105 protein-coding genes and 2 tRNA genes (2 of these 107 cut by a window edge) are annotated in these 115,343 nt (G+C 44.8%); 59 read left to right on the forward strand and 48 right to left on the reverse strand.

The genetic code is table 11. The annotated features are described in order from the left end of the window. From ACYRYY_RS11025 to ACYRYY_RS11040, 4 genes are all read left to right on the forward strand, one after another. A protein-coding gene (locus tag ACYRYY_RS11025; protein ID WP_460215661.1) for a 2-oxoacid:acceptor oxidoreductase subunit alpha crosses the window boundary here: on the forward strand, positions 1–247 show its 3' end. Its footprint begins 887 nt before the window's first position; only the last 247 of its 1,134 coding nucleotides appear in the window; the start codon falls outside the window, past its left edge; the stop codon is at positions 245–247. After that, positions 247–1,053: a 2-oxoacid:ferredoxin oxidoreductase subunit beta gene (locus ACYRYY_RS11030; RefSeq protein WP_460215662.1), complete on the forward strand. Its 807-nt coding sequence runs from the start codon at positions 247–249 to the stop codon at positions 1,051–1,053. Before ACYRYY_RS11025 ends, ACYRYY_RS11030 begins: the two co-directional genes overlap by 1 nt. Positions 1,054–1,066: 13 nt before the next feature. After that, positions 1,067–1,609 carry a 2-oxoacid:acceptor oxidoreductase family protein gene (locus ACYRYY_RS11035; RefSeq protein ID WP_460215663.1) on the forward strand — a complete coding sequence of 181 codons (543 nt, stop codon included), beginning with the start codon at positions 1,067–1,069 and terminating at the stop codon, positions 1,607–1,609. A 236-nt stretch (positions 1,610–1,845) separates the two neighbouring features. Next, a complete protein-coding gene (locus ACYRYY_RS11040) occupies positions 1,846–3,480 on the forward strand; it encodes a PAS domain-containing sensor histidine kinase (RefSeq protein WP_460215664.1) in 1,635 nt (544 codons plus the stop codon). A gap of 396 nt (positions 3,481–3,876) precedes the next feature. Here ACYRYY_RS11040 and ACYRYY_RS11045 read toward each other — a convergent pair whose 3' ends face one another. Then, entirely contained in the window at positions 3,877–4,554 is a 678-nt protein-coding gene (locus ACYRYY_RS11045; protein WP_460215665.1) for a Fic family protein, read from the reverse strand. Between the two features lie 55 nt (positions 4,555–4,609). Next, positions 4,610–6,943 carry a PAS domain-containing sensor histidine kinase gene (locus ACYRYY_RS11050; protein WP_460215666.1) on the reverse strand — a complete coding sequence of 778 codons (2,334 nt, stop codon included), beginning with the start codon at positions 6,941–6,943 and terminating at the stop codon, positions 4,610–4,612. Between the two features lie 753 nt (positions 6,944–7,696). Between ACYRYY_RS11050 and ACYRYY_RS11055 the strand changes: the two genes are divergently transcribed. Further along, complete coding sequence (locus tag ACYRYY_RS11055; RefSeq protein ID WP_460216489.1) at positions 7,697–9,166, forward strand: DEAD/DEAH box helicase; 1,470 nt, start codon at positions 7,697–7,699, stop codon at positions 9,164–9,166. Here the strand turns inward: ACYRYY_RS11055 and ACYRYY_RS11060 are convergent. Together ACYRYY_RS11060 and ACYRYY_RS11065 are read right to left on the reverse strand one after the other, a co-directional pair. After that, the gene (locus ACYRYY_RS11060; protein ID WP_460215667.1) at positions 9,156–12,509 is read right to left on the reverse strand and encodes an AAA family ATPase; all 3,354 of its coding nucleotides are present in this window, start codon (positions 12,507–12,509) and stop codon (positions 9,156–9,158) included. The genes ACYRYY_RS11055 and ACYRYY_RS11060 overlap by 11 nt on opposite strands. A gap of 156 nt (positions 12,510–12,665) precedes the next feature. Next, on the reverse strand, positions 12,666–14,618 hold the full coding sequence (locus ACYRYY_RS11065; protein ID WP_460215668.1) for a methyl-accepting chemotaxis protein: 1,953 nt from the start codon (positions 14,616–14,618) through the stop codon (positions 12,666–12,668). A gap of 222 nt (positions 14,619–14,840) precedes the next feature. Here ACYRYY_RS11065 and ftsY point away from each other — a divergent pair, with 222 nt between their 5' ends. From ftsY to ACYRYY_RS11085, 4 genes are read left to right on the forward strand one after another with little or no spacing between them, the layout of a single operon-like run. Further along, on the forward strand, positions 14,841–15,878 hold the full coding sequence (gene ftsY, locus ACYRYY_RS11070; RefSeq protein WP_460215669.1) for a signal recognition particle-docking protein FtsY: 1,038 nt from the start codon (positions 14,841–14,843) through the stop codon (positions 15,876–15,878). After that, on the forward strand, positions 15,859–16,644 hold the full coding sequence (locus tag ACYRYY_RS11075) for a hypothetical protein (protein ID WP_460215670.1): 786 nt from the start codon (positions 15,859–15,861) through the stop codon (positions 16,642–16,644). The genes ftsY and ACYRYY_RS11075 overlap by 20 nt, the downstream gene beginning before the upstream one ends. Further along, the gene (locus ACYRYY_RS11080; RefSeq protein ID WP_460215671.1) at positions 16,631–17,656 is read left to right on the forward strand and encodes an SPL family radical SAM protein; all 1,026 of its coding nucleotides are present in this window, start codon (positions 16,631–16,633) and stop codon (positions 17,654–17,656) included. The genes ACYRYY_RS11075 and ACYRYY_RS11080 overlap by 14 nt, the downstream gene beginning before the upstream one ends. Continuing rightward, positions 17,656–18,528 carry an ROK family protein gene (locus tag ACYRYY_RS11085; RefSeq protein WP_460215672.1) on the forward strand — a complete coding sequence of 291 codons (873 nt, stop codon included), beginning with the start codon at positions 17,656–17,658 and terminating at the stop codon, positions 18,526–18,528. Before ACYRYY_RS11080 ends, ACYRYY_RS11085 begins: the two co-directional genes overlap by 1 nt. Here ACYRYY_RS11085 and ACYRYY_RS11090 read toward each other — a convergent pair. After that, positions 18,525–20,381, reverse strand: a complete 1,857-nt coding sequence (locus ACYRYY_RS11090) for a sensor domain-containing diguanylate cyclase (protein ID WP_460215673.1) — start codon at positions 20,379–20,381, stop codon at positions 18,525–18,527. The two genes, ACYRYY_RS11085 and ACYRYY_RS11090, sit on opposite strands and share 4 nt — an antisense overlap. Positions 20,382–20,591: 210 nt before the next feature. Between ACYRYY_RS11090 and ACYRYY_RS11095 the strand changes: the two genes are divergently transcribed. The 10 genes from ACYRYY_RS11095 to ACYRYY_RS11140 all read left to right on the forward strand — a co-directional run bounded on the left by ACYRYY_RS11095 (position 20,592) and on the right by ACYRYY_RS11140 (position 33,764). After that, positions 20,592–23,399 carry a ChaN family lipoprotein gene (locus ACYRYY_RS11095; RefSeq protein ID WP_460215674.1) on the forward strand — a complete coding sequence of 936 codons (2,808 nt, stop codon included), beginning with the start codon at positions 20,592–20,594 and terminating at the stop codon, positions 23,397–23,399. Continuing rightward, positions 23,399–24,349 carry a transglutaminase-like domain-containing protein gene (locus tag ACYRYY_RS11100; protein WP_460215675.1) on the forward strand — a complete coding sequence of 317 codons (951 nt, stop codon included), beginning with the start codon at positions 23,399–23,401 and terminating at the stop codon, positions 24,347–24,349. The genes ACYRYY_RS11095 and ACYRYY_RS11100 overlap by 1 nt, the downstream gene beginning before the upstream one ends. 7 nt (positions 24,350–24,356) lie before the next feature. Beyond that, on the forward strand, positions 24,357–25,979 hold the full coding sequence (locus ACYRYY_RS11105) for a molybdopterin dinucleotide binding domain-containing protein (RefSeq protein ID WP_460215676.1): 1,623 nt from the start codon (positions 24,357–24,359) through the stop codon (positions 25,977–25,979). A gap of 53 nt (positions 25,980–26,032) precedes the next feature. Next, the gene (locus ACYRYY_RS11110) at positions 26,033–28,105 is read left to right on the forward strand and encodes a hypothetical protein (protein WP_460215677.1); all 2,073 of its coding nucleotides are present in this window, start codon (positions 26,033–26,035) and stop codon (positions 28,103–28,105) included. Further along, a complete protein-coding gene (locus ACYRYY_RS11115) occupies positions 28,102–29,931 on the forward strand; it encodes a sensor histidine kinase (protein ID WP_460215678.1) in 1,830 nt (609 codons plus the stop codon). Before ACYRYY_RS11110 ends, ACYRYY_RS11115 begins: the two co-directional genes overlap by 4 nt. A gap of 94 nt (positions 29,932–30,025) precedes the next feature. Further along, positions 30,026–30,427 carry a hypothetical protein gene (locus tag ACYRYY_RS11120; protein WP_460215679.1) on the forward strand — a complete coding sequence of 134 codons (402 nt, stop codon included), beginning with the start codon at positions 30,026–30,028 and terminating at the stop codon, positions 30,425–30,427. Further along, entirely contained in the window at positions 30,414–31,811 is a 1,398-nt protein-coding gene (gene terL, locus ACYRYY_RS11125) for a phage terminase large subunit (protein WP_460215680.1), read from the forward strand. The genes ACYRYY_RS11120 and terL overlap by 14 nt, the downstream gene beginning before the upstream one ends. Positions 31,812–31,824: 13 nt before the next feature. Further along, a complete protein-coding gene (locus tag ACYRYY_RS11130; RefSeq protein ID WP_460215681.1) occupies positions 31,825–32,940 on the forward strand; it encodes a phage portal protein family protein in 1,116 nt (371 codons plus the stop codon). 70 nt (positions 32,941–33,010) lie between these two features. Beyond that, positions 33,011–33,340, forward strand: a complete 330-nt coding sequence (locus ACYRYY_RS11135) for a hypothetical protein (protein WP_460215682.1) — start codon at positions 33,011–33,013, stop codon at positions 33,338–33,340. Between the two features lie 52 nt (positions 33,341–33,392). After that, positions 33,393–33,764, forward strand: coding sequence for a PilZ domain-containing protein (locus tag ACYRYY_RS11140; RefSeq protein WP_460215683.1), 372 nt, complete (start codon positions 33,393–33,395; stop codon positions 33,762–33,764). Here ACYRYY_RS11140 and ACYRYY_RS11145 read toward each other — a convergent pair. Together ACYRYY_RS11145 and ACYRYY_RS11150 are read right to left on the reverse strand one after the other, a co-directional pair. Further along, the gene (locus ACYRYY_RS11145) at positions 33,761–34,282 is read right to left on the reverse strand and encodes a helix-turn-helix domain-containing protein (RefSeq protein ID WP_460215684.1); all 522 of its coding nucleotides are present in this window, start codon (positions 34,280–34,282) and stop codon (positions 33,761–33,763) included. The two genes, ACYRYY_RS11140 and ACYRYY_RS11145, sit on opposite strands and share 4 nt — an antisense overlap. A 99-nt stretch (positions 34,283–34,381) precedes the next feature. Then, positions 34,382–35,191 (reverse strand): helix-turn-helix domain-containing protein, encoded by an 810-nt coding sequence (locus ACYRYY_RS11150; protein WP_460215685.1) that lies wholly within the window; start codon positions 35,189–35,191, stop codon positions 34,382–34,384. A gap of 229 nt (positions 35,192–35,420) precedes the next feature. Between ACYRYY_RS11150 and ACYRYY_RS11155 the strand changes: the two genes are divergently transcribed. From ACYRYY_RS11155 to ACYRYY_RS11175, 5 genes are all read left to right on the forward strand, one after another. Beyond that, positions 35,421–35,494 (forward strand) — tRNA-Pro (locus ACYRYY_RS11155). A gap of 244 nt (positions 35,495–35,738) precedes the next feature. After that, positions 35,739–36,335 (forward strand): helix-turn-helix domain-containing protein, encoded by a 597-nt coding sequence (locus ACYRYY_RS11160; protein WP_460215686.1) that lies wholly within the window; start codon positions 35,739–35,741, stop codon positions 36,333–36,335. 85 nt (positions 36,336–36,420) lie between these two features. Then, positions 36,421–36,861 carry a DUF2062 domain-containing protein gene (locus ACYRYY_RS11165; RefSeq protein WP_460215687.1) on the forward strand — a complete coding sequence of 147 codons (441 nt, stop codon included), beginning with the start codon at positions 36,421–36,423 and terminating at the stop codon, positions 36,859–36,861. Between the two features lie 21 nt (positions 36,862–36,882). After that, a complete protein-coding gene (locus ACYRYY_RS11170) occupies positions 36,883–37,767 on the forward strand; it encodes a nucleotide-binding protein (RefSeq protein ID WP_460215688.1) in 885 nt (294 codons plus the stop codon). 11 nt (positions 37,768–37,778) lie between these two features. Next, positions 37,779–39,683 (forward strand): chemotaxis protein CheW, encoded by a 1,905-nt coding sequence (locus tag ACYRYY_RS11175; protein WP_460215689.1) that lies wholly within the window; start codon positions 37,779–37,781, stop codon positions 39,681–39,683. A 1,386-nt stretch (positions 39,684–41,069) separates the two neighbouring features. Here ACYRYY_RS11175 and rpsI read toward each other — a convergent pair. The 9 genes from rpsI to ACYRYY_RS11220 form a co-directional block, all read right to left on the reverse strand. Next, positions 41,070–41,459: a 30S ribosomal protein S9 gene (rpsI, locus tag ACYRYY_RS11180; RefSeq protein ID WP_460215690.1), complete on the reverse strand. Its 390-nt coding sequence runs from the start codon at positions 41,457–41,459 to the stop codon at positions 41,070–41,072. A gap of 10 nt (positions 41,460–41,469) precedes the next feature. After that, on the reverse strand, positions 41,470–41,898 hold the full coding sequence (gene rplM / locus ACYRYY_RS11185) for a 50S ribosomal protein L13 (protein ID WP_460215691.1): 429 nt from the start codon (positions 41,896–41,898) through the stop codon (positions 41,470–41,472). An 85-nt stretch (positions 41,899–41,983) separates the two neighbouring features. Next, entirely contained in the window at positions 41,984–42,340 is a 357-nt protein-coding gene (gene rplS / locus ACYRYY_RS11190; protein ID WP_460215692.1) for a 50S ribosomal protein L19, read from the reverse strand. Then, positions 42,337–43,641, reverse strand: a complete 1,305-nt coding sequence (gene trmD / locus ACYRYY_RS11195; protein WP_460215693.1) for a tRNA (guanosine(37)-N1)-methyltransferase TrmD — start codon at positions 43,639–43,641, stop codon at positions 42,337–42,339. The genes rplS and trmD overlap by 4 nt, the downstream gene beginning before the upstream one ends. Then, the gene (rimM, locus tag ACYRYY_RS11200) at positions 43,628–44,140 is read right to left on the reverse strand and encodes a ribosome maturation factor RimM (protein ID WP_460215694.1); all 513 of its coding nucleotides are present in this window, start codon (positions 44,138–44,140) and stop codon (positions 43,628–43,630) included. Before rimM ends, trmD begins: the two co-directional genes overlap by 14 nt. Before the next feature lie 174 nt (positions 44,141–44,314). Then, on the reverse strand, positions 44,315–44,548 hold the full coding sequence (locus ACYRYY_RS11205; protein ID WP_128467429.1) for a KH domain-containing protein: 234 nt from the start codon (positions 44,546–44,548) through the stop codon (positions 44,315–44,317). Between the two features lie 28 nt (positions 44,549–44,576). Then, on the reverse strand, positions 44,577–44,843 hold the full coding sequence (rpsP, locus tag ACYRYY_RS11210) for a 30S ribosomal protein S16 (RefSeq protein ID WP_460215695.1): 267 nt from the start codon (positions 44,841–44,843) through the stop codon (positions 44,577–44,579). 18 nt (positions 44,844–44,861) lie between these two features. After that, positions 44,862–46,211, reverse strand: coding sequence for a signal recognition particle protein (gene ffh / locus ACYRYY_RS11215; RefSeq protein WP_460215696.1), 1,350 nt, complete (start codon positions 46,209–46,211; stop codon positions 44,862–44,864). 177 nt (positions 46,212–46,388) lie between these two features. After that, complete coding sequence (locus ACYRYY_RS11220) at positions 46,389–48,056, reverse strand: SulP family inorganic anion transporter (RefSeq protein WP_460215697.1); 1,668 nt, start codon at positions 48,054–48,056, stop codon at positions 46,389–46,391. 131 nt (positions 48,057–48,187) lie between these two features. Here ACYRYY_RS11220 and ACYRYY_RS11225 point away from each other — a divergent pair, with 131 nt between their 5' ends. From ACYRYY_RS11225 to ACYRYY_RS11235, 3 genes are all read left to right on the forward strand, one after another. After that, positions 48,188–48,595 (forward strand): hypothetical protein, encoded by a 408-nt coding sequence (locus ACYRYY_RS11225; protein ID WP_460215698.1) that lies wholly within the window; start codon positions 48,188–48,190, stop codon positions 48,593–48,595. Positions 48,596–48,759: 164 nt separating this feature from the next. Next, positions 48,760–49,098 carry a P-II family nitrogen regulator gene (locus tag ACYRYY_RS11230; RefSeq protein ID WP_460215699.1) on the forward strand — a complete coding sequence of 113 codons (339 nt, stop codon included), beginning with the start codon at positions 48,760–48,762 and terminating at the stop codon, positions 49,096–49,098. Between the two features lie 27 nt (positions 49,099–49,125). After that, positions 49,126–50,454 carry an ammonium transporter gene (locus tag ACYRYY_RS11235; RefSeq protein ID WP_460215700.1) on the forward strand — a complete coding sequence of 443 codons (1,329 nt, stop codon included), beginning with the start codon at positions 49,126–49,128 and terminating at the stop codon, positions 50,452–50,454. Between the two features lie 83 nt (positions 50,455–50,537). Here ACYRYY_RS11235 and ACYRYY_RS11240 read toward each other — a convergent pair whose 3' ends face one another. Continuing rightward, entirely contained in the window at positions 50,538–51,686 is a 1,149-nt protein-coding gene (locus ACYRYY_RS11240) for a sensor histidine kinase (RefSeq protein WP_460215701.1), read from the reverse strand. A gap of 227 nt (positions 51,687–51,913) precedes the next feature. Between ACYRYY_RS11240 and ACYRYY_RS11245 the strand changes: the two genes are divergently transcribed. Next, entirely contained in the window at positions 51,914–52,357 is a 444-nt protein-coding gene (locus ACYRYY_RS11245) for an Hsp20/alpha crystallin family protein (RefSeq protein ID WP_460215702.1), read from the forward strand. A 47-nt stretch (positions 52,358–52,404) separates the two neighbouring features. Here ACYRYY_RS11245 and lon read toward each other — a convergent pair whose 3' ends face one another. The 7 genes from lon to ACYRYY_RS11280 form a co-directional block, all read right to left on the reverse strand. Beyond that, positions 52,405–54,837, reverse strand: coding sequence for an endopeptidase La (gene lon / locus ACYRYY_RS11250; protein ID WP_460215703.1), 2,433 nt, complete (start codon positions 54,835–54,837; stop codon positions 52,405–52,407). An 18-nt stretch (positions 54,838–54,855) separates the two neighbouring features. Next, the gene (locus ACYRYY_RS11255; protein ID WP_460215704.1) at positions 54,856–55,266 is read right to left on the reverse strand and encodes an Hsp20/alpha crystallin family protein; all 411 of its coding nucleotides are present in this window, start codon (positions 55,264–55,266) and stop codon (positions 54,856–54,858) included. A gap of 4 nt (positions 55,267–55,270) precedes the next feature. Beyond that, positions 55,271–56,140 carry a UTP--glucose-1-phosphate uridylyltransferase GalU gene (gene galU / locus ACYRYY_RS11260; RefSeq protein ID WP_460215705.1) on the reverse strand — a complete coding sequence of 290 codons (870 nt, stop codon included), beginning with the start codon at positions 56,138–56,140 and terminating at the stop codon, positions 55,271–55,273. Positions 56,141–56,155: 15 nt separating this feature from the next. Further along, on the reverse strand, positions 56,156–56,947 hold the full coding sequence (amrB, locus tag ACYRYY_RS11265) for an AmmeMemoRadiSam system protein B (RefSeq protein ID WP_460215706.1): 792 nt from the start codon (positions 56,945–56,947) through the stop codon (positions 56,156–56,158). After that, entirely contained in the window at positions 56,926–57,741 is an 816-nt protein-coding gene (locus ACYRYY_RS11270; RefSeq protein WP_460215707.1) for a hypothetical protein, read from the reverse strand. Before ACYRYY_RS11270 ends, amrB begins: the two co-directional genes overlap by 22 nt. Before the next feature lie 2 nt (positions 57,742–57,743). After that, complete coding sequence (mqnE, locus tag ACYRYY_RS11275; RefSeq protein ID WP_460215708.1) at positions 57,744–58,745, reverse strand: aminofutalosine synthase MqnE; 1,002 nt, start codon at positions 58,743–58,745, stop codon at positions 57,744–57,746. Between the two features lie 88 nt (positions 58,746–58,833). Then, entirely contained in the window at positions 58,834–59,790 is a 957-nt protein-coding gene (locus ACYRYY_RS11280) for a tetratricopeptide repeat protein (RefSeq protein WP_460215709.1), read from the reverse strand. Positions 59,791–59,952: 162 nt separating this feature from the next. Here ACYRYY_RS11280 and ACYRYY_RS11285 point away from each other — a divergent pair, with 162 nt between their 5' ends. The 20 genes from ACYRYY_RS11285 (at position 59,953) to ACYRYY_RS11380 (ending at position 76,252) form a co-directional block, all read left to right on the forward strand. Continuing rightward, on the forward strand, positions 59,953–60,636 hold the full coding sequence (locus ACYRYY_RS11285; protein ID WP_460215710.1) for a hypothetical protein: 684 nt from the start codon (positions 59,953–59,955) through the stop codon (positions 60,634–60,636). 14 nt (positions 60,637–60,650) lie between these two features. Next, positions 60,651–61,013 (forward strand): hypothetical protein, encoded by a 363-nt coding sequence (locus ACYRYY_RS11290; protein WP_460215711.1) that lies wholly within the window; start codon positions 60,651–60,653, stop codon positions 61,011–61,013. A 13-nt stretch (positions 61,014–61,026) separates the two neighbouring features. Beyond that, the gene (locus ACYRYY_RS11295; protein ID WP_460215712.1) at positions 61,027–62,013 is read left to right on the forward strand and encodes a major capsid protein; all 987 of its coding nucleotides are present in this window, start codon (positions 61,027–61,029) and stop codon (positions 62,011–62,013) included. Between the two features lie 4 nt (positions 62,014–62,017). Continuing rightward, entirely contained in the window at positions 62,018–62,362 is a 345-nt protein-coding gene (locus ACYRYY_RS11300) for a hypothetical protein (RefSeq protein WP_460215713.1), read from the forward strand. Between the two features lie 27 nt (positions 62,363–62,389). Beyond that, on the forward strand, positions 62,390–62,770 hold the full coding sequence (locus ACYRYY_RS11305) for a hypothetical protein (RefSeq protein WP_460215714.1): 381 nt from the start codon (positions 62,390–62,392) through the stop codon (positions 62,768–62,770). A 4-nt stretch (positions 62,771–62,774) separates the two neighbouring features. Continuing rightward, the gene (locus ACYRYY_RS11310; protein ID WP_460215715.1) at positions 62,775–63,431 is read left to right on the forward strand and encodes a hypothetical protein; all 657 of its coding nucleotides are present in this window, start codon (positions 62,775–62,777) and stop codon (positions 63,429–63,431) included. A 7-nt stretch (positions 63,432–63,438) separates the two neighbouring features. Next, positions 63,439–63,813: a hypothetical protein gene (locus ACYRYY_RS11315; protein ID WP_460215716.1), complete on the forward strand. Its 375-nt coding sequence runs from the start codon at positions 63,439–63,441 to the stop codon at positions 63,811–63,813. Positions 63,814–63,823: 10 nt separating this feature from the next. Further along, positions 63,824–64,789 carry a hypothetical protein gene (locus tag ACYRYY_RS11320; protein ID WP_460215717.1) on the forward strand — a complete coding sequence of 322 codons (966 nt, stop codon included), beginning with the start codon at positions 63,824–63,826 and terminating at the stop codon, positions 64,787–64,789. Between the two features lie 3 nt (positions 64,790–64,792). Continuing rightward, the gene (locus ACYRYY_RS11325) at positions 64,793–66,475 is read left to right on the forward strand and encodes a hypothetical protein (protein ID WP_460215718.1); all 1,683 of its coding nucleotides are present in this window, start codon (positions 64,793–64,795) and stop codon (positions 66,473–66,475) included. Beyond that, positions 66,468–66,971: a hypothetical protein gene (locus ACYRYY_RS11330; protein WP_460215719.1), complete on the forward strand. Its 504-nt coding sequence runs from the start codon at positions 66,468–66,470 to the stop codon at positions 66,969–66,971. Before ACYRYY_RS11325 ends, ACYRYY_RS11330 begins: the two co-directional genes overlap by 8 nt. 3 nt (positions 66,972–66,974) lie before the next feature. Then, positions 66,975–67,691, forward strand: coding sequence for a peptidase associated/transthyretin-like domain-containing protein (locus tag ACYRYY_RS11335; protein WP_460215720.1), 717 nt, complete (start codon positions 66,975–66,977; stop codon positions 67,689–67,691). Next, positions 67,688–68,560, forward strand: coding sequence for a hypothetical protein (locus ACYRYY_RS11340; protein ID WP_460215721.1), 873 nt, complete (start codon positions 67,688–67,690; stop codon positions 68,558–68,560). The genes ACYRYY_RS11335 and ACYRYY_RS11340 overlap by 4 nt, the downstream gene beginning before the upstream one ends. Continuing rightward, positions 68,560–69,570 (forward strand): hypothetical protein, encoded by a 1,011-nt coding sequence (locus ACYRYY_RS11345; protein WP_460215722.1) that lies wholly within the window; start codon positions 68,560–68,562, stop codon positions 69,568–69,570. Before ACYRYY_RS11340 ends, ACYRYY_RS11345 begins: the two co-directional genes overlap by 1 nt. Next, complete coding sequence (locus ACYRYY_RS11350) at positions 69,551–69,979, forward strand: hypothetical protein (protein ID WP_460215723.1); 429 nt, start codon at positions 69,551–69,553, stop codon at positions 69,977–69,979. Before ACYRYY_RS11345 ends, ACYRYY_RS11350 begins: the two co-directional genes overlap by 20 nt. Further along, a complete protein-coding gene (locus tag ACYRYY_RS11355; RefSeq protein WP_460215724.1) occupies positions 69,976–70,194 on the forward strand; it encodes a hypothetical protein in 219 nt (72 codons plus the stop codon). Before ACYRYY_RS11350 ends, ACYRYY_RS11355 begins: the two co-directional genes overlap by 4 nt. A gap of 154 nt (positions 70,195–70,348) precedes the next feature. Then, positions 70,349–70,708, forward strand: a complete 360-nt coding sequence (locus ACYRYY_RS11360; protein WP_460215725.1) for a cytochrome c3 family protein — start codon at positions 70,349–70,351, stop codon at positions 70,706–70,708. Between the two features lie 33 nt (positions 70,709–70,741). Continuing rightward, positions 70,742–71,938, forward strand: a complete 1,197-nt coding sequence (locus ACYRYY_RS11365; protein ID WP_460215726.1) for an MFS transporter — start codon at positions 70,742–70,744, stop codon at positions 71,936–71,938. A gap of 186 nt (positions 71,939–72,124) precedes the next feature. Beyond that, positions 72,125–73,564 carry an aminotransferase-like domain-containing protein gene (locus ACYRYY_RS11370; RefSeq protein ID WP_460215727.1) on the forward strand — a complete coding sequence of 480 codons (1,440 nt, stop codon included), beginning with the start codon at positions 72,125–72,127 and terminating at the stop codon, positions 73,562–73,564. A gap of 170 nt (positions 73,565–73,734) precedes the next feature. Continuing rightward, entirely contained in the window at positions 73,735–74,646 is a 912-nt protein-coding gene (locus ACYRYY_RS11375) for a SphA family protein (RefSeq protein WP_460215728.1), read from the forward strand. 37 nt (positions 74,647–74,683) lie between these two features. Then, the gene (locus tag ACYRYY_RS11380; protein ID WP_460215729.1) at positions 74,684–76,252 is read left to right on the forward strand and encodes an FAD-dependent oxidoreductase; all 1,569 of its coding nucleotides are present in this window, start codon (positions 74,684–74,686) and stop codon (positions 76,250–76,252) included. Positions 76,253–76,473: 221 nt separating this feature from the next. On the opposite strand, the gene ACYRYY_RS11385 is transcribed toward ACYRYY_RS11380, so the two are convergent. Further along, positions 76,474–76,558, reverse strand: a tRNA-Leu gene (locus ACYRYY_RS11385). A 184-nt stretch (positions 76,559–76,742) separates the two neighbouring features. Between ACYRYY_RS11385 and ACYRYY_RS11390 the strand changes: the two genes are divergently transcribed. The 4 genes from ACYRYY_RS11390 (at position 76,743) to ACYRYY_RS11405 (ending at position 83,110) form a co-directional block, all read left to right on the forward strand. Continuing rightward, positions 76,743–78,428, forward strand: coding sequence for a transporter substrate-binding domain-containing protein (locus ACYRYY_RS11390; RefSeq protein ID WP_460215730.1), 1,686 nt, complete (start codon positions 76,743–76,745; stop codon positions 78,426–78,428). Continuing rightward, a complete protein-coding gene (locus tag ACYRYY_RS11395) occupies positions 78,425–79,831 on the forward strand; it encodes a sigma-54-dependent transcriptional regulator (protein WP_460215731.1) in 1,407 nt (468 codons plus the stop codon). Before ACYRYY_RS11390 ends, ACYRYY_RS11395 begins: the two co-directional genes overlap by 4 nt. Before the next feature lie 229 nt (positions 79,832–80,060). Then, a complete protein-coding gene (locus tag ACYRYY_RS11400; protein ID WP_460215732.1) occupies positions 80,061–81,815 on the forward strand; it encodes a flavocytochrome c in 1,755 nt (584 codons plus the stop codon). Positions 81,816–81,901: 86 nt separating this feature from the next. Beyond that, on the forward strand, positions 81,902–83,110 hold the full coding sequence (locus ACYRYY_RS11405; protein WP_460215733.1) for an MFS transporter: 1,209 nt from the start codon (positions 81,902–81,904) through the stop codon (positions 83,108–83,110). A gap of 26 nt (positions 83,111–83,136) precedes the next feature. Here ACYRYY_RS11405 and ACYRYY_RS11410 read toward each other — a convergent pair whose 3' ends face one another. The 17 genes from ACYRYY_RS11410 to ACYRYY_RS11490 form a co-directional block, all read right to left on the reverse strand. Further along, positions 83,137–84,774: a bacteriohemerythrin gene (locus tag ACYRYY_RS11410; RefSeq protein ID WP_460215734.1), complete on the reverse strand. Its 1,638-nt coding sequence runs from the start codon at positions 84,772–84,774 to the stop codon at positions 83,137–83,139. A 205-nt stretch (positions 84,775–84,979) separates the two neighbouring features. Continuing rightward, positions 84,980–86,032, reverse strand: a complete 1,053-nt coding sequence (locus ACYRYY_RS11415; protein WP_460215735.1) for a glycosyltransferase — start codon at positions 86,030–86,032, stop codon at positions 84,980–84,982. Between the two features lie 17 nt (positions 86,033–86,049). Then, positions 86,050–87,186, reverse strand: coding sequence for a cell division protein FtsZ (gene ftsZ, locus ACYRYY_RS11420; RefSeq protein WP_460215736.1), 1,137 nt, complete (start codon positions 87,184–87,186; stop codon positions 86,050–86,052). An 18-nt stretch (positions 87,187–87,204) separates the two neighbouring features. Then, complete coding sequence (gene ftsA, locus ACYRYY_RS11425) at positions 87,205–88,440, reverse strand: cell division protein FtsA (protein WP_460215737.1); 1,236 nt, start codon at positions 88,438–88,440, stop codon at positions 87,205–87,207. Then, complete coding sequence (locus ACYRYY_RS11430; RefSeq protein ID WP_460215738.1) at positions 88,427–89,116, reverse strand: cell division protein FtsQ/DivIB; 690 nt, start codon at positions 89,114–89,116, stop codon at positions 88,427–88,429. The genes ftsA and ACYRYY_RS11430 overlap by 14 nt, the downstream gene beginning before the upstream one ends. Positions 89,117–89,118: 2 nt before the next feature. Further along, a complete protein-coding gene (locus tag ACYRYY_RS11435; protein WP_460215739.1) occupies positions 89,119–90,006 on the reverse strand; it encodes a D-alanine--D-alanine ligase in 888 nt (295 codons plus the stop codon). Next, a complete protein-coding gene (gene murC / locus ACYRYY_RS11440; protein WP_460215740.1) occupies positions 89,996–91,390 on the reverse strand; it encodes a UDP-N-acetylmuramate--L-alanine ligase in 1,395 nt (464 codons plus the stop codon). Before murC ends, ACYRYY_RS11435 begins: the two co-directional genes overlap by 11 nt. Continuing rightward, the gene (murG, locus tag ACYRYY_RS11445) at positions 91,383–92,438 is read right to left on the reverse strand and encodes an undecaprenyldiphospho-muramoylpentapeptide beta-N-acetylglucosaminyltransferase (RefSeq protein WP_460215741.1); all 1,056 of its coding nucleotides are present in this window, start codon (positions 92,436–92,438) and stop codon (positions 91,383–91,385) included. Before murG ends, murC begins: the two co-directional genes overlap by 8 nt. Further along, complete coding sequence (gene ftsW / locus ACYRYY_RS11450; protein ID WP_460215742.1) at positions 92,435–93,520, reverse strand: putative lipid II flippase FtsW; 1,086 nt, start codon at positions 93,518–93,520, stop codon at positions 92,435–92,437. The genes murG and ftsW overlap by 4 nt, the downstream gene beginning before the upstream one ends. A gap of 1 nt (position 93,521) precedes the next feature. Beyond that, the gene (gene murD, locus ACYRYY_RS11455) at positions 93,522–94,781 is read right to left on the reverse strand and encodes a UDP-N-acetylmuramoyl-L-alanine--D-glutamate ligase (protein ID WP_460215743.1); all 1,260 of its coding nucleotides are present in this window, start codon (positions 94,779–94,781) and stop codon (positions 93,522–93,524) included. A 7-nt stretch (positions 94,782–94,788) separates the two neighbouring features. Continuing rightward, on the reverse strand, positions 94,789–95,874 hold the full coding sequence (gene mraY / locus ACYRYY_RS11460; protein WP_460215744.1) for a phospho-N-acetylmuramoyl-pentapeptide-transferase: 1,086 nt from the start codon (positions 95,872–95,874) through the stop codon (positions 94,789–94,791). Further along, positions 95,864–97,219: a UDP-N-acetylmuramoyl-tripeptide--D-alanyl-D-alanine ligase gene (locus ACYRYY_RS11465; RefSeq protein WP_460215745.1), complete on the reverse strand. Its 1,356-nt coding sequence runs from the start codon at positions 97,217–97,219 to the stop codon at positions 95,864–95,866. The genes mraY and ACYRYY_RS11465 overlap by 11 nt, the downstream gene beginning before the upstream one ends. Before the next feature lie 28 nt (positions 97,220–97,247). After that, entirely contained in the window at positions 97,248–98,693 is a 1,446-nt protein-coding gene (locus ACYRYY_RS11470; protein WP_460215746.1) for a UDP-N-acetylmuramoyl-L-alanyl-D-glutamate--2,6-diaminopimelate ligase, read from the reverse strand. Further along, complete coding sequence (locus ACYRYY_RS11475; protein WP_460215747.1) at positions 98,674–100,353, reverse strand: peptidoglycan D,D-transpeptidase FtsI family protein; 1,680 nt, start codon at positions 100,351–100,353, stop codon at positions 98,674–98,676. Before ACYRYY_RS11475 ends, ACYRYY_RS11470 begins: the two co-directional genes overlap by 20 nt. Beyond that, positions 100,343–100,654, reverse strand: coding sequence for a hypothetical protein (locus tag ACYRYY_RS11480; protein WP_460215748.1), 312 nt, complete (start codon positions 100,652–100,654; stop codon positions 100,343–100,345). Before ACYRYY_RS11480 ends, ACYRYY_RS11475 begins: the two co-directional genes overlap by 11 nt. An 80-nt stretch (positions 100,655–100,734) precedes the next feature. Next, complete coding sequence (rsmH, locus tag ACYRYY_RS11485) at positions 100,735–101,667, reverse strand: 16S rRNA (cytosine(1402)-N(4))-methyltransferase RsmH (RefSeq protein WP_460215749.1); 933 nt, start codon at positions 101,665–101,667, stop codon at positions 100,735–100,737. 12 nt (positions 101,668–101,679) lie between these two features. Next, positions 101,680–102,120 (reverse strand): division/cell wall cluster transcriptional repressor MraZ, encoded by a 441-nt coding sequence (locus ACYRYY_RS11490; protein WP_460215750.1) that lies wholly within the window; start codon positions 102,118–102,120, stop codon positions 101,680–101,682. 274 nt (positions 102,121–102,394) lie between these two features. Between ACYRYY_RS11490 and ACYRYY_RS11495 the strand changes: the two genes are divergently transcribed. After that, positions 102,395–103,117 carry an acyl-[acyl-carrier-protein] thioesterase gene (locus ACYRYY_RS11495; RefSeq protein WP_460215751.1) on the forward strand — a complete coding sequence of 241 codons (723 nt, stop codon included), beginning with the start codon at positions 102,395–102,397 and terminating at the stop codon, positions 103,115–103,117. A gap of 1 nt (position 103,118) precedes the next feature. On the opposite strand, the gene ACYRYY_RS11500 is transcribed toward ACYRYY_RS11495, so the two are convergent. Together ACYRYY_RS11500 and mazG are read right to left on the reverse strand one after the other, a co-directional pair. Beyond that, complete coding sequence (locus ACYRYY_RS11500; RefSeq protein WP_460215752.1) at positions 103,119–104,222, reverse strand: Fic family protein; 1,104 nt, start codon at positions 104,220–104,222, stop codon at positions 103,119–103,121. Between the two features lie 30 nt (positions 104,223–104,252). Further along, complete coding sequence (mazG, locus tag ACYRYY_RS11505) at positions 104,253–105,035, reverse strand: nucleoside triphosphate pyrophosphohydrolase (RefSeq protein WP_460215753.1); 783 nt, start codon at positions 105,033–105,035, stop codon at positions 104,253–104,255. A gap of 290 nt (positions 105,036–105,325) precedes the next feature. On the opposite strand from mazG, the gene ACYRYY_RS11510 reads away from it, so the two are divergent. The 3 genes from ACYRYY_RS11510 (at position 105,326) to ACYRYY_RS11520 (ending at position 109,558) form a co-directional block, all read left to right on the forward strand. Next, positions 105,326–108,610 (forward strand): PAS domain-containing sensor histidine kinase, encoded by a 3,285-nt coding sequence (locus tag ACYRYY_RS11510; protein ID WP_460215754.1) that lies wholly within the window; start codon positions 105,326–105,328, stop codon positions 108,608–108,610. 145 nt (positions 108,611–108,755) lie between these two features. Continuing rightward, a complete protein-coding gene (locus ACYRYY_RS11515) occupies positions 108,756–109,133 on the forward strand; it encodes a helix-turn-helix domain-containing protein (RefSeq protein ID WP_460215755.1) in 378 nt (125 codons plus the stop codon). 176 nt (positions 109,134–109,309) lie between these two features. Further along, positions 109,310–109,558, forward strand: a complete 249-nt coding sequence (locus ACYRYY_RS11520; protein ID WP_460215756.1) for a hypothetical protein — start codon at positions 109,310–109,312, stop codon at positions 109,556–109,558. Positions 109,559–109,950: 392 nt separating this feature from the next. On the opposite strand, the gene ACYRYY_RS11525 is transcribed toward ACYRYY_RS11520, so the two are convergent. Next, a complete protein-coding gene (locus ACYRYY_RS11525) occupies positions 109,951–110,670 on the reverse strand; it encodes a response regulator (RefSeq protein ID WP_460215757.1) in 720 nt (239 codons plus the stop codon). 103 nt (positions 110,671–110,773) lie between these two features. On the opposite strand from ACYRYY_RS11525, the gene ACYRYY_RS11530 reads away from it, so the two are divergent. Genes ACYRYY_RS11530 through ACYRYY_RS11540 form a run of 3 tightly spaced genes read left to right on the forward strand, consistent with a single transcriptional unit; the run spans position 110,774 to position 112,643 of the window. After that, a complete protein-coding gene (locus ACYRYY_RS11530) occupies positions 110,774–111,208 on the forward strand; it encodes a C-GCAxxG-C-C family protein (RefSeq protein ID WP_460215758.1) in 435 nt (144 codons plus the stop codon). Beyond that, positions 111,205–111,693 carry a 2-thiouracil desulfurase family protein gene (locus ACYRYY_RS11535; protein ID WP_460215759.1) on the forward strand — a complete coding sequence of 163 codons (489 nt, stop codon included), beginning with the start codon at positions 111,205–111,207 and terminating at the stop codon, positions 111,691–111,693. Before ACYRYY_RS11530 ends, ACYRYY_RS11535 begins: the two co-directional genes overlap by 4 nt. A 5-nt stretch (positions 111,694–111,698) precedes the next feature. Continuing rightward, complete coding sequence (locus ACYRYY_RS11540) at positions 111,699–112,643, forward strand: AEC family transporter (RefSeq protein ID WP_460215760.1); 945 nt, start codon at positions 111,699–111,701, stop codon at positions 112,641–112,643. Positions 112,644–112,647: 4 nt separating this feature from the next. Here the strand turns inward: ACYRYY_RS11540 and ACYRYY_RS11545 are convergent, their stop codons facing one another. The 3 genes in view from ACYRYY_RS11545 to ACYRYY_RS11555 are tightly spaced (at most 11 nt apart) and all read right to left on the reverse strand, a layout consistent with a single transcriptional unit that may run on beyond the window. Continuing rightward, a complete protein-coding gene (locus tag ACYRYY_RS11545; protein ID WP_460215761.1) occupies positions 112,648–114,090 on the reverse strand; it encodes a sigma-54-dependent transcriptional regulator in 1,443 nt (480 codons plus the stop codon). Between the two features lie 11 nt (positions 114,091–114,101). Further along, a complete protein-coding gene (locus ACYRYY_RS11550; RefSeq protein ID WP_460215762.1) occupies positions 114,102–115,235 on the reverse strand; it encodes a sensor histidine kinase in 1,134 nt (377 codons plus the stop codon). Continuing rightward, positions 115,211–115,343, reverse strand: the 3' end of a protein-coding gene (locus tag ACYRYY_RS11555; protein WP_460215763.1) for a tetratricopeptide repeat protein. The gene runs 2,489 nt beyond the window's last position; the window shows 133 of its 2,622 coding nt (coding positions 2,490–2,622); its start codon lies beyond the right edge, outside the window; the stop codon is at positions 115,211–115,213. The genes ACYRYY_RS11550 and ACYRYY_RS11555 overlap by 25 nt, the downstream gene beginning before the upstream one ends.

Consider the following 115,343-nt stretch of genomic DNA (forward strand, 5'->3'; position numbering starts at 1 on the left):
AAGAGAAGAAGGTGTGAAAGTTGGTCTTTTCAGACCCCTTACGCTTTGGCCTTTCCCTGAAAAACACCTTGAAAAATATGTCGGCAAAACCAAAAAGTTCATCGTTCCTGAGCTTAACCTCGGTATGATCAAACTTGAGGTTGACAGAGTCGTGAAGGGACAGGCAGAGGTTGTCGGCATCAATAAGATAGACTCCGACCCGATCACGCCTGTTGAGATCATGGATGAAATCAGGAGGTCTAAGTAATGGCTTACGATTACAGCAAATACCTCAGAGCAGGTAAAATCCCTCATATATGGTGCCCCGGCTGCGGCTACGGTATAATCATGAAATCACTTATCAGAGCTATCGACGCCACAGGCATCGATAAGGATGATATAGTTCTTACATCCGGTATCGGCTGTGCCAGCCGTCTTCCCGGTTATATGGATTTCAACACGCTGCACACCACACACGGACGCTCACTTGCTTTCGCAACAGGCGTTAAAGTGGCTAACCCCAAGCTTAAAGTTATTGCCCTTGGCGGTGACGGAGACATGACAGCTATCGGCGGTAACCACTTCATCCATGCGTGCAGAAGAAACATTGACATAACATGCTTTGTTTTCAACAACTATATATACGGCATGACAGGCGGTCAGTACTCACCCACTACGCCTAAAAACTCCAAAGCGACAACCGCACCCTACGGCAACGCAGACAACCAGTTTGACATAGCCCAGCTTGCCATAGGCGCCGGCGCAACTTTTGTTGCGAGAACCACAACTTACCACGCTGTACCCATGGAAAAACTGATTAAGCAGGCGCTTGATCACAAAGGCTTCAGTGTTGTGGAAATCATGGCTGGCTGCCCCACAGGTTACGGACGCAAAAACAAACAGGGCTCTCCCGCTAACATGATCCTCTGGCAGAAAGAAAATGCGGTTCCCGCTAACAAAGCCAAGGAAATGAGCGAAGAGGAAATGGCGGGTAAATTCGCCATAGGCGTTCTGCATGAAGTTCAGAAAGCTGAGTACGTAGAAGCTTACGATGCTCAGGTCGGTTTGAAGTAAGGAGTGATTGAAAATGGCTAGAAGTGAGATAAGACTTAGCGGTTCCGGCGGACAGGGTATGATTACTGCCGGTATTATCCTTGCCATGGCTGCCTCCGTTTTCGAAGGCAAAAAAGCCATTCAGTCCCAGTCATACGGACCTGAAGCAAGAGGCGGCGCAAGCAAGGCAGAGGTTATTATCAGTGATGATGATATCTACTACCCTAAAGTTATGAACCCTGATGTTGTTGTGGCTCTTACTCAAGAAGCTGCAGACAAATACTGCAAAGACCTTAAAGATACAGGTCTTCTGATAGTTGACAACCTCATGGTTAAAAAAGCTCCCGAAGGGAAGTTCAAAGTTATCGGCCTTGACATAATTGTCACTGCCGCTGAAAAAGTGGGCAAAGCAATGGTTGCAAACGTTGTGACTCTTGGTGCGCTCAACGCTCTTTGCGACTTTGTTGATCATTCAACCCTTGAGAAGGCTGTTCTCAGCCGTGTTCCCAGAGGTACGGAAGAGCTTAACAAAAAAGCACTCGCAGCCGGCGCAGAACTTGCAAAAGCAGCGAAATAAGAATTACACGGATTAAATATCCTTAAAAGGCGCTCCTGCTTGGGGCGCCTTTTTTTGTGGGAATATTCAAATATCTCCGATGAATATCAAAATCAATACCTGTTAAAATTGTGATATCCACATAAAAGTTTTTCTTCAGTTTAAAAAATTCATTATTTGGAATTGAAAAGCCTGTACAATATATAAGATACTGTTATAATATTGTCAAAAAAGCGTTTGGGAAGGAACATTTTTTAATGATTGGTGAAAATTGTTCTTCGGGAAGCAATGCGGCACTGCTTATTTCCATTCTTGATTCGATAGGCAAGGGTGTTCTTGTTTTCAACGGTAAAGTTATTTACTGCAACTCCGTTGCTGAGGCTGCTTTAGGTTATCCGGCAGGTAATCTGGAGGGGCGTGAGCCGTGCGAGATATTCCCTGTGGATTCCAAGCTGCTTAATTCATGTATATTTGAAGAAATTTACGAGTGCAACATGGGCGGCGAGTTTAATTTCCGCACTGCGGATGGCTCTTTGATCCCCATGAAAAGTGAGATAAAAAGCATCGAATACGAAGGGAAGCATTCATGTCTGGTAATTTTCGATGCAGGGTCTTCGGCTGATAAACGTGTTAAAAAACTTGCTGAAACAGAGCAGCTTTTCCGTATCTTAACAGAAAATTCCTTCGCCGGTATTTATATCTACAAAGATAAATATATTTATGCAAACCCGGAATATCTCTCCAAAACCGGCTACACAATGGAAGAGCTTAAACTTATGTCTCCATGGGAGCTTGTTCATGAGGACGACAGAGCCTTTGTTAAGGAAAATGTGACCCGCAGACTGGCCGGCGAAGTTTTCGACCAGAAATACCATGAACGCAAAATAATAACTAAATCAGGGAAGATCAGAACCGTCAGAGTTGCAACAAATACTGTGATGATTGACGGTGAATTTGCCGGAATTGGCAGCACTATAGATATTTCCGACCTTAAAGAGCTTCAGAACAGTCTTGAGGATAAGGTAAAGGAAGAGGCTCTGAAGCGCTATGAGCAGGAGCAGCTTCTTATTCAGCAGTCAAAGCTTGCAGAAATGGGGGCTATGCTCCGTTCAATTGCACACCAGTGGAAGCAGCCTTTGAGTGCAGTCGGGATGCTCTTGCAGGATATGGTTCGTACTTATAATTCAGGCGAGATGGATAAAAAATATGTCGACTGGGTGCATGATACGGCATCAGAGCAGATAACTTACATGACAGAGACAGTTAAAGATTTTATGGACTTTCTCCGTCCTTCACAGGAGCGCAGCCTTTTCACAATAGAAGAAGCCCTGTGGCCAACGCTTAAGATATTTTCACATCAGGCAATTTCCCATGATCTCCACATCGAAATGAAGTGTGACTGGAAAGAGAATGATGATAAAGGCATATCTGCACATATTAAGAATATTGGCGACTCTAACATACATATAGACTGCAATAAATGCGGACGCAGCGACCTTCGTGTTGAGGGTTATAGAAATGAATTTATGCAGGTTCTGCTTAATATATTCAATAATGCCAAGGACGCCATTGAAGCCTTGAAGAAAAAAGGGGAACTGACGGAGAGCGGAAAAATATGTATCAGAATAACTGATTTTGAAGGTCGTGTCTCAATTGATATTGAGGACAACGGCGGCGGAATTCCTGAAGAGCTGCTGAAGAAAATTTTTGACCCTTATTTCACAACGAAAAGCTCTGAGCATGGCTCTGGAATAGGCCTTTATATGGTGCGTGCCATAGTTGAAAACAGCATGGGTGGAGAGGTGCGGGTCAGAAACGGCAGTTCAGGCGCTATTTTCAGTATTATTCTGGACAGACATATCAAACGGGACTCTGCGGCAGGTTCCTGTTAAGCTCAAATCCTTCCTCATTCCTGAAAATTATACCTATTTCCAAGAGACTTTTGATGTCTTTTGTTCTTTCATCTTCTGAATTACTTTCGTATAGCTTTGAAAAAACCGGATTTTTGAAAAGTTCCTCTTCGGATACTGTTCTGTCTGCTTCAAAAAGAGCATAAAGCAGTTTGTACTGACGTTCAGAAATCTTATTCTCCGATTTCAGCCACTTGAAGAAATCTTTGACAGCAGATATGCGTAAGCCGGCCAGTAAAATATCAGTGACCGTGATGAACGATCTGCATACCCCGGTCAGATAGAATATAATGAAGGGTGTGAGATCAAATCCGCCGGTTTTTTCACTTTTTCTGAAACTTCTGTAATAGTCGGATCTGTTTTCTTTATAATAAATACCTATGGAGCGGTAAAGGTATCTGTAACGGCTTTTTTAAGAATTGCAGCCTCAACGCTGCGTGCTGTCCGCCCGTTGCCGTCACCGAAAGGGTGGATGAGATTGAGATGATAATGCGCCAGACACGCCCTGATAAGCGGATGAACGGACTTTATTTCATCTCTGTTAAACCAGTCGCAGAATTCCTTTATGAGCTTGGCAATATCCTTTTCAGGGGGAGAGAAATATTTGATGTCTGCTGCTTTTGTTCTGAAACTGCCGGGAATGTTCCCCTCTGCACGCACATCGAAAGTTATGTGCATATGAAGTCTTTTTATGAAGTCAGGTGTGAGTATAAACGGTTCAGCAGAAGGGACTATGGAATCTACAAGCCCATAGACTATCCTGAGGTTTGCCAGCGCTTTTTCCGCCGCCGGGCGGTGGTAGCTGTCCTGAAGGATCCGCAGGAGGTTAAGGGCATCCTCGCTGTTCATATTATTTTTCTGAACTGTGAGGGATGAGTAAATGCACTTGTTGAATATGGTTTCAAGATATGGGTACGCATATGGAACAACAGGCAGACTGTTCAGAATGGCAAAGCGTGCATCGGCCTCCTTAAGAAAAGGAGCAACTGTTTTTTCATCGTATTTTCCGCTGAAAGTTACACGTTCAAGCCTGTCTGTTATAATCTGCCGAATCATCAGCCCCCCGTAAGAGTTACAAGTTTATAATTATAACAGAAAAAAACAGAAAAGCTTACGAAGGTTTTCGGAAACGCAGGGTAAATACTGCTCCGCTTTCATCGTTATCCGCCTGAATACTGCCCTGCATATGTGTTTCTGTAATGAGCTTGGAGATATACAGTCCGATGCCTGTTCCGTTGCTACCCTTTGTAGTGAAGTAGGATTTGAATATGGTGTCTTTAATCTCTTCGGGAATGCCGCCGCCGTTATCTTTTATTCTTATGACCACTGCATCTTCAGTTTCAGCGCAGCTCACATCAATCTTACCTCCGGCAGAGCCTTTCTGGCTTTCGGTAATTGCATCTTTTGCGTTTGCCAGAAGATTGAGGATAACCTGCTTGAACTCGCTTTTTGAACCGTAAATCAGCGCCTTTGTGCTGCATTCGAGGTTGTGGATTATTTCTATTCGGCTGTTTGCATAGTGGACGGATACAAGGTTTATGATCTCCTCAAGAGCTGAGGTTACTTCAAATTTATCGTCCGCCTGCCCGGGTTTGAAGAAGTTTCTGAAATCCTTAACTGTCTGGGACATAAACTCAAGCTGTTCCATAATTGAAGATGTGTAGTCATGGAGGTTTTCAATATTCAGATCATTGCTTTTAAACTCTGATTCAATGAGCTGGCTGAACATTCCAACTGCATTAAGAGGCTGCTGCCACTGGTGTGTTATCACGCCTATCATTTCACCCAGAGCAGCCATTTTCGACTGTTGAATGAGCATCGCCTCCTGTTCTTTCTGTTTGGTGTGCAGCTCGCTCAACTCTGTTATGTCGGAGGCGGTTATAAGAGTTACAGGGTCATGATCAGCCCGTGGTCTTGCCACACTTATGATCAGAATTTTCTCTCTTCCTGGCTGAAGTGTAAAAGAATATTCCAACCTGCTTATATCCTGATTTGTTCTTAAGGCATCACATAGAATATCCGCCTGGCTGCTGTTTAAAAGCTCCGGATAGGCATCTGTAAAAAATCTGCCGGGGGTAATTCTTTGTTCACGTCCGAAAATCTTGTTGAATTCAGGGTTAGCTATTTCCACACGGCAGTTTCTGTCCAGAACGCATATGCCGGCATTTGCTGAGACTAATATGGAATTAAGAAGCTTTTCGTGTTTTTCAATGCTTTCTGCAGCACGGATTCTTTCTGTCTGATCGTGGTGTATCCCGTTTATTCTGTGGGGTTTGCCTGATGAGTCAAAATCATATGAGTAGATTGAAGTGATGATTCTTTCCTCTCCGTCAGGGCGAACGATCCGGAAATTGAATTCTCTTTCAGGCGTATATTTAAAAAGTGCTTCCAGCCATCCTCTGACCTTGTCACGGTCTTCGGGATGAGTCGCGGTGAGTATTTCCTTAACTGTAGGTGCTTCCGGTCTGCGTTCTAAACCGAAAATAGTAAATGCCTCTTCAGTCCAGCGACCTCTTCTTGTCCGCATATCACGCATCCAGCCGCCCATTCTGGCGACTTTTTGGGTTTTGTTCAGCAGATCTCTGTTTTCTTTCAGGCGTGTGTAAGCTGTACGCAGTTTTTCAGTGCGTTTGCGGACTGTCTCTTCCAGCATTTGGTTGGACTCTTCCAATAGCTCCCTGAGCTTCTCCTGTTCGGTTATATCTGTTTTTATTCCGATAAAGCGTGTAATTTCGCCTTTTTCAGTAATAGGAGCTATTTTGGCAAATTCAACATAATTTGTGCCGTCTTTCTTTTTATTTATGAATTTCCCTGTCCAGATCTCGCCTCTTTGGATAGTATTCCAGAGGTTTCTGTAAAAGTCTGTATCGTGGACACCTGATTTTAATTCTGCAAAGCCATGACCGATGATCTCTTCTCTGGAAAAGCCTGTAAGCTCTTTAAAAAAGGGGTTAACGTATTCTATTATTCCGTTCCGGTCGGTAACTGCAATGGAAATAGGGCTGTGTTCAACTGCGGCATGGAGTGTTCTTAGCATTCTGACGTTATCACAGTAAAGATCGGAATGGGCAGAGCTGACAAGATTATCTGCCAGACAACCTTCAGTGAGTGTGGAAACATAAGCTGCTGCAGACTTGAGTCTTTTAATGGGAATGTTGTCATTGGCGTAGACGGCTGACAGGATTTTAGGGAAGTTATCAAGTTCTGTTGTGTTAAGTGCAAAGATTCCGCCGTTGTCGGTGCGCAGTATGCCTTTTATGATGTTTTCCGCACCGGCATCTTTTAAAACATCCGGCAGAAGACTTGCGTGGCGGTTTCCGTCTGCCTTGACGAGTATTTTGCCTTCAAAATCATGTATACTGGCAGGAAAACCGGAAAATTCCGAGAACTGCTCGAGCTGTTTTTTCAATTTGTCTGTATTTATAAGTTCATTTAACCGTGACATTCAACATCATAAAAATTGTCTATTTTTATAGATATAGTTCAGAATTATAAGTTTAGGAAGAAATATATTTTTTTAAAGAGAAGATTTACTATAATTATAATATCACAGACGTGATAAAGTCCTTTGCTTTTTTTTCATATAGTTTTAAACTCCTGCTGGATTCTTATATGATTTAATTGAATTATCAAGCTCCCTGACTTCCGTGTAAAGAAGTTCGCCGTGCGAAGCGAAGCCTTGCTATGCAAGGCGCGAGCGTGTGGCGAGAGTTTCCACGGAAGGTAAACACGAGCTGTAATATAAAGACTGACAGGCTCCCAACTTCCACGGAAGGAAGTTCGCCGTGCGCAGCGAAGCCTTGCTAGGCAAGGCGCGAGCGTGTGGCGAGAGTTTCCACGGAAGGCAAACACGAGCTGTAATATAAAGACTGACAGGCTCCCAACTTCCACGGAAGGAAGTCCGCCGTGCGAAGCGAATCCTTGCTATGCAAGGCGCGAGCGTGTGGCGAGAGTTTCCATGGAAGGCAAACACGAGCTGTAATATAAAGACTGACAGGCTCCCAACTTCCACGGAAGGAAGTTCGCCGTGCGAAGCGAAGCTTTGCTATGCAAGGCGCGAGCGTGTGGCGAGAGTTTCCACGGAAGGTAAACACGAGCTGTAATATAGAGGTGGCATTTGCTAAAACGTTTAAAACAAAAAATCCGCTCCCTTTTCGGAACAAAGAAGGCAGCGGCGATCCGTGTGAGAGAAATCACTATGGATGCGAAAAAAGAAGAGCAGCACCATAAACCTGCCAAACCATCAAAGGAGAAGGTAAGAACTGCACCTCCTAAAGAAAAAGTCAGAGTTGTACAGGCTCAGCCAAAACCCAAAAAAGAACCTAAAGTGTTTACACCATGGGATCCTTCCGAATTTCAGGTTGAAAAGGCTGAGGGTAAGGTACGTTTTCATGATTTGGATATTTCGGAACAGCTTTTAAGAGCAGTTTATGATCTTGGCTTTAAATACTGCACAGATATTCAGGGAGAAATTCTCCCGCAGGCATTTGAAGGAAGAGATGTAAGTGGAAAAGCGCAGACAGGAACAGGGAAAACAGCGGCGTTCCTTCTTTCTGCATTCAGGCATATTCAGAGAAACCCCCTTGAAAACCGCAAGCCCGGAACTCCCCGAGTGCTTGTTCTGGCGCCTACTAGAGAACTTGTTCTCCAGATAGAGAAAGATGCCCTTGGGCTGTCTAAATATCTTGATGCTGAAGTTCTCGCTGTTTTCGGCGGTATGGGTTACGAAAAGCAGAAAAGAGCCCTTGAAGAAAAGCTGGTGGACATTGTGGTTGCAACTCCCGGAAGGCTTCTTGATTTTCGTCAGAGCAGTAAGGTCAATCTCTCTAAGGTTGAGATACTGATTATTGATGAAGCTGACAGAATGCTTGATATGGGATTCATCCCCGATATCCGGAGAATAATCAACTATCTCCCCCAAAAGGAAAACAGACAGACAATGCTTTTCAGCGCAACTCTTACACCGCAGGTTGCAGAGCTTGCATCCAGATGGACAAAAGAACCCTTTGCTGTTGAGATTGAGCCGGAAAACATTACTAACACACGCATAGAGCAGCTTGCATATATTATAGAAAGTGACGACAAGTTTAAGATGCTCTACAACTATATCAAAACCCGTGATCTTAAAAGTGTTATAGTTTTCTGCAACAGAAGGGATCAGACCCGCAACCTGACAGACAGCCTCTATGCTCTCGGTATTGAGTGTAAAATGCTTTCAGGCGATGTCAGCCAGACAAAAAGAATCAACACTCTTGAAGAGTTCAGAACCGGTAAGATTCAGGTTCTTGTGGCTACAGATGTTGCAGCCAGAGGAATTCATGTTGACGGTGTCACCCATGTATTCAACTACAATCTTCCTGAAGACCCTGACAGCTATGTTCACAGGATAGGGCGTACCGCCAGAGCTGGCGCATCCGGTATATCTGTGATATTTGCCTGTGAAGAGGAGTCTATGCTTATTCCGGCTCTGGAAGAGCATACGGGTGTTAAGATGAACTACATTTACCCGGAAGAGGAACTTCTGACTGAACTGCCTGACCCGGTTAGGAAACCTGAGAAAAAAGAAAGACCGGTTATAAAGACATCCGGCAGGGCAGGGAGCAGACCTACCAAACCCGGCGGAAGAAAACCCCGCAGAAAAAACACTGCGGGAGAGGCTAAAGCTTAAGGTCGCTAAGGCGCACTGAGAGCATCTTGGAGACGCCCGGTTCCTGCATTGTTACTCCGTAGAGGCTGTCAGCCTCTGCCATGGTTTTCTGGCTGTGGGTGATTATGACAAACTGGGTGTCCCCCGAAAGGGTTTTTACCACTTTCATAAATTTATCTATGTTCGCCTCGTCCAGAGGCGCATCTATTTCATCAAGAAAGCAGAAAGGCGTGGGTTTGTAAAGAAACAGGGCGAAAAGCAGTGTGCATGCGCTCATTGCCTTTTCTCCGCCTGAAAGAAGATTCATGTTCACCAGCTTCTTGCCGGGCGGCTGAACAAAGATTTCCACACCGCTGGTGAGAAAATTATCCGGCTCACTGAGGCGGAGTTCCGCCCTTCCGTCACCGAAAAGTATATCGAAAACCTTTTTAAAGTTGTCACGCACACCCTCAAAGGTATCTCTGAAAAGTGCTGCCGTGCTGTCGTCTATTTCGCTGATAAGTTCGTGAATACTGGCTATGGCTTCTTCAAGGTCTTCTCTCTGCTGGGTAAGGAATTCATCTCGTTTGCAGACTTCATCAAACTCCTGCTCTGCCGCCATATTGAGGGGACCTAGTTCGTCTATGAGTTTAGTTACTGCATCAAGCTCGGCCTTTGCTTTATTAGGCTGAAATCCGGAAAGATCGGGTTTTTCATCATTTATATCTGCTTCAAACTTTTCCGTGAAATTTTCAGACAGGCTCTGCATCTCCGCAAGTACACGCTCACGTTTTATTTCTGAATCAGTGACAACGCTGCGGAGCTTTTCTACCTCACGGTTGGCTTTTTCGATCTCTTTTTTGAGGTCTTCCAGCTCTTTTTCTCTTTCAGCAACTTCCCTGTCTGTGTTCAGTGCGCTTGAGCGAAGCTCCTGCTGCTGTTTCATCAGAGAGGCATATTCTGTTTTCTTGATCTCCAGCCGTTCACGGAAATTTATTATATCTACAGTAAGAAGCTTGCTTAGGCGCTGTTTGGCATCGCCAGTTTTCTGAGTTGTCTCGCTTATTTCCCTGTCGGTGAAATGAAGCTCCCGTGCCAGAGCATTTAGCTGTTCGGTGAAGCCTCTTTCTTCTATTTTAAATGCGGAGAGTTCATCCTTTGCGTCTTCATAGAGGGTGTTCACATCTTCAAGCCTTTCATCCAGAAGCTGTTTTTCATCCTCTTTCTCACGCTGTTCATCGGCTGTCTTCTCACGTTCCTCACGCAGGGAGGCAAGTTCCTTTTCTGTGCGTTCCAGCTCACGGGCAACAAACTCGGTTTCTTTGTCTATTATCTCGCCTCTGCGGGAGAGTTTTTCTTTTACTGCAACAGCTTCATCAAGCATGCGTGAAGTATTTTTAGCTTCGGTTTCAAGGGTTGACTTGCGGTTTTCCTTCTCTGCCAGCAGCTCGGAAACTTCAGCGGTTTTGGCAGAGAGACCTTCGTATCTGGACTCTGCGGATTCAAAATCCGCCGCAACAGTTTCAAGCTTATCCTCTGCTGTTTTAAGCTCTGTTTTGAGTTTAAGGATTACAACCCCTTTATCATCATCACCGATTTTGCGGTAGAGGTTTCCTGTTTTGATAATGCTGTCGGTTATTTTTTCCTGCTGTCCGAGTTCTGCTATGAGTCCGTCAGCAGCATCGCTGAAAGTAAAACGGAGCGATCCGGTCATCTCCCTGACGGTGGCGAGAACCATTGACTTCTGCTCTGATTTGAAAACCACAATGTCTGCTGAGTGGAGCGGTGGTTCGGACTCTTCATCTAGCATATCAATAAGCAGTGATGACTCAAAACGTTTGAGGTACTCACCGCTGTCACCTATGGCGGCATTTTCTATCTGTTCACGGAGAACCGCTCTTCGGCTTTCCAGTGAGTTTTTTTCAAGACGCAGGCTGTCTGCCTCGCTTTTGGCGTCCGCTTCAAGGGTTTTTACCTCTGCAAGCTCGGCTTTTGCTTCCTTTATCTCATCTGTCAGGTGCTTGAGGGCGTCTCTGGTTTCTTCAAATTCTCTTTGAGCGTCTTCCGCTCTCCGGACAGATTTTGCGATTTCTGCTTCCAGATCATCTTTTTCCAGAGTGAAGCGTTTTCTGTCCGCTTCCAGACGGTTGATTGTCGTCTCTTTTTCAAAAACAGAATTGTTTACGGATGTAAGCTTTTGGGTGAGTTCAAGGTATTCATCCTCAAGCCCGTCTATATCGTATTTGAGATCATCCCGCATGCGGGTGTATTCTTCAATTTTTTCTTCAAGTTCCTCAAGGCTTTCAGTGAGTTTATTCTTATTTTTCTCCGTTTCTTCTTTGGAGGAAAGAATCCTGACCCTTGAGGCTGTAAGCTCTCTGAATTTACGTTCAAAGTCTTCTATTTCTCTATGAAGGCGCTCTTTCGTGCTTTCTGCTCCGGCTATTTCACTTTCCAGCAGGCGGACATCGCCGGATATATTGGCAATAGCATCACCCAGAAACAACATTTTTTCGTTGGTTTCCTTAAAACTGCCCCGGAGAGAGTTGAGCTGTCTTTCCTTTTCTGTTTCAGTTTTTACCAGCCTTTCAAACTCTGCGATGATACCGGACATGCCGATCTTTTCCTTGTTTATCTCCTCGGTAAGAGCGGACGAATCGTCTTTCAGTTTAATGTATTTGTGGAGGATTATGTTTTTATCAAGCTCGGTCTTTCGGGATGCAAACTCACGAAACTTTTTCACTGTTTCCACTTGTCTTGTGAGTGTTTCTATATGGCTGCGGATTTCGCTGATGATGTCGTTGACACGTCCGAGGTTGTCTCTGGTTTGGTGGAGTCTTCTTTCCGCTTCTTTTTTGCGTTCCTTGAAACGGACAACCCCTGCTGTTTCCTCAAGGAAAAGACGGAGTTCATCCGGTGTCGCCTGAATAATTTTTTCCACCTTGCCCTGTTCGATGATGGAAATACTTCTGGCGCCCATGCCTGTGTCATAAAAAATTTCACGGATGTCTTTAAGGCGGCATTTGCGGTTGTTGATTTTATATTCACGTTCACCGGTGCGGTAAAACTTTCTGGTTACTGTTACTTCGGAGAGAGTGCCCCATTTTGCCGTAACACTTTCCGGCAGGTCACTGACAGTGAGTGAAACCTCCGCAAAACCGGAAGGCTTGCGCTTGGAGGAGCCGCCGAAGATGACATCTTCCATGTCATTCCCACGGAGTTCCTTTGGGCTTTGTTCGCCGAAGACCCAGCGTATAGCATCCATGATGTTGCTTTTGCCTGAGCCGTTTGGACCGACCACGCAGGTAATGCCGTCGGGGAAATCCACGGCAGTTTTGTCAACAAATGATTTAAAGCCTTGCAGTGTTATGGACTTAAAGCGCATGAAACAATTTTATCTTAATTCCGTAACTATTCATATCTGAAAATTAGAAAGGGAGGCAGAAATTTATATTTTTTAAGCAGAATAAACGGGTGTCCGGTACTGCGCACTCCCTGCTTTTGAGGGAGTGCATCTGTATGTGACGGTTTAAAGCCTTGGTCAGACTTTGAACCTTGATATAAGCATTGTGAGATTTTCTGTCTGCACCTGAAGATTATTTACTGTCTGGGTTACTTCAGCGAATGCTACGGAGCTTTGTTCAACTGCGCTTGCCACTCCCTGAAGGTTTTCGTTAACGGTCATTGTGGAGTGTGTCTGCTGCTGAACCAGAGACATGACAGACGATGTTTCATCATGGATCTGTCCCGCTGATGTAACTATTTCATCAAAGACATGCCTTGTTTCCTCGGCAGCGCCGATTCCCTGATCAACGCTCTTTTCAGCCTGCTGCATGCCGGCTTCCGCCATTTCGGTCTCTTTCTGGAGGGATGTTATTATCTCTCCGACTTCCTTTGTAGCGTTCTGTGTGCGCTCTGCGAGCTTACGAACCTCATCCGCCACCACAGCAAAGCCTCTGCCGGCTTCACCCGCTCTCGCTGCTTCGATTGCTGCGTTCAGTGCAAGAAGGTTTGTCTGGTCTGCTATATCATTAATTACACTTATGATATTGCCTATCTCCTCAGATGATTTGCCAAGATTGGAGATGGTTTCGGAGAGTCCGGCTGTTGTGTCTTTTATTCCTGAAATTCTGCGTACTGTCTCTTGTACAAACTTTTTACCTTTTTCTGTCACTGCAAGTGCTTCTTCGACTCTTTGACCTGTGCTGTCAACATGGAGAGCAACCTCTTCTGCGGACTGGGTTACATCTCTCATGCCGTTTGCTATATCGTTCACCTGTGCCGACTGGGAATCTGCGGTTGCGGAAAGCTCCTCTGCGGTGCTGGAGAGTTCGTTTGTAGCGGATGCCACGGTATCTGTGGCGTCCTTAACGCTGAGCATGGTTTCTCTTATATTATCAACAAATATGTTAAACTCACGGGCAACTGTGCCTATCTCATCGTTTGATTTGACAAGGATTTTTTTAGTAAGATCGCCGCCTGCAATCTCCTTGAAGACTGTCACGAATCCGAGGAGCGGTTTTGTGATGGTTGAAGCTGCAAAGAAGCTTGTTATTATGAAAAGAGCGAGAATAAGGGGGCTCTCGATTACTATTATATTCCTCATGCGGTGAAGCGGTGCTTCAAGCTCATTTATATAGCTCCCAGCGGCGACAATCCAGTCAACCTCAGGCATATATTTGTATATAACTATCTTATCTCTGGCATGTGTTTCATTGGGGTTTTTCCACGGGTAAATGATTTTGCCGGACTTGTTCGCCATTATTTCTTTTATGAAATACCTGCCGTCTGCATCTTTACTTTCGGCAAGGTTTTTCCCTTCCATAGCAGGATGCACCATTAATGTGCCTGCTGAATCAAGAACATAACCGTAGCCTGTGTCACCTATCTTAACTGAGAGAATATAATCCCTGAAATCTTTTGAATTAAGCATTGTTTTAAAATCGGAGACAGGAACAGTACCGACTACTATCCAGTCCCATTTCTCAAAAACCCGTGCCGCAGCAAGAGATTTAATACCGTTCAGCGATACATGGGCAAACCCGCTGCGATTTTTTATAAGTTCAGAGAAGCCCGCGGTGGATGAAAGATTTTTTCCTATATCTTCTCTTACTCTGTCGTAAATAATTTCCCCTGAACTATTGAGGATGATGAAATAGCCTTTTTCCAGAATATCCTGTTCAAGAAGAGCCTGAGATGCGTCATACATAGCAACATCTTCGTTGTAGTCTCTCCGCAGCGAGTTCATGTATGTGAGGTTTATTGTGTTGATGCCCGAATCCACTGCTCCTTCGAGGTAGCCCTTAGCAGATGAGTTTATGGAGGCAAGCACAATGGAGGCAAAGGTATCTGTTGTATGGGAGAGATCATTTTCAATCATTGAGTAGGACATTTTTTTTGCATTGCTGTATGCAGTTATAGCCAGAAAGAGAATAGTGATGAGGGAAAGGATACTGAACACAATGATAATTTTGTATTTGATGGTGAACTTCATATGAACTCTCCGTTTAAGAATATCTATTAATTATGATTGATTTTTCAATACTGGCAACAGAAATATCTTCTGCCTGTCTCTTTATGTGCGTTTTGTAAACAACTAATACTAAAGCGTTCATGACTTTTAAACATCTAATTAACCTAATAAATCATATTGACAAAAAAGTGGCAACAGTTTTTACTTGTCTGGCTTGAGAAAAAGTCTGTGGAGCATGATAAAATGGCATTTTTTGATATATTCAGGAAGAAAAAGAATGAAACGTCCGTTCAGGTTGAACAGACGGAAGAAGAAACACCCCAATCACCCGTCGGGGAAACATCGAAAAGTTTCTTCGGAAAGCTGAAAGAAGGGCTTTCCAAAACTTCAGATAAATTTACCGGCGGTCTGGAGAATATATTCCTTGGGCGCAAAACAATAGATGAAGATCTCCTTGAAGAGCTTGAGGAGCTTCTTATTACCTCTGACATGGGCGTGCAGACCTCAATGAAAATAATCGACAGTGTCCGTGATGAGGTTTCCAGAAAGACTCTGAAGGACCCTGCGGAACTGAAGAACAGCCTTAAAAAGAAAATTCTGGAAATAATAAATCTGGACAACACTTTAAATCAGGTTGAAGAAAAACCGTACATGGTGATAGTTGTCGGAGTTAACGGAACAGGAAAGACTACGAGCATAGCAAAACTTGCTAAAATGTTTAAGGATTCCGGACTAAAAACTGTTCTTGCTGCCGGGGACACCTTCCGTGCCGCTGCTGTGGATCAGCTTGCAATATGGGCTGATAGAGCAGGGGTGCCCATAATCCGGCAGGCGGAAGGGTCGGACCCTGCTGCTGTTATATATGACGCTGTTCAGTCCGCCAAGGCAAAGAATTTCGATGTTCTCATAGCCGATACCGCCGGAAGGCTTCACAATAAATTTAACCTGATGAAAGAGCTTGAGAAAATATTCAGAGTCATCAAAAAAGAGATGCCTGCTGCTCCCCATGAGGTTCTTCTGGTTTTGGACGCCACCAGCGGTCAGAACGCACTTTCACAGGCTAAAAAATTCCATGAAGAAGTTGGTATTACGGGTATTATACTCACCAAGCTGGATGGAACCGCAAAAGGCGGCGCTATAATAGGCATAGTTGACGAGCTTAAGATCCCGGTTAAATTCATCGGCTTCGGCGAAGGGATGGACGATCTCCGTCCGTTTGATGCGGAAAGCTTTGTGGAAGCCCTTTTCCGTACGGATATAAATGAAGCTGATAAAGGCTGATTTCACTCCGGCGGAGTTCCGCTGGATAAACAGAGAAGCAGAGAACCCTTTTCCCCCTGTTGTTGCCGAACACGAAGGGAAAGCTTATATACTCAGCGGGTTTGAGAAGCCTGCGGAATCCTTTTTCCATGCCGGTGTTCTTTCTCTGGATGAGCTTTTTGAGCTGTCAGTAAAAATTCACGGCGAGCCAGACCCGGCTGACCTTGGACGCATGATCGAAATCGGTGAATCGTTCGGAAGAAAATACAGCGAAATAAACGTAATCAGCGCAAGGGTTAAGGGTGTCAGAAATGCCGAATCTCTAAAAATTCTATCCCGTTCGCCTCAATCTTTTCTTGAGTATGTAAAGACGAAACAGCCTTCAATGAAGACAGTGGGTATGTACGCTGCTCTGCCTGAATCACATAAAGAATTTCTCCATAAATATATATCCTCACAGCCCTCTGTATCTGCATTCAGGACAGCGGTTGAAACACTCACTGATTATGCTGACAGGGATATAAACCCAGATGATGCTATGCTTACCAAAAAACTTGAAACCGAGCGCAGAGAGACCCGCACAGAGTTTGAGGCGGAATTCCGAAGGCTTGGCAGAATACTCGGCGGGGACATATCGAGCCAATCAGGTTTTGAAACGGAAGAGGTGACAGTATCGTTCACCGCTTCATCATATGAGGAGTACCTGAAAAAGTGTGCCGAACTCTATGATTCCAGAGAGAACGCAGCAGAGCTGTTCAGGTTTCTGAAAGAAAATGATATATATTGAAAAATCCGCCGAAAACCTTCCTCTTGCACTCAAAGTGGCAAAAGAAAATGAGGTTGTTCTTGTTGATGACGGTTTTGTTCCCGAAGACATAAAGAGAAACATTCTCATATCTTCCTCCCGCAATAATTATGTTCACAGATGTCCCGCTACGAAGATATACCGCTGCTGCAATTATTACGTAACAGACGCTGCGGAGGGGTGCCCGTTTGACTGTTCATACTGTATACTCCAGTCGTATCTTAATCACTCATACATAAAAGTTTATGGGGACACGGACGCCATTGTCACGGAGATAAGAGAGCTTGCCTCAAAGGGCGAACGGGTGAGACTGGGGACAGGGGAGCTTTCGGACAGTCTGGCTCTGGATAATATTCTGGGGCTTAGTGAAATTCTTGTGCCTGTGATAAATGAGTATGACAATGTTCAGTTTGAACTTAAGACAAAGTCGGCTAATATTTCAAAACTGTTTAACTTAAATCCGAAAAATATAGTGGTAAGCTGGAGTCTGAACCCGGAACATGTTATAAAGCGTGAGGAGCATGGCGCTGCATCGCTTAAAGCAAGGCTTAATGCTGCTAAGGAGCTTTCCGCATACGGATACAAGGTTTCCTTTCACTTCGATCCAGTTATATACTATGAAGGGTTTGAAAAAGATTATGATGAGCTTATAGAGCTGCTTGCAGCTCATGTAAATGAATCTGACGTTCAGTTCATAAGTGTGTCTACATTCCGCTTTATACCGGAACTTCTTTCCTCCGTGAGAGAAAAATTCGGCGGGAGTATGCTGCTGAAAGGGGATTACACAAAGGGACTTGACGGCAAAATGCGCTATTTTAAGCCTCTTCGTGCGCATATGCTGCGGAGTGTGACAGGATCAATCAGGAAGAGATGGAAAAATGCTTTCATGTATTTCTGCATGGAACATTCATCTCTCTGGGAAAAGCTCATGGGGTTTGACCCCGGCGAAAGAGAAGAACTTGAATCTCTCTTTCCGTTTATCAGGATGAAATAATGAAATACGCCTGCTTTGACATCGGCGCCACCAACCTTAAAATGGGTGTGGTGGACGAAAACGGCATCTTTCTTGGATATGAATCCGAAAAAACACCGCAGGATTATGCTGAACTCACCGGAAAAATACGTGACTTTGCGTTGAATAACTCCTGCTCTGCCATAGGCATAGGCATTCCGGGCAATGTAAGCGGCGGCAGTGCATATTGCCCTAATCTCCCCGTGTTAAACGGATATCCCCTAGAAAAAGACATTTCTGAGATGACAGGCTTAACAGTCAGCATAGAAAACGATGCCAACCTTGCGACCCTTGGCGAATATATATTTTTTGAAGCGGAAAGCACCGGAAACATGATTCTGCTCACTCTCGGTACAGGCGTGGGCGGCGGGCTGATACTGGATGGAACACTGGTTACATCCGAATCAGCAGCTTTTGAAGTGGGTCATATAACCCTTAATTTCAACGGTGAAAAATGCGGCTGCGGCAAACGAGGATGCTTTGAATACTATTGCAGCATGAGCGGGCTGGTGCGGAGCTATAATGAATTAAGCGCCGATGTTAAATTTCTCAAAGCTGCTGATATTTATAAGCAGTTTAAAATGGGTGATAAGGTAGCGGAGCTTGCCTTTGAAAATTACGCCAACAGCCTTGCTCATGGAATGGCAAGCATCGCTAATCTGTTTGCACCGCTTAAGATAAAGATAGGCGGCGGACTTTCCGAGATGTCAGACGCTTATCTCCATACTGCTGTTAAGGTATTTTCAAAAATTGTCTTTCCGGCGCTAAAGGATAAGGTGGTGATAGAAACCGCTGCTTCCAAGAACAGGGCAGGGCTTCTGGGAGCCGCCGCCCTCTGTATGGTGAACAGCTAATACTCTGTATCGTGGGTCCACATATCTCTTGTAAAGCGCATTACCTTATTTCTGCCTGCTTCTTTTGCTTTATACAGCGATATATCTGCGAATTTTATCGCCTGCCAGAAGTTTTCCGTATCTTTAGGGAAAATGGAAACTCCTATGCTGAGTGTCTTTTTTAATGAGACAGTGGGGCTTATCCGCATTTCATGTTCTTCCATATTCCGGCGTATTTTCTCCGCAACGCTCATTATGCTTTCATCGTCTTCCGCATCTTTGATTATGATGAGAAACTCCTCGCCGCCGTAGCGTATTATGATGTCGGATGAGCGTACGGAGCCCTTCATTATCGTGGCAAGTATCTGAAGCACTCTGTCCCCGGTTTCATGACCAAGGTCGTCATTTACTTTTTTGAAGTAATCCAGGTCGCACATCAGTATGCCGATATTTTTCTGCCTGCGTTTAGCATCCGCAGTGAGTATTTCTGTATATTCTTCAAGAAATCTGCGGTTGTTTAGCCCTGTAAGGGGGTCTTTCAGGGTTGTTTCACGCAGGTTTTTAAGCAGTTTCTTACTCTCTATTACGGGAGAAGCATTCTTAAGATAATCCTGTAATAACGGCAATGCTCTCTTAAGCATCTCTTCGTTTTCCGGTTTCACCGTGACATGCACAACCTCGCCAACTGCACCTGCAATGATTATGGGCATGCACATGTGCTTCCTTCCTTTATCGTAGCCCAGAAATCTGGGGCATGATCTGAAATCTGCTGATCCGAAAACAGTCTGTGCAAGTCTCTTACACCTGCACTCTTCGGGGCTAATGAGTATGTCCTCCGAACAGGGCATAGGCTCAAGGGTACATGTATCACCGCATATTTCATGGTTAAGGTAGTTTATTCTGTTTTTTGCCTCATCCACTTCGTATATTGCAAAATCATGGAAACCGAAGCTGTTCAGCAGACCGAAAATACGGACATAAACCTCGTGTATATTTTTGTCCTCTTCTATAAGCTGCTTAAACTGCTCCATGTTAAGGCGCTTCTGAAGATAGTCATTAAAAGCGGAAATCATTCTGCCTATTTCATCTTTGTTTACCGCTTCAATTTTGGTTTCTATTATGCCTGATGAACCAAGATCCTCTATACTGCGGGTGATGCGGTTAATGTTTCCGGTCATTCCTTTGAGATACGTATAAAGAATGCCAACTACAACAACAGTGGCTATTAATCCGAGCAGGAGACAGATTACCACTGACTTTATTATCCGCATGCGTTTTTCCTGCAGTATGCTGTCTATGTTCTCTTCCGTGCGCTGGGTCTTGTCCAGAGATAGGATGTAATAGTCGAGTGGTTCAAAATACATGGTGTTTATGAAATAACTGACATTTTTTCCGTGTGATGAAAATTCCACAAATGCCCCGTGCATACGGGACTCAAAAGCTTTTTTGATCATCGCGTTCAGCTTTGTGCGGTTTGAGGGGGAAGCTTCCAGAAGTTTTTTGAAATCACTTCCGTTTGCCGCAACCAGACTGCCGTTAAAATCGAATATGGCGAAAGAATAGCTGTCGTCACTGAGGATAAGAACATTGCTTATGAACTCTTTTACGATGTTCTCTTTGTCTTTGGACGGGTCGCCTGCTGTGGAGTACAGCCGTGTGAGTATACCGTGGAGATCCATGGTATATTTCATATGACGGAATGATTTCTCCTGAAAGTATTTGCCCTGTGAGCTGAAAACAGCTTTATCCGTATAGTAGTTCTGTACTTCGGTATAGATAAAGAGCCCGTAACCTACTATCCCCAAAAGAATAAGACCAAAAAAATAAATGCCCAGAAGCTTAACCCTGAGGGAAACATCTCTGAAAAACTGCATTGCTTTGACCCCTGATTAAGATTGTGTTTTTCCTGATATATTTTTTACATAAAAAAGCTTATTTGCAAGGGAAATTAAGTATGTTGTTTTTTATAAACTTCTGCAAAACAAAAATAAAAGAAAGAATGATATAAATGTGATGAAAATTGTCTTTGATCTGAGACTTAAATGTGTGAAACTATTAGGTACTAATCAGCTTAAAGGTGTGAAATGAAACGTATTCTGATTCTCTTTTGTATTTTTCTGTCCGTTAATGCTTTTGCGGCAAACATATACAGCCTCGAGCTGACTTATACCGGTACGGAAATCAAGGGCAGGGCGGCATGGAAGTCTGATTCCCCTGCAAAATTCGATAGTGCCGGACTTAGCATAAAGGGTGCTGAGGTTGAAAACGGGTTTTTTACTCTCCCCGCAGGCAGAAGCGAGATAAGCTTTGAAGGTGCGCCGCACAGCATCTTCGGCGACTGGTTTCCCGTTGCGGAGGAAAAAGCATATGTGATGCTTAAGGTGACTGTTCCCAAAGGGTATCTGCCTTTGTTTGAAGGGGAGGAGACATCTGAGCCGTTTAATAATGTTTATACCTTCCACAGCCGGGGCGAGGCTGAAAAACCCCATCTTACCATAACAAGCGGAGTTGAGGTGAAGTCTGTTGAAGCGGCGGGGGTGACTGTACGCACAGCTTTTTCAAAGAAAAACGCAGGTTTTGCTGATGAATATATTCAAAAAAGCATTGAATATATAAAGATGTACAGTGAACTCATAGAAAAATATCCTTATGGCTCGTTAACCATACTGGAAGTTCCGTTTAATGCAGGTCTTTCATTTGATGGTTTTGTTGTTTTCGGCTCTGCTGTTATACCACTGCCGTTTATTACTGACACATCACTGGGGCATGAAATACTCCACCAGTGGCTCGGGGGTTCAGTAGGGATAAATTACGACAAAGGCAACTGGGCGGAAGGCATCACAACATATATGGCTGACTATTACTATAACGAGCTTAAATGGATGGGAAAGGAATACCGTAAGAATTCTCTGATCTCATTCGGTGCATATTCTGATAATGAAACCGATTTCCCCATGTCCGAATTTAAAGCACGTCACGGTAAATCAGGTTCTGTGGTGGGTTACAACAAGGCAATGATGTTTTTTCATATGCTCAAGCGCACCTACGGAAATGACAAATTTTTAGACGCTGTCCGGCTTTTTGTAAAAGACAACACAGGAAGAAGAGCCTCATGGGATGACTGGAAAAAAGCTTTTGTAGCTGTCGCAGGAGATGATGCGGCACAGCTTTTCGATACATGGATAACTTCAAAGGGTCTGCCTGCCTACTCAGCGGAAAAGATAAGTGTAAAATCAGTAAACGGCAGGTATGTAACCTCTTTTAACCTTGTGAGAAAAGGGGAAGGTTTTGTTGCCGATGTTCCCGTAACCGTGAAAACTGTCACAGGGCAGAAGGATTTTATATTAAGGAGCGATAACGGCAGCACAGGCTTTGACCTCGCCACAGAGACAGAACCGGTAAGCCTCGTTATTGATCCTTATTACGATGTGCCCCGTGCGCTTTATCCTGCGGAGATTCCTCCTGTGCTTTCTGCATATCTCGGTGCTTCAAAAAAAGTTTTTGTGACAGATTCCGAGAGGTTTAACTGCCTGTCCGGAGTTAGCGAACAGGGTGAGGTTAAGCAGGTTTCATACAAAGGGTTCAGGCTTGAGGATTACAAGGATTATTCTGTTATGCTTGCCGGAGTGCCGGACCATTTTTATGAAAAATACTTCGGACGTGCCCCTGAACAGGGGGACGGTCTGCTTGTTAAAACCTATAAAAACCCGTTCAGTATTGACAATGTTGTAGTTTCCGTCTCCGGCAGTCCGGATGGAATAGAAGGTGTATGCCGAAGGCTGCCGCATTACGGTAAATATAGCGAGCTTGTCTTTGCTAAGGGGCGCAATGTGAAAAAAGATGTTAACCGCACTGAAGACGGCGTTATTTATGAGATAAAAAACAAAGAATACGCTTTCAGGGTTTCCGCAGCCATGACTCTTGATGAAATAACCGCAGAAGCGGACAGTGTGCGGCTCATTTATATAGGCGAAAAGCATGATGAACACTCCCATCACGCAAACCAGCTTGCCATGATAAAACTGCTCCATGAAAAATACGGGAAAACAGCCATAGGTATGGAGATGTTTCAGCGCCCCTTCCAGAAGGTTCTGGACGATTACATCGAAGGTGTGATTGATGAGCGCACAATGCTTGAAAAAACAGAATATTACAAACGCTGGCGGTATGATTATCATCTTTACAAACCCATACTGACCTACGCCAGAGAAAACGGGATAAGGATAATAGCCCTGAATGCTCCGGCTGAGGCAACTAAAAAAACAGCCATGGAAGGGCTTGGAACCCTTAATGAAGAGGAGAGGTACTCCACCGCCTCGGAAATAGATTATTCAAACCCCGCTTACAGGGAAGATCTTAAAAGTATATTCGACATGCACCCCTCAAGGCAGGTTTTTGAAAACTTCCTTGAAGCACAGCTGCTTTGGGATGAAACAATGGCGGAAGCCGTTGCGGAATATATCAAAAACAATGACGGTGTGATGGTCGTTCTCGCTGGTAACGGACATATAAGAAGGGGCTACGGCATACCGGAGAGAGTGAAACGGCGTACGGGACTGAAGTATCTTTCCATTGTGCAGGACGAACCTGCGGAGAAAGGTATAGCTGATTTTGTCCTTTATCCCGATGGGCTTGACGGAGAGGCAGCACCAAAGCTGGGCGTTGCGGTGAAGGATTCGGATAAGTCTCCGGAGATCACTGAAATAGGCGATGATACCCCTGCCAAGAAAGCCGGACTTCAGGTCGGTGATGTGATTACCGGTATAGATTTCTTTGAGGTCAACAGCCTTTATGATCTTAAAGTAGCCCTGTTTTATATGAAACAGGGAAATTTTGTTAAACTTAAAATCCTTAGGGACGGGAAAGAAATCGTTGTAGATATGGAGCTTTAATGCGTCCGAAGATGCTTGTTCTCTCTTTTCTGCTGTTTGCTGCCGCATTTGCGGTGTTTCATTTCAGTGAAAAGAGAGATGTGCCGGTTCCCTATGACGGCGAAATGCCCGAAAGGTATGTCCGCAGAGGTTTCCAGCCTTATATCAAGGCTGTGAACAAAAACAGCCAGCAGCTGCGGGCGCTTGGAGCTAAAATAGCAGGGAACTGTCCTGATACAGAGTGTAAGGCTGCAAGGGTTTATGCCTTCGTGCAGAGGGATGTCCGCTACTTAAGCGATCCTGCGGGATTTGAGCTGATCCAGAAGCCGGAAGAGACACTCGCTTTGATGGCGGGAGACTGCGAGGATCTTGCCATACTCGTCTCTTCCCTTCTCTGGAACATAGGGGTTGAAACCCAGCTTGTTGCCACGGACAGCCATATGTATTCCAGAGTATGCGGAATCGACCGTCACAGGTTTGAAGGAATTTTGGAGGATGAGTACGCCTCAAGCCTCACTGTTACAGATACCCGTCAATATCTCCCGGCAAACTCTGCATGGGCAGTCTCTTTTGAGGGAACAGGGGCAGAAAAAGCATATGTTATTGAATTCAGCGCAGGCGAACCGGTGGATATTTATCTTTTTCCTGATAAAAATGAATTTGATAAGATGACAAAGGGCGGTAATTTCAGATATTATGACACATGCTCCGCCAAAAACAGCAGAGGTGAAAAGCTGTGGTGCGGCATTGAGCGTGGAAATGTAATAGGAGTGAAGACCCGGAAGGCATCCGTTTTGACATTTAAAGCGGTTAAATCCGCCTCGCTTTCGTCAGATCTTGTATTTGAAGAAGACGAGGAAGGTACACTCTGTGTTCCTCTTGATGCGGCAATCAAAGGCGCACAGGTTCTGCCCGGAATGGGCATGGACGAAGACGGTATAACAGAAAAATACGTGATTGATATAAGGTAAATGATTCATGAAAACATTCTGCTCAAAAGACTGCCCCGATCTGTGTGATTTTTATATTGAGGAACAGGAAGGGAAAATTACCTTCCGCAGCGCAGAGGAAAAAAACGGACGCAACGGTTTTGTATGTTCCAAGCTGAAAGGCTTTTATGAAAGAGAGATAACCTGCGGTGAAAAGTTTGATCCTGAATCCCTTAAAAATGCCGCTGAATTGATAAGATCATTGGAGGGACAGGAGTTTCTTTATATGAGAGGTTCCGGCAGTCTGGGTTATGCTATGGGCTGGTGGGATGTTCTGTTTTCCAATATAAAAGGTGCAGTTTTCATTGACGGCAGCCCGTGTGATATAACCGGGACCGATGCCCATGAATATGATTTTGGCGTGTGCGATACCCCGCCTGCCTCTAACCTTGCCGAAGCCGACAATATCATTATCTTCGGCAGAAATGCCAAAGTTGTGAACCAGCATCTTTTCGCTTATCTGCTTAAGTTAAAAAAAGCAGGGAAGAGAATTCTTTATATAGATCCGATCCGAACTGAGACTGTTTCTTCCGCAACGGATTACATCCGCATAAACCCCGCCTGTGATGGCTTGCTTTGTGAAGCTTATCTCACGGAGGATGCGAAGAAACGTGAGGAGTTTATAAAAATAGCAGGGCTCACAGAACAGCAGTTCATCCTGTTTTCTGATTATGTAAAAAACGGGAAAACTGCTTTTATAACCGGTTTCGGCTTGCAGCGATACAAAAACGGCATGGCTGCTGTCCGCTGGATAAACAGGCTTGCTGTCAAAACGGATAACGAGAAATACCTCTATTACGCAAGGGGTTCAAAGGGTGAGCTGAAACCTGTGCCGAAACAGACTGTAAGGCGCATTAATATATCAGAACTGCCCGAAGTAATAGATAAATTTCCACTAATGGTAATAGTTGGGGCGAATCCTGCTGTGACTTTTCCCAAGAGTGAAAAATGGCACAAAGCTCTGGAAAAGGTTAAGCTGATAAGCATTGATACTAATATCACAGAAACCTCAAAGCATGCGGATGTGTTTATCCGTGCCGGCGGAATGTTTGCACAGAATGACATTATGGGAAGTTATTTCTTCAACGAAAGACCGTCACTGAGGAAAAAGTTTGTGAATCTGCCATCGGATACTGAACTGGCAGAGGAACTTGCAGCTCTTCTGGACATGAAGCTGGGTGTTATTCAGTCGGAAAATGTTGAAAGAAAAACACCTCCTTCAAGAAAATACGAGGAAAAACCTCTGCAATCCGCCTTTCCTTATCATGGTAAAGGATACAGGTTTCTTTCCGGTTCGCACACAGCATATCTTAACTCGCAGGTGGCGCCATCTTTAGGTAAAAACGATCCTTTCGTATATATTTCACCCGAAACAGCCGAGAAGGAATCACTTAAAGAGAATGATTTTGTGGGTGTTTTCAGCGCCGAAGGTTCGTTTACAGGAATTGTCAGAGTGAGCGGAAACATATGCGAAAATACGGTTTATGCCTACAAAAGCCGTGAAATGGCGGAAGGTTATATAAATAATGCAACGTCCATGCTTCTCACTGATTCAGGAACGGGAATTGCTTATTATGATACTTTCGTAAATATAGTTAGAAAAAAAATGTAAATCTGTTAATATTTATTATCGTTTTTAATTTTGTTTTATTATTGCGGAGAAATATGTCTGTCGAAAAACAGAGAGAGATAAGCCTTCATAAGCTCTTGACAGTGAACTGCCTGCTTCTGGTCTTCGCTGCTGTGTCTTTAATTCTGGTTAATTACTTTCTGAATTACAGAAATTTTGAGATGAATGTGCGTGGCATAACTGCTGAAGCTGTGCGCATGGTGGATGAAAATATCGGTTATTATAAGGAGTTTCAGTCTCCTGCGAATATACATCTCCGTCGCCATATGCTTGAGGATCACAGGCAGCTCCATGACTTTATCGCCGAATACGGCATTCCCTCCTATGAATACCTTATGAATATTAAAACTGAACATGAGGCTGAACTCAATACGGAAATTGAAGTCGCACTTCTTACGGGTGAAGGAGTAATTTTCAACACAACCTACCCCACAGAGCTTGGGCTTGACATAAGCAAATTTCCGAATGCAAAGGAAACTCTGCGGCGGGCAAAGGACAGCGGGGAAATTTTGCTTGATTACCCTGTTTATGAACGTTCCGGCAGGGTGCTGCGTGCTTATACCATGTCATACATCAAAGAACGTGACATATATCTCCAGACTGCGCTTTTTCTTGCGGATCTCAAGGTGGTCAGGGACAGGCTGGAAAGGATTGTGGAGCTTTCCGCATATATAAAGTCTGTTGATGCGATTCTTGTTTTCAGCAACGGCGAAGCAGGCGAGAACCTGATCTTTAATATAAGTTCAGACAACCCTGAAAATGATACAGATTCAGAAGCAGTTCTCGACACCCTCAGAAAAGGTATAATGACTGAAAAAACATCGGGAAATCTGATCACAGGAACAAGCAAGAGCTACTATGTCATAGCCCGTGTTCCTGATTCTGTGTCAGGGCTCAAGGATCTTGACCACCGTATAGTTTACCGTATCAGCTTTGATACCACTGATGAAAGGCGATATGGTCTTCTAAGCTTTTCAATAAAACTCTTTTCAGTGATAATTGCTGTTTTGGCATTGGCTATGTTTTACAGGAGGCTGAACTCCCGGTTTGTTGTTCCTTTCAGGATAATGATTGAGAGAATTAAGCAGTCAGAAAAAATTACCGAAAAAAGCATACTCTCGGGCGAAAAGGATCTTTCCCGGCTCGCTGAACTTTATAACGGACATCTGGACAGGCAGACAGAACTTTTACTCTATGCCGAAAAGTTTAATGAAGAACTGGAAGAACAGGTCAGGGCGGAAGTTTCAAAAAGAAAAGCTAATGAGCAGTTGATAATTCGTCAGTCCATGCTTGCAACAATGGGCGAAATGACACATTCCGTTGCATATCTCTGGCAGTATCCACTTAAGGTTCTGGGTGAATATGTTGATAATATATCCTCAATGACGGAGGATTTTGAATACAACAGAGACAAGCTGGAAAAAATAACCTCCGACTGTATGGAGCAGGTGCTTTATATGTCCTCAACTATAGAAGGACTAAGGGATTTTTTCAGACCGTCACAGGAGAAGAAGCTTTTTGACCTCCGCCAGACACTGGAAGACACAATGAGCATGGTTGCTCCCCATATGCTTACAGGCGGGATAAAACTAAGCTTTACCTGCCGTCTGCAAGGCTACGGGGAACCTGTGGCAATTAATTTAATGAAAAATCTTAACCGATGCTGCGGCGCAGGGTACTCCGAATGCGCACCCGAATGCCCCTCCTTCGGGTTTACGATATGCGGTTTTCCGGCGGAGTTTAAGCTTGCTGTCCTGAGCATTTTTCATAACAGCAAGAGACTGCTGGATGAAAAATGCAAGTATAACAAAGAGTTTACCCCTGAACTTGCCGCTGATTTGTACGATGAAGGCGACTATATCCGCCTGTGTATTCATGACAATAGCTTAGGAATGACAGACGATGAGCTGAAAGCTGTATATGACCCGTATTCCCCGGATTCCGGCAGGGATATGCGGCACTTTAATCTTTATATGGCTGTTGAGCTTTTCAGTTCTGTTATGAAGGGTAAAATTAACATCGAAAGCTCCGGCAGCGGATTGGCAATTAATATCTATCTTGATAAAAACACCGCCTCCTGCGGGCTTGAAATGGGCGTGCCGAAATGAAGATACCGCTGAAGAAACTTCTGGTTCACAGTTTTGTTCTGCTGTTCTTTTTTCTGGTCTGCCTCGTGGCGGCGGATCACTATCTGAGCGTGCGTCTGGCTGTGGCAAAAACAAAAGACACATACAGAGGACTTGCCGTTCTCCTTGAAGAAACGGTAAAATCTACAGCAGATTCTTTTCACATGAGGCTGGATTCAATCTCAGATGTCACGAGACACCATATGCGTGATGTCCTGCATAACCTTCCCGCAGATGAGACTGAGGCGTCCGCTCTGGCGGAAAACTATTTCGCATCCACAGGAAGAGCATATGCCGTTATGATCTATGATTCCGAAGGACATCGGCTCTACAGAGGCAAAAGCGGCAATTCTTCTGAAAGGTGGTCTACTCTTCCAAATTCAAACGACTTTGAAAAGGCAAGGACTGATTCCGGAGGAGTGATCCGCATAAGATATTCCTATGAAAAATCCACATCAGAGATCATGTGCTTTGAATGGTCGCCTGAGCAGGGGAGATATGCTGCGGTTATGACTGAGTATTCCTTTGATGATGAAATATCTGCACGCATTCAGGGAATTCTCAGCGGAAGCAGCCTTTTCAGAAAGATTAACGTTTATTCCGTGGGCACGTCTGCCAAGGAAACTTCTGTTATTTACGGGGAGGAATTAACATCTGAAGATTTTGAAATACTTTCATCCGAGGCGGAAAACAGCACTGTATTTAAAGAAGATTTTGTTTATAAAACCTTTGAATACAGCGCCGAAGAGCTGCTCCCTTGGGGAAAAATAGGGATAAAAGCCGTGATAAGCCCTGAAGGCTTAAATCGAATGAAAGAAGGTTCCATGGTTCTTGCCGGTATGACTCTGCTCTTTTCCGGTTTGTTTATGTATTACGTTTTTAAGGTATTCCGCCGCCGGTTTGAAATACCATATTCCGAGGTTATGCGTCTGTTCGGTCAGTCAAGAAAAATCAACCTCAAAGAAGAGAATGACTATGTTACCGAGCTGAAAGAGCTTGTTCATGAATATAACAGACATCTGGAAAAAACAGAAAGGGTTATGGAAAACCTTGTTGAATACAAGGAAGAATTAAAGCTTAAGTCGGAATGGGAAGCTGAACGGCTTGAAAAACAGAAAGAATTTATGATCCAGCAGATGAAGCTGTATTCCATAGGGGAGATGGTGGCATCCGTATCCCATCACTGGCGTGAGCCGTTGAGCCTTGTGCATATAAACATGCAGAACATAAAGGAAGAGATCTCTTCCGGTATTGAAGATGAAAAGTACCTCACTGAATGTATCGCAGCATGCAGGGAGCAGATCAAACTGATGAAGGAATCTGTTGAAATGTTCCTTGGGTTTGTTTCGGCAGAAGAAAAGGAGGAGGGGAGCTTTGAAGTAATGCCTCTTTTGGATAAGGTGCATTCTTTCGTGTCAACATATTACGAAAAAGACGGAGTCGGTTTTGTCTTCTACAGCGATAATTCAGTGACGAAAGTTAACGGCTCTTCATCTGTTCTTAAGCAGGTTCTGCTTAATGTCCTTATGGTTTCCCGTGAGCTTGTGGAAACTAACGCCATCGGAGTTGGAACAATTGTTTTAAGCATGAACGAGGAAAACGGAGCGTGCGTAATCAGTATAGAAGACAACACAGGAAAATTCAGAGAAGCCTGCCGGGCTGCTCTCGAAGATCCGCTGAGTACCGCAAATCTTAAAAAAGGAATGGGGCTTTATATCTCAAACAAGCTAATGGAGAAAAACTTTAACGGCAGAGTGGAGGCTTCATCTTCTGAAAAAGGTACACTATTAAAAATAATCATTCCTTAAATATTCCTATCAGTCACACGGCGTAACAAAGCCGTATCCTTTATGAGCTATATTTCTTCACCTTACAAAAAGCGTATCCGGTGGGGAGATGGGGTTGAATTGGCTCAAAATCAGAGAAGAATACGAAAGCGGCAATACAGATGCGGATATCCTTGCGGATATGTTCGGCTGTAAGTCATCAACTATCAGAGAAAAAATAAGAAGTGAAAAATGGGAAAATACCCTTGAGGAAGGGCGTAAAAAACGCATCAGAATCTTTAAGGCTGTCCAGAATGTCGCCCTGCGGGGGATAGAAAAAGCTGACAGCATGCTTGATGAATGCGGCAATGTCAAAGATCTGGAGACACATTCCAAAGCAGTGAAAACTTTCCGTGATGTTGGGATGATTAAACCGGAGGAAGTGATCGGCGGAGTCAGAACCAATAACGCACTGGATGATATGTTTGACATAAGCCTTGAAGATGCCGCAAGAGTTCTGGGAGATGATGAAGACTGACCCCAGAGTGGAGGCATGCGCCAAAGCGAAGGACTCGTTAATAGCTTACTGCATGCTCAGTTACAGGGATTTTGTTCCGGGCTGGCACCATAGACTTCTTGCCCGTGAGCTTGAGCTTGTGGAAAAAGGCGAGACTGACAGGCTGATGGTGATGATGCCTCCGAGACACGGGAAAAGTGAAGTCACATCAGTGCGCTTCCCTGCGTGGTTTATGGGACGTAATCCGAAGCTTAATGTTATAGCCTGTTCATACAGTGCGGATCTTGCAGAGAGCTTCAGCCGAAGGGTCAGGGATTTAACAGCCTCAAAGCTTTTCAGGGGAGTTTTCGGAGGAAAAGGGCTTAAAAGGAATGTACGTTCCGCCGCAAGATGGGAACTGGAAGAAGGCGGCAGATACCTGGCTGCCGGCGCAGGAGGCTCAATCACAGGGCAGGGAGGGCATCTGATTATTATCGATGACCCTGTAAAAAACTCCGAGCAGGCATCATCAGCAGTTTACAGGGATAAATTGTGGGAATGGTACCGCTCAACCCTGTTTACAAGGCTTGAGAAGAACGGACGGATAATTCTGGTGCAGACAAGATGGCATGAAGATGACCTCGCCGGGAGACTTCTTGCCGAAGCTCCGGATGAATGGAAAGTTCTCAAGCTGCCCGCTGTGGCGGAGGAGGACGGCTTTTTCCGCAGGTGCGGTGAGCCTCTGTGGACAGAAAAATACGGCAGAGACGAACTCGGAAGGATAAAGCAGTCTGTAGGCTCAAGGGTTTGGAACGCATTGTATATGCAGGAGCCTGCGCCGGATTCAGGAACTGTGCTGAAGCGGGATTGGTGGCGCTATTACAAAACTATGCCTTCAGATGTGGATTATTGGTTTCAGTCCTGGGATATGAGCTTTAAAGGGAGCGAAGGAGCTGACTATGTGGTGGGGCAGGTGTGGGCTGTTAAAGGCTCAGGCAGGTATCTTGCCGACATGGTGCGCGACAGGATGGACTTTTCCGCAACAGTGAGGGCAGTAAAAAATCTAACTGCACTTTGGCCGCAGGCAAAGGCGAAATATGTGGAGGACAAGGCAAACGGTTCCGCTGTTCTTTCTGCTCTGCGTAAGGAGGTTCAGGGGCTGATAGCGGTAGAACCGAAAGGTTCAAAGATTGCAAGAGCATATGCCGTTCAGCCAATTCTTGAGGCAGGTAATGTCTATTTGCCGGAGGATAAGGCATTCTCAGCGGAACTGGTTGAAGAGGCGGCTGCGTTTCCTTTCGGCAGACATGATGACATGGTGGATGCACTCACGCAGGCGTTAAACGAAAGCGGGACAAGAGCAGTGCCTGAGGGTGCCTATTCAGGCACTTCGAGAAAGGCTGGTTATATATTCAAAGGATATTAAAAGGGGGGAGTATATGAATAATCTCACAAAAAATATTTCGGCATCATCAAGTTTTTCATCATTTTTAAATTTTATGCCTAATCCTGATGTAATTTTATCAAAAAATGGTCTGAGGCTTTCAGTTTTTGACGAAATGCTCACAGATGCACATATTTCAGCAAAGCTTGAACAGTTAAGGCACGGTGTCCTTGGAAACGAATGGAACATTGTTCCTGCGGATTCAACAAAGGAGGCTGTTAAAACTGCTGAGTTTGTACGAAAAAGTCTCAAAATGATACCTAACTTCTTTCAGGAGCTTGAGGAGATGCTTTCTGCTGTGGAATACGGCTTTTCCGTTACAGAGATTATCTGGAAAAAGGAAGGCGCCCACTGGTTTGCAGAAAAACTGCTTAACCGCAATCCTGCACGGTTTGTATTTGACGGGGAAGGAAATCTGTTCATGGTTGACGGCGGCAGAAACATCCGGCTTGATGAACAATATAAGTTTATTGTTCACAGGCACATGCCCAGAAATGAAAATCCTTACGGCAGTCCAGTTTTATCCAAATGCTACTGGCCGTGGATGTTTAAAAAAGCAGGATTCCGATTCTGGCTCACCGTTGCTGAAAAATTCGGCGTGCCGACTGTACTCGCCATGTTTGAATCTGAAGGCGGCGAAGAAACAAGGCGCAGGGCACAGATGCTGGCGGAATCCTTAAGCGGAATCCAGAATGATGCTGCAGTGGCCCTTGCTAATGTGGATAAAGTTCAGGTTCTGGAAAGCAGGGGCAGTTCAGATGATTTTGCAAAACTGGTTGAAGTCTGCAATTCTGAAATATCAAAGGCGGTCACAGGGGAGATACTCACAAGCGATACTGGTTCCGGAGGCTCTTACGCACTTGCGAAAGAACACTCCAAAACATTCGGGATCAAAGCCGCAAAGACAGCAGCATCACTCGCAGATTCTGTTAGTTCAACATTAGTAAGGTGGATGGCAGAGCTGAATTTCGGGAGCAGGTGCAAGCTTCCTTCATTTGTATTTAAAGAAAAAAAATATGCAGACTGGACAACTGTTAAAGAGGCTGCACAGTCTGGAATGGATGTTGATTTTGCTGAAGCGGCAAGAAGATTCGGCATTCCTTTGAAATAAACATGTATAAGGATATTTTTTCTTCACAATAGACCGCTGTCATGGTAATTTTGAATGAAATCGGGTGATTATGAAGAATATGATTATTTTTTCTGCGTTCGTTCTGTTTATATCGGCACAGGCGTTCGCAGATGTAAGATTTGAGAACAAAACGGAACTCCTGCTTGGAGTCCGTATGCAGAATCAGACTGACAGAAGGACAGAAAACTATGTGCTGATTAAACCGAAACAGTCCGCATCCGTACATAACTCACGAAGCGGACTGAATATCAGCGCACAGCTTATAACCGGAAGCTATGAGATTAATTGCTGTGAATGGGTAACAGTTCCAGATTCTAAAAGCCTTATAATAAGGTTTTACAGTGATAACAGCCAGCGCTGTTACTGTGAGATCAAGTAATCGGTCAGAGTCATGCACAGCAGGGGCATAAAACACGTATCAGGTGCGGTATATGATTGAAAGAAGACAATTCCACAGATTTGAAGATGTCCCTGTACGGGTGAGGCTCAGAAAGGAAAACTCCGGGGATTATATTGAAGCCGATATGAGAGATATAAGCATCGGTGGAATAAAAATACGCACTGATGAAGCCATAAATATTTATGAATTCTATGAAATATTAATAAATTTCAACGACTCTGCCGAAACAGCGGGAATTACTGCAAAGGCGAAGGTCTGGCGTATTGAACCGGATACAGAAAAAAATAATGATATTTCGAGATTCTCTGCCCTTGAATTTGTAAGCTTTGAGGAAGGGGATAGAAAAATATTCACAAAATTCCTTGCCGGCTTCCTTATGGGCAGCGGAACAGAAGTTATTTAAGGGGCGAAAGCCGAATAAATTATTTTATAAAGTCTTGTTTTGCCTTGTTTTTTTATTTCAACAGGCATTTCTGTTTTCATAAACGGAATAAGAATAGAACTCTTACCCTTTTCCAAAAACCTGTACAGTTCAGGTTTTTCGTTTCTAAAAATTAAAATACAATCTCTGTGAGCGACTTCGGCATAAATATCAGTATATATCAGGATACCTCTGCTGAAAGCGGGGGCGAATGAGTCACTGTCTATTCTTATCCAGAGTCTGCCTGATGATATAAGGGCTTTTTCTGTCAGACTTGTCAGGGTTTTAGGCATAACTTTAACGGCAGAATGCTCATTAACGAATGAATCAAGGTTAACAGAAAAATACCCTGCAATGAGAGAAAGAGTCTCAAGACTGGGGTTTCTCTGGTCATTAATGAAATTCGACATGTTGCCGGGCGATATGCTGAGTTTCCTGCAAAGCTCTGCCTGCGTCATGTTGTTTGAGGCTAACAATTGTCTTAGTCTTTTCCCTATCATTTTGGAATTATGAATCAGGATAGACTTTTTGTCAATTAAGATTCTCTTTATGTGAATGATTCGGGCGCAAAAAAAGGAGCCTAAAGGCTCCTTGATTTATTAATCAGGTTTTTTAGCCACCCAATGTATTTTGTAACAGCGGCTGCCCGGTTTCATGTCTTCATTTTTATTAAGGCTGATGGGTTCGCCTGCTTTTGATTCGGGAGCAAGAAGCACCGAATCAGGGTATTCAAAGCAGCGCATAAGCCTTAAGGTTCCTTCGGATGCAAAAAGAACCGATTCCCTGTCAGCGGGAAAGCCGTTGATCTTTTCAACAAAAATAAGCTCATTTTCATTGATTTTTGGTGCAAATCTTCCGTCTGTAACAACTGTCCAGAAAGGAGTTTTAAGCACTTCTGTTCTTCCCGAAGCTATGTCATCAAGATGATACTGGGTTTCAGGAGATGCAGGGAAGTAGTCGACAACTTCGTTTTCCATAACTGCGGAAAGCACTTCCTGATTCTGTTCCCCGCTGCCGATCAGTTCGTCAGCACCGTATTTGAGAATCTGTGCGATTGTCTCAATGGTTTCACGCTCAAATTCTCCGTGCCCCAGTTCCAGAGCAGCAAAAAAAGTGAGGTCGTAACCTGTGGAATCAGAGAGATCTTTTTTGGAGAGTCCTCTCATTTCTCTGATTTTTTTGATTTTTTCACCGATTTCCTTAGTGTTCTTGATTGAGTCGCCGAAAGCGAAATAATCAAGTTTAACTTCGAGGAAACGTGCGATTTTAGAGAGGGTTTCGAGATCAGGCTCACGGCTTCCGCTGAGATAGTTCGAGAGTCTTGACGGGGAAAGCCCCACAGCTCTGCAGACTTCAACCTGCTTGATTCCTTTTCGTTTAATTAGTCTTCTAAGTTTTTCTCCAATCATAGCCTAACATTACCTTATAATATTTTTCGTGTAAATATACTAGTTGTTATAGGCAGCTGATCGCATTCACATGGTGTAAACCATATTAAAGAACAGGCTGAAGATATCAGATAAACAAAAAAAAGTCTGTTGCTTACTCTGCCGATATCAAATATATATTTACACATAGTCTTTTCTTCGTATATATAGTTGCAAACGAAAGAGAAAATGTGCTAAGTTATCAGATGTACGGGATGTAGCGCAGCTTGGTAGCGTACTGGTTTCGGGAACCAGGGGTCGGGGGTTCAAATCCCCCCATCCCGATATTCCGTTATCTTCTGCAAGTTTAATCCGAGATCGTACCCTTCTCATTAAATTAACACAAAAAAATTACCGATACTTCTTCGATAACGCTTCCTGAAATGTGAATAGATTAGTACCTTTTCTCACACCGCAAGCTATTCTCTTGTAAAAGTTTTCATTTTGCAATAATATATCTTTTCACTATGGTGTTAATGTGTATAAGCTACACCCATGAGTGTAAAGTGTCAAGGAATAAAACGAATAAATGTGTAGAAAAAACAAAGAAATCGGAAAAAGAATTAAACAGCTGAGAAATTTTCTGGGGCTTACCCAGAGAGAATTTGCCGATAGGATATATTCATCTTACAGATCTGTTCAGAACTGGGAATCGGGCGACAGGTTTATCAGTGAAAGTAATCTGCGTCTTTTGATGGATGAATACGGGGTTTCGGCGGACTGGATTTACCACGGCACAGGCGAAATGTTTTCACCGCTTTTTCAGAAGTCGGATTCGGATATTTTCCTGCCTGCTGCCGAGATAATAAAAACGCCATTTGTTATTAATAATCCTGATCGGTATGCGCATATTGTTGTCAGTGACGAAATGGATCCTGTTATCTGCGAAGGCGATATTGCTTTGTGGATAAAAGAGGAAAGAATAAGGCACGGCAGCTTTGTTTTCCTTATCGGCACGGACGGAAGACCATTTATCCGTAAGTACCTTTTTAATGAAGGTCAGGGATTTCTGGTGCCTGAAAACAAGGACTACAAAGTGCTGAAAATTAATGATCCCGATGTGAGACACGTAGGCACGGTTACGGAAGTATTTACTAAAAAGTCCATGATGCCGCAGAAAATATAGTTTTAAAATATGCTCCACTCATCTATAATCCATGGAACTGTGTCTGAACGCAGTTTTATACAGATTATAGCGGCGGTCAAAATATATGGCGTTCAATATGATTCGCAGGAAGTTCAGAAAGCTTTTTCAGCTTGACTGTTCTCCTCAGGTTATTGCCGTCTCTTCGGCGGTGGGTGTGCTGATTGGATTTTCCCCATACGTGGGTTTTCACACTGCCCTTGCCATAGGTGTTTCTTTTATCTTCAGCCTTCCTATGTATCCGCTGCTTCTGGGAGCGTATATCACAAACCCTTTCACAATGGTTTTTATTTATGCGCTCTGCTACAAGTTCGGCAGATGGATTCTGCGTGATGATACTCCGATAGATATTGACTGGATGAATATTTCTTTGTCAGAAATTTTTGAAACCGCAAGGTCAATTCTATTTCCGTTTTTCATCGGGACTCATCTGATTGGATTAATATTTGGCGTTATAACATATTTTGTGATATATTATATTGCTGTGAGATACAGACAGAACACCTGAAATACATAGTTGCGGGGAGTTATGGCTGAAATAATATCCGTTGCCAGCGGTAAAGGCGGGGTAGGAAAGAGTTTTTTTTCCGCTAATGTTGCGATGTCGCTCACTGCGGCAGGGAAAAAAGTTCTTCTTGTCGATGCTGACCTCGGCGGTGCGAACCTTCATGATTTTGTGGGGCTTAAGCTCCCTGGAACCGGGCTTTACAATTTTCTTAAAGAAAGCTTCCGCATAGGGGATATTATACAGAAAAGCCCCGCAGGAGTTGATTTTATCGGAGGAACAGGTGATGTCCTCGGTATGGCTCATATTACCAATTACGAAAAACTCAAAATTCTTAATAGATTAAAAACCCTTGAATACGAATATGTTGTAATGGATCTCGGCGCAGGGACAAGTTATAATATGATAGATTTCTTTAACTCTGCCGATAAAAAAGTAATGATAATGAACAGCGAACCGACCTCGCTGGAAAACTCATATGGCTTTCTTAAAATAGCCCTCTACCGCAAAGTTGAACAACTTTTAAGAAAAGATTATAAGTTTGCCGATATATGTAAGAAAATACGCAGCAAGAGCATGAATTTTCCGAGCCTTGCCTCAATAAGAGAGGCTGTCAGGGAAATCGATCCTGCCTATGTGCATAAAACAGATGAGATAGCGGCATCATATAAAGTCGGCATAATTCTCAACATGCTTAAAACCAGAAAAGAACTTAATGTTTTTTATGGTTTCGAAACTGTTGCAAAAAAATACCTCAGTATAGATATTGAAAAAATAGGTTTCATACCTTATGATGTTAAAGTAAGCGAGAGCATTAAGCTCTTAAAACCTTTCTACACAAGCCTAGTCAGCAGGGATGTGAACTCCTGCATTGATGACGTAAGACAGCAGCTTATAGCAAAGCTGTAAAGGGGTGTTCAATGAGCAATCTTAAGCCGGTAAATCCTGCTGGATTGGACGAAGAGTTTGATTCACTTGAAGAAGGAGAGATCATCCAGCTGGTAGGTCTCAAACTCGGAGATGAAGAATATGCTATAGATGTTCTCAAAATACAGGAGATCATCCGTACTGTGGAGATTACTTCAGTTCCCCGTACAGATTCCTTTGTACTCGGTGTAATGAACCTCCGGGGCAAAGTTATACCTGTAGTGGATCTCAGGGTGAGGTTCAATCTCGATAAAATGGACTTTGACAAAGAAACAAGAATCATTGTCGTCCGCTTTGATAGTGAGCATATAGGCTTTGTTGTCGATGAAGTTACAGAAGTTATACGCATAAGTAAAAATATGGTGGAACCCACTCCTCCTCTTGTGGGATCTATTGGACAGGAATATATACTCGGCATCTGCAAATATGATGACAGACTTATAATACTTCTTGATATAGATACTGTTATTGCAGAAGGGAAAGCTGTTGCTGAGAGTGACTTGAGAAAGCGTTTTCTCGGACAGGCAGCAATAGAGGCAAAACCTGCGGTAAATTATGATGACGTGGCTGAAACAGTTGAGAGTGAAGAAACTGTTGACGCTGATGATTCAGCCGAAGAGGAAACCGCATCCGCTGAAGATGATGCAGGTGGTGATGAGCTTGATAATATTGATGAACTCATTGCAAAAGAACTGGCGAAAAGAGAGCAGGAGACTGACGAACTCAACCGAAAAAAGCAGACGCCCGAATTCCATGAAGCTGAGGGGGATGCGGACGTTGAAGATATTCTGAATGATGCACTCAGCCAGAGCGACCATGTTATTAACGGTGACGAAGGTCACGTTGTGCAGGATGAGCTTGATGCTTTGATCGCCATGGAACTCGCAAAAAGAGAAAAAGAAACAGAAGAACTCAACCGGGTTAAAAAAGAGCAGGAAAAAAAAAATGAAAAAATAGAGGAAGAGGAGATTGATGTATCCTCTTTCTTTGCTGAACAGGCTGCGGAAGTTGCTGATATTCATGATGAAATAAGTGACGCACCATCAGAAGAAGAGCTTTTCGGACCAAGCATGGAAGAACTTCTGACCGCAGGCAGCACTACTGTTGCTCTTGATGAAACTGAAGAAGTTCAGACGGATGATATAGAAGATATTCTCCGTGAAGCAGAATCATTTGAAACACCCGAATCTCCGGAACCTGTTTTGAATAATTCCGACGAATCTGCCAGTGACCCAATATCCGAACCGCAGAAAAAACAGCCTGAAGATACGCTTGCTCCTGCAAAGAGCGGGATGTTTATCGAGGCTGATTCCCTTGAAGAACTCAAAAATCTTTCACAGAAAATAATCAATGGTGACGCAGTCGATCTCGGTATTGATATAAAAGGTGAGATCGGCGAACTTTTAAGACTTATTCTTGATACAAAGAATAAAGTTGATGAGGTTGACCCCACAATTGTAATGTCAAAGGAAAGCATGCCGGTTGTTGTGCAGTCTTTGGAACAGGTTAATGAAAAAACCGAAGAAGCAACAATGAACCTCATGGAAGCTGCTGATAAAATGAGCGCTTTTTACTCGCAATTCCTTAATGACATTGAGGACTTCGAGGATCTTGTCTACAAAAAAGATACGAAAGGACTTGTTAAAAGTATAGATCGTATCGAGAGCGAAATCGCCCTTGCGGAAGATCTCGGATTTGGTATCCTGCACGCCCTTGAGTTTCAGGATATTACTGAACAGAAACTTAGAAAAGTGATAAGATCCATTGAGGATGTAGGAGCGAGAATAGGTGCTATTCTTGGCATTATTAAAGCTAAAAAAGACGAAACAGGCGAGACGATAAGCGGAGCAAGTCAGGACGACATAGATATGCTTCTAGCTGAATTTGGTCTCAATTAAGGTTTCTGGATAACAATAAATTATAAGCGCCGCAGGAAAAACACCTGCGGCGTTTTTTTTGTAATGATATAAGTCTCTCGAACGATAAATGATATATTTAACCGAATACAACCTATGGCAGCGTGCAAACCTCCCTGATAGATCGTGTACAGGCGTTTTAAGCAACTATTAGACTTATTAGACAGTCTATTGCATAGCCGAAGTAGTGCTGGACAGTTTACTGCCGCAACCTTTAATGCCGGATTTAAAACAATCCCGAATCTTTATAAAATAATTCTTAGTTCTTATGAACTGTCTAAAAAATAGCCAATCTTCCTGAACCCTTAATTCAAGCAAGACAAGGACGCAGAAATAATAGATTTAAACAACTATTCCACAAATCTGTGGAGAAAAAAAAGCTTGACACTCTAAACCCTCTGATAATGGGCAGGGGATGTAACTGTATGATACAGAAGGCTATTATTTGTGATATTCTGTGATCATTGTATACAAAGGCTTTTGGAGGAAATATTTTCAACATTCTTTCCACATAGTTTATGGGTAAATTTACCATTAAAAAAAAGTAACTAAATGACAAGAAGTATCATCAAAAAAACCGATAATATCGTATTATCTGAATATATGACAAACAAGGACAAAACTGTAAATTTTTTTTAAAGGAGTTTGTATGCGATTAAAAAATAGACACTTGAACTGAAAGCCATATTTGAAGGGGTTTTCATATTTGTCGAACGACTTTTTCACCTTAGATTCCACAAATCTGTTGAGAAAAAAGTGCTTGACAGCGAAAAACCCACATCAATAGTGGAAATGTTATAAGTGACGGATAACATGTGGAAAAATACAATGTTAAGGAATGTTAAGCAGAAGTTATTGAGGGCTTGGGCTTTTTTTGTCAACACGTTTTCCACATCGTAATTGTTGAAAACTATTCAATTTGGGACATAAGTTTCAGATAATAAAAATGACAGAAATGATGCATTTCTCTGATGCTTATCTGAAGAGGCTTTTAAAGTATTTAACAAATATTTCGTCATCCGCACAGTGTTGAAAAGCAAAGCAGTTTATCCTGATGCCTATATTAACTGTGTTGAAAACCATCGAGACAGTAGACGTTAATGGAGTAATGGCTTGCACAAGGGGAAAAACTGTTTAATCACACTAAGAGTTTGTTTGTGTATAAACGTCTATGTACCATAAAGGCACTTTGTGTCTCCACATTTATAAAGTGATTGGATTGCAAATTTTAGATTGTTATGAAAAGAGCTGAAGTTATTTTGATAAAGTAAGATTGTGTCCATAGTAAATACGATAGGGTGTACTGGTATATAAAAAAAAGGAGCCGTTTCCGGCTCCTTTTCAAAGTGCTGTATCTTGAAATATTGATTAACGTTTGGAGAACTGGGGGCTCTTCCTTGCTTTGGGAAGACCGGGTTTTTTCCTTTCCACAGCTCTTGCATCCCTTGTAAGGAATCCTTCCTTTTTAAGGGCTGCCCTGAATTCTGCATCGAACTCAGTGAGGGCTCTTGCGAGTCCGTGCCTGATGGCACCTGCCTGTCCGCCTTTACCGCCGCCTTTTACTGTTACAAGAATGTCGAACTTTTTCTCAACATTCAGTTTAGCGAGGGGCTGAAGGCTTATCTGAATGAGCGAATCCCTCTGAAAATATGCTGAGGGTTCTTTTCCGTTGATAGTTACGCTTCCGTTTCCGGGTTTGATGAAAACTCTTGCTATAGAGGTTTTTCTTCTACCGGTTCCGTAGTTGTATCCAGCCATGAACTGCCTCCTAAAGCTCTAATTTTTCAGGCTGTTGAGCCTCATGGGGGTGAGCGTCACCGCTGTAGATTTTAAGCTTCTTCAGCATGGCACTGCCAAGTCTTGTTTTAGGAAGCATACGTTTAACAGCGAGTCTTATTACTTCTTCAGGTTTTTTATCGAGCATTTCTTCAAGTCTTCTTTCTTTAAGACCGCCGATGTAGCCTGTGTGTCTGTAGTATTTTTTTGAAAGCATTTTTGTGCCTGTAACCGCAAATTTTTCAGCGTTTACAACGACAACAAAGTCTCCCGTGTCAATTGTGGGAGTGTACTGGGGTTTGTTTTTCCCCATAAGGATCATGGCTATATTGCTTGCGAGTCTGCCGAGAACAAGTCCGTCAGCATCTACAAGGAACCATTTTTTTTCGAGTTCATCAGGTTTTGCCCAATAGCTCTTCATTTTTACATCCTCTTTATTACAGCAGCCGGCAAACTAGGGAGCAGGCTTTTGTGATAATCCGTTAATTTTGGTCCAAGCGTACTGCTTAGAAGCCTTTCCTGCGTTCTTTGATTCTCGCAGCTTTGCCTCTGAGGTTTCTCATGTAGTACAGGCGAGCCTGTCTTACTTTACCTGCGCGTTTAACTTCGAGGCTTTCAATCCTGGGAGAGTAGAAGGGGAAAATCCTTTCCACACCGATGTCACCAACCATCTTTCTAACAGTGAAAGTAGAAGATGCACCGTTACGGTGAATTCTTATTACAAGTCCTTCGTAGGGCTGAACACGTTCCTTGTTTCCTTCCACGATTCTGAAGTTTACCTTCACAGTATCGCCGGGACGGAAAGAAGGAAGCTCTTTCTTTATCTGTTCAGCTTCGATAGACGCGATCAGTTTGTTTTTCACAACAGACCTCCTGAGTTCCTGTTCAATCTGTCTAGTATAATTGCCACAGCGCTCCGCACGGAAAGGTGATTAAATTCACCTGTGCCGTCAATCGGCTGGAGAATATTGTCCGCCATGCGGAAAATATCTTCCGTAAAGCCCCAACCCGTTCCGAACATGAGAAGGCATGGTTCATCAAGGGAGGCTTGCGCCAACTGCGGATAGCTTATATTGGCTCTATCGGTTCGTGCGGTAGTGGCAACAATGCGGGGTCGTTGTCCTTCCACACGTTCGATTTCTTCCAAAACTTCCATAAGGCTTTCTTTAAGGGCTGTGCCCATAAAAGCCTGTTTTCTGTTTGCGTTGTAAGTCGCACCGTAACCTTCCAGCCAGTGGTCTATGACCCTGGATGCGATTTCGCGCTGGGCTGAGAGGGGGGTGACTACAAAGTATTTTCTGACACCGTAGGTGGTGCAGCTTCTGGAGATGTCATGCAGATCCATATTTGTGATGGAGGTTGCAACAACATCCTTCTCCTTATCTTTCATCGGATAATGAAGAAGAGCTACATATAACCTTCTGGATTTTATTTTGTCAAGTGTTAGTTTGCGTAAAAAAGCTCTGTCTTGATCATTCAGCGGGGCTTCCTGAAGAAGATCGGGTCTTCTTTCAAAGGTAATTTTGAGAGACTGCTCTCTCCGCCAGCGGTCGATTTCCGCATGGTTACCGTTCATGAGAACTTCCGGCACGCTAAGTCCTTCGTATTCCGATGGTCTTGTGTAGTGCGGATATTCAAGAAGCCCTGTGGAATAAGAATCTTCAACGGAGGAGTTCTCATCACCGAGAACACCCGGAATGAGCCTCGCCACAGAGTCGATCACTGTCATTGCGGCAAATTCGCCGCCGGTGAGTATAAAATCTCCGAGAGAAAGTGATTCATCTACCACGAGATCATATATTCTTTCGTCTGCGCCTTCGTACCTTCCGCATATAAATGTGAGACTTTCATATTCAAGGAGCCTTTCGGCCTCTTTCTGATTAAATCTTCTGCCTCTGGGATCAAGCATGATAACCCTTGTTGAAGGGTCGTTTTTTTTGAGCGCCCTTACAGATTCCACAACGGGTTCAGCCTTCATTACAAGACCGTGTCCGCCGCCGAACTGGCAGTCATCTGTTTTGCGGTGTTTATCGTAGGCGTGTTCTCTTATATCAAATGCATTTATTTCGAGTATGCCTTTTTCTGCGGCTTTGGAGATTACTCCGAAGGAAAATGGGGCTTTAGCCATTTCCGGAAAGATTGTGAGGATGTTATATCTCTTCACTTATAAGTCCTGCGCTGTTGACTGTGATCCGTCTGTTTGCGGTATCTATTTTAAGCACGTGATGTTCATTGTTGGATACCATCCAGCTTTTACTGCCTTCGGTAATAATGAATACATCATTGCTGCCTGTTTCCATGTAATCGGTGAGCCTGCCTATGTAGTTTCCGTTTTCATCCACTACTTCGGCGTTTTCTATTTTATGCCAGTAGACGTTTCCTTCATCCTCTTCGGGAAGGACATCTTCAGGTATAACAACATCAAGCCCTTTGAGAGCCTGAGCCTGTTCCTTTGTTTCGATACCTTTGACCTGAACAAGGATCGCACTGCCGTGTTCGTGCATGTATTCTATCTCATATGAGCCTTTTATGACTCCGTCACGGGCTGTCATAAGGTACAGCATATCCCCGTAAAGCTGCGGATTATCCGTATTTGGGGCAATTCTGATTGTTCCGTCCAGTCCGTGTGAACCGGTTATGAACCCGACTCTTACAAAATTCATTTTTTACCTTGGAATATTCAAAGACTTTTTTTTATAAAAGAGGAAGCCGCTTTCTTTAAAGAAAAAAATTCAGCCGGAGTTTGCTCCGGCCGAATTTCCGGATTTTGTTCAAATGCCGTAACCCTTCTTATGTTTTCGATCCCGCCGACCAAAAAAAAGAAAGGGGGTTCGGTATTAATCTTCGAGGATTTCAAGAACCACTTTTTTGCCTGCCTTAACACCTGAGGCGTTAAGGATAGTTCTGATGGCTTTAGCGGTTCTGCCCTGCTTTCCGATTACCTTACCGAGGTCGCCGTTGTCCACGCGAAGTTCAATGATTGATGCTTTTTCCCCTTCAACTTCTTCGATTCTGACGGCGTCCGGTTTGTCCACGAGCGATTTGACGATGAATTCTACGAGTTCCTTCACGGCTTCACCTCTTCTGATATAGTTTTACTCAGGCACCGGTTTCGTGGAATTTCTTTATAATGCCTTCTTTTGAGAGAAGATTTTTAGCGGTGTCAGTGGGTATTGCGCCGACTTTAAGCCATTTAAGGGCTTTTTCTTCATCAATTTTTACTTCAGCGGGTTCTGTGATGGGGTTGTAGTACCCGAGGATTTCGATGAAGTTACCGTCTCTTCTTTCTCTGCTGTCTGCTACTACTATTCTGTAGAAAGGTCTTTTTTTGCGACCCATTCTCATGAGTCTGATCTTTGTTGCCACTAGATGTACCTCCGTGATTTACATATTTTTAAAAATATCTTTCATATTCATTTTGCTCAGGTCTTTGCCGGAGCCTAATTTTTTCTTCATGCGTTTCATCATCTTGTTCATCTGCTCAAGCTGCGTGCAGAGCTTGTTGATGTCGTTTACTGATGAACCGCTTCCTCTGGCTATGCGTTTTTTCCTGCTGGAGTTAAGAACTTTAGCATTTTTACGCTCATGAGGAGTCATTGACTGTATGATAGCCTCTATGCGTTTAAGCTGTTTATCGTCCACGTTCATCGGACCTGCAGCCGAGAGTCCGGGTATGAGCCGCATAATGCTTTCGAGGGAGCCCATACGCTTGATCATCTTAAACTGCTTCAGCATGTCTTCAAAATCCAGACCTTTTTTCTGGATTTTGCTTGCCAGATCGTCCGCCTCATCAGGGTCAATGGCGTCCTGCGCTCTTTCCACAAGAGAAACAATATCGCCCATTCCGAGGATTCTGGATGCCATTCTGTCCGGATAGAACTGTTCAAAGTCTTCCAGTTTTTCTCCGATGGCTATGAATTTAAGGGGCTTGCCCGTAACTTCCTTGATTGAGAGAGCCGCACCGCCTCTGGCATCACCATCCATTTTAGTGAGGATAATGCCTGTTGCGTCAAGTTTGTCGTTGAATGTCTTTGCGACAGTCACCGCATCCTGACCTGTCATGGCGTCCGCAACGAAAAGAATTTCATCGGGATTCACGGCGTCTTTTGTTCTTACAAGCTCGTCCATGAGTGTTTCATCAATATGGAGACGGCCTGCGGTATCTATGATCATAAGATCTTTTGCTGTTTTTTTTGCGTGTGCAAGGGCGTCTGTGGCGATTTTTACAACGTCTTTCGTGTTTCTGTCGGTATAAACATCAGCCTTAATTTGTTTACCCAGAACTTCAAGCTGATCTATGGCCGCCGGTCTGTACACGTCCGCAGCAACAAGAAGGACAGATTTGCCCGTTTTCATGAAAAACTTGGCAAGCTTGCCGGATGTGGTTGTTTTACCCGCACCCTGAAGACCCGCCATCATTATAATTGTGGGCGGCTTAGAGTTGAGGTTTATTTTCGCAGCGGGATCATCACCGCCGAGAACATTCACCAGCTCGTCATGCACTATTTTTATGAAAACCTGATCAGGGGTGAGGCTTTTGAGAACCGCTTCGCCGAGGGCTTTTTCACGGACATTTTCTATGAAGCGTTTAACTACCTTGAAGTTTACATCAGCTTCCAGAAGAGCGATACGCACCTGCTTGAGGGCATCCTGTATATTCTCTTCCGATATGCGTATCTGTTTACGCATACCTTTAAATACTGCGGTAAGTTTCTCATTCAAAGTGTTGAACATTGTCCGTTTTTACCTTCCTGACGCGCTAAAGCGCAAAAATACGCACCTTTCCCGTGTGGATGCGGGAACTAAAATTTATATGTGAAAGGGGCGTGTCTGTCAACCGTTTTTATAGGCTTCGCCGGAAGGAGAGAGGAAAGAGCGGTGCCGCCATCGGAGGAAGCACCGCCTGTTTTTTCAGTCTTTATTGATAATCTGTTCGGCTCTGACAAGAGCTTTTGATATATGAACTGTTACGTTTTCACTGCCTATTTCTTCGAGAAATCCCATTTTTTTCAAGGCTTTATATGGCTGTTCCTGCACTCCTGATAAAACAAGGGACATTCCGCTGTTTCTGCATTTATGGTTAAATTCTTCAAGGGCATGGATGCCTGTTGCATCAATGGCAGGCACTTTACGCATTCTTAGTATGAATACCTTCGGCGATTTCTGGAGAAATGCCAGCATTCCCGCCAGCCTGTCAGCTACACCGAAGAAGAACGGTCCATCAATTTCATATATTTCAACACCGTCAGGAACGTTGTATTTTGATATTCTGTCAGGATCGTACTTGTTTTCTGCATAGTTCTCTCCGGTGAGGTAGTCCACATGGGTGACATCACTCATACGCTTCATAAAAAGCAGAGCCGCAAGGACGACACCAACCTGAACGGCAACTGTCAGATCCACAAAAACGGTGAGAAGAAATGTCAGTACAAGAACCCCGCTGTCGCTTTTCGGTGCATTTAAAAGTCTGCGGAAGCTTTTAAGCTCGCTCATATCCCACGCAACAATGAACAGGACACCTGAAAGAGCTGCAAGGGGGATTCTTTCCGCAAGACCTGACAGGAACAATACAAATATAAGTACGGTAATGGCATGTATTATACCTGATACAGGTGTTCTTGCCCCTGTTTTAATATTGGTTGCTGTTCTTGCTATGGCTCCTGTTGCGGGCATTCCTCCGAAAAAGGCAGACATTATGTTTGCCGTTCCCTGCGCTACAAGTTCTGTGTTTGATCTGTGTCTGCTGCCTGTCATACCGTCAGCTACTACGGCTGAGAGGAGTGATTCAACTCCCGCCAGCAGCGCTATTGTTATTGCATCGGGAAAAACAGCACGTATTTTTTCTATGCTGAATGTAGGTATTTCAGGCATTGGAAATGTTGAAGGGAGCGAGCCGAACCGATCGCCCACTGTTTCCGCAGGTATTCCGAATATCCATGCAGCAGCAGTAAGACTTGCGATTGCAGCAACATGGGCAGGAATTCTCGGTGCAAACTTTCTCACAGAGACTATTATGGCGACTGTAGCCAGTCCGACACCGGTAGCATACGGGTTGAGAGTGCCGAAATTCAGGAAATAAGCCATCCATTTTTCGTGGAATTCAGGCGGCATTTTTTCGATTGTCAGCCCGAAAAAATCTTTAACCTGTGTTGAAAAAATAACCAGAGCTATTCCCGCTGTAAAGCCGGTGGTGACAGGATAGGGGATGAACTTGATATAAGAACCCACCCTTATCAGCCCCAATATAACAAGGAGAATGCCGGCTATTATAGTGGCAAGGATCAGCCCGTCGTAGCCGTGTTTTTCTATCACGGCATATATAATGATGACAAACGCTCCGGTGGGTCCGCCTATCTGATAGCGGCTGCCGCCAAGAAGCGAGATGAAAAAACCTGCGATAACTGCGGTGAAGAGCCCTTTATCGGGCGTGGTTCCGCTGGCGATTGCAAACGCCATGGCAAGGGGGATCGCAACGATGCCTACAGTGAGACCGGAGAAAAAGTCCCGTCTCAGTGTTTCTGCGCCGTAACCTTTTTTAAGTTCGGTGAGCAGACTGGGTTTTAGTGATGTACTGTCCATACCTGCACCTAATTAATAATATATAAGTTGTGAAGCATACTCCTCATTATACAAAACTGCAACATACTCTTAATGATAAATATCTCAAAACATCCATTGAAAAAGATAGAACAGGTGTTATTTTTTAATCTATGAGAAAATTCGCTGTAATTCCCTTACTGTTTATAATATTTGCATGTGCATCCTTTGAACCTGAAATTGTAAATCAGGGTGCAGTTTACGAGATGAGAGGCTTTGAACTGAGCCTTGAAGACAATGTTCTGACAGTTAAAAATACATATTCAGAGAAAGTTTCACGTCTTCAGGTAGATGCTGAATATATTAAGGACGATGCCGTTATAGGTACATTTGTCAGTGTGGGCATAGCTCTTGAACCGGAAGGAGTGAGAAATTACACGCTTGTAATACCGCAGGGTACTGATAAAGTGAAAGTCTCTTACAGGGAGTACCCCTACGGAGAAGAGAGTGGCTCTCTTTTTATTCCGAACACCGGCAGAGTTGGTAAAACCGGTGCAGTTTATTTCATTCTTAAGAATTAGTTCCTTTTTAGTTCTGTTTTTAGCCAGTTGCTGATTAAAAATTAATCAGCATTTTCCCTTCCATTTTTTTAAATATCTCTTAAATCTTTGTTGTTAATCGTAAAACACTTCTTGGCACATCTGTTGCTTTCATAAGAACATCACCGGAATAAGGAGGAGTTTTTATGAAGCTGATAAAAGCGATCATCAAGCCTCACATGCTTGAAGAGGTTAAGGAAGCTCTCGCTGAGCTTGGAATTACAGGTATGACCGTATACGAAGTTAAAGGATACGGCAGGCAGAAAGGGCACAACGAACTCTACAGAGGCGCTGAGTACCGTATCGATTTCGTTCCCAAAATTATGATGGAAGTAGTGGTTTCCTCCGACATAGCGGCGAAGGTCGTAAAAACCATAAACGATTCAGCTAAAACAGGCAAAATCGGTGACGGCAAAATTTTTGTTCTCCCTGTTGATGAATCCGTCAGGATCAGAACAGGTGAAACTGGAATTGAGTCGCTTTAATTCCGCAGACAGGTGCAAGGAGGATATATGAGAAAAATTATTATAATGCTCGGACTGGTGCTTATGGCAGCATCCGGCTTCGCAGACGAAGAACCTCTTACTCTTGAAGGGGTTCAGGCTTCAGTAGATGCGGTACAGGCTAACGCCGACTGGCTCTGGACACTTATAGCGGCATTCATGGTCTTTTTTATGCAGCTTGGTTTCGCAATGGTTGAAACCGGCTTCACCAGAGCAAAAAACGCCGTAAACATAATTATGAAAAACCTTCTGGATTTTTCCATGGGCGCAATCGGCTACTGGGCTGTGGGCTTTGCTCTTATGTTCGGTGCCACAACCACAGGCTTTTTCGGTACTGAAGGCTTTTTCCTTTCCAACTGGGATATGCAGGACCACTGGACACTTGCTTTCTGGATTTTCCAGACAGTTTTCTGCGCCACAGCGGCTACAATCGTTTCAGGAGCTATGGCAGAGAGAACTAACCTGAAAGCTTATCTCCTTTTCAGCCTTGTGATGACAACAATTATCTACCCCATCGCAGGCAGCTGGTACTGGGGTTCACTCTTCCACGGTGAAGGCTGGATAGAAGCATTCGGATTCATAGATTTCGCCGGCTCAACAGTTGTTCACTCTGTTGGCGGCTGGGCTGCTCTCGCAGGTGCTATAGTCGTGGGACCCAGAATAGGTAAATTTGCCAAAGACGGCTCCGTAAGAGCCATACCCGGACACAACATTCCCCTCGCTACTATCGGTGTTTTTATACTGTGGTTCGGCTGGTACGGATTCAACGTTGGTTCTGAAACTGCTGCCGACACTGCACTTCCCCTTATCGCTGTGAACACAACACTTGCTCCCGCTGCCGGAGTTCTTGTGGCACTTTTTACAACTGTATTTCTTTACAAAAAATTCGATGCTGGTATGTCTCTCAACGGCGCTCTTGCAGGTCTTGTGGGTATTACAGCGGGTTGTGCTAATGTTACCCCTGCCTACGCAGTTCTCATAGGTGCAATAGCAGGATGCCTTGTAGTGTTCAGTGTTATATTCTTTGACAAAATCAGAGTGGATGACCCGGTTGGTGCGATATCTGTACACGGTGTATGCGGTGTGTGGGGTACTCTTGCTGCTGGTCTTTTCAACTATGACTTTGAAGCAGGCGCACTCAGCCCTGTTATACTGCCCCAGATAATCGGTATAGTTGCCGCTTTCGTATGGGCATTCGGCGTATCATTCATCGTCTTCAAAATAATCAATATCTTCATAAAAGTGAGAGTTTCTGAAACTGAAGAGCTTGAAGGTCTTGATAAACACGAACACGGTGTGGACGCTTACCCTGAGTATGCAAAATCACTTATAAAATAGCAAATATCAATAGAATAGTCTGCCTAAGGCAGGCTACCTGACCGTTACATTGCCCTCTTTCCGCCACGGAGAGAGGGCTTTTTTTACTCTACGGGGAGTGTGATTGAAAAAACAGCGCCTTCGGATGAATTTTCGATATTAAGCTTGCCGTGCATCTTGTCTTCGATGATTGTTTTTGAAAGGTAGAGACCGATTCCTGTACCGCTGTCATTTTTTGTGGTGAAGTAGGGTTTGAAAAGCTTTTTCATTACATGGGGATTTATCCCGATACCGTTATCAGTTATGCTTATGCGGCATTTTCTTTCCTGCCTCATAACTTCGATATCTATTCGTCCCTGAGCGATTTTGAAAGATGGGTCGTTCTCACGCCGCTGGAGAATGGCATCTTTTGCGTTTACCATAAGATTCAGAATAACCTGCTTAAATTCATTCCGGTAGCCTGTGGTTTCGGCACATGTTCCGTCTGTATTCATGGATACAGAGATGTTGCATGCCTTAAGCTGCGGGCTGATAATTGATATTATCTCTTCAATAGAACTGGTTATTTTAAATGACCGGGGTGTCTTCTGCGGAATGAAAAAACGTCTGAAATCGTCCACTGTGGCACTCATGAAAAGGATCTGTGAGTTGATGGCATCTATGTGGTTTTCTATAATGGAGGAATTAAGCTCTCCGTGGTCAAAGTCATCACCTATGGTTTGGGCAATTATGGCGAGTGTATTAAGCGGCTGCTTCCATTGATGTGCGATGACACCGAGCATTTCACCCATTGCAGCCATCTTCGACTGCTGTATCAGAAGTTTTTCCTGTTTTTTCTGTTTTTTCTTAAGCTTGCTGATTTCGGAAATGTTTTCAAAAAAAACAATGAATAGATCTTTTTCACCCGCACTCTTTAATTCTGCTGCATCAGCCTTGAACTTGAGCTTTCTTCCTGCTGTATCAATGAATTTGAGTTTTTTTGTGCCTGAATCAGGCTCTGTGAGCATTCGGTTGAGTTTTTCAAAGCTTTTGGGAGTGAGCAAAACTTTAATATTATCAAAGGAAAGACTGTTTTCTTCATGATTAAATATTTCCCTGAAACTGGGACTCGAACGGAGAATGTTCCCCTCTTTATCCAGCATGCAGAAAGCAGGAGCTGATATGCGGAAATACTCATGAGCCGCCGCAGAGGCGATTTTTTCAGAGATATTTGCCGAATAGTCAGATTCATTTGTTTCTGTTTTGCTTTTCAATGAAGGGCTCCGTTAGCTATCGGATAGTTAGATACACGCTAACTTGTTATTTGTAAATACTATGTTTAAGTTAGTCAATATAAAGATAATTTGAAATTTAGCCAGTGTATAATTATTCTTTCTTTGAAAAGAGTAAAATCTGACTTTTTGATATAATAAAACTTGACACGAATAGACTAAGGTATATTTTGTATATTGTTAATACACTATACCTATGGAGGTGGAAAATGCTTAAAAGACGTGACGAAGTTTTCTTCTCTCCCTTCAGAAGCCTTTTGGATCTCAACAGGGAGATGAGCAAATTTCTGGACAGGTTCGGTGATGACGAATCCATGCCCGGCGGGTTCAAACCAGATGTTGATATCGTGGAGAAGAACGGGCAGCTGGTTGTAACGGCTGACCTGCCGGGAATGGAAGAAAAGGATATTGAAGTCACCATCAACGACGGCGTTCTCTCTGTAAAAGGTGAGAGAACCGAAGAAAAAGAGGAAACCGAAAAAGGCTTTCACAGGCGTGAAAGGGTTTTCGGAAAATTTGTGAGACAGTTCGCACTTCCCAAAGGAGCGGATGCCGATAATGTCAGGGCGGTTTTTAAGAAAGGCGTCCTTGAAGTTAAAATTCCTCTGAAAGCTGTTGCGGAAGAAAAGAGAGTTCAGATCGAAGCTAAATAACAAAATCCCCCGGAAATCCGGGGGATTTTTATTTTAAGATTTAATTCCTATACATTTTTTTCAGCGGGCTTTTTCTTTGCCGCTGCTTTCTTTGGCGTTGCTGCCGGTTTTTCTTCCACTGTTTTTTCGTCCGCAGGTTTGGGCGGAGCAGGAAGCAGGGCTATTTCAGCCACTTCTTCAAACTTCTCAACAGGGATAATCTCAAGAGAGCTTTTTACATACTTAGGCATGCTCACAAGGTCTTTCTCATTCTTTTTGGGAATGAGTACCTTGGTTATCCCGTGTCTTTTTGCTGCAAGCAGTTTCTCTTTCAGTCCGCCGATTGGGAGAACTTTTCCCGTAATGGTTATCTCCCCTGTCATGGCAACTGACTTATGGATTGCTCTGCCTGTGAAAACAGAGAGAAGGGCAGTCCCCATTGTAATCCCTGCGGATGGTCCGTCCTTGGGGATAGCTCCGGCGGGAACGTGTACGTGTATATCATACTTGTTGAAGTCCTCGGGATCGACACCGTATCGTGAGGCGATTGTTCTCACATAGGTGTATGCTGCACGGGAGGATTCCTTCATCACATCACCAAGCTGCCCTGTAACAAGGAGATTTCCCTTACCCGGATACTTGGTGCATTCGATAAAGAGGACATCTCCGCCTACAGGGGTCCATGCAAGACCTGTGGCAGTACCTACTTCATTATCCTTAAGCTCTTCATCGTCCATGAACTTTACTGCTCCGAGGAACTTCTCTGCGAGAGAAGGGGTAATGCTGTAGGTTTTTGAATGCCCTTCCACAATCTTTCGCCCGACCTTACGGCAAACTGTGCCTATGCAGCGCTCAAGGTTTCTCAAGCCGGATTCACGGGTGTAGCTTTTGATAATGTGCATTATTGCAGTCTTGGAAAACTTTATTTGCTCCGGTGTGAGTCCGTTTTCCTTTATCTGTCTGGGTACAAGGTATTTTTCTGCTATTTTGAGTTTTTCCTCTTCCGTGTAACCGGGAATCTGTATTATCTCCATCCTGTCACGGAGAGCGTGAGGGATGGGGTCAAGGTAGTTCGCAGTGGTTATGAACAGAACCTTGGAAAGATCAAAGGGCACACCGAGGAAGTGATCTACAAAGTTAACATTCTGCACCGGATCAAGCACTTCCAGAAGAGCTGATGCAGGGTCGCCTCTGAAGTCGCTTCCCAGTTTGTCTATTTCATCAAGCATTATCAGCGGGTTGTTGGTGCCTGCTGTTTTCATGCTCTGGATAATCTTACCGGGGAGAGCGCCGATGTATGTTCTTCTGTGTCCTCTTATTTCCGCTTCATCCCTCATTCCGCCGAGACTCATGCGGACATATTCTCTGCCCATTGCGCTTGCTATTGATTTGCCCAGAGATGTTTTGCCGACTCCGGGAGGTCCCACAAAGCAGAGTATGGGGCTTTTCATATCTTTTTTCAGCTTACGCAGTGCGAGGAAGTCGAGAATGCGCTCTTTGACTTCTTCCAGCCCGAAATGGTCGTCATTCAGGATCTTTTTAGCGGTTATAAGATCCAGCTTTTCTTTGCTGGCTTTACTCCATGGAAGTTCAACCAGCCAGTCAAGGAATGTTCTTGCCACTGTGGATTCCGCAGAATCAGGATGCATGCGTGCGAGTCGTTTAAGCTGTTTATCGGCTTCTTCTGCTATCGCCTTTGGCATCTTTGCTTTTTTGATCTTCTTTTCGTATTCTTCTATCTCGATCTGGAAGTCGTCTTCCTCGCCGAGTTCTTTTTTAATTGCCTTAAGCTGTTCCCTAAGGAAGTATTCCTTCTGGCTTTTATCTATTTCTCCCCGTGCCTCGTTCATGATTTTCTGCTGAACTTCGAGAATAGAGATCTCACGGGTAAGGAACTCGCTCACTTTTTTAAGGCGCTCAACTGTATCATCCTCTTCCAGAACTTCCTGAGCCTCTTCCATTTTGAGACCAAGGTTGGAGACTATGATATCCGCAAGCTTGCCTGAGTCTTCAATGGTCTCTATCACTGCAAGCAGATCAGGGAGCATTGGTTTACCGAGGCTGACAGCGTTGTGAAGCTGTTCTTTAACATGCCTGATCAGAGCTTCAGAGGCGAGGTTGCTTTCTGATGCTTCTTCACTGAAAGGTGTTATTTTCACTTTCGCAAAGGGCTTCATCTGTACGTATTCTTCAATAGTTGCTCTTTTAACACCCTGAACCAGTATCTTGATTCTTTCATCGGGCAGTTTCAGCATACGCAGAATAACAGCAACGGTGCCTACGGTGTTTATATCGCTTTCTTCGGGTTCCTCCTGCGAGGCGTCCTTCTGGCAGGCGAGAAAAATAAGCCTGTCTGTGCTGAGTGCGTCATTAACTGCGGCTATGCTGCTTTCTCTGCCTACAAACAAAGGCAGAACCATATATGGGAAAACAACTATGTCCCTTACAGGCAGCAAGGGCAATTGTTCCGGTATTTTTACATCCGATTCAAACTGTTCCACTTCACCCTCTCCTGTATCTTAGTTTTCTTCTTTTTTCAGGGTAACTGTAAGAACCCCGTTCTTAAGCAGTGCCTGTGTATTGTCTTTATCAACTGCGCAAGGAAGCTGCATTATTCTTTTAAATGGTGCAAACTCTCTTTCCGCACGTATGAAAAAAATCTGCTTGTCGGTGCAGTATCTTTTTCTTATTCCTTCTATTATAAGAAGATTTTCGTAAAGGTACACTGTAAAATCATTCACAGTCAACCCGGGCAGTTCCGCAGTGATGATTATTTCATCTCCTCTGATCATAACATCCAGAGCCGGAGTGCCTGTTTCCGTTATGGGGCTTTTGCTGCGCTCCATAAGTTTAAGAAGCTCCTCCACTTCCTTCTTCATAAGTCCGTGAATGAAGCGTATTTTTGAGATAGAGTCGCCTTCATTACTCATATGATCACCTTGTTCTGCAAAGAACCGACATTAAGTCCATCATGGCGTCTTTGGTGTCGTCCCGTGAGAGGGCAAAATGCACGGTAGCTTCAATCAGTCCGTGTTTGTTTCCGCAGTCGAACCTCTGCCCCTCGAAACGGTAGCCGTAAACGCCGCTTTTTTCAGCAACGGCATGTATTGCGTCCGTAAGCTGAATTTCGTTTCCTGTGCCTGCGGATGTGTTTTCAAGTTCGTCCATTATTTCAGGTGTAAGTATATATCTGCCTATAATAGCAAGATCGCTCGGCGGATTGTTTTTAGGTTTTTCCACCATGTAGCCCAGCTTATACAGTCTTTCATCTATCTGCTTTTCAACTTTTACTATGCCGTATTTATGGGCGTCCGCAAGGGGAACATGCATTATGGAGATTACAGGAGACTTAACCTTGTCAAATTCTTTTGTCATTTCGCCTATGACTGAAGACTTTGAAAGAATTATATCATCCGGCAGGATTACCGCAAAAGGATCACGCCCGACTATGTCTTTGGCGCAGAGTACCGCATGTCCCAGTCCTCTGGGTTCTTTCTGGCGGACATATACCACATCGCACATGTCAGAAATTTTGCGGACCTCTTTCAGCAGATCTTCCTTGCCGGCTTCCGCCAGCGCCGCTTCAAGGTTGGGATCACGGTCAAAATGATCTTCCATTGATTTCTTTGTGCGTCCGGTTACGAATATTATGCGTTCTATTCCGCCTTTTAATGCCTCTTCTACTCCGTACTGAATGAGAGGCTTGTCAATAAGCGTCACCATTTCTTTCGGGATGGCTTTAGTGGCCGGCAGAAGTCTTGTTCCGAAACCTGCAACGGGGAAAACCGCACTCCTAACTTTCATTGTATCATCCTTGATTTATTTGTGGAAAATAACTCCGGCATAGCCGACAACTCTGTCATAGTCACCGCTGACATATCCGCTGTGAGTATGCTCCACAAGTTCAGTCTCTGTGCATCCTTTAAGCTTGCAGTATGTTATAGCTGCCGCTGCGGGAACAGCCCCGCACATTGAAATATTCATCCCGGACACTGTTCTTGCAAGCTCTTTTTCATCAAGAGCAAGAACGGCTTGGAGAGCAGCATTGTCCTTACGGTCCGTAACGGACGCATTCTCAAAATGATTCATATCTGAGCTTATCACAACAAGGGTATTATCATCACAAACCTGAGCCAGAAGTTCGCCCATAGTTCTGCATGTTTCACTGCTCAGACCCATGACCGTCACGGGAGTAATCCTGATATCCGGATTAAAGTGCTTTAATATCGGAACAATAACTTCCAGAGAATGTTCATTGATATGAGCCATGGCGTCCTCTGAGCAGATGTGCGAGGATGTCAGCTTTTTTATCATATCCCCGTCCGTTTTGACATCGCCGAAGGGGGTTTCCCATCTTCCTTCCGGATAAACGGAAACACGGGCTCCGAGTCCCGTGTGATTGGGACCCATCAATATTACTCTGTCCGGAATTCTGACTCTGGAAGCTGTTTTTACAGCGGTGCTGCCGGAGTATATCCAGCCTGCGTGAGGCAGCATAACTGCCAGTGCTTCACAGGGCGGAGTGCCCGCAGTGTTTTCTGAAATAAATTTTTCCGCTTCTTCAGCGGAGGACGGGTAAAATAGACCTCTTACCGCAGCTTTTCTGAACATAACAGCCTGCCTGCTTTTTCATACCATAAGTCAGGCAGCTTGAGTGAAAGGCTGAAATAGCTGAAATCATTCAGCAGAACGATGCGTTTATCTATGACCTTATACGCCCACGGCTGCCTGTTTCTTGATATTACCAGTTCTTTAACCTTCTTAAAAGAAAACTGTTTGAGCATGGGGAAAGATTCCGCCAGAGTGTTGATATGTTCGGTGGTTTTGCTGCCGACGGTTATGAGCCTGTTTCCGTGGGCACAGACCTCAAGCCTGCTGTTTTTAGTAAAAACCACGAAAAAGTCGTTTCCGAAGGCATCCTTAATGCTGAAATCGGTATCGTACATCTGCATTTTTTCACTGCCGTTAAGTGATTCCATGTAGCCTGTGACAATAAAAGAATTCGGATACTCACTAAGGAGGGTCTGGTGAGCAACAGGTTCGCCCTGTGTGCTTTTTATATCGTGGGAATAAACCCCCAGACTGTTCATCAGGCACAAGTCGGTTATATTTCCGTTTTCAAAACCTTCGCCAAGTTCAGTGAGTGCTTTTTTTATCTTTCCGCCGTACATGAAGTTGAAAATATTTTTTTTCATTTTCATGCAGCAGTCCGCAGGAATCTCTTTCGGATTAGATGTTTTTCTTGCGGTAGAGTATGTGTTTTCATGGAAAATATGAAGATTTGCAGAGGTAATAGGCGGAAACTGATTGTTTGAAACAATACGCACACCTCTGCCGGAGAACTTTACATAATCAGCTACTTTCAGCAGGTTGGGGGTGGGGTTGAGGAATATGAAGTCAGCCATTTTCAGCTTATCGTCCTGTAGAAAGCGTCACGCTTAACAGGCTCAAGCCCCGCTGCGAGTATCATATTTTTCAGTTCATCCTCCGTAAGCCCCTGACTGCTTTTGGCTCCTGCCGCATGGGTTATGTTCTCTTTAATAATTGTGCCGTCGAGATCATCGGCCCCGAACCGCAGGGCAATCTGTGCCGTTTTCTCACCCAGCATTACCCAGTATGCCTTTATGTGGGGCACGTTGTCCAGCACAAGGCGGCTCACTGCCACTGTCATGAGATCATCCATTCCGGTTGCCGGCTTTATGTGGCTCAGGAAAGTGTTTTCCGGGTGGAAAGAGAGAGGGATAAAAGCCAGAAAGCCTTTGGTTTTTTCCTGAAGCTCCCTGATTTTTTCAAGGTGGCGCATCTTATCTTCACCAGTTTCGATATGCCCGTAAAGCATTGTTGCGTTGGTGAGAATCCCTTCTTTGTGAGCTGTTTCGTGTACTTCAAGCCATCTTTCGGCCGGTATTTTTTCTGGACAGATCTCTTTGCGGACTCTGGGCTCAAAAATTTCCGCTCCGCCGCCCGGCATCATCTCAAGCCCGGCGTTTTTAAAGCGCTTCAGAACATCAGCAACGGGCAGACCTGCGATTGAAGAGAAGTAATCTATCTCAACTGCGCTGAACGCCTTGATGGTTTTTTCAGGGAAAGCGGATTTCAGCCCTTTTATCATATCGATATAATAGCTGAATTTTTTAGACGGATGAAGCCCGCCCACAATATGCAGCTCACTGGCGTTTGCGGCTTTTGATGAAACATAGTTTATTATATCGTCTACATCCATGAACACGGCAGATTCATCACCTTCGTCTTTAGCGAAGGCGCAGAAACGGCATTTGCTCACGCATATGTCAGTATAGTTTATATGGAGGTTATTAACGTAAAAGACCTTTTTGTCCCATATAGTGCGGCGCAGCGCATCGGCCTTCTCGCCCGTAACCAGAAAATCTTCTTTGAAAAGATCGTACATACGGCTTAGATTTCCTTATCAGCAGATTATCTTACGGAAGAAAAAAATACAGTCTGAAAATTAACACACCTTGCCTTTTCGGGCAACCCTATTTATCCGACCTGTATTTAATTCCTTTCTCATACATTTCCTTCCAGACCCTTAACCCGTCTACTTCCACCAGATCCTTTTCTTCTGAAATACGTTCATTAATAAGTGAGAGCGCCTTCTCAAACTGGTCATTTTCGGCATATGCAGCAGCAAGCCGCACTGCGTTTTCATTGTCAGGATTGAGGGTATAGGCTTTGCGTCCGTAAACTACCGCTTTTGCTCCGTCTCTGTAGTATGGATCAGGGTTAACGGCAAGAATCCACGCCGCCTGAGAAAACGCCTTTTCCATGTTATGATCAAGCACCATGGCAGTTTCCAGATCTTTTATTCCGTCACCTGTCTTTGACACAGCAAAGAGTATCTGCGCACGGAGGTAGTAGCTTTCTGCGTTTTTGGGATTTATCTGTATAGCCTGAGTGACATCCACAACAGCCTGCTCCGGACTTCCGGTTTTAAGGTACGCCTTTGCCCTGCCAAGGTAGGCATCTTCATCGTTTGCACCTGCATCTATGGCTTTGTTAAGATAGAAAAACGCCTGCTTGCTGTCACCGGTTTCCATATATGCAAGCCCGATTAGTGTTCCCGCATGGGCAAAGCTTTTTGGTTTTTCTGTGAGCGCCTCATCCAGTTCCATGATTGCATCCTGATATTTGCCCCGGATAAAGAGAATTTCGCCTCTTTTGTAATGCAGGTAAGCGGTGTTCCTGTTTCTGCTGAGGGCCCGGGAATATTCATAAAATGCTTTATCATATTCCTTCATACCAAAATAAGTATCACCGAGGAGTGTTCTGTTCTCTCCTGAATCGTGTTTTTCAACTGCTTTTTCAAAATATTCTGCCGCTAAGGTCAGGTTCCCTGACTCAAGGGCGTTTTGTCCGTTTTTTTGTAATTCCACCGCCGCTTTCGGCGCACATGCCGCCACAGCGAAGGCAAGGATTAATACTGCCGGTTTCATAATATCTCCATGTTCAGCTTCATTAGTAATATTACCCCGCGTTCACAAAAATGAGAAGTTTTTTAAAATAACTAAAACAATATTTTTTTGTAATCATTACACGCTATAACAAGAATTATTTGTTATTTGTTTATATTCCCTCATCGGCTAAGGAGGAATGAAATGATTCTTGAGATGGCTAAAACAGGCAGATACGGCGAGGTGGCGCTCACTGAGGCGGATCTGGAGCAAATGGAAAAAAGTTTCGGTGGGAAAGTGCCGGTAACTGTGGGGCACGAAATATCCGGAAATATGCCTGCCGCCGGCTGGGTAAAGAATGTCTGGGCTGAAAACGGCGTGCTGATGGGTGAGGCGGAGCTGGGCGAGTGGCTTAAAAATGCTTACGAAAAAGGTGATTTCCGCAGTTGGTCAATCGGGGCGAAAAGGGACGCAGACGGAGGGCTGTATCTTCATCACCTCGCTTTTCTCGGTGCTATGCCCCCGAAAATAAAGGGGCTTGAAGTGATAGAGATGGGCGACTGCGGCGATGTTATCACATTCAAAGGCACTGCACCGGCTTATTTCAGCGAGCTTGAGACACTCCGGAGGGAGAAGAGGGAAAAAAGGATGAATGAGCTTAAGGAAGCCTGCGAGGGAAGAATACCTGCATCCAAACTTGAGCTTGTGATGGAGTTTGCGGAAAACCTCGAAGGTACATTCAATTTCGCTGACGGACATGAGGCGGATGCACTTGGGATTCTGAAGGATGTTTTTTCATCACTGCCTCATCCGGTGAAGGCGGGGAAAATGAATCTGCCCGAAGTGCTTGGTGCGCCTGAAACAAAGGGAATATTCGGAAAAATTTAAGGGGGAATGAGAAAATGGCAAAGTTTGACGGAGTAATCGACAGGCGTGAAATCGGATCAGAAGGGGTGATAGACGGACGTCACCCTGCTGTGGTGAAGGTTATGCCTTTTAAGCAGGACAACGGGAAAATTGCCGCAGGAGAGATAATCGCTCTCGGTGCGGACGGCAAGGCGGACTTTTACGACAGTGCAGATGCAGGAACTCTGGCAGTGCCGGTGGGTGTGACAATTTTTCCTGTAGATACCGGAAAAGACAGCCTCGGCAGTGTGCTTGTTCACGGAACAGTTATAAGAAGCGCTCTCAAGAATGAGGGGATCAAGGCGGATGCCGCTGCTGTGAAAGCGCTTGAGACAAATACTAATATATGGACGTTTTAAGGAGGTCTGAAACATGCTTCAGTTTGACATAAACAGCTTTTTTTCAAGAGATTCACTGATCAGAACATTAACAGATATGCCGGAGCTTGCATCTCCAGTGCTTGACTCCGTTTACAGAACGGAGAAAAGAAGAAACCATCCTCTGCCCACTGTGGCTGTGAGCGATCTTCAGCAGCCGATTACAAATATAGCGGTGAGCAGAAGAGGTTCGGCCCCAACACCTCTTTATGGCGACAGCGGGCAGATCACACACATTGAACCACAGCCGTTCAGACCTTCCGAAAGGCTTAACGGCGTTGAGGTGAATAATTTCAAGCTTCTGGACAGAACAGGAGTTCAGCTTCTCATAAACAATAAAATAGACAGACTCCGCAGAGTTGTGCGTGCTTCCACAGAGGCTCTTGCCGCACAGAGCCTTACAGGGAAAATCAGCTACCCCATGATGATGGACGGCGGCTACGGGGTTTATGAAGTGGATTTCGGCTCAACTCTCAGCTATTCGCCATCTGTTCTCTGGGATGATTCTCAGGTTGCCATAGATGACATACTTGAGACTCTCATAGAAATGGAAGCGGATATTCAGGAAACCAGCAGATACGGCAATGGGATAAAGTTCTGGGCGGGCAAGAAAGCATTCATGGCGCTCTCCAGACTTGTTCAGGCATTTGAAGGCAGAAGTGTTATCGCCTCAATGGATGAAAAATCAATACTTATCGGCGGCTATAAAATCGAGCTGATGAACTCTGCATATATAGACCCTGCAACGGGAAACCCCATAAAGGTTGTTGATGATACAAAGCTCCTCGCAGTGGCTATGGATGCTCCGTTTGAGCTGATATATGCAGTGCTGGACGATCTGGACAGCAATCTCGTGTCGATGCCTTTCTTCGTCAAACCTGTTGAGGATAAGCGTACATCATCCATCGAACTTGTGGCGGAGAGCAAGCCTCTTCCCGTGCCATACACCAGAGCTGTGAACTGGGCTACCGTTACGGGCTGATGTCATGGAAATAACAGTTGATGAACTCAGACAGCATATTCAGCCGGAAGACTATGACGCACTGACAGGCGGTGACGACAGCATAGCAGAAACCTTTGTGGAAAACGGCAGAGACAGAGTGAAGGCAGTGCTTGAAAACTACGGGGTTGAGTTTGATGAATCCGATTCAGTGATTCGTCTTGCAGTTATCAAGGCGGCGCTGGGGGAGCTGTATTCTTATTCCGCCGACTGGGTTACTGCGGAAAACTACCGTGACGAGGCTTCTTCGGTGCTGAAGCCCCTTGCTCCTGCTGTATATCCGGAATCAGTGTCCTCTGCAGGGTCTGACAACTGGAAAGGCTTTAACTGACAAATATTAAAGGAAGGTTGAGGAACTATGGTTTATGAAACGGCACTCATAATAGCCGGACTGTTAGAGACTTCGGGTCAATTCAGGCAGGTGTTTGTACATGGCGGAACGCCTGAAAAGGCGGCGGGGGAGATCCTTAAGGAACCGGGGGCCGCAGTGATTTACACGGGGGAGGAGGGCGGTCCGGCAGGCAGTGCTTTCAGACGTGAGCTGACTTTCACCATAGTTCTGAAAACCGTTACGCTGGGAAGAGGGGAACGTGCCCTTAAGGCTTCGGGTGATGCTTTGGACGGAGTGTTTGAAGCGCTTAAGGGGCTTCCCCTCTCCTTCTGGCGTGTTGCGGATTTTTCATCCGGCAGGCGTGAAAGCCTGTTCAGGATAGATTTCAGCTTCAGGCTGAAGGGATAGGGATATGGCTATTACTCTGAAAAATACCAACTTCGCTGTGAGTACCTTAGCATATGATCTGGACCAGAGGTGGCAGCCTTCGCATCTCATCGTGACTGACTATACGAACTTTGAATTGCAGGGGAAATTCCGTGCGGTGATCTGGAACGGGTCGGTGCAGTCACCGCTTGACGATCCTGAAAGGGAGATTGTGGAGCTTGAGCCCTTTGGTTATGACGGGTTTGAAGGAAACTATAACTGCTACGGCGGTATGGAAGGAACAGAGGCGAGGGACTGGGCAGCCGGCAGCAAGATCGCCCATGTGTTAACGGCTGGCAAGCTGGACGAGCTTGAGGCGGAAATTAATCTCAAGGCTGATTCTGCATCTGCTGAGAAGAAGGGAATCGTGGTTAAAAGAAGCTCTAACTACTCTATGACCGGGGCTGAGAGAGCTGTATTGGTTAACGCCGGTGTGTCTAATGTGAAAATTACTCTTCCTGCGCCTGCATCCTTTACCGGAAGGGTGTTTGTGGTCAAACGCATTGACGGCGGCAGTGCGGAGGTGCGTATTTCGCCCAAAGCCGGAGAGCTTATAGACACCCAGAGTGCGGATATCCTTCTTCCGTCACAGTGGGAGAAGGTTCAGCTTATTTCAGACGGAACAGACTGGCATACGGTGTGAGGGGAAGGTGATTACTCTTAACGGAATAACTCTGGACGGAATGATATGGATAAATGAATTTTCCGCAGATTCGCCGGCAGTTGCCGCAGTGCTTTGCGCAGACGGAACTTCGGTGCTGTTCAGCCAGAAAACTGATGTAATCGACATCGACCTCGAATCACCGGAGGACGCAGGCTGGCTGAGTCTTGACGAGGCTCTGAGACTCCGTGAGGCGGCTTCAAACACTGAAGGGGTGTACGTATTCTCATACAGAGACAAGGAGTACAGGGTGCGCTTCCGCCATGAAGATCCGCCTGCGCTCAAACTTACTCCGGTGAGTCCGTCCAGCGGATACGGACAGGCAGGCAGCTTCTATGGAAGAATAAGACTGAAAACAGTTTAAGGGGATAAACATGCAGAGTGAAAACATTAAATTCTACCGCTCAAAAATTGTCACCGATACGGCGGAAAACGGCGGTCATATTGATATATCAAGGGAAATAGTGAGCGGAGTGAAGTTCAACCTGTTTCCCAGAGTTACTTCATTTGAAAGAACAAACGGCAAAACCCGTTTCCGTAAGGCGTATATGGCTAACAGAGCGGCGGTGGCAGAGCCTGCTTTTGATGCCTCTGTGGCGCTCACTGTACCAAGCACGGGGGGAGACCGTTTTTACATTAAGGCAGCCTCAAACCATGGGGAAACGGAAGATAACCTTTCCACGGATGGATGGACAGGCGGCGGGAGGCTCTATGCTGATATCACGGCGGGGGATACATCGGTTCAGGTGCTTTTTGAAAATGATGATTATGCGGTTCCCGCAGGCGCTCTTTTAATGATCAAAGCGGACTCCGGCGCTATGTTTACAGCCAGAACCGCAGGAGAGCCTCAGTGGACGGGAAATGTTGCGCTGATAGGACTCGCCTCGCAGTCTCCGGATAATTTTGCAGCATCAGAGACATATGCAGGAGTATGTGTTGAACTGGGAAACCTTGAGGCAAAGGCAGATAATGTCACTATTACCTCTTCTGCGGGAACTTTTGTTACTGACGGAGGAATAATTGCCCTTAACGGAAGTACACCGGAAGATGACTGGACGCTGACATTTATTTCATCATCAGCATTTACAGTTGCCGGAGCGCAGACAGGGACACTGCCTTCCGGCACTGTATCCGCAGACTACAACCCCATGAACACTGCGGCAGGCGGCTATTATTTCAGCATAGGCAGCATAAACTGGGGAGGAACATGGCAGACCGGAGACAGACTGAGCTTCAGCACTGTGTCCTCTGCGAAAGGTTTCTGGCTGAAAGAGGTTATACCTGCGGGAACAGAAAGAGAGGCGGACAATTTTATCCGTCTTGACTGGATAACGGATTAAACCATGTACAGGGTAGCGGGGGCGTTTGTTCCCGGAACGGATGGTTTTACACCCGAAGGAGAAGGATTCACTCTGCACGGCTGGGTTACTCTGCATAATCTGATGGGCTGCGGAGCAGAGATTATTGCCCCCGCTGTTTTACAGACAGAGGGCAGCAACAGGGTGCATTGTTCTGCCGGGTTTGAAGATTACCACTTAATATCAGCTCAGTACGGCACGAATCTGAAAGGGCAGTTCATCTTTTACGGCGCAATTACTGACATTGCAGAAGGAAAACTGAATATCCCTTTTGCTGTTTCTGCTGATTCTTCTCTGAAAGCAGGTTTCAGCATATCAGGAGGCTCTTCGGGGGCTGTTTGCTCCCTTAATACCCTAAGCGAGGCAAAAAGGGAAGGCAGCCTGAATATCAGAGGAGAAATAGCCTTAAATCCTCTTTGCGGCTCATTGTTACTTAAATCAGCAGTTGGGGATAATAAGCCTTTGACGGAGTGTTCGTTCAGGTTTTTCCTTAACGGCAGGGATCTTACGGATAAAATCGCAGGTGCTGATATCAGTTTTTACGGTAAAGACACTTTTGCTTCATTTTCCGCCGTTATCGCCGCTCCCACCGTAAAAGGGGACAGAGCTGAATTTACTGTTGAAGGCATTTCTTATCTTTTTGTGATCGAAAAAACAAAAAGAGACGGAAAAACCACAGAAATCAGCGGACGGGCAGCACAGATACTCAATGAAGCGCCGTACAGCGGATATAGGGAAGTTTTTGAAACAAACACCTCCGCTGCTGCTTTGGCAGGGGATGCACTTTGGAATCTGCCTGATTTCAATGTGCATCTGGTGCGTGGAAATTATTCTGAAACTGAGCTTTTGAGTGAGCTTGCAGAGGAGTGCGGCGGCGAAGTCAGGGTGTGTGCCGATGGTTTTGTGCGTGCAGTGAACATCTACTCGCCGGAGAGCTGCGTTGTTTTAAAGAATTATTTTGAAGCGGAACGTATTTCAGAGCCGGCAGAGGCAAACGGAGTTTGTGTTGTTTGGGGTTCTTCGGCAGAGCCTGTTATTGAGCATGAGAAGAAAGCAGGTGCGGGAAGCTTTGCAGACGCTTTTGTTTATTCCGATTCAGAGATCAAGGTCAGCTCTGACGCTGATTTAGTGAGAGATCTGGGCAGAAGTGTTGCGGAGATAGAAGAAAAAGTTCTGTTCAGGGACGGTGAGGGCAGAACCTCATATCCGGTTTTCAGGCTGAAAAGCGGAGCAGATGCGGCAAAAGGCGGAAATGTTTATAAACGCACAAAAGACAGTCTCTCAGAAGCAGTGAGATACGAAACACTTAAGCATAGTTTCCAGCTTTACTGTGAAGCAGAGAAGGATGCTGTTTTAACCGCCTGCACAGTGAAGAACCTACACCGTGCAGGTTCGGGCGGTTTATTGAAAGAACTTGAACAGAAATATACCGCTGATGCGTGGGTGGCAGCACTCAGGGCTGAAAACACATACCGCAGTCTCGGCGGGGGCACTTATCTGGAGATCACCCATCTTTTTGACCCGGTGATTGCTTCGGGTGGTGCGTTATTTCTCCGCACTCCGGCAGGAGACGGCTGCTGTGTATCGTCTTCTGTAAATATAAGTGTTTACCCGCTGAAAATCATACAGAAGACCAGACTTCATATCAGGGAGAAATTAAATGGCTGAAGTTACTGTGAGTTTTGTCACCCCCTCGGCAGGGAGTGAAAAGGCAGTTATAGAACTGGATGAGGAGATGAATCTTGATTTATCCGGCAGTGCGAAAAAGGTTTTCCGTTATGGTGAAACAGCCTATTTCAGGGTTTATTCCCCCGTTCCGGCATCCGTCAGAGCGGTATCTTCTGACGGAACTGTAACAGAGCAGGGGATCGGAACAGCGACAATTAAAGGGGAATATATTCCGTTTACTGACTCTGCCGAAGGAAACACTAAATATCCCGCAAGAGAGATTGTTTCTTCTCAGTGGCTGGGCAAGTCGCTGGGAGAAATGAAAAAAAACAGTGCATACTCCGTTTCATGCGGTGTTCAGCCGGATGCGGCAGGAGAAAGCGGAGTAGGTCTGCTGGAGCTTTCCTATACTGCGGGCTTCAAACGCTTCGGCATAACTCTGCCTAAAAAGAATAAGGCTGAGTACCCGGTGCTGATTTACGTATTTCAGGAGTGATTTATGGCGTCTTTTGAAATCAGTTTCGTCAAGGTCAGGGATGAAGGAACGCTTATGCTCACTGAAGATTACGAAAGGGGCGGAAACAAAAGCACCCACACCGCAGGCGAAAAGGCATATGTGAGAATATATCCCTCCGGTTCGGGAGCTGCGGTCACAGCTTCCGGAGGCACATGGAAATATTCGGCAAAAGGGTTGAAGGAAAGCATCACAGAACACATAGCTTTTGCGGATGAGTCTTCAGGGAAACTGAAATATCCGGTGGCTGAGGTTATAAGCGTTTCCCCGGCTGTCGGCGGAACTGTTCCCTATGTCGGCGGGCGCTATGTAAGGTTCAGAGAAAGCAGGTTTGGCAGCGTATCTGTTACATATGAAACATCCTATGACGTGATCGAGGTCACGGGGCTGTCAACAGGACACTTAATCATAAAGGCTGACGGACCGGCGGGAACCGCCTACTGCAAAGTGGACTACACAGGCGATGAAACGGATCTTTCGGAAAGGATGGTAATCATTACCACGAGAGACGCTGCGTCAAGGGAGGCCGTTCCCTATGCGCAGGTGTTTATGAACGGCACTTTCAGAGGCGTTACCAACAGCAGCGGGATGCTGAATCTGGGCAGGCTGAAAAAAGGCATGTACAGCCTTCTGGTGCGTAAAGAAGGCTACCTTGATACCGACATGGATAATCTCAGAAACGATAGTTTCAGGATAGAATGATGGAGCTTAATGTTTATTTGAGTGCGGATAACTGGCAGCCTGCGGGGCTATGCACAGTAAGAGGGCGCAGCAAGGGTGCTGAGTTTTCAGAAGAGGAAGGGATATTGAGTGCCGTGTTCCGCTCTCTGGATGTTTATCTTGATGCGGACGGCAGCGCTCATGCTGATTCCATGACGGTTCTTCTTTCAGACGGAACAGAGAGCGAAGAATTTCTCCTTCATAATCCTCCATGTTCCAAATCTCCGGTTCGTAAAGGCTCTTTGACCTATTCCACAGAGGATGGGGAGGTTGTTTTCAGCTTTCCCAGACTTGGTTTCAGCGGAATGGAGAAATATGTAGTACGTCTCGGTGAAAGCTCTGTCAGTTATCTTGTTCCCGCAAAAACAGGCGAGATCTCACGGACAGTTCCGGAATACACAGGGTCAAGCCCTGAAACCTTTGTATTGAGGTTTAGTGATACCGGAGTCGTCCCTGGTGAAACTGTTTCTGTCGGTTTTATGGTACAGGGCGGAAGAGAGTTTATGTACAGATCATCGGTTTTTGAAACATCTGTCTGGACATCGGCAGTTATCAAAGGCTGCGGATTGTATAAAGACGGTGTTTTTTATGAAGGCGGTGCAGGAGCGGAGTTTGAGGCAGCAAGATTCGCCCATGAGGATTTCCGCTGGGCTGTGGAGTTCAGAGGTGAACCATATGCGGTTAAGCCTTCGGATTTTACTGTTTTCTCCATAGGTGAAAGGGCTGCTGTTGTGAAAAAAGGATTAGGCGGCAATGCTTCCACAACTGGGAAAGCTTCTTCTGCCTCTGTCCGTGACAGGCTGGAGGACGATGATCTTCTTGTTCCTTTCAGCTTTTACGGAGGAGTCTGATGGAAAGGTTTGCTCTGACGAATATAGGCGAAACTGTCTCGGGAACAGAAATCAGAAAAGGAATTATTATCTCTCTGAATGAAGAAACAGACAAGGCGGAGGTTGAGTCCGGCGGTGAACTTTATTCCTTTGTGCCAATTTTTTATAAATGCAGCGGAGAGGAGACAGCTGCACCGGACGGTTCTGTCAAAGGAGCGGCAGGCGCATTCTCGGCAGGTGATGAGGTGATTTTGTGTTTTGTGCGCGGAAATCCGCTTGTTATAGGGTTTACCGGCGGAGCTAAACCATGCTTCACCCACAGAGTGGGTTACAGAGCTGATGACGGGTGGTTTATAGCTCCCGAAGGAGAAATTATCCCCGATGAATTTATCAGTTCAGAGGATTTTGAAAAGCGTTATCAGATAGCAGAACCCTTGGCGGATAACGGAGGCTATACGCTCACAACGGAAACTGAAATCGTTGATGAATGCCTTAGTCATACCAAACATTTATTTAGTCTGGACGGGAACATTCTGGCGGAAACAGCCAGTTATACTGATGCCTGTAAAGTTGATGAATGGGGGCAGTGGTTCAGTCTGTACAGACAGGCGCTTTATGCAGGGTTCAGCCTTTGTTTTTATGAATACACGGATGTTTTTATAATAGACGGAAGAACTTGGACCGTTGACCGCTCATACAGGCTGGGAACAGGGACGGAATTTGACGAAGCTTCGGCATTTCATGAGCATTGGGAAATATATCCCCGATACAGCGGCGAAAGGATGCGTTCAATTAATCCTTTCTACGGGGGAAGAAACAGCGAGGGTGAATTTGTTCTGGGTTCATGCGTAACCGGAACAAATGAGGAGGATACGGAGTTTATAGTCTATCTATATGGAAAAAGCGGGTTGCTTAAACATGTTTTTCCATGCACCGGCGGACGGGCTGATTTGGGTATGGGTGAGGCTGCTGCCGTTGGAGTTATTGTTAAGGTCAGAAAGGGGGGAGAAAATGGTGTGGAAGAATCTTAAACATTTTTCTGAAAATGAGAACTGGGGGGACGCAGGCAGGATGAATCCCGCACTGCTTCTGCTTTTGGACAATCTCAGGGAAAAAATCGGCAAGCCTTTTGTGATTCACTGCGGTTATGAAAATGACGGACATGCCTCCGGCAGCAGGCACTACAGGGGCGATGCGGTCGATTTTCATATAGAAGGAATGAGCTTTGCCGAATCAGCAGACAGGCTGCTTAAGGCTCTGCATGAAACGGAACTGTGCGGTCAGGTGAGTGCCGCCTATGTGGGGCTAGGCATTTATCCTGACTGGAATACTCCGGGCTTCCATCTGGATATAAGAGGGTATTCCGCCCGTTGGGGGAGAATAGGCGGAGAGTATGTGAGTTTTGAAAAAGCATATAAACATGCGGGAGGGGGGAGATGATAACTTTGCTGGTAAAGATGTTTTCAGGTGCTATGCTGGGCGTTGCCAAGGCATTTCTGACAGAAAGGATAATAACGATAGTCGTTTTGGGTGTAATGCGGGAGCTTGCCGCATCCACAAAGACAACAATTGATGACCGTATAGTTAATGAAGTCGCTGAATCTCTCGGTATGGTTGATTTTGGTGAAGTGAAGAAGAAAATTGTAAGCGAATAAGTGTAGAAGGCTTCAGAGCTGCTCTCTGGAGCCTTTTTTGTCAGTCAAATGACATGAAAATTTAAGAATGTGGTTAGGTCAAAAACTCACTATCTGGACATTGTGGTCAATTTATCTCTGTGCAATTTTAATGAAAACTTTAAAGGAGAAAAATATGAGGCAATGTTCAATTACTTTTATTTTCCTGTCAGTGCTTTGTTTTTCCATAGCAGTAGCAGCACAGGAAAAGACTTTTTTAGCTGAAACACATAGTAGTGCAGGCATCGAATGTGTTGACTGTCACGAAACCGCTGAACCGGTAAAAAAAGCATCGGCTAAGAAATGCAAAGAGTGCCACGGAGATATGACAGATGCGGATGAGATAAATTTTAAAGATTCCGGCGGCGGAAGCCACACTCTCAATCCACATAATGCACATCCCGGGGAAATCAGATGCACTTTGTGCCACGCATCGCATAAGGCTTCGACACTTTACTGCAATACATGCCATAAATTTGAACTGCAAGTCCCCTGATGAATAAGGTATGCGTATAGTCGGCAAATATTTATGAGCAGCGTGATTGCAGATAAGAAACTGTTTCTGACAGCTTTTGCGATTAATTTTTGTATTAGTCTGGGCTTCTGCATGGCAGACAGCTTCTTTTCCATATATTACAAGAGCTTGGGCGCAGAAGCACTGCTCATAGGTTTTTCCGCCGCATCATATCAGCTTGCCAAGGCTTTGCTGGGACCGGTTCTGGGTAAAATTGCAGATTATAAAGGGTATATAAAAGTTATTGTCTCATCAGTTATACTGTATTTGTTTGTTGCAGCGGCTTTTCTTATAGTAACAAATATTTATTTCCTGATTGGGATAAGATTAATTCAGGGTATTGCATGTGCGGCATTAAGACCTGTTCTTTATGGCTTTATAAATCTGAAAATGAACAGAGCATGCAGAAGCGAGACTTTCGGAACATTTGATATAGCATTTTATGCGGCACTCGCTCTGGGACCGCTTCTCGGCGGTGTTGTCAGCAGGTATGCCGGCATTGCAGGCATATTTCACTTAACATTTATTTTGTGCATAATCGCTCTTGTGTTATGTATTCCTCTTATCAAGCAGGAATATGGCTGTCCCGCCCCGAGAACATTTTATTCCCGCAGTCTGCAATTTTCAAAAACAGAAATAGCAATGTATGTCTTTATTTTCGGGAAAGCTTCTTCTTTGGCGTGCTTTACAGTTTATTACCCCATATACCTTATCGGAAACGGCTTAAGCTCTTTTGAAACAGGAATTGTGCTTTCCTGTTCAGCTATAGGGATGTGTTTTTTCATTAAGCCTATGGGAAGGCTTGCGGATATTTCTTCAAAACCGCTTATGGTTTTTATTGGCGGATGCTCGGTTTCGTTGATGTATTTTTGGCTTCCGGAGCATATATCTTTTTATAATGTATCAGTTTTTTCATTTCTCTGCGGAGCCTTCGGCGCCATGTCGCAGCCTGCGGGAGTATCACTCTTAATGCAAAACAGATATCAGGGCAGAGATGCTTCTATGATGGGTATTTTTAACAGTGTGATGGGACTGGGATTTGCTTTTGGTGCGGTATTTTCCTCAGGCATAGCAGACAGATTCGGGATAAATGAAGCTTTTACAGCAAGCGGAATTATCGGGTTCATCTCCACTCTGTTATTTTTAACCATAATAAAAACTGAAACTGCTTTTCCACGTTTTATGAAAGAGAGCATAATACATAAAAATTAATTTTTGAAATAAAAAATATGTTCAAGCAATGACAGCCTCGACAGGTATTTCCTCCGTCATTGACCTTCCTTTGTATTACTGCTGCTTTACCGGCGGCAGTAATACATTGTCTGTCCTTTTGCTATTGACAATACATAAGGCCGGACAATATTTTTCATAAATAAACACAATGAGATGGTAGTGTATATGTTTGACGATTGGCGAATTGATGAGCATAGTGACAGCCCTATCTATGAGCAGATTGCAGATTACTTCCGCAAAACAATAAAAAACGGACATTTTGTTCATGGGGATGTTCTGCCTTCGCAGAGAGATCTCTGCAGATTATTTCAAGTGAGCCGTCCAACAATCTCAAAGGCTCTGGAAATGCTTGAATATGATAAACTTATAAAAATTGAACTCAGAAAAAAGGCTGTTGTTCAGGTTTGTCAGGATAATTGCGATCATGCTCCTATTAAATGGGATGAATATACCAGAGTTGCCTCACACGTAGAGACAAGCGAAATATACAAATTTATTAATTATATAAGAAGTGATGTCAATATTACCAACCTTTTTGAAAGTTATTTCGGGCATGATTTTGCACCATATAAACCTATGGAGCAGGCTATAGAATCTGCCCGCAAAAATATACACTCCATAGATCACCACAGCAATTTCGATATAAGAGGGATACTCCCTCTCAGACAAACTATATGCAACCACCTGGCAAAAGAAGAAATTTATGCCTCTCCCTCACAGGTGGTTGTTTTTGATAATATACAAACAGCCTATTACTCTATTTTTCAGGTAATATGCGGTCATAGCGTAAACTGTTATGTCGAGGAAGAATCAGTGTTTCTGCTCGATAAGATACTGCCTGCCTGTGTCAATTTTGTTCCTGTCCAAACGGATTCCAAAGGTGTTGTTCCTGATGCTCTTTTAAAAAAGCTGCGAACTAGGCGCAAGGGGGTCTTGCTGGTTGAACCTCACTTCTCTATGCCTGCCTGTGCAACTTACCCTATACAAAGGAAGAAAGAGCTGCTTAACATCGCATCTGAGTGGAGCCTGCCTATTATTGAGTGTGAAACAATAAGAGACTGCTGGCACAGGGAGAAGCCAGTTATCAGCCTTAAGGCAATGGATGTTAACCAAAATGTAATACATATCTTCAGCCTTGCCCGTCCGTTTATGATAGCCCCAATGGCAGCAATAATAGCTCCGGAGTTTCTCGTGCCCACTCTTCTGAATGTTAAACTGAAAAACAGCGTTTATTCAGATATCTTTTCGCAGATGATCATGGAAAAACTTCTCTCTGAAAACATTTATTCTGATTATATGGACAGCGTCAGAGAAAAGATAATTGAGCGATGTGATGAAGTGGATGTCTTGCTTCACAAGTATTTTGATGGTCTGGCAAGCTGGACAAAACCAACCTACGGCGTCACATACAGGCTTAATTTCAACCAGTCGGTAACAGAGTGCATAAACACTCTGAGAAAAGAAGGCTTACTTCTTTTTCCCCCCAGCTTTTTCGGAAGCGGGAAAAACTTCATATGGTTCTGCTACACTGGCGTTTCCGTTGAAAAACTGGAGCATGCATTAAGCAGGATTTCTTTTCATATGAGACGCACTGGTAAGCACTGATAAGTTAATCTGGTAATATCGCTACATATTCATAGATAATATTTTTTTAAAATATTTAACATTTCTCACAAAAAAAACAAGTTCTTGGTAAGCTAAGTTTCCCTGCTCTCTGTGCATTTTTATTTAAATCTCCTGCGGATATTTTTATTCAAACAATTGGAGGTTTATTTATGTGTTCATTTAGTTCCAAATCTTTGAAAACAAAGTTCAAAAACCTTGCAGTGCTTTTATTCGTATCTGCGCTCGTACTGTCTGCTTCCGTGGGAGAGGCCATGGAAAACGGCAACTGGTCTTACCCCGGCGGAAATAATGCATTTCCCGCAAGGCTCACTCCCAAAGGATTAAACATCCTTAATGCCACAAGTATTCGCCATAACAGCGAACTCAAGGACAATAACGGAGATGATGTACCCATAACCTATGATGTCAGAGCAATAACAAGTAGTACCAACTTCCTTTATAACACAGGAGAAAAAGTTCTCGGCGGTTATTTAGCTCTTTATTCTGTTGTTCCCCTGCTTGACTTGAGAGTTAAAACTCCGGCGGGTGAAGACAGTGTTTCAGGTGTGGGTGACATATCTGTGGGTATAAGCAACGCTTATATATCAAAAAACTGGCAGATTATCCCGTCTCTTGAAGTAATTATGCCCACGGCTCAATATGACAAAAACGATATAGTCAGCCTTGGCTTTAACCGCTTCATCTTTGAACCTTACGTAATGCTTAACTACATGAGTGATTCCGGTTTCATAGTCGGAACAAAGACCATGTTAGATTACAGCACAGAAAACCATGATACTGATTACAAATCAGGACAGGAACTCCACATGGACTACGCAATTGGTCAGAGAATCGGAGCCTGCACATTCGGCATAGCCGGCTATTTTTATAAACAAATAACAGACGATAAAATCGGCAGCCACACTGTCAAGGACAACAAAGCACAGGCTATAGGCATCGGACCTTCTTTAGTCTACAGCAGCAATAATATCGACTTTACCTTCCAGTACACAAAGGACTACGCAGTTAAAAACAAAGGCGAAGGAGATCAGCTCTGGTTCAAGACATATATCGCATTCTGAATAAATAATCCGGCTTAAACAGCCAAAGGAGAATAAAGTGTTAAAAAATATTATCAAAACAATTTTATTAAGTTTTGTACTGCTCTGCACAGCACTTCCTGCTATGGCAGAAGATATGACAACAGACGTTGTTGTTGTCGGTGCAGGTACTTCCGGAACAGCGGCAGCACTGGCAGCACTTGAAAAAGGAGCCAGAGTTATTCTGATAGAAAAAGCCCCCTTCGCAGCAGGCGCAGGAACATTTTCAGGCGGAATGTTTGCGGCAGACAGCCCCGAACAGATAAAAACAGGTAAAACTGTTGATAAAGAATGGCTTTTTAATGTTTTTATGGAGTCAAGCAGCTACCGTGCTAATGCAAGACTTGTTAAAAACTATATCAACAATGCTGGTCGTACAGTGAAGTTTCTTATGGATAACGGAGCAGAGTTCGCTTTGTCCGATGCCGGTCAGGATGGACAAATCTGGCATCAGGATATGCCGGCGACTCACCACGGCTACCAAAACGGCGGCGGAGCGGTTAACATAGGAAAGCTTCAGAAAACATTCCAAAAGAAGGGCGGAATACTTCTTTTTGAGACAAAAGGTATTAGCATTGTTAAAGACAAAAACGGCAAGATAGCCGGTATCATTGCTGAAAACGCAGATGAGGAAGAGTTTCAGATAAATGCTAAGGCTGTGATCCTTGCTACAGGCGGTGCGGGTGCAAATGCTGAGATGCTGAAAGAGATCTATAACTCTGATAATCCTCCTCTTGGCTTTATAGGAACAGCACAGGGTGAAGGTATAAAAATGGCATGGGAAGCCGGAGCCAGAAAAGGAGACATTATAGGCGAATTCTTTGCTGTCAACCTTATACCTGATGCGATGAGGTCACTTGAGTTCAGACCTTTTGCCGATGTTCCATTTCTGAAGGTAAACACTCACGGCAAGCGTTTTATGAGAGAAGACCACGGTCTCGGATATGCTCTTTATGGTAATGCTGTTTTTGAACAGCCTAATCACACTGCGTGGGTGGTTTTTGACCAGACATCAATGGATAAGTTTAAAAAAGGCGGGCTTCAGGCGCTTGTTGACCAGTATTCCAAGTGGAAAAATTCTGACAAAGAGTTCTATGAGTTCAATGAAAAAATGGCTGCAGCAGACAGCGCAAAGCAGGCTGCAACGCCTATAGACTATACTCCTCTGCTTAAATCAGTTGAAGGCAGAGACGCCATGATCGCAAAAAGCTTGAAAGAACTCGCCAAGAAAATGGATATTGACCCTGAAACATTTCAGGCGGAAGTTGCAAGATACAACGAACTTGCCAAAATAGGCGACGTAGACTTCCACAATGAGCCGCAGTTTATGTATCCTCTTGTCAAGGCTCCTTATTATGCGATCAGATTCGCCGCAAGAAGCCTTGGAACACTGGGCGGAGTTGTTGTGAATGAAAACCTTCAGGCAGTTGACAAAAACTATGACCCCATTCCCGGGCTCTACACAGTTGGTAATGATGCCACAGGCGCTTGGGGCAACAGTTATGTTGAAATTTGCGGAGCATCGCTTGGTTTTGCATTCACATCAGGTATGCTTGCCGGTGAAGATGCAGCATCTTTTGTTAAATAGAATTCCATACTAATCCCTTAAAGAGCGCCGCAAGAATCCTTGCGGCGCTTTTCCTATAGCCTTTTGCCTCTAATTATAAATTCTTGTTAAGTTTGATAAAAAAGAATTATGAACGGCTGAGAGAACGCAATTTTACTCATTGCTCGGTCGGTGTAAATTCCCGTTCTCGTCCCCTGTAAACAAAAAAGCCTCTGACAAAAATGTCAGAGGCTTTCTCGTAGTGCCGGGGGGGGGACTCGAACCCCCACAGGATATGCTCCCACAGGATCCTTAGTCCTGCGTGTCTACCAATTCCACCACCTCGGCGGGTGATAATCTCTCAAGCGAGAACGAATTTTTATCAGCTTTATCCTTTCGTGTCAACTATAAAATTTAAAAAACTTTTCAAATATTTATGACCCGCTTATTATTAACAGATTTAATAAAAAAGGATGCCGAAATACCATATAGGGTATACCTTTTGAATAAACCGAAATATTTCGAGGATTGAATGTCCGGGATACAGAAACTTATAGTTTTATTTTGTCTTTTAATCACTTCAGTTGCCTTTGGGGCAGAGATAAAAACAGTTATTATCGGAATGGATGAGGACTACCCGCCGTATGAGTTTGTTGATGAAAAGGGCGAACCAGCCGGTCTGTTGGTGGATCTTACCCGTTCCGTTGCCAGTGTAATGGGAATGGAGATACAGTTCAGAACAGGTGAATGGCAGGACATGGTTGACAGCCTGAACAAAGGGGATATTGATGTTCTTCAGGGTTTGTCATGGTCTGAAAGCAGGTCAGAGAAGTTTGTCTTTGCACCGCCGACAACACTTGTAAACCATGCGGTTTTCGCCCGCAGAAATACAGGAAAAGTTTCAAGCCTTGAGCAGCTTGCCGGAAAAGAGGTTATAGTCCACAAGGGCGGAATAATGAACGAACAGCTTGCGGCCATGGAAAATCCGCCAAAGCTTTTCTTTGCAGGAACACCGGAGGATGTTTTAAGGTTATTGTCCTCCGGGAAGCATGACTATGCCGTTGTGCCGTTGCTGCCCGGAACTCACATAATAAAAAGGAACAGGCTTACTAACCTTGTTCCTGTGGTACAGAGTGTAGCGGTTCATAAATATGGCTATGCAGCATTCAAAGATAATACTGACCTTATCGCTCGTTTTGCAGAGGGGCTTGCAATACTCCGTCAAACAGGAGAATATGAAAGAATAAGTTCTAAGTGGCTTGGAGTAATGGACGGCAGCTTCATTTCGTGGTCCACTCTTTTTCGTTATATGCTTCTGACATCTGTACCTATGCTTGGTGTATTTGGTTTTGTGCTGCTGTGGAGCTATTCTCTCAGAAAGAAAGTCACCGAACGTACCGCGTCATTAAGCCATGCTCTTCTTGAACTTCAGGATAACCAGCGCCAGCTCATGCAGGCGGATAAGATGGCTGCTCTTGGTGTTCTTGTTTCCGGTGTTGCCCACGAGATAAATAATCCGAACGGGCTGATCCTGCTGAATACACCGATTATTCAGCGGTCATTTTCAGACATTGCACATATACTGGAAGAGTATTATGAAGAGAACGGAGACTTTCCCGTAGGCGGAATAGCATATTCCAAAATGCGTTCCCAGCTGCCTATTATGATTGAGGAAACAAACGCCGGAGCCTTGAAAATAAAGCGTATTGTAAATGATCTGAAAGATTTTGCCAGAAGAGACGATACCGGGGAAAAAGCTGTTTTTGATCTGAATACATGCCTGTGTACCGCTTTGAGGCTTGTGGAAACAGAGATAAAGAAGTCCACAGACAATTTCTCTGTGACATATGCTGCTCATCCTGCTTATATTTATGGAAACATACACCGGATGGAGCAGGTTATAGTGAATTTGCTGCTGAATTCATGCCAGGCTCTGACTTCTGTGGAAGACGGCATCAGGGCGGTTATCTCAGCAGATAACGGGAGTATATCTCTGGTTATTGAGGATGACGGTACAGGTATTAAACCGGAAGATATGAACCGTATTACCGATCCTTTTTTTACCACAAAGAGAGATACAGGCGGCACGGGGCTGGGGCTTTCTGTCTCAGAAGGCATAATTAAAGAACATGGCGGAACAATGAGTTTCGAGTCAGTTTATGGCATAGGCACAAAGGTCAGCATATATTTCCCTGAAAAATCAGGAGGCGGTGAATGAGTCTTTATCCTTCTTTCGGAATACTTATGGTAGATGATGAGCCGGGTTGGCTTCGTTCCCTTTCTATTACTCTGGAATCCGCCGCAGGGATAACCAATACCGCTTCATGTACTGATTCCAGAGAGGTTATGGGGATGCTGGAAAGCGGTGAATACCGTATTCTGCTGCTGGATCTTAATATGCCTCATATTAAAGGCGATGTTCTGCTTGGAAGTGTAAAAGAGCGGTTTCCTGAGGTTACAGTAATCGTGATAAGCGGGATGAATCTTATTGAGTCTGCCGTAGAGTGCATGAAAAAAGGCGCATCGGATTTTTTTGTAAAAACTGATCCGGCGGAAAGAATAGTAAGCGGAGTGGTAAACGCTGTAAAAATAATATCTCTCGAAAGCGAAAACAGGGCTATTTCAAAGAAACTGCTGGAGAGGAGCATTGCCAACCCCGAAGCATTTGCCGATATAATTACTACAGACCCAAAGATGTTTGCTGTTTTCAGCTACACAGAAGCTGTAGCAAAAAGCCAGCACCCTTTTCTCATAACCGGGGAAAGCGGGACAGGCAAAGAACTGCTGGCAAAGGCTGCTCACGTTCTGAGCGGACGCACGGGAAACCTTGTAACAGTTAATGTCGCCGGGCTCGATGATGCTGTTTTTGCCGATACCCTTTTCGGACACTGCAAAGGTGCTTTCACAGGCGCTGATACTGTACGCAAAGGACTTATAGAGGAAGCGTCAAACGGCACTCTTTTTCTGGATGAAATAGGCGATTTAAGCATGGCGAGTCAGGTAAAGCTTTTAAGGCTCCTGCAGGAAGGAGAATATTTCAGGCTTGGCAGTGACTTACCCCGAAGAACAAATGCCAGGATAATAGCCGCAACCCATGCAGATTTGCAGATGAAAGAGAAAGAAGGATCTTTCAGAAGGGATCTGTTTTATCGTCTGAAGACTCATTATGTTAATATTCCTCCTCTGCGTGAGCATCCCTGTGACATTGCATTGCTTGCTGAACACTTTTTAGAAGAGTCAGCAGCAGAGATGGGTATGGGAAAAATAGTTTTTGATGCAGATGTTTCGGCTTTTCTTTCCTCTTACACTTTTCCCGGTAATATCAGAGAGCTGAAAGCAATGATCTATAATGCGGTCAGTATCAGCGGCGGCAATGCTGTTTCGGCGGAAAAGTTTTTTAAAGCAGCAGGTTTGGAAAACCCCAGCGATATTAAAAGAAACTGCCTTTGCGCAAACCCTTTCAGGCAGATGCAGAGTCTTCCCCGAATAGACGAGTCAACTGAATTTCTGGTTGATGAAGCGATGAGGAGGGCGGAAGGAAATCAGACAGTCGCAGCGAGACTTCTGGGTATTTCTCAGCCTGCTCTGAGCAAAAGATTGAAAAACCGCAGTGATGTATAACTAAGGTTATACATATAACTTTCATTATAAGCCTTATTTACAAGTGCTTTAATAACCAATATCCCAAATGTTATAACTTTTGTTATAGACCTCATTATATCTGTTTATTTCTTAAACTATTTTCGTATAAGAGTTTTATTTATTCTGTGACTTTGGCACATGCATTGCATTAACTCCTGAAAGCGGCTTCGTGCCGTATTTAATTTTCTTCAATTCTCAGGAGGAATAGATGAAACGTTTAATTCTGTTTATTTTCTGCTGCATTATGCTGACGGCTTTTGCTTCGTTTGCAGCGGAAGGAAAAGCTCTCTCGGACATCCATAAGGCATCCGATATCACATGTGCTGACTGTCACGGTAAAATGAAAAAAATCACTGTGGATGACAATGAAGTCAGCGTGAATTCTTCATGTGTGAGCTGTCATGGCGGTATGGAGGAAATGGCTAAACTCAGCCATGAGGAAATCAATCCTCACGCATCTCACCTTGGTGACATCAATTGTACCACATGCCATAAAGGGCATGAAAAATCACAGCCTTATTGCCTGAAATGCCACAGTTTCCCTATGGTTATTCCCGGTTCTGATGCTCCCGAAAAGAAATGGACGGAATACGACCCTAAAGCAAAAATAGCCCGCACAGAAACAACAGATGTTGTTGTTATAGGTGCCGGAGCAGCCGGTATGACTGCGGCTATCAATGCTTTTGATGCAGGTGTTAAAGTAATAGTAATAGAAAAAATGCCCCTCACCGGCGGAAACAGTATGCTTGCTGCCGGCGGTATGAATGCTGCTGAAACAGTTTTTCAGAACAAAAAAGGGATAGATGACTCAGTACAGCTCATGTACGAAGATACAATGAAGGGCGGAAAATACATGAATGTGCCCGCTCTTGCGGAAGTTCTCGCTAAAAACTCTTCATCATCAATAGACTGGCTTACCTCTGTAGGGGCAGACATGTCAGATGTAGGACGTATGGCGGGAGCAAGTGTCTACAGAACCCACCGTCCCACCGGCGGTAAAGTTGTCGGCGCTCATATAGCAATTGTTCTCCGTAATAACGCCAAAGCCCGCAATATGGACGTGCGCCTTAATACAAAAGCTGAAAAGCTGATTGTTGATGAGGCAGGCAATGTTACTGGCCTTATAGTTCAGGGTAAACATTCCGGCACATACGCTATCAAGGCAAAAGCAGTTGTGCTTGCTGCCGGCGGTTTTTCTGCCAATGCATCAAGAGTAGCTCATTACAAACCGGAATTCGCAGGTATGACAACTTCCAACCAGCCCGGCGCTCAGGGTGAGGGAATGGTTCTCGGAGCCAAAATCGGCGCTGAAATGTGGGGAATGGATCAGATACAGATTCACCCGACAGTTGCAGCAGGCAGCCGCATACTCATCACTGAAGCAGTGAGAGGCAACGGTGCTATCCTTGTTAACTACGAAGGCAAAAGATTCGTGAATGAGCTTACCACAAGGGATAAGGCTTCTGCTGCTATCCTTGCTCAGACAAATAAATCAGCTTTCCTTGTTTTTGATGACAATGTGCGCAAAAGCCTTAAACAGATTGACGGCTACTTCCACCTTGATCTTGTGAAAACAGGCAACACTCCTGCTGAACTTGCAAAAGCTATGGGTGTTCCCGCTGATGCACTTGAGGCAACAATAAAAACATATAACGATGCTGTAAGCGCTAAGTCAGATAAAGAGTTCGGACGTCCCGATCTTCCAAGGGATTTTAAAACAGCTCCTTATATAGCAATAGAAGTGCGCCCCGGCATTCACTACACAATGGGCGGTCTGCTTATTAATACAGATGCACAGGTTATGTCCATTGACGGAACACCTATCGGCAATCTTTATGCAGCAGGCGAAGTTACCGGCGGTGTTCACGGCGGAAACCGTCTTGGCGGTAACTCTATATCAGAAACGATAACATTCGGACGCATAGCGGGTACAAATGCCGCTAATCTTGTTAAATCCAAATAGACAACCTCCGTATAACACCATACCCGCAGGATCCTTAGTCCTGCGGGTATGCCCCTATAACTTTTTATTTTCAGGCGGGTTTCTTTATGACGCTTAAAGAGAGATTTCCTGCTTTTACAGGAAGAAATTACAGACTGTTCTGGACAGCGCAGTTTACATCCCTCACTGGGGTCTGGATGCAGTCTGTGGCACAGGGGTGGCTTATATACAAGCTTAGTATGTCTCCTGCTGCACTGGCTGCTGCTGCCATAGCTCTTTCTGCGCCGGTTTTTGTTTTCTCTGTATTCGGCGGACTTGCCGCAGATTTTGTTGACCGGAAAAAACTTCTTGTTTCCACACAGATAGCTGCTTCTGTTCCGGCTTTAATCCTTTACTATCTCACTGCAACAGATAAAGCCAGCGTGGAGTGGATCATAGCGCTTGCTGCAATGACAGGGGTGGTAAACGCATTTGAATACCCGGCAAGACACGCAATGACAGCAGAAATTGTCACCAGAGATAAGCTGACAAGCGCTGTAACTCTTCAGGCTGTTGCATTCAACGCCACCAGAATGATAGGTTCTTCCGCAGCAGGTTTCATCATTGTTGTAAGCAGCCCTGCCATATGCTTTCTTATCAACTTTGTGAGCTACCTTACCGGAGCTTTGCTGTATTCCATGATTGAGCAGGAAGCTGCCTCTACAGGGGGAGATTCTGTGAAGAATACGAGAAGTATAGCAGACGGAATAAAGTTTATCCTGAAAAGACGGGACATAACAGGCGTGCTTATCATTGTTGCCGCTGTCAGCCTTTTCGGAATACCTTTTATTCCGATGCTGCCGCTTTTTGCGGAAGGAGTTCTGCACTCCGGGGCGGACGGTTTGGGAATGCTTTCGGGTATAACCGGGGCAGGTTCCATGATCGCAGCCATAACCGTAGCCTGTATGCCGGAAATAAGGCACAAAGGGCGCAATATGGTTTTTTCTGCGTTCTTTTTTGCTTTTTCCCTTTTTCTGTTTGCCAGATCTACCAACCTGTATTTCTCCATGGCGGCATTGGCTGCTGCCGGGTGGGGTATTGTCTGTATCCTTGCCCTTGCTAACTGCTTTATTCAGCACAAATGCCCCAGCCATATGAGGGGCAGGGTCATGGCTGTTTTCTCTTTCGCACTGGTAGGGCTTGCGCCTGTCGGACATGCTGTTATGGGGTATTCCGCCGGTAAGCTTGGAGTCGCAGACGCTGTTTCGATGAGTTCTTTGATATGTATTCTGATTATTATTGCCGGAGGGGTGAATTTAATAAAAAACCCCGCCTGATGCTTTCATCAAACGGGGATAAAATTTTATCTTCTATTCATCTTAGGACCCAAATGTTTCCCGTATTCCTTATCTTCATGCATTATATGGTTTTTAAGCCAGTCCTGAAGGAAACTCATGAGGTTAAATCCGATAACCTCTTTTCCTTTTTTATAGTTGTCAAGGAACTGTCCCACGGCGGCTTTGAGTTTTTCGTGTGATTTTATGTGATTGTGGCTTTGATTATAGCCGTATTTCCTGAAGGCTTCCTCTTCTGAATCGAAGTGGTAAACAGTGTACTCAACAAGCTCATTCAGCGTTTTCTCAAGCATTTGTTTGCCTGTGTCCTGTCTTATTGCGTTGTACAGGTTGTTGATTATGCTTACGAGCTTCTTATGCTGTTCATCAAACTGGTTTACTCCTGTTTCGAGAACAGATGACCATTTGATAAATTCATCTCCGTTTGTAGTGGTGAATCCGGATACGCTTCCCGCCAGACCTTTTGTAACGTCCAGAAGGTTGTTGCCGGCTATTACTGATTCGTTTGCCATGTGGAGAATATTTGAAGACATGTCGGATATTTCTATGGTGCTGTTGGACACTTCGCTGAGGGCAATATTTTCTTCTTCCATTGCTCTCACTATGCCGTTGAGCTGGCTTGTAAGCTCGTTAATGCTGTCTGCTATAGTGTTGATGGAGCTTACGGATTCACCAGAAAACTCAATACCTTTTTCAACATTTTCGACCCCTTCCTTAACCTTGCCGAAAACATCGTTGATTTTATACTGAAGCTCTCTTATAACAGCGCCTATCTGTTCTGTGGAGTCTGTTGTTTTTCCTGCGAGTTTACGAACCTCATCAGCCACAACGGCGAAACCTCTGCCGTGTTCTCCCGCTCTTGCAGCTTCGATTGCGGCATTGAGTGCGAGCAGGTTTGTCTGGTCTGCAATCTCTTTGATTGATACTACTATGTGTTCAATCTCCTCTGACTGCTTAAGGAACTCTTCAACCACCGCAGAGATGGACGATATGCTTCCGGATATATTTTCCATGCTTTTCCGGTTGCTGGAAATTATGCTTATGCCAGTTTTAACTCTTTCGCTGCAGTCCTCCACAAGCTCAAAGGATGTTTTGCAGGTGGAAAGGACACTTTGTCCGGTTGAGGTAAGCTCTTCGGCTGCGCTGGACACATTGTTGACGTTATCGTTTATTGTATTGATCTGCCCGTTAACTTCAGAGTTAACTGAAGAAAGGTTGTCAGCAAGGCTTCTTATGTTGTTTGCAGCGTGGTAAAACTCGGCTATTGTTCTGTCCAGCTTATCAAGAAGCTGATTCAGTCCGCCGCCCAGTTCCTTCATTTCCCCTCTGCACTCGTCCACCGGAACTCTTTTGGTGAGATCACCGCTGAGAGCGGCATTAAGAGTGAGACCAAATTCCTTTACACCGCAGCTAACTCTTTTAAATGCCATATAAGGTATTAAAAATGCCGGAATAAGAGCTGTGAGAATACATATGATTGAGATTGTCAGACCGGTGGAAGCAAGCTGTATCGCCTCGATACTTGCCTTATCCCCAGGCATTATCTGCCTGAAAAAGAAGAAGTTTTTAATACCGATGAATCCTGCTGTAATACCGGGCACTACGGAAATAATGATAAAAATGATATGTTTCAGAGAAAGGCGCATATGATAGACCCCCGAATAATCTGCATGCTGAATGAATAAACCCCATTCTGTTCAGATTTTTCTTACATTCTTGCAAAAGAAAATTAAAAATAGCTTTATGTTTTCTTTAAAGCAATATAAATACCTGATATATTACTGTAAAAGAAGTTAATCCTATAGGGATTATATATATATTATTAATTGTTATTCCTATTCATAATCTTTGTCAATTGAAAAAAGACGCAAACTGTTCCGCAAAGTCAAGATAGTCATAGTTTTTATGGTACATTTTGTAGTCTTTTATACGGTTTTTAATTGCCTGAACATCGCCTGCGGCGAATATGTTTGAAGGGGGAATTATTTCGGGAATAACTCCTATGTCTGATCCGATTACAGGTACTCCGCAGGACATCATCTCCATACCGACACGGCACACAGCTTCTGAACCCAGAGAGGGGATAACGCCGAGATCCATGGCGCTTATCACATCAACAACGTCATTTCTCATGCCTGTAACAGCAGTGATATTTCTGAGCCCTCTGTTTTCCAGCATTATTTTGATGTCCGACTCATCCATCCGTGCGTCAACGCCGGCAACAATAAGGCGGATGTTATCCATTCCTTCTTTTCTTAATTCTTCAATGGCACGAAACAGAGAATCGTGCCCTTTCACCGTGTCATATCTGGCAAGGATGCCAAGAACAAAGTCATTATCTGTAAAGCCGAATTCACGCCTTACTCTTTGTCTGCCGTCTTCATTGCGTGTGAAATATTCTCTGTCAACGCCGCCGTAGAGTGTTACAACTTTTTTTTCAGGCAGCTTGAGTTTTTCCAGATGAAACCTGCGCATGGATTCGCAGGATGTGACAACTTTATCCACTGCATTGTGATACAGCCAGCGGGAGAGGGCATCCGCCTTGGGGGGTCTGCGGTCGCCCCTCACCCTGACCAGCTTCCACTTCGGTCTTTCCCAAAAACGAACATGGGTGAAGTAGAAAAAAAACTCGCCTCTGTGGCATACTACCACGTCCGGCTTAAATTCTCTGACAGCTTTCTTAAATCTGAGTGCCGACTGAAGAAGATTCAGAGGGTTCAGACTGTTCAGTTCCGCTTCAAAGGTCTGAATGCCCGCCTCTTTAGCCTTTATGACCGGAGGTGTGTCGGGAAGACCCATTACTGCTGTTTTGTGACCCAGAGCCTCAAGCCCCAGCGACAGCATGTGGGCGTACCATGCGGTAGCGTTATACCACCTTACATTAATAACATTCAGAACCTTCATTATATCTGCTTTTTCCCTTAATCCTGCTGATACCTGAGATACGCGGGAATATCAAATTCCTCTTCCTTGGCGTCGCTCACAGTTTTAAGGGAGTGATCTCTCTCGGTAATTTTAGCCACTTTCTCTTTAAAAGTAGAGACATGCTTGGGCTGTTTATTCAGAAAGCTTTCGAGTTCGGGGCTCTTAGCCTGCTTTTTTTCTTTTTTGCCGAGACCTGTGGCTACAACAGTAACTCTGATTGAGCCGTTGAAGTTGGGGTCAATAACCACACCTTCATAGATATTGGCGTTGTCACCAGCGCTGTCATGTATCTTGGTGGCGATGTTCTGCACCTCGTGCATCTTAAGGTCTTTGCCGCATGCGATATTAACAAGCAGACCTTCTGCACCGTGGATGCTGATGTCCGCAAGAAGGGGAGACTTAAGGGCACGTTCTGCAGCTTCTATATCTCTGTTTTCTCCGGACGCTTCGCCGATTCCCATGAGCGCCATGCCTTTTGATTCCATGATGGAGCGTATATCAGCAAAGTCCACGTTGATATATCCGCTTCCGTTAATGGAGTCACTGATACCCTGAACACCCTGTCTGAGAACATCGTCAGCCATTCTGAACGCATCTTCAAAGAGCGTGTTGTCTTTGCATTCAGCGGTGATTCTGTCGTTAGGAACAACAATGTAAGTATCCACATGGTTTTTCAGGAATTCAAGCCCCTGTTCTGCGTTGCTGTTTCTCTTTTTGCCTTCCCAAGTGAAGGGTTTTGAAACAACAGCCACTGTAAGCGCTCCGAGTTCCTTTGCAACACTTGCTATAACAGGTGCTGCGCCTGTTCCTGTTCCGCCGCCCATTCCTGCTGCAATGAAAACCAGATCAGCGCCTTTAAGCTGTGCTTCAATGGCTTCCATGTCTTCAATTGCGGCTTTTTTGCCCTGTTCGGGTATTCCGCCTGCACCGAGCCCTTTGGTCAGTGTTGTACCGAGCTGGATTTTATTCGGAGCCTTACTGTTACGCAGAGCCTGCTGGTCTGTGTTTGCTGCGATAAATTCCACGCCTTCGATACCGTGTTCAATCATGTTGTTAATGGCGTTTCCGCCCGCTCCGCCGACGCCGATCACTTTGATGCAGGCGCCCTGCTTCACATCTACAAATTCAAACATACAAACCCCCTGATATGTTTAAAAGAACTCTTTTAACCATCCTTTCATTCTCTGGAATATACTTCCGAAGACTTTCTCTTCGCTGCCTCTTGAGAGCTTTGCTCCTGCCTTTCCTTTTCTGGTGGCGTATATGGCAAGCCCGACAGCAGTGGCGTATCTGGGATCTGAAACCAGATCCGTCAGTCCGCCTATATTTATAGGTCTTCCCACCCTTACGGGTGTGTTAAATACATTGGTGGCAAGTTCTTCGATGCCCTCGAAATTGCTCAGGCCTCCTGTTACCACTATGCCTGCTCCCATGAGTTCGAGGAGTTTGTGCTTCTGAAGCTCTCCTTTGAACATCTGGAAGACTTCCTCTCCCCTTGCCTGAAGAATCTGTGTGAGAACAGGTTTGCTTATCTTGCGCGGCGGTCTTCCGCCAACTGTGGTCACGTTTACAGTTTCATCATCAGAAACAAGTGGCATCCACACGCAGCCGTGTTTGATCTTAAGCCTTTCAGCTTCTGATTCAGGCGTGCTTAAACCTATGGAGAGGTCTTTTGTAAAGTGGTTGCCGCCTATCTGAAGAATAGCAGTATGGTAAACCGCACCCTGTTTATAGACAGCCATATCGCATGTTCCGCCGCCGCCGTCGATGAGGCATACGCCTATCTCTGTTTCATCTTCGCTGAGTACAGCCTTTGCGGAGGCGAACTGCTCAAGTATTATATCATCAACCGTAATGCCTGCTTTTTCGCAGCATTTTACGATATTTGTTGCTGAAGAAACCTGCCCTGTGACTATGTGGACATCCACCTCAAGGCGGACACCGCTCATCCCCACGGGATATTTTATCTCTGTCTGTCCGTCAAGTATGTACTGCTGAGGTATAACATCGAGTATCTCCTCACCGAGCTGCATATTGTACGCAGAGGCGGATTCTATAACCCTGTCTATATCCTGCTGGGTTACTTCCTTGTTTTTGACTGCTATAGTTCCTCTGGTGTTGAAGCTTTTTATATGTCCGCTGGCAAGTCCTGCTGTGACGCTTTTTATTTCCACGCCGGACATCCTTTCTGCTTCTTCCTTTGCTTTCTGGATGCAGGCTACGGTTTCTTCTATATTGACAACAACACCTTTGCGGACGCCTTTTGAAGGAACGCTTCCTATGCCCAGAATGTCTATACTTCTGTCAGCGTTTTTTCTGGCGACAACCATGCAGACTTTTGTCGTCCCTAGGTCAAGCCCGACATAAATATTATTATCCTGAGACATTTTTCACCCCATTCACGTATATTTTTCCACGCAGCCTCATGTCAACGTAATCCACCCTTGCGTATTTGCCGCTTATCCTGCTGTTGTATATCCTGAACATATCGGTGACGCTTTCGTCATATCCGCATTTGTAAAGAACACCGTCAACCACAAGCTCAAAATGCATTGGCTTCAGCAGGGCACGGCTGCCGTGCATTTCGGGTGTTTTGTCGTATATTTTCAGGAAACTGACAAGCTGCTCTTTATCTGTTCCCCTGTACATTACTGTTTCCCCTCCTGTGCATTTATCAGGCACAAGAGTTCCGCTTGCGGCGGCTATATAACATTCCTTTCCCATCCTTACTGCGGCTATGGGTCTCTCCTCAAAGATTGTGACCTTAAGCGTGTCGGGAAAGATTTTTTTTATTTCAACCTTTTCCACCCAAATGTCATCAATCCGGTGGAGCCTGTTTTCATCAAGGTCAAACATGTTTTTTCCGGCGAGGCTTCTGGCAAAGGCGTCCACCTTGGCACGGTCAGTGCGGATTACACCCTGAACATTAACGGTTTTCACAAGGAAGTATTTGCTGCTTCCTGTCATTTTCACTATGCCGGCCGCAGCCCAGACGACTCCGCCTGTGAGTAATGCGAAAACTGTCAGAACAAGTGTGACTTTGAAAAAACCTTTCTTTTTCATAGCTACCTCAGCGCATCGCCTATCATTGCCGTTACAAGTTCGGGAAAGCTTATTCCCTCTTTTGCCGCTGCCTGCGGAAGAAGGCTTGTTTCTGTCAGTCCGGGGAGGGTGTTAATCTCCAGAACCCAAGGGGTTTTGCCGTCGTACATTATGTCAACCCTTCCGTAAGAGGCGCACCCCAAACTTTCAAACGCATGTAAAGCTTTGTCTTTTATGAGCTTTTCCTCATCTTCAGTGAGTCCGGTCTCAAATACATACTCGGTGGCTCCCTTTGTGTATTTGGACTGATAGTCATAAAAGCCCGATTTCGGTCTTATCCATATTATCGGCAATACTTTAGAAGACAATATGCCTATTGTAAGCTCTTTTCCGTTTATGTACTGTTCAGCTATGACCCTTTCATCGTAGATGAATGCTTCTTTTTTCCCTTTTTCAAACTCTTCCTCTGTTCCAGCAATGGTAATGCCTATGGTTGAACCTTGCCTGCAAGGCTTTATAACACAGGGCATAAAGGGTGCTTTGCTTTCTCTTTTAAGCTGTATGTAGTCCGGCGTGGGAACATTGTTCAGGGCGAATATCACCTTGCTTAAAAGCTTATCAAAGGCGATTGTGCTTGACTGGCTGTCCGACCCTGTACAAGGTATATCCATAAGTTCAAGCATTCCCTGTATACGTCCGTCCTCGCCGAATGTTCCGTGAAGACTGTTGAAGCACACATCAGGTTTAAGCTCAAGGAGACGGGCTGGAAGGTCATGCCCTGCATCAACAAGAGTCACATCGGTGAAACCTGCTTCCTGCAATGCCTTTGCCGCTGCTGCGCCGCTTCTTAAAGAAACTTCTCTTTCTGCTGACAGTCCGCCGTAGAGGACGGCTATTTTCTTATTTTTCATGTTTTTTCTCCAGCCATGCGGCAAGCTCGCCGGAAAATCTGGTCACGCTTCCCGCACCCTGTGTGAGTATAAGGCTGTTGTCGCAGCCGGACTCATCAAGGTATTTATAGAGATCATCAAATGAGGGGATGTAATGCACGTCCTTAAAGCCTCTTTCCTTAATCTCTTTAACAAGCGCCTGCGCTGTGACCCCCTCTATGGGTTCTTCGCTGGCGGCGTATATGTCTGTGATGAACAGCCTGTCCGCATCAAAAAAACATGTGGAAAACTCATTCATAAGTGTCTGTGTTCTGGAATATCTGTGCGGCTGAAACACAACCACTATCTTCCTGCTTCCGTATGCCTCTCTGATGGCTTTCAGAGTGGTTTTTATTTCTGTGGGGTGATGTCCGTAGTCGTCAAGTACAGTGCAGCATTCACTGTCATAGCGGACAGTAAGTCTTCTCTGCACTCCTTCAAACTCCTCAAGGGCTTTCTTACACACACGGAAGGGTATATCAAACTCCGTGGCAACGGCTATTGCCGCCAGAGCGTTCTGTACGTTGTGATCGCCTGGGAAGTTAAGGTTAATACGTCCCTGAGGCTTGCCGTTTATGACCACGCCGAATGATACTGAAAAACCATGTTTTTCAATGTCGGCGCTGTGAATGTCCGCCTGTGCGGAGAGTCCGTATGTTACAAACCTCCGGTCTATGCGTTTGATCAGCTCCGCTGTGTTGGCATCATCTATACAGAGTACATTGAGCCCGTAAAACGGCACACGGGAGGCGAAGTCACGGAAGCAGTCCTTAACCTCGTCCATTGTTGCGTAAGTGTCAGTGTGTTCAAAATCTATATTAGTGATCACCGCCGCTGTGGGCTGAAGCATGAGGAAGCTTTTGTCCGATTCGTCAGCTTCGGCGATCATTATATTACTGTTTCCTTTGAGAGCGTTTGAGTCTCTTCTGTTGAGGATTCCGCCCACAACAACAGTGGGGTCAAGCTCCGCCTTGTTGAAGATCTCCGCTATCATCGATGTTGTAGTGGTTTTTCCGTGGCTGCCCGCAACCGCAATGGAGTATTTCATCCTCATGAGTTCTGCGAGCATTTCGCCCCTTTTGATTACGGGTATAAAATTCTCTCTGGCATAAACCAGTTCGGGGTTGGTGCATCTCACTGCCGAAGAGAAGACAACTGCGTCTGCACCTTTTGCGTTTTCAGCCTCATGCCCTATGAAGACTCCGATGCCCATTGCCCGCAGGCGTTTACAGTTTGCACTGTCGGCAATGTCCGAACCTGTTATCTTAAATCCCATGGAGTGAAGGATTTCGGCAAGACCACTCATGCCGATTCCGCCTATACCTACAAAATGTATATTCCGTACTTTCCCGAATACTTCAGTCAAGTTCCATACCTCTTATAATTATTTCAGGGCTGTTCAGGTACTTTATACCTGCCAGCTTTTCTGCGACTTCCGGTTTCTGCGACCATTCCGCAAGCTCCATGAGCCTTGCAGGTGTCGCTCCGCTTTCGGTCATTACCTTTGCTATGCCGAGTTTTTCGGCAAAAAGAGCGTTGTAGAGCTGATGTTCATCCGCAGCCTGTGCGAACGGAACAAAGACCGCAGGGCGCCTTGCATACATGGTTTCAAAAACCGTGCCGGAGCCTGAGCGGGCTATCACAAGATCAGCCTTTTCGTATTCCTCCGCAACGTTTTCTATGTAGCTGCGCACATCTGCCTGTGCTGCTTCAGTGCCGTAGTCCTCAAGGGCTTCTTCATATAGCTTCGCACCTGCCTGATGGACAATACTCCATCCTGCTTCGGTGAGGCCTTTTGCGGATTTTGCCATGAGCCTGTTTAAAAACCTGCTTCCCTGACTGCCGCCGAGGACGAGGATACGCTTGGTGTTCACGCTTTTGGGCTTGAATGAGGCAAAATCTGCTCTTACAGGATTACCCGAATGAACTGTTTTACCCTTTGCCTTCAAAGTGCCTTCAAATGAAAGGAACACCTGCCTGCAGAAAACTGCAAAAATCCTGTTAGTAAGCCCCATTACGCTGTTCTGCTCATGGAGATACAGCCTTGCGCCTTTCAGTACAGCGGCTATAGCCGGCGCTCCAGCGGCAAAACCGCCTGTGAGAAGCACCGTATCGCTCTTCTTTATCTTTTTAAGCATCCCGAAGATCTCTCTAAAAAGGAGGACAATAGAACGGATTCTTCCGCCTATGCCGATTCCCTTAAGAGGTGTCTGCGGCTGCTCGTAAAACTTATATCCTTTAGTTGAGAGTATCTTTCGCTCGATCCCTCTGTCAGAGACCATGAAAAATACTTCAACACCCTTATCCTTAAGATAATCTGCAACTGCTATGCCCGGATAAAGATGACCGCCTGTTCCGCCGCCCGCTATCACAAGCCTTTTCTGCAAGGCGTGAGACTGTTCCCTTGTTTTCATGAACCTGCCTCTTCTGCGCTCCGCAGGAGAACACCGACCATGAAAAGAGAACTCATCATGTTTGAACCTCCGTAGCTCACAAGGGGAAGACCTATTCCCTTAGTTGGGAGGAGTCCGGTAACAACGGATATGTGCAGCAGTGCCTGAATGAACAGACTGAAAGCTATACCGAATGTAAGCAGTTTATAAAAAAGCTCTTTATGTTTCAGAGCCACCTTAACGCAAATTATAAAGAACGCAGTCACTATCACCAGTATGGCAAGTGAGCCTATCAGTCCGGTTTCCTCGGCAATGATGGCGTATATGAAGTCTGTGTGTGCTTCGGGGAGGAAGTAAAGCTTCTGTGATGAGTTGCCTATTCCCTTACCGAAGAAGCCTCCGCTACCAACGGCAGTGAGAGACTGCACAAGCTGATAGCCTGTTCCGTAGCGATCTTCCCAGGGGTCAAGGAAGCTCATTATTCTGCCCCTTCTGTAACCCATGAGAAGCCCTGCGGTTATAATAGGAGCGATGAACCCTATGACGCCGAGAATGTGGCGCATGTGCGCACCGCCTATCAGAAACAGCGTGAACGACACGCATATTATAAGCAGTGTTGTTCCGTAATCCGGTTCGCTTAATATAAGTGCGCCTATTATCCCCAGCATTATGGAAGCGGGGAGGAAACCCTTGGTAAAGTCATTTAGCCTGCCTTCCTTCTTGTCAAGGTAGTGGGCAAGGTAAAGTATGCAGGTGAACTTAGCCAGCTCCGAAGGCTGAAGGCTGAATCCGGGCAGAAGAATCCACCTGTGTGAGCCGTTCAGCTTAGGGAAAAAGAACACTACTATAAGAAGCGCCAGTGTCACAAAATACAGAGCCGGGACAAACTTTCTCCATGATTTCAGGGGAATGCTGTACGCACCGTACATAAGTCCCAGCCCTATAAACACTGCGAGAAGCTGCTTGTTGAAGAAGTAAAGCTCGCCCTTATCAAGCCTCAGAGCCTGAATTGACCCTGCAGAGAATACGAATATCAGCCCCGTGGTCATGAGGATGGAAGCGAGTATCAGAATTTGCAGCCTGTCGTCTTTTATCTCAAACACTTTATTTTCCGCCGAGTTCCTTTACTATCTGCATGAATCTTTCGCCGCGTTCTTCAAAGTTGTTGAAGCTGTCGTAGCTTGAGCATGCCGGAGTAAGTATTACATTGCCCCCTTTGTGAGCAACGTTGAGTCCTGTTTTAACAGCCTCCTTCATTGTGGATGAGGTGATGAAATCGCAGGTTAAAAGCCCTTTGAGCTTTTCTTTTATTATTCTTGCCGCTTCGCCGTAGGCTATCACAGTGCTTGCTGCACGGTTAAGCTCATCAGCCAGCAGACCGAAGTCTCCGTTTTTATCCCTTCCGCCCAGAATGATTACGTTCCCTGCTTTTGCTCCCTTGAGGCAGGCGAGGGTGGAGTAAACATTTGTCGCCTTGGAGTCGTTTATAAAGCTTATTCCGTTCACTGTGCCGGAATATTCGCACCTGTGGGGCAGACCTTTTAATTCAGCTATCTGCGGAGTAATATCTCCTGCAAAATTCAGGATGCTGTCTGCAGACACAAGGGAGAATGCAAGGTTAAGCAGGTTATGTGTCCCGAAAAGAGGAAACTTTGCCGTATCAAGGCTGTAGTTTCCGAAATCCATAACCTTTCCGGACAGTTTTGGCAGTCCGTTCAGGGCCTCGTTTATTATCACTCTTCTGCCTTTATAGTATTCAGCGTGTCTTAAAAGTTCTTGCTCATCCGGCAGAACGGCGAAACCGTCCTCTCTGACGAACTTAAGCACGTCCATTTTTGCTTTTATGTAGGCATCGTAAGTCGGATACCTGTCCAGATGGTCAGGAGCGAGGTTGGTTATAGCCGCCATATCAGCCTTAAAGTTGCGGAGAAGTTCTATCTGAAAGCTGGAAAGCTCCAGAACAAACACATCATAGCCGCCTTTCAGCACCACTTCGCCGAACGGAACGCCAATGTTTCCGCATGCAACTGCTTTTATTCCTGCGTTCTCAAGTATCTGCGCTGTGAGATAGGTTACGGTGGATTTTCCGTTTGTACCTGTCATCACCATTATTTTTCCTTTTCCTGCGAGAGCCTCATAGGCAAGCTCTATTTCACTGGTAAGGTTATCTATTTTCAGCCCACGCTTAATTATGTCAATTCCGGGGCTCACCGCCACCCTGTCGTATCCGTTTTTAAACTCGGATATGGATGGGTAGGCGTTGTTCTTATCTTCATAAATGTCAACCTGAACGGCACCCGCATGACGGAGAAGGGTCTCCGCTGCTTTGCCGCTTTTGCCGTAGCCTAAAACAGCCGCTTTCATAGTCTTGTTACCTCAGCTTCAGCGTACTGAGCGCAATAAGCGCCAGCACAAAGGAAATAATCCAGAACCGCACGGTAATCTTTGTTTCGCTCCATCCCTTCAGCTCAAAGTGGTGGTGTATGGGAGCCATTCTGAAAAGTCTTTTTCCGTGGGTTGCCTTGTAGAAGCCCACCTGAAGGATAACGCTTACCGTTTCGATGACAAACACGCCGCCCACTATGGCAAGGACAACTTCATGCTTGGAGATAACGGACACTATGCCCATTGCTCCGCCTATGGAGAGGCTTCCCACATCCCCCATGAATACGCTTGCGGGGAAGGCGTTGTACCAGAGAAAGCCCAGACCTGCGCCGACCATCGCACCGCAGAATACCGCAAGCTCTCCCGAACCCTTGACATACAGAATGTTCAGATAATGCGCAAACTCACTGTGTCCCGTGAAGTAAACAAAAAAGCACAGTGTGCCGAATGATATTACCGAAGGAGCTATGGCGAGTCCGTCCAGCCCGTCTGTTATGTTCACCGCATTTGACGTGCCCACTATTACAAAAAGAGCGAACACGAAATAGAAGATAGAAAGATCTATAACTGCGGTTTTAAGAAAGGGGAGGGCGACTACCGTTGCCGTTTTCCCTTTATCCACATATATGATAAGCGCAATGGCTATTATTCCTGTTATTACCTGCCCGAAGAACTTTGCCTTTGCTTTAAGCCCTTTGGGGTTCTTTTTCACTGTTTTTATGTAATCATCCACAAACCCTATTATTCCGTATGAAACAAAAGTGAAGATTGTTATCCATACATACGGGTTGGTGAGATCCGCCCAGAGAAGGGTGGACACCGTGCCTGCTATAACTATCATTATGCCGCCCATTGTGGGTGTTCCTTCCTTTACCTTATGGGTGGCGGGCTCGAACCCCTTTGACTTCATGGAGAATGCCATCTCCTTCAGCTTCCTGATTATGAACGGAGCTATAAGGAGCGTAATGACCAGAGCCGTAAGGGTCGCATACGCCGTGCGGAATGTGATGTAGCGGAAAACGTTTAATATTCCCCATACATCTGAAAAGGGGACGAGCAGATTATACAGCACGTTTTTTTCTCTCCTGTTCCATAAAGCTGATGAAGTCTTCAAACTTCCTTGCTCTGGAGGCTTTTATCAGAACCAGACCCTCTTCTATGAGGGCAACGGTTTCGTTCGCTTTTTCCTTTGTGGGGGCTATGGTTATGTTTGCAGTTTCTGCAAATTTGCAGTAGTTCTGCCCCACGAATATGAAGTTTATGTTCTCTGTACTCTTTGCAAGTTTATAAAGCTTGAGGTAAAGCATCTCCTCGAAGCCTTCTATCTCGCCCATTTCGCCTATTATGGCGTATTTCTTCGCTGCACCTATTTCAGCGAGGTTCTTAACTGCGCTCATTATGGACTCAAACCCTGCGTTATAGGTGTCATCTATTACTTTGATTTTGCCGACATTCACCATAGCACCCCTGCCTGTTACGGGTTTGAATGCGAGGATTCCTGTCATTACATCCTGATAGTCCAGCTCCATCTCAAAACCTATGCCTATTGCAGCCAGCGAGTTGGCAATGAAATGGTCATAGGGGTGATTCAGCATGAAGCAGTAGGGTATTCCCTTGTAAACAGCGGTGAAGTAAAACTGTTCCCTGTTGTTGCGTCCGGCGTCAGCCATTATCACATCAGCGTTCATGCCTGTGCCGAAGTATTTCACATCCACAGCGCCCAGTATCTTCTCATCCAGATACATGCGGCATGATTCATTCACCCAGAGGGTTCCGCCGTTCATGCCTTTTATTATGGAGAGTTTTTCCTCTGCCAGTTTTTCCATGCTCCCCATTCTGCCTATGTGAGCGTGTCCTATGCCCGTAAGCACGGCTATATGGGGTTTTATATAAAGCGAAAGCTGCTCTATCTCGCCCGGCGAATTTGTGCCGAACTCAAATACCGCACAGCTTGTTCTCATATTCAGGTTAGCGGCACAGATAGCCACGCCCAGTTCGTTGTTATAGTTGCCGTAAGCGGTGTAAACCTTTTTCCTTGTCCGCAGAACAGAGCTTATCAGCTCCTTCGTGCTGGTTTTGCCCATGCTGCCGGTTATGGCTATCTTAGTGCCTTTGTAGTTTTTAAGTTTGTATGCCCCAAGGGACTTTATTGCGCTTAAACCGTCACGGACAAGCACCTTATTCCCCGTAAGCTTTTCGTATATTTCTTTATCTTCCACTATTGCCAGTGAAGCTCCTGCGTCCAGAGCATTCTGTGCATAGAGGTTCCCGTCGGTGTTTTCACCGGAAAGAGCCGTGAATATATCGCCTTCCTCGACCTTTCTGCTGTCGATAACAAGTTTTTTCACAGGCAGATCATTCGGTGTATCCGCCTTGATTACGCCGCCGAGGGCGTTTACGATCTCTTTCAGCTTCATCCATTTCCCTCCGGGTATGTCCTAATTCTTATTTAAGGAATTTTCTGACTTCTTCCCTGTCATCAAAATGAATCTTCTCTTTTCCGATAACCATGTAGTCCTCATGACCTTTTCCGGCTATGAGGATTATGTCGTTAGGCTGGGCTCCTTCCAAAGCGGTTTTGATCGCCTCTCCTCTGTCGGGACAGATAACGACTTTTTCTGCATTTTCAAACCCTTTGAGAATATCTTCTATAATCTGCTGGGGGTTTTCTGTTCTGGGGTTGTCGCTTGTTACTATTATTATGTCAGAGTAGTTTTCGGCAGCTTTTGCCATGCGGGGTCTTTTTGTTCTGTCACGATCCCCTCCGCAGCCGAAAATTGTTGTTATTTTAGTCTTTTTAAAAGGAGTGAGCGCTTCAAGAACATTCACAAGGGCATCGTCCGTATGTGCGTAATCCACGAATACAAATGCTCCGTTTACTTCAAACTTTTCGAGCCTTCCGGGCACGTTTTTGAGATTCTCTATTCCTTTTGCGATTGCGTCATCGTTTATGCCCAGCGCTATTGCGGCGGACACAGCAGCAAGTATATTTTCAAGGTTATGGAGACCCACAAGGGTTGAGCTTATGTTGAAAGTGTTGCCCGGATAACGGACTCTGGCAGTTATGCCGTTCAGGGTGAAGGCGATCTCTTCTGCTGATATTTCCGCACGTTCGCTGACTCCGAACTTTATTGTGTCGATATTTTTTTCTTTTATAAGCCTTGCGCCGTAGTCATTGTCCATGTTTACCACTGCAATATTTGCATGGTCTTCCTGAAAAAGCCTGCGTTTGGCGGTGAAATATTCTTCCATGGTGTGATGATAGTCCAGATGATCCCCTGAAAGGTTTGTGAACAGGGCGACATCAAACTTTGTTCCGTACAGCCTCTCCTGATCAAGCGCATGGGATGAGACCTCAACTGCGAGGGCGTCACACCCGTCAGCAACGGCATCCGCAAGAACCTTGTAGTAATCATATGATGATGGAGTGGTCACATTAGACGGAACATCTTTCCCTGCATATCTGTGTCCGGTTGTTCCCATTCTTAAGGGCTTTTTTCCTGCGGCGGTCATTATGGACTCAAGAAGATATGTAACAGTGGTTTTGCCGTTTGTACCTGTTACACCGACTTTTTCCATCTTTTCATCCGGTCTGCCGAAAAAGTTCCTGCAAGCAAGAGCCAGTGCCTTGCGTCCGTCCTCCACTATGACAGTGGGGATGTTCTCCAGCTTTTTTTCAGCGGCTATGAACAGAACCTTCCCGGTTGAGTAAACCGCTTCGGCTACGCTGTGGGAGTCGAAAGTTGAGCCTGCATAGGCAAAAAACACACAGCCTTCCTGTATATCTCTGCTGTCGAAGCACACAGCCCTGACATCGGTCTCAAAATCTACATTCACGTCAAAACCGGTTATTGATATTCCGTCAAACAGATTAAATGCTTTCATCGACATCTTTCCTCTGTAAGCCGAGATAAAGCGAAGTAAGCTCTGCCATTCTTTTGAATGTAACTGCGGCTGTTGAACCGCCGTAGATGCTGAGCTTCGGGCTGTCATAAACGACAACCATCGCAACTCCCGGATTCTGTGCAGGGTAAAAACCGGCAAAGCTCGCCGTATATTCCCTGCTGCTGTACGATCCTGAGGCTTTATCAAACTTCTGCCCCGTACCTGTTTTGCCTGCTATCTCCACAAATGAGGATTTAGCCTTCTGTCCTGTTCCTTCCTTTACCACTTCGGCAAGGAGAGCCTGCATGGTTTTGGCTGTGGATTCGGACATGATGGGTGTTTTTTGTGATTCAGGCGCCTCGCTGCGCCCGTTTTTTTCCACCTTCTCAACTATGGAAGGGGTAACGAGAAAACCGCCGTTAGCCACGGCGGCGTAAAATCTTGCCATCTGAAGAGGTGTCACCAGTATTTCCTGTCCTATGGAAAGGGATGGTCTTGATAGTCCGGACCATTGTTTGTAGCCTCGCAGGAGTCCGTCCTCTTCACTTATTCCGGTTATTCCGGTTTTCTGACCGAAACCCGCGGTCCGCATATATTCGTAAAAATCTTTTCTGTCAACCTTGTCTGTTAGCTTTATCATTCCTATGTTGCTGGATTTGATAAGAACCTCGTTAGCAGTGACCACCCCTATAGGTTTGACATCTTTTATGGTATGTCCATATAGACGGAAGTGACCGTTTTCGCAGTTAACCTGCTTGGTAAGATCCAGCTTGTGCCTATCCAGAAGGTAGGAGAAGGCAACAGGCTTATATATTGAACCGGGCTCAAAAAGGAAGGTTGCAACGTCGTTCTTCCATGTTTTATCACTGTATCTGCTGTAGTTGTTCGGGTCATAGTTATCACTTGAAGCGGCGAAGATTATATCTCCGGTTTTAACATCAATGCCGACTGCTATTCCTCTGTCTGCCTTGAACTCTTCCACCCCTTTGCGGAGGAGGTATTCCGCTGTCCCCTGAAGATAAGTATCTATAGTTACATACAGTGCGCTTTCTGCGTGGGTTTTCGCTTTGTTGTCCTCAAAGAGGATCAGGTTTCCTTTGTTGTCCTTAAGTGTTACAAGTTTTATTTTTTCGCCCTTGAGTACATTGTCATATCTGTTTTCAAGTCCCCAGAGTCCCTGATTATCAACCCCTGTGAAGCCTATTATTGAGGCGGCGAGATGACGCTCAGGGTAGAATCTGTTTTCATTGAGGGTATATTCAATCTCCGGCACAAGCTCTTTTATTCTTCTTGCCGAAGCTATGTTCACATTTCTTTCCACCCAGACGAAGCCTTCATTCTTAAGGATTCTTGCCCTTGTGGTTTTGGAGATTTTGATTCCTGCTTTGTTCAGTCTGGTGATAAAGTTTCGTCTGTCTTTGAGGTTGGAAGCGAAGACATACAAAGAGGCAACTTTTTTATTTACCGCAAGGGGTTTGCCGTTTCGGTCGTAAATTATGCCTCTTCCTTTATACGCTGCATATTCGCTTTCAGCCTGAGAGCCTGCTATCTCGGCAAAAAAGTCGCCTTTAACAACCTGAAGGAAAAAAAGACGCCCCGAGATTATCACCCCGAGAACAATAGAAAGATAAATGAAGAATCTTATCCTGCTTTTTTCACTGAACATTAAATGTCCTGTTCATGTCCGGCAGAACCAGTCCGAGATCTTCCCCCATTTTATAGAGGCTTGCGGTGTCACGCATTTCTGACTGTTTCTCCTGCATGAGCTGATACTGGATTTCCATTTCGTTCAGGTCTGCCGCCAGTCTGCTTATGGCGTAGCCTTCACGCACGCAGAGGTGTCTGACATAGACTACGAGGAAAACCGAGATAATGAGCAAAGCCCACAAAAGAACCTTTCCGGTACTGAGGGTGTTTTCGCCGTTTGATTCGTATGCTTTGTCCCAGTAAATAGTTTTCGCTCTCATAGGTTCCTTCCCATGTCCTTAATTAATGTATGAAGTTTCTCCGGACGGCGTACCCCGCCCGGAGAAACTGCCTCTTCAATTCAAGAGGATGACACCCTTTTTGCTGCTCTGAGTTTTGCGCTTCGGCTCAGCGGGTTCTCCGCAATTTCTGCCTCAGCGGGTATCAGAGGTTTTCTTGTAAGCTGGCGGAAAGTTCTTGTCTTGCCGCAGTTGCATATAATCTGTTGGGTAGGGCAGATGCACTCTTTTTCAAAATAGCGGAATTTCTCTTTCACCAGTCTGTCTTCCAGAGAGTGAAACGAAATAAAGGCAGCTATTCCGCCCGTCTGCACTCTGTCCTCAAGTTTGGAGAGCATGGTTTCAATTTCCTCCAGCTCTCCGTTTACATATATCCTGACCGCCTGAAAAGTTTGAGTGGCGGGGTGAAAACCTTTTTTGTGGAACTTAGCCGGAACAGCCTTAAACACTGTGTCGGCAAGTTCTCTTGTTGTGGAGAAGGGCTTCTCATCCCTTGCGTTTACTATCGCTCCGGCGATTCTCCACGCAAACCTGTCTTCTCCGTATTTATCTATAATGGAGGAAATCTCCTCCCTTGAGAATGAGTTGACAACATCAGCGGCGGTTATGCCTTTTGAGTTGTCCATTCTCATATCCAGTGGTCCGTCCTCCCTGAAGGAGAAACCTCTGGCTCCGTCTCTGACCTGCATGGTGGAAACACCGAAGTCTGCCAGGATTCCGTCAACCTTTTCTATGCCAAGTTCGTCAAGCACTTCGTCAAACAGGGCAAAGTTTTTATGAAATACCTGCACATTTCCGCAGAGTTTAAATCTTTCTCTGAGCCTTTCCACAGACTCCGGATCTCTGTCCAGAATTATGTGCCTTGCAGAGGGCTTCAGTTTTTCGTTCATTGCGGCGGAGTGTCCGCCGAAACCGCCGGTGAGATCCAGAAGCACCCCGTCATCTTTTGCGGGCAGAAAGGATAAAACCTCGTTGAGCAGAACGGGCTTGTGCATTGTCCGTCCTCCTTAGAAACTGTCCGCGAACTTGGCAAACAGGGCGTCCGCTTTTTCGTCTCCGACAGTTTTCTCCCATGCTTCTTTTGACCATATTTCCATACGGTTGCGGAAGCCGTTTATCACGCAGTCCCCGTCAAGGGTGTTATTTTTTCTGATGTCCTGAGTTATTACTATACGTCCGTTTTTATCAATGGAGCATTCGTCCATGGAGGCGTACAGTTTGCGGAGAAACAGATTAAGATCGGGATTTCCCGCCTGTTCTTCCTCCCAGCGTGCTTCCTGTTTTTCCCATTCAGCCGCAGGGTATACTCTGAGATGGCTGCTCATTGAGATCAGAACGATATCGTCGCTCTGATATTTAGAGCGGAGGATATCCCGGAACTTGGACGGTATGCTTATTCTGCCCGTCTCACTGATTTTATGTTCGTATTTCCCTTTGAAGCTTCCCATCTTTTTATGCCAAATTAAACCAATTTAGGATCATATCGATCCAATCCATGCCAAACTTTAGCAGAACCATATATATGCGTCAAGGGAAATTAAAAAAAGATCGGCGGCTGAAAGCCTGTTGAATTGAGGCTTTCAGGTAATTTTCACATAGCGGAAGCGTGCGGACACATAAAAATAATCAGCCTGCGAACAAAAAAAAGTTGCAGACGGATAATCTGTAAACTTGGAAAAAATGTTCATATGGAATATGATAGGCTTTATCAAAGGTGAAAAAATGAAATTCGTCACAGAAGACAGCATTAAAATCAATGACGCCGGTATGGATGGAAAAATATTGCCGGACGGTCTTTTTCGTATTTTTCAGGAAGCAGCCATCAAACATTCCGACAGTATTGGCTTTACCCATCGAAGATATACGGAGATGAACAGACTGTGGATGCTGCACAGACTTTCCTACAAGCTTCACAGCGACATTAATCTTTATGATGTCATTAAGACAGAAACATGGTCCAGAGGAATGCAGAGGTTCAGAGGTTTCAGGGATTTTGTTCTTTCCAGAGACGGCGAACCTGTATGCACAGCCTCATCAGTATGGCTGTTTATTGACACACAGAAAAAGCGTCCCGCAAAGGTTGAACCTGAAGTACCGGAGGCATACCGACCTGTTAATGAAATGACAAACGGAACGGTTATTGAGGACTGGCAGCCGTCTGCCCCTTCTGAAAGCTCCGGTTTTTTTACTATACAGACCCGGCTCACAGATTTCGACATTAATGCCCACATGAATAATACGGTGTACCCAGCCTATGTGTTTCAGGCATTTACTGAACTTAACGGCGCAAAGAAAGACTTCAGCGAATTCTGTATAGAATATTCCCATGAGCTGCCCTACGGAACAAAAGAGGCTGTTGTGAAACTTGAGCAGCAGGGCAGGGAATACATCTTCTCCGTATCTGACGGAACACAGACAAACGCTCAGGGCTTTTTCAGAGTTTAGCTTATCTTCCGAAGAGTATGTCCCTGTTTAGGATGTACTCTTCCTCACCTCTTTCTTTTATCAGCCCAAGTTCAGCAAGCTTGACTATGTCTCTTCTTACCGTGGTACGGCTGACTTTGCCGTAAAGAGCAGTAAACTCTTTCATAAGCTGTAATTCGCTGTGACGGAATGAGTCCCTTGTTTTGAGAATATTTATCAGTCCGCAGAGGCGCTCGCTTATAACTTTTGCTTCAAGAAGTCTGCGCACATAGCTGTCAAACATCTCTTCAGCGATTATCTCAAGGCTTTTCTTCTGCATCTCGCCCAGTGATGAAATCACTATTCCGCACACAAAGTCAATGAACTCCGCAGGGTTGTTAGATTCTATAAACCTTTCAAGAATAGGGAAATAATCGGACGAATTCCTGTAAACAGTGCATAGCAGATACGGCATGTACCCTACGCCTGCTGTTTTATATACATAACTTTCCGCAAGGCGTGCCAGAGTTTCGGATGAGCCTGCATAGGGGTATATTCTCATAAGATAAAGGTGTGCCAGAGATGCTCTGGTGATCACGCCGGATGATATAATTTCCGGTGAGTTTATCCACTCATAAAAGGTTTTCATCAGAAGATTTATATCAAGCTTGGTTTCCGGAGGGCTGTATGGCTTTGAAAACTGTTTTTCAAAAGCGCTGACAGGAAAATTGCGGTAGTTCGCAGGTTCGCTGTTCAGTTTTCTTTCAAGGACGGTGTTGGATTCTGTAATGAATTTTTCATCAATCCTGAAACTGTCATCTTTTTTCTGAACTGCCAGAGCAGCATATGCTCTGCCGAGGTTAAAAAGCCTCACCGCACGGGAGTCTTCTCCAAAAAGAGATTCATCGCCGTTTACTATGCTTTCTGTTTCAGACAGGTTCAGTGTGTTTCCGGCAAGCTCAGACGCAGCATAAAGGGAGCGTTCTTCAAGGTTAATTAGAGTGCTTTCAGCCTCATCGGGAAAAACAGGCAGTTTTCCGGAGAGAAAGAGGATTCCCTCAGCTTCGGCAAGCTTTGAGCGGTTTGCCCCGCTGCCTGCGTCAAATATGAATCTGCCTATGTGGAAAGTGGATATTTCTTTGTTCATTGAGTTACCTGCCGAAAAAAAATAAGTTATTCAGATGTTGTTTTCAACCGTTTTCGCCTCATTCCAGAGTCTGTCCATCTCTTCCAGAGAGACATCCTCATAGGTGAGACCTTTTTCGGCGAGTTTCTTGCCTATATATTCAAAGCGGCTTATGAACCGTTTGTTGCATTTCCTTAAAGCTTCGTCCGGGTTTACATCAAGAAATCTGGAAACATTCACAAGGGCAAACATAATGTCTCCCAGCTCGTGTTCGATATGTTCCCTGTTTCCTTCTGCAACTGCTTCCTCAAATTCTGAAAATTCCTCACGGACTTTAGCCATACAGTCATCAGTATTTGCCCAGTCAAAGCCGACTTTGCGTGCTTTTTTCTGAAGTTTTTCCGCCCTGCGGAGCGGAGGGAAGGAGACTGGAACGCCTTCAAAAAAAGAGCGTGCCCGGTTTTTCTTCTCTTCTGCTTTAATCTTATCCCAGTTAACTATAACATCTTCTGTTCCGTTGACTGTTTCAGAGCCGAAGACGTGGGGGTGGCGTCTTACCAGTTTCTCGTTTATCTCATTTAAGACATCGTCAATGCTGAATTTATTTTCATCCTCCGCCATTACGGAGTGGAATACGGCATGGAATATTATGTCTCCGAGTTCTTCTCTTATATTCTCAATATCTTTATTGTCCAGAGCGTCCAGAAGCTCGTAAGCTTCTTCCATGAAATGTTCTTTTATGGAATATAAGTCCTGCTCCCTGTCCCACGGACAACCCTCAGGGCTCCTCAGTTTGCGGATGATTTCCACAAGTCTGTCAAAAGTTAAGCTCATAAAATAACGGCTCCGGTCTTAAGAATCACTGTTCAAATAATATTTGATACTAAATCAGCGTGTTTGAAAAATCAACGGAATAAGATACTAAGAGCCTCTGAAAAAAAATAAGTCTTTACTCCGTGTTAACTTAATTATTTATGAGGATGTGAAAAGCCGTATTTATAGGTTATAAATGTAGGAACATATGTTTAATAAATACAAAGGTGTCATAAATCTCTTGAAACAAAGGCATTTGGCATTAATACTAGAAAAAACAAGAACAATACAGTTCATTTGAGGATTTTATTATGAGGCTTATATCTGGGAACAGAGTACTGGTTTCGGTATCCGCCTTATCAGTGGTCATTATCGCACTGATAATAACTGGCTATGTCCGCATCAAAAGGATAGAGCCAGATATGGGGGAATTCAACCGTTCACGCAATCTCCTGCGTGCGTCTTCACTTATTTCCGATGGCTACAGCAGCTACACAAAGGCTTATCACCTTAATGACACAGTTTATCTGGACAAGTCAGTTAAGAGCTTTGACGGAGCGCTTTATCTTCTGGAAAAAACCGGTGACGGAGCCGACGGATGTATCGTTTCTGTCAGGGAGGGGCTTGGGAAGTACCTTGGAGACGTTTACAATGGAAGCAACCTGCTGACGGAGATTTTTTCACTGGAGCTTGGCAGGTATGTTGCTTTTGCAAACAAATGCCTTGAACGTTCAGAGCTTTCCGACTGGTCAGGAATAATGTCTTATATGACAGAAATACGCAGAGAGCATGTAAAAGCGGATAAGCTAATGACGGCATTCTCCCTTCTTATAGGTTTTATGCTTATTTTCACCATGTGGCTTTATTTTATGAACTTGGGCACGCTGAGAAAGCTTAAAGGGGAGCGTTCCTATAAGTATCGTCTTCTTGATATGCTTCCTAATATGGTGAGTGTAACGGATGGAAGTCATATGATTGCCTGCAACAAACGTGTTCTTGAGTTTGTGGGCTATCCGTCAGCGGCTGAGTTTTTAAAGGAGCATTCATGCCTTTGCGAATTTTTTATTGAAGAGAGCGGATATATCTTTCATCGGGAGAATGACCCATGGCTGACTCAGGTTCTGAATAATGAAAAGCAGGGCTTGGAAAGCAAGGTGAAAATGAGAGATGCAGTTACCGGAAAGGTGAAAACTCTGCTCATAAACCACAGCGACTTTGACACATCAGAAGGCACTCTCGCCATAACTTTTACTGATATAACCGAAATAGACAAAATGCGCCTTTATCTCAAGGAAAGCGAAAACAGATTCAGACAGCTTTTTAACGGACACAGCGCCGCTATGCTCCTGATTGATCCTGTTTCCAAAGATATCTGCGATGCCAATTCAGCAGCGGTTAATTTTTATGGCTACGGGCTTCATAAACTCAAATCCATGCGTATATGCGATATAAATATTGAAGATTCAGTGGAATGCCGGATGAATCAGGCTATTAAAGGAGAGTGCAATTATTTTGAATTCAGGCATAGGTTGGCTGACGGTAATGTAAAAGACGTAAGCGTGTTTTCCAGCCCTGTTCATATTGATGGGAAAGAGTATCTTTTCTCAATAATAACAGATATTTCAGATAAAAAGAATATAGAAAGAGAACTGGAACAGAGAACAGAGCTTCTGCGGGCGGTGCTGAAAAATGCTCCTGTCTGGATCTGGTTTGTTACGCCGGACGGAAGCCTTAAAATAGCCAATGATGTTTTCTGCCGTTCAACGGGGATAAAAGAAAGCGAAGTGTGCGGTCTTCGGCGCTATTATGAAAAGATGCCCTCAGGTTTTGGAAAACTCACGGAAGACGATATGGACACTCTTCTTAACTCTGGTTTTTCTGTGAAAGAACACGAAATCCGCCTTGCTGACGGTAAAAGCCACTTTTTAAGTGTTACAAAAGTCAGGGTGAAATGCCCCACAGGCTTAAACAACGGTCTTGTTTGTATTGCCACCGATATGACGGAACAGAAAAAACTGGAAAATGAGCTTCGCCGCATAAATGAATACCTTTCAGAATCTGTTGAGAAAGAGCTTGCTGTGCGTATGGGCAATGAAATGAAGCTCAAAGGCGTTTTCAACAGCATTAACGATGCAATGCTTATTTTTTCCATTGATAAAAACGGAGTTCCCGGAAAGGTTATTGATGTAAACAACAGACTTATTTCCCTGACAGGATTTTCAAGGCATGATGTACACAATATGCGTCCTGATGAGATTTATGAGGCTCAGGAGTTTGTTGCTGGTATGAATATCTCCACTCTGGTGTCCGAGGGCAAGCATTTTGTTTATGAAAGCAGGCTTAGTACCTCATCCGGAGGATATATCACTGTGGAAGTGAGCAGTTCGCTTGTTGAAATAAACGGAACTCCGGTCTGCATAGTTTCCATGAGGGACATAGACAGCCTTATAAGGCTTGAAAAAGAAAAACAGGACAGTGAAACACTCACAGAAGCCACATTCAATGCCGCAGGAATAGGTATATGCCTGTGTGATTTTGATGGATTTTTCTGCAAAGTTAACAGCACTTTTGCCAGTATGCACGGTTATAAACCGGATGAACTTATCGGACAGCGTTATGAAATAACCATTGCAGAAGGATACAGAGAGCAGGTTCACGGTGAAATCAAAAGATTTGTGAACAGCACCGCCGAGTATTTCACCAGCGAGCATCATGCAGCCACTTCCGGCGGCAGAGAGATGACCGTGTCTGTTTTTATCTCCCGCATACAGCTTGGCGGCAGGACAATGTTTGTAAGCAGCTCTCAGGACATCACTGAGCTTAAACGCCTTGAGGAGATCAGGGAGGTGCAGGAACAGATGCTTATCCAGCAGTCGAAAATGGCTGCAATGGGTGAAATGATCGGAGTAATTGCCCATCAGTGGAAGCAGCCTCTGAATGTAGTGTATATTCTTGCTCAGTATCTGGCTGAACTTGAAGAAGAACAGGGCATTGAGCAGGAAAAAGAGCTTGCTGAGATTTCTGACGGCATAATGAAACAGGTCGAGTTCATGAACGACACCATGAACGATTTCAGGAATTTTTTAAAACCGGGAAAAGAACCGCAGATTTTCGGTGTCAGGCAGGCTGTTGATGAGATTGTAAGTATGCTTCTGCCTCAGCTTCGCCAAAGCAATATTGATGTCAAAGTTACCTGCGAAGAAGAGTACATGGTAAAAGGTTTCAAAAATGAGTTTAAGCAGGTTGTGATGAATATTGTGTCTAACGCCAGAGACGCTGTTACGGAACGCCGTGGAGAAGAAGCAGGAAAACAGCTCAACGGCAGGATACAGCTTGATATACACAAAGATGACGGCAATATAGCTCTCACCATATGCGATAACGGCGGCGGAATAAGCCCTGATATTATGGAAAATATTTTTAAACCATATGTTTCCTCAAAGGGCGACAAGGGAACCGGAATAGGACTCAGTACAGCAAAAACTATCATAGAGGAAAAGATGGACGGGACTATAACAGCATTCAACACCGCTGACGGTGCATGTTTTACTGTTTATCTGCCGGAATACGGGGATACTCAGATAATTACACATTAGTTAAATGATTAATAGCACTGAACTTGATGTGGTTACATATGATTGTGGTAATACTTTAAATGTCTATGTATTTTAAAATAATGCTTGACTAGTAAATTGCTCGATGATACTTTTACTAGAAAGTATATAGCTAGGAGTAGTTGGAATGGATAAAGAAAATCAAGTGGATTCCATAAATGAAACATCAATAATACTCTCAAGGTCAACAGAATTGTCTTCATTTGAAAAAAATATGCTTGATCCGAATGATGTGTCTGTCACCATTCGTAATGGTAAACGTACAGTGGAGGGATACGATTTGAATGGGAACAAAGTTGTTATGACCACATACTTGAGCAATAATGCCGCAGCTGAAAACAAAGGGTTATATAGCCAGACAATGAGTGTTTGTGCCGGACTGTCTAAAGAAGAACGTGTACAAGAGGCTAAAAGGTTAAAAAAAGAAGAAAAACTGTCCCAAGTTGAGATCGCTAAAAAATTAGATGTGTCACAAAAAACAATTTCGAATGATCTTAAAAGTTAATACCATTTAGGTGAAGTATTATAAGAAAGATAAGCGTTATTAATTAGGTTTAAATTAGCCAAGAATGCTTATTGTTTTTTGGCTCTAGAGGTGAAATCAACAGTTTTGTTTATTACTTGTTATCTCGGATATGTGTGACATTGTCCTATTGAATATGCTATGAAGGAGGATTACTTATGCCTGAATGTAAAGAGTGTAAAGAATCTTATGATTTAGAAGATGTTATTGACCATAACTATTATGATGAAGATGAGAATTTATGTCTTGAGTGTCTGGATAGTTTAGAAGCTGAAGAGATGGAGTTGGATGATACTCCTGATTGCGAGTGTGACTGTTGTGGTAGTCCTGCTGTATCGAGAATTGGTGATAGAAACTATTGTGAATCTTGTTTGGAATATGCTAACCCATATCGAAATGACATGTAGTGAAATAGTTTTCATAAATTTTAGTACTATCCAGTGGTCAGACTACATATTATAGGTCTTTATCTGTCTTCAAGGATATGTTGGTGTTCTCTAAAGAGAACTATGGAGAACTTATTAAAATAACATACTGATAATGTGTTGCTTCCTCTTAATTGCTGACCGTTTCTAACCACTAATTCTCAATCAAAAATGTACCACGAGTGTACCACAAAAAAAAGACCAGTGCCGAAACACTGGTCTTTGTGCAAGACATTGATACCATTATAGAAATTGTACCCAGGGGTGGGGTCGAGCTATCGACACGGGGATGATCAGGCTCTTAATGCGGAGTAGATTATATCCGCCGCATTAGGGCAATCATTTAAAGGAATGTATATCATGGAGAACACTGATTAAATTTTATTGTTAAAGTTATCCCTGAATGAATTATATGCAGCTTCAAGGTGGCTGCATAGGACATTGTAATCACCGCTCAGGTTTACCCTTGCACATTTTTCTATTTTTTCGGCTGCTGCTGCAATGTTTTTCAGCCCCATATTTTTTGCTGCACCTTTGATATAGTGTGCTTCGGACGCAATTTTAAGCATATCTTTTTCTTTGACGGAATCAAGCAGGTAGTTAAGATGTCTGCCGGAATCCTCAATGAATTCGCCCAAAAGCTCCGTGACTATTTCTTCTTCCAGCCCAAGCTGAGTGAAGACATAATTTATGCAGGCTTCCACAGTGTCAGATTCCGGAGTGTCCTGCGCTTTTTCTTCCGGTTTTCTGCATCGGTTTATAATTGCTTCTATTTTTGAGATATTTACAGGTTTCGATATAAAGTCGGTCATGCCGCAGGTTTCAAGCTCTGCTGTCATGGTTTCCGAGTCTGCGGTGAGCGCCACAACGGGCATATCAAACCCCAGCCTGCGTATCTCCGCTGTGGCGTCAATCCCGTTCATAACAGGCATATTCACATCCATAAGGACTACAGCATATTCGCTTTTCTGAACCATTTCGACCGCTTCACGCCCGTTGGAAGCCACATCAACCTGAGTGCCCAGCTTTTCAACTATTTTCCGTGTAATCATTTGGTTAACTGGGTTATCTTCTGCCAGAAGAATCCTAATCATAATCAATTTCCTTTTGAGAAAAAATGTATTTAATAATACCATAGTATAGAAAAAATTATCGCCGAATGCAATTTTTTAACATAGTTAAGCCGGAGGTGCTTCGTTGAAAGACCGGGAAGAAAAAGCAGAGAAAATTTTCAGCAGCGGTTTTAACTGCTCTCAGGGCGTTTTTACAGCCTTTGCCGTTGATGAAGGCATGGAAGAGGCTGTGGCTTTAAGGCTTTCCACTCCCTTCGGCGGCGGTGTGGGCGGCTGCGGTGAAACATGCGGCGCAGTTTCCGGCGCTTATATGGTCATAGGGCTCAAGCACGGCAGGGCATCCCTTGATGATGCCGAAGCGAAAGAGGTTGTTTACAGCATCATGGCAGAATTCAGGAAAAAGTTTTCAGAAGAGTTCGGTTCTCTGAAATGCTCGGAGCTTGTAGGTGTTGATATGGGTAATTACGAGGAACGCTCGAAAGCGAGAGAGCAGGGCAGGCTTGAGCGGTGTAAAGATTTCGTGCGGGGTGCTGTGCGGATTTTAGAGGATATAGCATGAAAAAGTTTTTGTTAAGCGCCTGCCTTGCGGGTGAAAATGTGCGCTATGACGGCGGTAATACCAGAATAGAGTGTGAAACTTTCCGTAAGCTTGTGGAATCCGGTCTTGCGGTGCTTGTCTGTCCGGAGGTTGACGCAGGGCTTTCAGCTCCCCGCAGACCTTGTGAAATAAGAGGCGAGGGCGGCGGCGGATCTGTTCTGGATGGAAAAGGCGAAGTAATTGATGACGAAGGGCGAAACCTCACGGAACAGTTTGTGAAAGGTGCATATATGAGCCTTGAAAAGGCTTTGGAAAACGGATGCCGTGTTGCTCTGCTTAAGCACAGAAGTCCTTCCTGCGGTTCAACACTGATCTATGACGGTTCCTTCAGCGGCAAAAAGATTGAAGGAAAAGGCGTTGCAGGGGAACTCCTTGCAAGAAACGGAATAAGGCTTTTCAGTGAGGAAACACTTGAGGAAGCTATTAAATATATTGAAGAAGAGTAAGTTTTTTGGACTATGTTGATATATTAAAAACCGTGATGCCTTATTTCGGTGTATTCGGTGCAGGGTTTGCGCTAAAAAGGCTGTTCAGCCTGCCTCCTGCCGTTGATAAGGTTCTGTTCAGGGTTTTTATACACTTCTTTTTCCCCTGCCTTGTTTTTAACTTTATAATAGGGAATGAGAATCTTAAGGACATTGCGTCTTCGCTTGCTTTGCCCCTGTGGGGAATGGCATCTGTTGGGGCGGGGTTCGCTGCTGCTTATTTTACTGCACCGATGATCGGGCTTAAAGATTCCAGAGAAAGGCGTGCTTTCTCTTTTTCCATCGGTGTTTACAACTACGGTTTCTTTACTCTGCCCATTGTGGCGCATCTCTTCGGGAGAGAGGCTGCGGGTCAGCTTCTCCTGTTTAATTTCGGCATAGATTTTATATACTGGACAGTTGGTATAGTTATACTCACAGGCTCATACAGGGCAGGAATAGTGAAGCTTGCCTCAAGCACGCCGTTTTATGCGCTTTTCTTTTCTGTTGCGGTGAATTCTGTTTTTGCACCGCAGGGCTTCAGCGGATATGCGGGTTCTGTTCTGGACATTATATCCTTTCTCACAATGCCTTTGGGACTTTTTGTAAGCGGACTTGCATTGGGGGAGGGACTGCGTGGGGCAAGCCTCAACGGCACGCTGAAAATAGGCTTCAGTGCTGTCCTGCTGCGAATGTTTATTATGGGTTTTGTTTTTCTTCTGGCAGCGAGGTATATGACAGACAGCAGAGGGTTAAAGATTATCCTCGCTGCTCAGTCGGCTATGCCTGCGGGAATGATGAATCTTGCAGTTGTCAGGTATTTTATGGGAGAATCAAGAGTTACTTCCGCAGTTATAGTATTCACCACAGCCACAGCTCTTGTGACTATTCCTGTATGGCTTAAGTTTGCCTTCGGTCTTGCCGGTGTGTAGGGATTTAGTCGCTGTAATGTCCTGATTCCCTGTATTCGTTAAGCTTGTTGCGGAGGGTGCGGACGGTAATTCCTAAAAGATCCGCAGCTTTTGTACGGTTTCCGCCCACTTCATCAAGGGTTTTAAGGATAAGTTCCCTTTCCATTTCAGCTATTGTCACTCCCACGGAAGGCACTGAATGGGTTGATTTAATCTGTTCTTCTGTGGTTTCAGGCTCATTTGACGCAGGTGTCTGCATTGCGGCGGGCATCTCTTTCTGAAAGTCGCTCTCTAAAAGGAACTGCTTTATTGTAATTCCGTGGAGGAACAGATCCCGTTCACTTATTACCTTGTCACGGCAGAGAACAACCGCCCGTTCAACAGTGTGTTCAAGTTCACGGACATTTCCCGGCCAGTCATAGTCAATAAGAGCCTGAAGCGCTTTTTCTCCCAGTGAGCATGAGCCCTTGCGGTTTATTTCGGCGTATTTTGTCATGAAAAATTCTGCCAGCTCCCGCACATCCTCTCTCCGCTCCCGCAGAGGGGGCAGCTCGATTGCGATAACATTCAGCCTGTAGAACAGGTCTTCCCTGAAATTGCCCGTGGATACCTCTTTTTTAAGTTCTCTGTTGGTAGTTGCCAGTATGCGGACATTAATTTTATCTGGACGTATGGAGCCGAGGCGTTCCACCTCACGCTCCTGAAGCACACGGAGCAGCTTTGCCTGTAAATGGATAGGCACTTCGCCTATTTCATCAAGGAGGATAGTTCCGCCGTCCGCAAGCTCAAACTTGCCTGCCTTGCGGTTTATTGCGCCTGTGAAGGCTCCCTTCTCAAAACCGAACAGCTCGCTCTCAATGAGATTTTCAGGTATTGCGGCGCAGTTCACCGCAACAAACGGACCGTCAGCCCTTGAGCTGTTGTCGTGTATATATCTGGCGAGAACTTCCTTACCTGTGCCTGATTCGCCTGTGATCAGCACTGTGGCTTCGCTGTCTGCCACGTCTTTTGCCAGAGCAAACAGCCTTGCCATGAAGGCGCTGCGGAAAACAGCCTTATTCTTTCTGCGTTTGCCGCCTTTGGTGAGGCTTTCTATCTCGAATGTACGCCTTATCAGTTCTTCTATGGCTTCCGGCGGAAAAGGTTTGAGGATGTAATCTGATGCACCCAGCTTGAGCGCCTCCACTGCGTTTGAAACTGTTCCGAAAGCGGTTATGAAGCACACAGGGGTTTCTATGCCTGATGAGCGGATCATGTTGAACATGGAGAGACCGTCTATCTCCGGCATACGCATATCGCTTATGATCAGATCATAGGGGCGGGATGAGGCTTTTTCAAACCCTTCGCGTCCGTTTTCGGCTGTCTCCACGGCAAGTCCCATGCGTTTGACCGTTTCTCTGAGAGCTTCACGCATATTGTCGTCATCATCGACTATGAGAATTTTTTTATTATCGTGCTTATCGCTCATTATTCAACACCCTATGCCGGAACAGCCACACGGAATGTCGTGTAGGTTTTGCCGTCGCTGTCGGCTTCGATATTTCCGCCGTGCGCCTTTATAATCTTGTACACAATGGCGAGCCCAAGCCCTGTGCCTTTTGCCTTTGTGGTCTGAAAGGGCATGAAAAGCTTTCCTGTCATGGAGGGCTCAATGCCGCTGCCGTTGTCTGTTATGGTAAACCAGCTTTCAGTGCCGTCTGCGCCGGATTCAATGCGTATTTCACCGCCGCTCTTAACAGCATCAACGGAGTTGTGGACAATATTCATAACCACCTGTTTAAAAAGCTCCGCATCGCACTTTATTTTGCTTTCTTCACTGATATTGTTGATAAAGCGGATCTCTTTATCCCTCATAATATGCTGTAGATAGAGTATCACATCGTCTACTATGTCTGAGAGGAAATGTTCTTTTATCTCAAGCTGTATCTCCTTTGTAAAGAGGAGAATATTTGAAATTATAGAGTTTATGGTGCGTACGCCTTTTATTATGGAGTGAGTAAGGCGTTTTTTATCCGGAGAATCTTCAAGGTCACGACCCAGAAGTGATGCGAAAAGCTCTATTCCGCCCAGAGGGTTTCTTATCTCGTGGGCTATGTTTGCAGCCATTTCACCCATAAGCATAAGCTTTTCATCCCTGTGTTTTTCTTTTTCCAGAGCCTTGAGGTCGCTTATATCGTCTATAACGTAAACCGTGCCGGATAAACCTTCTGCGTTTAATTCGCCAAGGCTTATTTTAAGATACACTCCTCGCTCCGGTTCATGTTCATAAAGACCCGGCTCAACAAAAGAACCCAGCATTGAGAGAAACTTCTCATGCCCGAAGGATGAAGCCATCTTTTCCGATTCCTTGTTCATGGTAAGGATTGTGCCGTTTTTGTCTATGGCTATAATGGCGCTGCCGGAGTTCATGAGAACCCCTTCCAGAAGGTTGCTCAGCGCTGAAAGGCGTCGGTTTTTTTCCTCAACCTCTTCACGGAGTTTGCGTGCTTCCTCCTGAATAACACTGTAGGAGTCCTCCAGCTTGGTTGTGGCGAGGTTGAACGACTCCATAAGGAGCTTGAGTTCGTCTATTCTGCTGTCGTTCGTGCTTACCTTGTCAGACTTTTCCGCCACTGTATCTCCTCCAGTTCGGTGCGTGCAGCACTTGCGTAAACAGAGTTCGGCACGCTTTCAAGAAGCTCCATATAGTTTTTAACCGCATTATCGTTATCTTTAAGCTTC

The sequence above is a fragment of the Geovibrio sp. ADMFC3 genome (assembly GCF_054687035.1).

What these genes read in the sequence shown, in the direction of transcription:
- rimM (WP_460215694.1), bottom strand. Translation starts at nt 44,140, where the DNA reads ATGAATTTTGTAAGAGTCGGGTTCATAACCGGTTCACACGGACTGGAC.
- ACYRYY_RS11370 (WP_460215727.1), top strand. Translation starts at nt 72,125, where the DNA reads ATGTTTGACGATTGGCGAATTGATGAGCATAGTGACAGCCCTATCTAT.
- ACYRYY_RS11160 (WP_460215686.1), top strand. Translation starts at nt 35,739, where the DNA reads ATGTGTAGAAAAAACAAAGAAATCGGAAAAAGAATTAAACAGCTGAGA.
- ACYRYY_RS11510 (WP_460215754.1), top strand. Translation starts at nt 105,326, where the DNA reads ATGAGGCTTATATCTGGGAACAGAGTACTGGTTTCGGTATCCGCCTTA.
- murD (WP_460215743.1), bottom strand. Translation starts at nt 94,781, where the DNA reads ATGAAAGCGGCTGTTTTAGGCTACGGCAAAAGCGGCAAAGCAGCGGAG.
- ACYRYY_RS11220 (WP_460215697.1), bottom strand. Translation starts at nt 48,056, where the DNA reads ATGGACAGTACATCACTAAAACCCAGTCTGCTCACCGAACTTAAAAAA.
- ACYRYY_RS11515 (WP_460215755.1), top strand. Translation starts at nt 108,756, where the DNA reads ATGGATAAAGAAAATCAAGTGGATTCCATAAATGAAACATCAATAATA.
- ACYRYY_RS11280 (WP_460215709.1), bottom strand. Translation starts at nt 59,790, where the DNA reads ATGAAACCGGCAGTATTAATCCTTGCCTTCGCTGTGGCGGCATGTGCG.
- ACYRYY_RS11095 (WP_460215674.1), top strand. Translation starts at nt 20,592, where the DNA reads ATGAAACGTATTCTGATTCTCTTTTGTATTTTTCTGTCCGTTAATGCT.
- ACYRYY_RS11465 (WP_460215745.1), bottom strand. Translation starts at nt 97,219, where the DNA reads ATGAAGCTGAAAGAGATCGTAAACGCCCTCGGCGGCGTAATCAAGGCG.
- rpsI (WP_460215690.1), bottom strand. Translation starts at nt 41,459, where the DNA reads ATGGCTGGATACAACTACGGAACCGGTAGAAGAAAAACCTCTATAGCA.
- ACYRYY_RS11390 (WP_460215730.1), top strand. Translation starts at nt 76,743, where the DNA reads ATGTCCGGGATACAGAAACTTATAGTTTTATTTTGTCTTTTAATCACT.
- ACYRYY_RS11140 (WP_460215683.1), top strand. Translation starts at nt 33,393, where the DNA reads ATGATTGAAAGAAGACAATTCCACAGATTTGAAGATGTCCCTGTACGG.
- ACYRYY_RS11415 (WP_460215735.1), bottom strand. Translation starts at nt 86,032, where the DNA reads ATGAAGGTTCTGAATGTTATTAATGTAAGGTGGTATAACGCTACCGCA.
- ACYRYY_RS11100 (WP_460215675.1), top strand. Translation starts at nt 23,399, where the DNA reads ATGCGTCCGAAGATGCTTGTTCTCTCTTTTCTGCTGTTTGCTGCCGCA.
- ACYRYY_RS11360 (WP_460215725.1), top strand. Translation starts at nt 70,349, where the DNA reads ATGAGGCAATGTTCAATTACTTTTATTTTCCTGTCAGTGCTTTGTTTT.
- ACYRYY_RS11400 (WP_460215732.1), top strand. Translation starts at nt 80,061, where the DNA reads ATGAAACGTTTAATTCTGTTTATTTTCTGCTGCATTATGCTGACGGCT.
- ACYRYY_RS11035 (WP_460215663.1), top strand. Translation starts at nt 1,067, where the DNA reads ATGGCTAGAAGTGAGATAAGACTTAGCGGTTCCGGCGGACAGGGTATG.
- ACYRYY_RS11520 (WP_460215756.1), top strand. Translation starts at nt 109,310, where the DNA reads ATGCCTGAATGTAAAGAGTGTAAAGAATCTTATGATTTAGAAGATGTT.
- ACYRYY_RS11375 (WP_460215728.1), top strand. Translation starts at nt 73,735, where the DNA reads ATGTGTTCATTTAGTTCCAAATCTTTGAAAACAAAGTTCAAAAACCTT.
- rsmH (WP_460215749.1), bottom strand. Translation starts at nt 101,667, where the DNA reads ATGCACAAGCCCGTTCTGCTCAACGAGGTTTTATCCTTTCTGCCCGCA.
- ACYRYY_RS11345 (WP_460215722.1), top strand. Translation starts at nt 68,560, where the DNA reads ATGGAAAGGTTTGCTCTGACGAATATAGGCGAAACTGTCTCGGGAACA.
- ACYRYY_RS11395 (WP_460215731.1), top strand. Translation starts at nt 78,425, where the DNA reads ATGAGTCTTTATCCTTCTTTCGGAATACTTATGGTAGATGATGAGCCG.
- murG (WP_460215741.1), bottom strand. Translation starts at nt 92,438, where the DNA reads ATGAAAACAAGGGAACAGTCTCACGCCTTGCAGAAAAGGCTTGTGATA.
- ACYRYY_RS11330 (WP_460215719.1), top strand. Translation starts at nt 66,468, where the DNA reads ATGGCTGAAGTTACTGTGAGTTTTGTCACCCCCTCGGCAGGGAGTGAA.
- ftsY (WP_460215669.1), top strand. Translation starts at nt 14,841, where the DNA reads ATGGCATTTTTTGATATATTCAGGAAGAAAAAGAATGAAACGTCCGTT.
- ACYRYY_RS11230 (WP_460215699.1), top strand. Translation starts at nt 48,760, where the DNA reads ATGAAGCTGATAAAAGCGATCATCAAGCCTCACATGCTTGAAGAGGTT.
- ACYRYY_RS11270 (WP_460215707.1), bottom strand. Translation starts at nt 57,741, where the DNA reads ATGGCTGACTTCATATTCCTCAACCCCACCCCCAACCTGCTGAAAGTA.
- ACYRYY_RS11055 (WP_460216489.1), top strand. Translation starts at nt 7,697, where the DNA reads ATGGATGCGAAAAAAGAAGAGCAGCACCATAAACCTGCCAAACCATCA.
- ACYRYY_RS11290 (WP_460215711.1), top strand. Translation starts at nt 60,651, where the DNA reads ATGGCAAAGTTTGACGGAGTAATCGACAGGCGTGAAATCGGATCAGAA.
- ACYRYY_RS11235 (WP_460215700.1), top strand. Translation starts at nt 49,126, where the DNA reads ATGAGAAAAATTATTATAATGCTCGGACTGGTGCTTATGGCAGCATCC.
- ffh (WP_460215696.1), bottom strand. Translation starts at nt 46,211, where the DNA reads ATGTTCAACACTTTGAATGAGAAACTTACCGCAGTATTTAAAGGTATG.
- ACYRYY_RS11285 (WP_460215710.1), top strand. Translation starts at nt 59,953, where the DNA reads ATGATTCTTGAGATGGCTAAAACAGGCAGATACGGCGAGGTGGCGCTC.
- ftsZ (WP_460215736.1), bottom strand. Translation starts at nt 87,186, where the DNA reads ATGTTTGAATTTGTAGATGTGAAGCAGGGCGCCTGCATCAAAGTGATC.
- ACYRYY_RS11030 (WP_460215662.1), top strand. Translation starts at nt 247, where the DNA reads ATGGCTTACGATTACAGCAAATACCTCAGAGCAGGTAAAATCCCTCAT.
- ACYRYY_RS11435 (WP_460215739.1), bottom strand. Translation starts at nt 90,006, where the DNA reads ATGAAAAATAAGAAAATAGCCGTCCTCTACGGCGGACTGTCAGCAGAA.
- ACYRYY_RS11500 (WP_460215752.1), bottom strand. Translation starts at nt 104,222, where the DNA reads ATGAACAAAGAAATATCCACTTTCCACATAGGCAGATTCATATTTGAC.
- ACYRYY_RS11545 (WP_460215761.1), bottom strand. Translation starts at nt 114,090, where the DNA reads ATGAGCGATAAGCACGATAATAAAAAAATTCTCATAGTCGATGATGAC.
- ACYRYY_RS11300 (WP_460215713.1), top strand. Translation starts at nt 62,018, where the DNA reads ATGGAAATAACAGTTGATGAACTCAGACAGCATATTCAGCCGGAAGAC.
- mqnE (WP_460215708.1), bottom strand. Translation starts at nt 58,745, where the DNA reads ATGTACGATCTTTTCAAAGAAGATTTTCTGGTTACGGGCGAGAAGGCC.
- ACYRYY_RS11175 (WP_460215689.1), top strand. Translation starts at nt 37,779, where the DNA reads ATGAGCAATCTTAAGCCGGTAAATCCTGCTGGATTGGACGAAGAGTTT.
- ACYRYY_RS11165 (WP_460215687.1), top strand. Translation starts at nt 36,421, where the DNA reads ATGGCGTTCAATATGATTCGCAGGAAGTTCAGAAAGCTTTTTCAGCTT.
- ACYRYY_RS11225 (WP_460215698.1), top strand. Translation starts at nt 48,188, where the DNA reads ATGAGAAAATTCGCTGTAATTCCCTTACTGTTTATAATATTTGCATGT.
- terL (WP_460215680.1), top strand. Translation starts at nt 30,414, where the DNA reads ATGATGAAGACTGACCCCAGAGTGGAGGCATGCGCCAAAGCGAAGGAC.
- ACYRYY_RS11080 (WP_460215671.1), top strand. Translation starts at nt 16,631, where the DNA reads ATGATATATATTGAAAAATCCGCCGAAAACCTTCCTCTTGCACTCAAA.
- ACYRYY_RS11405 (WP_460215733.1), top strand. Translation starts at nt 81,902, where the DNA reads ATGACGCTTAAAGAGAGATTTCCTGCTTTTACAGGAAGAAATTACAGA.
- ACYRYY_RS11305 (WP_460215714.1), top strand. Translation starts at nt 62,390, where the DNA reads ATGGTTTATGAAACGGCACTCATAATAGCCGGACTGTTAGAGACTTCG.
- ACYRYY_RS11365 (WP_460215726.1), top strand. Translation starts at nt 70,742, where the DNA reads ATGAGCAGCGTGATTGCAGATAAGAAACTGTTTCTGACAGCTTTTGCG.
- ACYRYY_RS11350 (WP_460215723.1), top strand. Translation starts at nt 69,551, where the DNA reads ATGGTGTGGAAGAATCTTAAACATTTTTCTGAAAATGAGAACTGGGGG.
- galU (WP_460215705.1), bottom strand. Translation starts at nt 56,140, where the DNA reads ATGAAAGTTAGGAGTGCGGTTTTCCCCGTTGCAGGTTTCGGAACAAGA.
- ACYRYY_RS11060 (WP_460215667.1), bottom strand. Translation starts at nt 12,509, where the DNA reads ATGCGCTTTAAGTCCATAACACTGCAAGGCTTTAAATCATTTGTTGAC.
- ACYRYY_RS11490 (WP_460215750.1), bottom strand. Translation starts at nt 102,120, where the DNA reads ATGGGAAGCTTCAAAGGGAAATACGAACATAAAATCAGTGAGACGGGC.
- ACYRYY_RS11050 (WP_460215666.1), bottom strand. Translation starts at nt 6,943, where the DNA reads ATGTCACGGTTAAATGAACTTATAAATACAGACAAATTGAAAAAACAG.
- ACYRYY_RS11355 (WP_460215724.1), top strand. Translation starts at nt 69,976, where the DNA reads ATGATAACTTTGCTGGTAAAGATGTTTTCAGGTGCTATGCTGGGCGTT.
- ACYRYY_RS11065 (WP_460215668.1), bottom strand. Translation starts at nt 14,618, where the DNA reads ATGAAGTTCACCATCAAATACAAAATTATCATTGTGTTCAGTATCCTT.
- ACYRYY_RS11475 (WP_460215747.1), bottom strand. Translation starts at nt 100,353, where the DNA reads ATGTTCAGTGAAAAAAGCAGGATAAGATTCTTCATTTATCTTTCTATT.
- ACYRYY_RS11535 (WP_460215759.1), top strand. Translation starts at nt 111,205, where the DNA reads ATGAAAAAGTTTTTGTTAAGCGCCTGCCTTGCGGGTGAAAATGTGCGC.
- ACYRYY_RS11410 (WP_460215734.1), bottom strand. Translation starts at nt 84,774, where the DNA reads ATGCGCCTTTCTCTGAAACATATCATTTTTATCATTATTTCCGTAGTG.
- ACYRYY_RS11320 (WP_460215717.1), top strand. Translation starts at nt 63,824, where the DNA reads ATGCAGAGTGAAAACATTAAATTCTACCGCTCAAAAATTGTCACCGAT.
- ACYRYY_RS11325 (WP_460215718.1), top strand. Translation starts at nt 64,793, where the DNA reads ATGTACAGGGTAGCGGGGGCGTTTGTTCCCGGAACGGATGGTTTTACA.
- ACYRYY_RS11470 (WP_460215746.1), bottom strand. Translation starts at nt 98,693, where the DNA reads ATGTCGATGAAAGCATTTAATCTGTTTGACGGAATATCAATAACCGGT.
- ACYRYY_RS11430 (WP_460215738.1), bottom strand. Translation starts at nt 89,116, where the DNA reads ATGAAAAAGAAAGGTTTTTTCAAAGTCACACTTGTTCTGACAGTTTTC.
- ACYRYY_RS11340 (WP_460215721.1), top strand. Translation starts at nt 67,688, where the DNA reads ATGATGGAGCTTAATGTTTATTTGAGTGCGGATAACTGGCAGCCTGCG.
- amrB (WP_460215706.1), bottom strand. Translation starts at nt 56,947, where the DNA reads ATGTTCAGAAAAGCTGCGGTAAGAGGTCTATTTTACCCGTCCTCCGCT.
- ACYRYY_RS11295 (WP_460215712.1), top strand. Translation starts at nt 61,027, where the DNA reads ATGCTTCAGTTTGACATAAACAGCTTTTTTTCAAGAGATTCACTGATC.
- ftsA (WP_460215737.1), bottom strand. Translation starts at nt 88,440, where the DNA reads ATGTCTCAGGATAATAATATTTATGTCGGGCTTGACCTAGGGACGACA.
- ACYRYY_RS11075 (WP_460215670.1), top strand. Translation starts at nt 15,859, where the DNA reads ATGAAGCTGATAAAGGCTGATTTCACTCCGGCGGAGTTCCGCTGGATA.
- ACYRYY_RS11170 (WP_460215688.1), top strand. Translation starts at nt 36,883, where the DNA reads ATGGCTGAAATAATATCCGTTGCCAGCGGTAAAGGCGGGGTAGGAAAG.
- ACYRYY_RS11145 (WP_460215684.1), bottom strand. Translation starts at nt 34,282, where the DNA reads ATGATAGGGAAAAGACTAAGACAATTGTTAGCCTCAAACAACATGACG.
- ACYRYY_RS11085 (WP_460215672.1), top strand. Translation starts at nt 17,656, where the DNA reads ATGAAATACGCCTGCTTTGACATCGGCGCCACCAACCTTAAAATGGGT.
- ACYRYY_RS11245 (WP_460215702.1), top strand. Translation starts at nt 51,914, where the DNA reads ATGCTTAAAAGACGTGACGAAGTTTTCTTCTCTCCCTTCAGAAGCCTT.
- ACYRYY_RS11135 (WP_460215682.1), top strand. Translation starts at nt 33,011, where the DNA reads ATGAAGAATATGATTATTTTTTCTGCGTTCGTTCTGTTTATATCGGCA.
- ACYRYY_RS11480 (WP_460215748.1), bottom strand. Translation starts at nt 100,654, where the DNA reads ATGAGAGCGAAAACTATTTACTGGGACAAAGCATACGAATCAAACGGC.
- ACYRYY_RS11495 (WP_460215751.1), top strand. Translation starts at nt 102,395, where the DNA reads ATGAAATTCGTCACAGAAGACAGCATTAAAATCAATGACGCCGGTATG.
- rplM (WP_460215691.1), bottom strand. Translation starts at nt 41,898, where the DNA reads ATGAAGAGCTATTGGGCAAAACCTGATGAACTCGAAAAAAAATGGTTC.
- ACYRYY_RS11130 (WP_460215681.1), top strand. Translation starts at nt 31,825, where the DNA reads ATGAATAATCTCACAAAAAATATTTCGGCATCATCAAGTTTTTCATCA.
- ACYRYY_RS11255 (WP_460215704.1), bottom strand. Translation starts at nt 55,266, where the DNA reads ATGAGTAATGAAGGCGACTCTATCTCAAAAATACGCTTCATTCACGGA.
- ACYRYY_RS11045 (WP_460215665.1), bottom strand. Translation starts at nt 4,554, where the DNA reads ATGATTCGGCAGATTATAACAGACAGGCTTGAACGTGTAACTTTCAGC.
- ACYRYY_RS11040 (WP_460215664.1), top strand. Translation starts at nt 1,846, where the DNA reads ATGATTGGTGAAAATTGTTCTTCGGGAAGCAATGCGGCACTGCTTATT.
- ACYRYY_RS11105 (WP_460215676.1), top strand. Translation starts at nt 24,357, where the DNA reads ATGAAAACATTCTGCTCAAAAGACTGCCCCGATCTGTGTGATTTTTAT.
- ACYRYY_RS11335 (WP_460215720.1), top strand. Translation starts at nt 66,975, where the DNA reads ATGGCGTCTTTTGAAATCAGTTTCGTCAAGGTCAGGGATGAAGGAACG.
- ACYRYY_RS11110 (WP_460215677.1), top strand. Translation starts at nt 26,033, where the DNA reads ATGTCTGTCGAAAAACAGAGAGAGATAAGCCTTCATAAGCTCTTGACA.
- mazG (WP_460215753.1), bottom strand. Translation starts at nt 105,035, where the DNA reads ATGAGCTTAACTTTTGACAGACTTGTGGAAATCATCCGCAAACTGAGG.
- ACYRYY_RS11090 (WP_460215673.1), bottom strand. Translation starts at nt 20,381, where the DNA reads ATGCAGTTTTTCAGAGATGTTTCCCTCAGGGTTAAGCTTCTGGGCATT.
- ACYRYY_RS11150 (WP_460215685.1), bottom strand. Translation starts at nt 35,191, where the DNA reads ATGATTGGAGAAAAACTTAGAAGACTAATTAAACGAAAAGGAATCAAG.
- ACYRYY_RS11310 (WP_460215715.1), top strand. Translation starts at nt 62,775, where the DNA reads ATGGCTATTACTCTGAAAAATACCAACTTCGCTGTGAGTACCTTAGCA.
- ACYRYY_RS11115 (WP_460215678.1), top strand. Translation starts at nt 28,102, where the DNA reads ATGAAGATACCGCTGAAGAAACTTCTGGTTCACAGTTTTGTTCTGCTG.
- ACYRYY_RS11525 (WP_460215757.1), bottom strand. Translation starts at nt 110,670, where the DNA reads ATGATTAGGATTCTTCTGGCAGAAGATAACCCAGTTAACCAAATGATT.